Raw genomic sequence first — 115,343 nt, 5'->3', positions numbered from 1 at the left:
CTACCACCATCTCCGGGCTAGAGGTGAGAAAACGATTATTCATTACCAACGCCAGATCTACTAAACCATCCCGCAAGACTTTTAAAGCGCGATCGCTGCCTAGGGCTGTAACTCTTAACTGAACTTCTGGGTATTCAGCACAAAATTTCGGCAAAATCGGCGGTAAATAGTGGGCGCACACGGAATGAATCGCCGCCACGCACAATTCTGGCTGTTTTCCTGCCTGTAGGTCAGTGATTTCCCTGTGAATATTCATCCATTCTTGACAAATTCGTTTCGCCCGGGGCAGTAATTTTTCCCCGGCAATGGTTAATTTTGCTTGGGCGGTACGATGAAAAAGAGGTAAGCCCAAATCGGTTTCTAGGGATTGAATCTGCCGGCTAATAGTCGATTGGGTGACTCCACACTGGCGGGCAGCTTGACCGAAATTGCCCGTATCGGCTACGGCTAAAAAGGCTTGCAATTGCTCGATCCGCATTCTTTCTGGTTTTAATTACATTCCGTCATGACCTTATGACAATAACGAATTTTATTCTGACTTTTGGTAGAAATTGCTACCGTTTTCTCAGTTATCAGTTATCAGTTATCAGTTATCAGATGTGAGTTTTCAGTTCACTGATCACTGTTGACTGTGGCTCTTCGTTACTTGGTATGGTTCGATAGGGGGGGCATAAATCGAGTAAATCCTTATCTGGCAAGAGACTTAATGGATTAGTTCGCTCTAGATCAAAAACAATTGACAAAAATCGCTAAATGCCTTTCTATATAAGGGTTACATCCCTTATAACCCCCGTCCATTGCATAACACAAACCGAAGAGCCTTGACTGATCACTGTTGACTGTTCAGTGATCACTGATCACTGATCACTGAAAAAAACTACCCCTGCACCACCTGTTTAAGGGTGGTAAAGGTTTCTAGGTTGATTAACCCCCGGCGCTGGCCTTTTTGGTTGGAAATGCCCAAAAATACCGATTCTCCCTGTTTGGGATTGCGATCGAATCGGGGGGAAGAATTGATATAAACTAAAGCACTATCGGACTCCATGGCAAATTGACGACTTTCTCGATAGGATTCGGTGACAATACAATCCGCATGACCGCTACTATACTTATTAATCCAAGCGATCGCATCAGTGAGGGTATCCACTAACCTAAAGGCCAGGGTTTTTTCTAAATAGGGTCTTTGCCAATCATTATCGGTAGCAATGGTTAAATGTTCTGGAAAATCCGCCGCTAATCGGGTATCTCCCCGCAATTTAAAGCCTTTTTCCTGCAAACTTTTAAACAAACGACTTAAAGTCGAAGAATTTTGATGGGGACTAATTAAAACTTTTTCGATCGCATTGACCGGATCGGGTATACTGCCATGACTATCGATAATTACCTGACGAGCTAACTCCAAATCGCCACTAGGAGACCAATACAAATAACAGTTTCCCATGGCCGCACGCAAAACGGGAACCGTGGCCAATTGACTCACCCGACCGATTAAACTAGGGCGACCGTAGGGAATAATCAAATTAACATAATTTTCCTGGGTCAGCAACTCCTCTAGGGAGGGACTAGAATCACAGGGTAAACCACTGACACAATCCACGGGTAAACCCACATCTTCCAATGCTTCTTGGATAATTTCCGTAATCACCCCATCGGAATGACTAGAGGCATTGGAACCCCGAATAATCAAACTATTGCCACTTTTTAGGGAAAATCCCGCCGCTACCATCGCTAATTCCGGAAAACCTTCATAGACGAAGGCAATCACTCCTAAAGGCATCCTTTGGCAATAGGTTTGGGAAGGATTCAGTTGATAGGCCGCGTTAATTACCTGTTGCAGCGGATCCGATGCTTCCGCTAGTTGTTGCAATACCTCCACCGTCGTCTCTAAACGTTCGGGAGTTAACCGTAACCAGCGAATCATTTGTTCCGAGACGGCCATCTCTCGACTGACTTCTAAATCGAGGGTATTGGCTTCTAAAATGCGATCAAAGCCAGTTTTAATGCCCTTAGCGATCGCGATTACCCCGCGATTTCTTTCATTGCCATTAAATTGACCTAGAGCCAGAAAAGCATTATATGCTTGCTTAAAGATCGTCAGGGGGGGGGTGGAGGAACTTTCGATCATAGATTCTTGTCTAGCGTCGATAGGCTAACCAAAAGATGAATGCGGGCAAAATAACTAATAGCATAACTAGAATTGCCCCAAAAATCACGCTTACCCCAGGCGGTGATTTTAAAATTAAGGGTAGCCAAACGATCGATAATAACAGAGTTATCCCCATTATCAGGGGTAATACCTCTTGCCCAAGGCGCTGATTCGTACTCACCCAACGAAATCCCGTCCAGCGCCAAGTGCGTTTATAGGGATAGTGGGGGGCTAATTGTTCGATAATTTGGCCGTTTTCCTGTAGCACAAATATCTGTTGACAGCGATCGCAGCCAAAGGCATCGGTCAATAAAATCGGGCATAATGTCCCTTTCCGACGACAGGGACAAGGATAGTCTTGGTGTTGGTCGATTTTGGTATATTTATGCGGTCGCACAAGCTAAATTTTTGTTTATAAACGGTTGTTTTTAGTCGCCCGCGGTCAATAGCTAAGGGATTCAACGGTTGCCCAAAATCCTCAACCCTGTTGCTCACGGGTAATTCCCATCTTAAGGGATATCCCTAAATTATTCATCCTGACCTTAAGGTATATTCCAAGATTTTTTCAAGCGGGCAACGCGATTCGAACGCGCGACATTCACCTTGGCAAGGTGACGCTCTACCACTGAGCTATGCCCGCAAGCCGTTTTTTTCACACTTCCCCAAGTATGCCAAATCTCAGAGCATTTGTCAAGTAGTTGGGAGCATTTTTTTACAATAATTCATGTTCTGGCAAGTCCCCCAAACCGGTAATAGCTTCGAGAACTACTTCTATCTTAGCCTGTAGTCGGTTGAACTGATGTTCCAAGCGATCAAAACGCTTGTCAATGGCGGCGAATTTTTCATCTATATGCCGTTCCATAGCCTCAAAAGCTGCCGTAATCCGCCCCTCTGGTTCTAAATCTAATTCCAGAGTCTTGATTCTCTCCACAGCGTTGACTAATTGCCGTCTGAGTTGGTTAATATATTTGTTCTGTTGGGCTGCGCTCATCAGTGGAACTCCGGGAGTGGGGACAGCTAAAATCCTAAATGCTGGGGGAATTTTCTTAGCCTTCTATCAGTGCCTGTGGGGGATTATTTTGCAATAATCCTAGGGGTTTATCTTCATCCCGGGGGCGCAATTGACGCATGAGACTAGCCATTTCTAGGGCAGATAGGCCATAATTCCAGCCCAAATTACTTTTAATACCGGCCCGTTCGAGAGCCTGTTGTAGAGTATCAGTGGTGAGAATACCGAAGACAACGGGAACACCTGTCTGAAAAGCGGCCGCAGCGATACCTTTAGCGGCCTCGGCGGCAACGTAGTCAAAATGGGGCGTTTGGCCGCGAATAATTGCCCCTAGACAAATAACGGCATCGTAACGGTGGGAAAGGGCGACTTGACGGGCTACCATTGGCACTTCAAAGCTACCCGGTACCCAGATATAATCCACTTGAGTGCCATCGGGATTAACATCAACCCCGTGACGCTTGAGACAGTCTTGACAGCCTGATAACAGTTTATCAGTGACGAGATCATTAAAACGACCAATCACGACCGCAAAGCGCAAAGAGGATATATCCTCGGTAAAATTTCCCTCAAAAACAGTCATAGGCAAAAGGGGTTAGGAGTGGGAATTATGAATTATGAATTATGAATTATGAATTGGGAGGTGGGGAGATGGGGTAGTGGGGAGGTGGGGAAACTGTCTCATCACCCTATCACCCTATCTCCTCCCGTCTCCTGATCAAGGCTAAATCACTAAAAAGTTTAAAATAGCGACGGCAACCACTAAAATTGCCCAAATTGCCGAACCCAGATAGAGAAGGGGTTTCGATTGGTCCCAGTTTTGGGGGGAAGCATAGGCAACGGGGACACCAATTACCATCAGCAAGGAAAATAAAACTAGGGCAATGAGAAAAAATTGAAAAACAATAGACATGATTGGGTTCTCCTAAAGCAGTTGATCTTTATTTAGATAATTCTCCCAGATTTGATACTTGTATGGAAGAGCCTCGCTTCCACTCAACTTTAACTGGACGACCCTTCCTCTAACTCCTGCCTGAATCAGGGGTTAAAGGATATATCCCCGTCAGACCGAATCCACGAGCATATTAATTTTACTGCCAGTGACTACCTAGCCGCAGCGGGGCTGAAAACTTTTTTCCATTGTCTATCCTTGCCAAAAGCAGCAGGGCAAGGGTTAGGTGGGGAAAGTGACTCTTTGTGATACCCTGCTCAGACTACAGTATTTTTGCGTTTTCGCCAAACCTAGCCTAGAAAGGTCTCCAGACTGCTGAACTGCTAAAAGCTAATGGTTGAGGCCCCCCAAACGGATGCCAGCACCAAAAATGACGAATAATACTGCTAGAGTGGTGACGGCGACTATGTGCAGGGCGAGGAAATTTAAGTTTTCCTCGCTCAGTTTAGGGATGAGAAAAAAGCGGGAATGAAGGGCTAAGATGAGAGTTAAGAGCAGTAAAGCTAACTTAATTGCTATATAAACCGATAAAAAACTATCAAATGACCAAAAATCACGAAAATCGGGCAAATAAATCCAAGTCAGTCCTAGGCCTGTTATTACCTGTAACAATAGCGCAGATAACCCAAAACCTTCAAAATATTGCTCAAATTGACGAATTCGGTCTGGTTCTCGGTTTTTGAGGGACTGGGGTAGAACGGTGACTGCCAACAATAAATGACCACCGGCCCAGACGGTCGCCCCTAGGGTATGGAGAATTACTAAAATTTTGAATAACATGGGTTTCTCTCAGTCATGATTTGCTAACTTATAGTTCTTGCTGCGGTTATTTCCGAGTATTCGGTAACAATAGATACAGAAAAAATCCCGATAACTTCTCCTTGCTAAAAAATATGGATTTAATTTTATGTCATCAAACGGCGGATTTTGACGCTTTGGGGGCAGCGGTGGGTTTATCGTTGCTGAAAGCGGGTAGTCGCATTGTGTTAACGGGGGGAGCGCACCCAACAGTAAGGGAATTTTTGGCCCTGCATCGGGATGAATTCGCTTTAATTGAACTGCGTAGTGTCAATCCGGCCCGTATTCGCTCTTTAATTATCGTTGATAATCAGTGGCGAGAGCGTCTGGGAAAAGCCTCCCAGTGGCTCGATTTAGGGCATTTACAGGCGATCGAATTGTATGATCATCATTTAGATAGTGAAAGCGATATTCATGCCTCTAGCGTCCATTTAGAAGCGGTGGGAGCCACCACGACTTTAATTGTCGAAGCTTTACAAAAAGCCCACATTAAACCAAACTCGATGGCAGCGACGGTAATGGCACTCGGTATTCACGTTGACACGGGTTCCCTGACTTTTGCCGGTAGTACCCCCAGGGATGCCTATGCTTTGGCTTGGTTAATGACCTGTGCTGCTAACATTAAAACGATCGCCCAATACTGTCAACCGAGTTTTTCCCCGCGCTTACAGGAGTTATTTAGCCTTGCTTGGGAAAATCTAGAGATTAAAACGATCCATGACCGTAAAATCGCCCACGTTCTTCTCCATACTGCCGATTTTATCCCTGGTTTGTCTAGTGTGGCCGAGCGCCTACTGGAATTATCCGATAGTGATGCGCTACTTTTTGGCCATAGTTATAGTAAAGACGAGGAAGATAAGTCCCGACAGCGTTTAACTGTGATTGGTCGCTCTAGAATCGATGGAGTGAATCTATATCAGCTTTTTTCCCCCTATAACGGCGGTGGTCATGCTCAGGCCGCTTCGGTGAGTTTTCGCGATGTTCAGCCAGTTCAACAGTTAAACCAACTGCTGGGGGACTTAATTGCCCAAATTCCCCCTTCTCCCACCGCTAGGGATTTAATGTCTTCCCCAGTGCGAACAATTCGTCCCGATACTTCCATATCTCAAGCCGAGCGCATCCTTTTCCGTTACGGCCATTCGGGTTTATCGGTGGTAGATGAGCAGGATCGCTTAGTTGGGGTGATTTCTCGTCGTGACCTCGATTTAGCTCTCCATCACGGCTTTTCTCGCTCTCCTGTGAAGGGATACATGACTTGTAATCCGAAAACTATTACCCCCGACACTTCCCTTCAGGAAATCGAGTCACTGATGGTAACGTACGATTTGGGGCGTTTACCTGTACTAGAAAACGGGCAGTTAGTCGGTATCGTCACTCGTACAGATGTATTAAGACAGATTCATCAAAATGAGCGGGTGCGTTTTGAAGGGGTTGCTTTGGTTTCCTGTCTTTTACCAGCGATTAAAGAGCGTTTAGAGTCGATTTTATGGTCATTCCTGCAAGCTGCCGCCGCTGCCGCTCAAAAACGCGGTTGGCATCTCTATCTGGTTGGGGGTGCGGTGCGCGATTTACTTTTAGCCACAGAAAGGGATACTTTATTGTTACAGGATATCGATTTAGTGGTGGATGGCTGCCATCGCGCCGCCGGTGTGGGTGCGGGGGTAGAGTTGGCTAATTGTTTACAGGAAATTTATCCGGGGGCCCGGTTATCGATTCACGGGGAATTTCAGACGGCGGCTTTGTTATGGCACAAAGATGAGCGTTTTGGCTCGTTATGGGTGGATATCGCCACGGCACGCACGGAATTCTATCCCTATCCTGCCAGTAATCCCCAAGTGGAGGCTAGTTCGATTCGACAGGATTTGTATAGAAGGGATTTTACAATTAATGCTCTGGCAATTCGCCTAACTTCGCCGAAAGAGGGGGAATTACTCGACTTTTTTGGCGGTACGTTGGATTTACGCGCCCAACAAATCCGGGTTCTCCACGCTAATAGTTTTATCGAGGATCCGACGCGTATCTATCGAGCGGTGCGTTTTGCCACTCGGTTAGGATTTGTTATTGAACCCTTGACAGAAAGCTATATTAGGTATGCGATCGAAAGTGGGGTTTATGATCGCTCACGGCAACAAAATCAGAATGCACCCGCTTTACAGTCCCGTTTAAAAGCGGAGTTGAATTATATTTTAGAGGCGGATTACTGGGAAAGTGCCTTAGAAAAGTTGGCCGATTTGGGGGCTTTGCACTGTTTACACGGAGATTTAAGTTTAAATCGGGCTTTATGGCGACAATTGCGCTGTCTCAGTCGTTGGTTAGATTGTTTAAGTCTGGAATTGCCGGTGAATGCTTGGTTAATGCGGTTGGAATTATTAATCGCTTCTCTGGCTGTGGGGGAAAGAATAGCGATCGCTAATAATTTACAATTGCCCAAAGATAGTGTGGCGCGTTTACAAAAACTAGAAGTTATGGAAAGGGAGATTAGCAATAATTTTGCTTATGATCAGCCCGTTAGTCAAATCGTCAGCTTTTTCAATGGTTATCAGGTTCCTAGTTTGTTACTGGTGGCGATGAGGAGTCAGACTAGGATTCGGGGTTTAATCTGGCAATATTTAACTAAATGGTCGCAGATTGAGGCTCCTATCGACGGCAATGACCTAAAAGCTTTGGGTTATCAACCCGGTCCCCAGTTTAAATCGTTACTTGCGGCGGTGTTGGGGGCGACTTTAGATGGAATAGTCAGCAATAAAAGCGAGGCTAGGGCTTTTATTGCTAGTTTAACTAAGTCAGCAGATTAGGTATCGGCTGCCCCTTCATTTTCCGAAGATTGTCTTTGATCGCTGGAATAACCGCCTCTACCTCCTCTGGTGGTGGTACGATTAGAGGCAGCCCGGAATTGACGAGCGTAGGCGCGGTTGCGTTCCGCTTTTTCTTTTTTCAAATTACGACGTTTAGCCACAAGAATCTCCTTGGGATATTAGATAGACAAGCGGGGAAACTAGCGATCGCTTCCCCTGTTGACAATGAAAACAAGTTAGGTAATCATAGCCTAGAATGGTTGGGATTGGGGATTAGTAGCGACGCTCCCGATTGCGATCGCCACCAGCGAAGGAAGATCTGGGTTCTTTTTCACGAGCTTGATTGACTTTTAATTCTCGTCCCATCCATTGAGCGCCGTCAAGAGCGGCAATAGCGGCCGCTTCTTGCTCTGGGGTTTCCATTTCCACGAAAGCGAACCCGCGTTTTCTTCCCGTTTCCCGCTCCATGGGGAGGTGAACGCGCTTAATTGTACCGTATTCCTTAAAAACCTCAACTACGTCTTCTTGGTCAACCTCGAAGGGGAGATTACCAACATAAATTGACATAAAACCTATCCTTGCACAGATAAAAACAACAGATTTGTAGAGAACCAAGATTTCGGGAACTAGCTGAACCAATACTAAACAGAAACGCTTTGACCATTAATACTGACAACGAGCCGCAGTGCCGACTTTTATTCTCAACCTCCATCCTAGCACATAGCTATTAGCTTTGATCGATGCTGCCGCTCCCGCCACCGGAGCAGATAAACTAGACTAGAATGCTGCCCTAGAAAATGCCCTAATTATGAGTTTATCCCCCCATCCGATCGAAACTGCCCTAAAAACCTTAGTAGGGAAAGCGGAAAATTCCATCGAAGAAACAACAACCCTAGAAGACTTAGAACAGCTAAGGGTGAATTATCTCGGTAAGAAAGGAGAATTATCGCAGATTTTACGCGAAATGGGCAAATTAAGCCCCGAAGAGAGACCGCGTCTCGGTGCGATCGCTAATGAGGTCAAAGAATTAGTACAATCGCTGCTGGAATCCCAGCGAGAAAGTCTCCAGAATGCCCAAATTAAGGCGAAATTAGCGGCGGAAACCCTCGATGTCACCCTACCTGCTCTGAGCCGTCCTTTAGGGCGAATTCACCCCTTAAATAGCACAGTTGATCGCATGATCGATATTTTCGTCGGTCTGGGTTACAGCATCGCCACCGGGCCGCAGGTAGAAAGCGATTATTATAATTTTGAGGCTTTAAATATCCCTGCTGACCATCCGGCCCGGGATATGCAGGATACTTTTTTCTTGAGGGATGGTCGTTTATTGCGGACCCATACCTCCCCAGTGCAGATTCGCTACATGGAAAGTCACGAACCCCCGATTCGGATTGTGGCCCCGGGCCGCGTTTATCGTCGCGATACCGTGGATGCAACCCATTCGGCGGTTTTCCATCAAGTGGAATTATTAGCGGTGGACCGGGGATTAACCTTTACGGATTTGAAAGGAACAATTAAAGAATTTCTTAAGCAAATGTTTGGGGCCGATTTACCAGTTAAATTCCGCGCTTCCTACTTCCCTTTTACCGAACCCTCGGCCGAGGTAGATGTGCAGTGGAAAGGCAAATGGTTGGAGGTGATGGGCTGTGGTATGGTGGATCCCAATGTCTTAAAAGCAGTCGGTTATGACCCCCAAATCTATACGGGTTTTGCTGCTGGTTTTGGCGTGGAAAGATTTGCTATGGTATTACATGAGATAGACGATATTCGCCGTTGTTATAATAGTGATATCCGCTTTCTCCGCCAATTTTAGGGGGATAAACCCGATGGTCAAGAGTGAAGATTTAACCAAAAAAAGACTCCTATCCGTGGCTTGTCATGCTTCGATCTTTTTGAGTGCTACGCTGGTATCGGTGGGGATTCCCTTAGCTATTTATTTCATTTCCGATGATGAAACGGTGAAGGAAAACGCCAAAGAAGCTTTAAACTTTCACCTGAATATGTGGTTATACTACCTAATTGCCGGGATTCTAATTTGGGTTTTAATCGGTTATTTGCTCTTACCGATTCTTGCTGTGGTGAATATTGTTCTCCCCATTCTTGCTATCCTGCAAGTCTGGAAAGATGCCTATAAGGTTTTCCGTTATCCTTTCATTTTCCGGGTTCTGTAATTAATTATCGGGGTTGCAACCTGTTCAACCCTTTTTTAGTCCTATTCCCACTAGAAAAATAGCCTCTGGAGTTTATGACTAAAATTGTCATCATCGGTGCGGGGATAGTGGGGGCCACCATTGCCTACGAATTAAGCGCCATCGAAGGATTAGAAATTACCCTCATCGATGAAAAAAAACCAGGACAAGGAGCAACTGGGGCAGCCCTAGGGATTTTAATGGGGATTATCAGCCATAAAACTAAAGGTAGAGCCTGGAAACTGCGGCAAGAAAGTTTAAAACGCTACGAAACCCTCCTTCCTGAGCTAGAATCCCTCACCGGACTGACTATTCCCTGTAACCGTGATGGTATTGTCCTACTGCGAACGAGTGCCGAAGACGAAGAAAATTGGCGCAAGTTAGCCCAAATCCGCCAAGAACAGGGATATTGTCTAGAAATCTGGGATAAAGAGACTTTAAAGCAAAAATGTCCCCAGGTGGCCGGGGAGCATCTCCAGGGTGCTATCTATTCTCCCAGTGATCGTCAAATTAACCCAGTCCTGCTCACGGAGGCTCTCGTCACTGCTGCGGCAAGAAGGGGGGTTAAATGTCAATTTGGGGTAAAAGTTGAAAATTTTGGCAAGACAGAGCTTCAAGGCTCTAATTTGAGGCAATGCACCCAGGTTTATAGTTCCAATGGTATAGAGGAAACCGACTCTTTGATTCTTTGTGCGGGAATTGGTTCTACTGCTTTAACCGAAACTCTTACCCATCCAGTGGAGATTCGACCGGTTTTAGGGCAAGCTTTACAGATAAAATTGACGCAACCCTTAGAAATTTCCGATTTTAAGCCGATTTTAACGGGAAATGACCTGCATATTCTGCCTTTGGCCCGAGCAGAATACTGGATTGGGGCAACGGTGGAATTTATGGACGAAAAGGGCGAAATTATCCCCGATACTGCCCTATTAGAGCAAGTGTATCAAAAGGCGATCACTTTTTGTCCCTCTTTGGCTGCGGGTGCGATCGTGCGTACTTGGTCCGGTAAGCGACCGCGACCGGAGAAAAAATCCGCTCCCATCATCGAATATTTGCCCGGATACGATAACGTTATTCTGGCCACGGGACACTACCGCAACGGGGTTTTATTAGCCCCCGCTACCGCTAAAATCGTCAGGGAAATGTTAAGTGGTAAGTTAGGGTTTGCTGAAAAAGTTTGTTGATGGGGTTAGGGGTCAGTATTCTCCGAGTCAGGAGATTATTTTTATTTATTCTCCCCTCTCCCCTCTCTACAATAATTACTCGCAGCCAGAAATACTTTGGCGTATATCATACTTTGTGCTTTTTGTCAAAAAAACTTTTTTTTTGCAATAAAACTACATAAAAAAAAGATCATCGTTGTGGGTGAAATTGACTGATTTACCCGTCTTAATTAGAATCACCTTCTAGGTGTGGCAAGGGTTTCAACCACTGCTGCCCAAAAAAGCACAGAATACCCCATTATGAAATTCTATCAAATCGCTGTAACCTTGATAACATCGTTGTTAAATAAAAATCTTTCTCAATTAATTCTTAAGAATTTATAAATATTGCGGAATGTTAATTTAAATATTCTCAAGTTTTTGCAGTCAATAAATAATTTTTGCTTATCTTTGTCGGAAAATAGAACTCCCGCAACAATCCAACATCTACCATTGGGTTAGGAGTCAGTTATCAGTTATCAGTTATCAGTTAACTGAGAAAACTCCCTACACCCTACACCCTACACCCCACACCCCACACCCCACACCCCACTTCCCCAATTCCTGCTATCGGCAGCCGATGACCCTATCTGACCAAGAAAGACAACAACTCTGTGACACTGCTCGGGAAGTGGCGAAACTTTCCTATTCTCCCTATTCCCGTTTTCGGGTGGGGGCGGCGGTCTTGACAGATAAAAAGATTTATGCTGGTACTAATGTAGAGAACGCTAGTTATGGCTTGAGTTTGTGCGCGGAAAGGGCAACTTTAGCGCAAATAGTCGCAGCGGGCGATCGAGAAGTACGGGCGATCGCTATAGCCTGTATCGATGGGGTGAACAAGGATGATATTAGTCAGTTAACTCCCTGCGGAGCCTGTCGTCAATGGATAGCCGAATTAGCGCCGCAAGCGGAGATTATTATCTGTGGAACTCAGCAAAATTATCGTTTTAATCTCTCGGATTTACTGCCTTTTTCCTTTCGTTTTTAACTGTGGGTAAAGTATAGGGTTTAAGGTACTACAACAACGGCTAAGATAACTGGTATAAGAGCCATGATCTGACAAAACATTAGTATCTAGTAAATACTTGAGAGTCATAAATGAACATCTCTCCCCGTTGAGTTGTCGCGTCAATTATCAAAAGTATCATCATCAAGACTTGTCAAATCTACCCTTTGCCTAAAATCTTGCAAGGCTGACCAAAAATCATTAACCTCTCTAATTTCTACTAATACCTCTTCATTATCGGGAAAATCAACTTCCTCTAATAACTCAATAATTTTGCCTTTTTTAATTCCTTTAACTAACATAATATCAACTCGTTCTAAATGATCTCGATTGTAGAATTCAACATAGAGAGAATCATCAAAAATAGTTTTTGCCTCCTCAAATGAGACTTTGTATTTTGATAGATTGCATTCTGCCTTATTTTTATCCCAGTCAAACTGCATAAAGCCATTATACTGCTACTCACTGAAACTGATGGCACATTTTTTATATGTTTTGTCTATTACTTGAACGGGATAAATTCAACTGTATTGAACCATCGATCTGGTTCAGAAACCCAAGTAAATTTCCAGTGGGGCTAAAGCTGACGAATATTACTAAAATCTCGCTAAATTGAAGATATGCTACTTGTCTTAGGCTGCTTCATCTCCAACACTTAAGAGGCTAATAACTACATTTTATCTTCCCCTGTAGCGACATTTTTAAATCTTTCTTGGGCAGCAGAAAAAGCCTCTTTCATCACCCTTTGAATCCTTTTAGGATCGGGTTTTTTACCCCCCATTAAATCGCCAAAATAGACACAAGCGCCCTCTCCTAGGGCCCAGGTATAGGCAGCGGACCAAGAAGCGGCGATGACACTGCCAAAACCGGGGATAAATTTCACCAATTCCCGACCGATGGCCTGGGCCAAAAAGCCGCCAGCGATCGCACTTACGACTCCGCCGGCTTGGGATGGGGTTAAGACTTGACCGTATAATTTGCCTAAAACCCCCACCATTGACACTTGTAGGGCGGTTAACACGGGCATAGTCGCTAAGGGTAAGGGAATCGCCGCCAAGGTTGCCGCTATCACGGAAAAGGCTAACATATAGCGTCGGGCCACGTCCCGATAGAGATTGCCTAATTTATTGCTGGTTTCCCGATCTAAAAGTTGGTGGATGGTGTTAGCCTCGGCTTTTGGCAATAAATCGGCTAAATTGTCTCTAAATGCCTCTAAACCGTAAAAAACGGGGTTATAACCGTCTTCTTCTAGGGTAAAATCTATTAGCACAGAATTGTCATATAAATCCTTAAAAGTTTCTTTAATTTCTTGATAGGCGCGATTGATATCCTCGCAATCGGGAGGATAAGGGGGATGATCAACGGTATTAGGAGGATAAAGCTGATGAAGACAGGTTACAGCCAGTAAACAGGGTATTTTAGGGTATTTTTGCCGCAGTTGTTTGGTAATTTCTAGGAGGCTATCGGTGGCAAAATCATTAATTTTTACCGTCACGATAAAAACTTGGGCGCGTCCCGTGTTTTCGCTTAAATCTGCTAATAATTCCGCGATTACCGTGTCTGTGTGTTGATAGGCATCCCCTAACCCCACCGTATCGGTAAAAATCAACAGGGGTAAGTCTTCTGCGGGGTAGGTGTAGCGCTGGGTGTTTTGGGTGTGGGGACGGAAACCTTGCCCGACGATTTCCGCCGAAACTCCCGTTATTCCCCGAATAATCGAACTTTTTCCCGTTTGCGGTTTGCCGATTAACAGCGCCTCGGTGGTGGGTAATTCTTGACGGACTTTTTCTAAAATTTTCGCCACTTGAGTGTCACTAACACTAAACCACTGGAGGACAGTATTAGTCAACTGGTCGATGGGGAGTCTTTTCATCACTTCCCCCGTGAGACTATTCCAAGTATTGACCAAAGAATCAATGGGCAGTTTATCAGTCATGGGGATTAGAAGGGTTTATGATAACTAAAATAGAGATTTTCAGCGATAGAATCAGACGATGACAAAAGCCGCAATTAGTCCGCAAGATTTATCATGGCCTTTTTGGCCAATTGTACCACTTTATCCCTATGGTCAAAGACGGACAATTCGCCAAGAAGTGGTGAAAGATACGCTCTGGACATTTGAGCAATTGCAGGGTATTTTTTATGTGGTTGTGCCGATTCGCATGACGGTAATTAGGTTAGCATCTGGGGGTTTATTTGTTTATGCACCAGTGGCCCCGACTCCGGAATGTATTCGCTTGATGCGTGAGTTGGAAAGTGAACACGGGGAAGTTAAATATATTATTTTGCCGACGATTTCTGGGATTGAACATAAGGTTTTTGTCGGTCCTTTTGCCCGTTATTTTCCTAAGGCTATAGTTTATGTTGCTCCTAATCAATGGAGTTTTCCTCTTAATTTACCTTTGAGTTGGTTGGGTTTACCGGCAAAACGAACGGAAATTTTACCTGCTGACTCGGCAACCACTCCTTTTGGAAAAGATTTTAGTTATGAAATTTTACCCGCAATTGATCTGAATGTGGGATACTTCTCGGAAGTGGCTTTTTTTCATCACTACTCTCAAACTCTGCTGCTGACTGATGGCATTATTTCTATCCCAGAAAATCCTCCCGCTATTTTAGAATTAGACCCCTATCCGCTGCTGTTTCACGCTAAAAATAGTGCTAAGGATCTGGTAGAGGATACCCCAGAAAATCGCCGTCGGGGTTGGCAAAGAATTTGTCTTTTTGCTCTTTATTTTCAACCTCCTGTTTTAGCTGTTCCCAATTGGATTAAGGTGTTTAGAGATGCTTTTAATGCTAAGGAAAGGAGTAAAAAAGCCTATTTTGGTTTATTCCCTTTTCAATGGGGTGATGATTGGCAAAGGACTTTTTTAAATTTGCGTCGCGAGGGGAGGTTAATAGTCGCGCCAATTTTGCAAACTTTGATTCTTAATCGCACTACTGACGAGGTTAGTCAATGGGTTGATAAAATTTGCCAATGGCCGATTAAACAGGTTATTCCTTGTCATTTTGCTAGTCCAATTCAAGCTGATAGTCAAGAGTTTCAGCAGGCTTTTTCTTTCTTGTCAAAAGATTCTTATTTACCTAAAGATGACTTGGAATGTTTAGAAAGTATTGATAGTTTTTTAGTGCGCTGGCGATTGACTCCTCCTCCTGATAAAAAATTGTAATTTATGGCTAAGAACTGCTATAATATAGGCGGTTGTTAGTTGATTGCTAATCAAGGTCATGCAAATTCCCGAAAATCCCAGTAATGATGACATCAGAGCAGCGTTGATTCAATTGCGAGAAGAACTTGGTCAAAAAGTTGACCGCTTAGATTATAAATTTGATGCCTATCAAAAAGGTACAGATGGTATGGTGAGAATGGCTACTACTATCATCATTGCCACCGCTTCTGTGGTGGTTTTATCTAGTCTTAGTCCTGCGGTGACAGCAATTATCACCGCTTTATATTCTGCTAATGCTCCTTAATTAATTTATCGCTCAATTCTGGTGCGATTCGGTGCGTTAGGCGCTTGCTAATACACCCTATCTTTCCTGAATTTTTACCCGTTGGTTTAATTGATTCATAGCCAGAGAAATCACCAGATTAAAGAATAAATAGGTGGCCATAACTACTATTAACATCTCTACAGCTTTTCCTGTCTGATTAGCGATGGTACTAGAGATAGCATAAATATCATTATAACCAATAGCGATCGCTAAACTAGAGTTTTTAACCAGGTTTAAACATTCATTAGTTAAAGGAGGAATAATCACTGGCAAAGCTTGGGGAAAAATTACTAATCTCATCACTAATAAAGGTTTTAATCCCAAGGCTTTAGCTGCTTCCCATTGTCCCCGATTAACCGATTGAATCCCTCCCCGTACCGTTTCTGCGATAAAGGCAGCTGTATAAACAGTTAAACCGATTAAGAGGGTGGCAAACTCGGAAGAAAGATGTAAACCAAAGTCAATATTTTGATTAAGAGGATTAACTTGGGGACTTTGCCATTGTAAACCCCAGATTAGAGGAATTATAATTAGGAGTATTAGGCTAGTTAGACATAAACTAAGTTTATTTTTTAGGTATAAAGATATTGAGATAATTATTCCTAAAGCAATGATAAATAAGGCTAACCATGTCCTAAAACTATTAGAGGGGAAAGGTAAATAGACTCCTGAGTTATTTAAAAATACACTACTAAAAAACTCTAAAGATTCCTCAATTTTGGGCAGTTTCAAAAAGACAGCAAAATACCAGAAAAATAATTGTAATAATAGGGGAGTATTGCGAATAGTTTCCACATAAATTGTTGCCAACTGACGAATTAACCAATTATCCGACAAGCGACCTAACCCGATGACTATTCCCAGACTAATCGCCAAAAATATGCCAGTAATCATAATGCGGAGGGAATTAACTAATCCCACCAAAAGAGCGCGAAAATAGGTATCGGTGGGACTGTAGGCAATAGGAGAGTCACCAATAGCAAAAGAGGCTGGTCGGTCAGTATCAAAGAGAAAGCCAAAGCCAAAACTTAAGCGTAAGCGTTGGAAATTAATCACTAAATTGCGACCAAAAAACCAGAAAATTAGGCAGACAATTAGCAGGATAATTACCTGTAAAAAAATCTTCTGAAATCGCTCATCGTACCAAAAAGAGTTTTTTTGAGGTAAGGTCATATTTATTATATAGTCCAGAATTTTTCACAAAAGAAATCGGTGACTTTTGGCCACCGATTGAGAAAATCAAAACAGATTTAGATAACTCCCAGACGGGAGAGACCGAGGATGACACCGGCGCCGAGGACATGACCAAAACTGGTAGTACCCAGTAAAGCGCCTAATCCCATACCACCGAATAAAGCGGGGGAAGGTAAAGCAGGACCGACATTTTGTTGTTTAATAGTCGCTTTACCGAAGGCAATAGCGAGAATATTGCAGATAATCATGACAATCGCCACTTTGGGACTCCATTCGCTGGAACCTTGCACGACGGTGGCGGCCATTAATAGGGTTGAATACATTGAAATTCTCCTGAACAGGTCGTTTTAAGTTTTTAATCTTAAAGGTAGTTTTCACCCCACATCACGCCCTGTTGCAATACTTAATAATCAAAAGCAGAGGAGTCAACGATACGGCCGATTCGTCTCCACTTCTGAACTACTCGCTTAGTACAAATTCAAGTTTAAGCCTACTTCTCTAGCGAAGACGGCTAATCCTTTCTTTTCAATGGTTTTGATAGCTTTGGTGGAGATGCGTAGTTTTACCCAACGGTTGCCTTCCGACCACCAGACTCTTTTCCATTGTAGGTTAGCTTCTTGTAATTTTTTGGTGCGACGGTGGGAGTGGGACACCGCATAGGCGTTATTGGCCTTTTTCCCCGTCATAGTACAGACTCTAGACATAATTTACTCCTGTGCGATCGATGTTTGTCAATAGTCAACCTTTCTAGTTTAACTCAAATCTCGCCAGAAGTCCCCCCTTCCCCTGGGTGAAGTGAACGGAAATCAATTTAACAGCAAGTGGGGATATTGGGGCTAAATGAGGTTATATTTTATCTATAGAAGAACGTTTGTATGTCGCAACGATAATGAGTAACTCATTGCCAAAATATCTAGAGGAAATCACAGGCATTTATCAACAGGGTAACGCCACAGAACACAGTTATCGTCCTGCTTTAAAAAAATTAATTGAATCCCTAAATAATAACCTACAAGCTCTCAATGAACCCAAAAGGATTGCTTGTGGCGCTCCGGATTTTGTGATTAATCAGGGTATAGTAGAAATTGGCCATCTGGAAGCAAAAGATATCGGAACTTCTCTCAAAAAGGTTGAAAATACTCCCCAAATAAAACGTTATTTACAGGCTTTGGGTAATTTAATTATCACTGATCATTTAGAATTTCGTTGGTATGTATCGGGAGAATTGCGTCTATCAGCTGCCGTGGCAAGTCTTAATCAAAAAAAGCAAATTAAACCTGATTCCCAGGGTATTTTACAAGTAGAACAATTATTCTGTCAATTTTTCCTCTCAAAAGTTATTCAGATCACAACACCGCGAGAATTGGCGAAAAAAATGGCCGCTTTAGCGCAGTTAATTCGAGATGCAATCGGCCAAGCTTTAAAAGATCAAGATTGCGGGGGAATGTTGCGGCAACAATTGCAATCTTTTCAACGAGTTTTAATTAGTGATCTCAATGAAGCGCAGTTCGCGGATATGTATGCACAAACAATCTGTTATGGTTTATTCGCAGCACGCTGTAATACGGATCAAATAAGTTCTTTTTCCAGGGAAACGGCGGGATTTCGACTACCGAAAACTAACCCTTTTTTGCGGGGAATTTTTCATCAAATTGCTGGTACAGAATTAGATGAGCGAATTACTTGGGCCGTGGATACTCTAGCGACTATTTTACAACAAACGGACATGGATGGTATTCTTAGCAGCTTTGGAAAACGCACGCGCAAGCAGGATCCTGTGGTTCACTTTTATGAGACTTTTTTAGCCGAATACGATAGTAAAATGCGTGAGTCTAGGGGGGTTTATTATACCCCTGAACCCGTGGTTTCTTACATGGTTCGCAGTGTGGACTATATTCTAAAAAATAAGTTTCAGATTCCTAAAGGTTTGGCCGATGCTAAAAAAATTACGATTAAGCATCCTAATAATAGCCAAGAAACTCAGGAAGTTCACCAAGTTTTAATCCTCGATCCTGCTGTGGGAACTGGCACTTTTTTACACTCTGTTATCGACCATATCTATGATAGTTTTCGTCAACAGAAAGGGATGTGGTCTAGTTATGTCAGTAAACATTTATTACCCCGTCTCTTTGGGTTTGAATTACTGATGGCTCCCTACACCGTAGCACACATGAAATTAGGTTTACAACTTCAGGAATTAGGCTATGATTTTAGTGCCGATGAACGCTTGGGAATCTATCTCACCAACACCCTACAGGAAGCTTTTCAAATTCCCCCTGCTGATGGTTTTTTAAATCGCATTCGCGATGAAGCAGCCGCGGCAAAAGATGTTAAGCAAGAAATGCCAGTTATGGTTATTTTAGGCAATCCTCCCTATTCCTATCAGTCGATGAATACTGACCCTTGGATTGTGAATTTGGTTAAGGATTATTATCAATTAGATGGAAAACCATTGGGAGAGAGAAACCCTAAAGGTTTATTAGATGATTATGTGAAGTTTATTCGCTTTGCTCAGTATCGGGTAGCGGAAACTGGTTATGGAGTTGTGGCTTTAATTACAAATCATGGTTATTTGGATAATCCAACTTTTCGGGGAATGCGTCAAAATTTGATGCAGACTTTTGATGAGATTTATGTTTTAGATTTGCATGGGAATAGTAAGAAAAAAGAAGTTTGTCCCGACGGTTCAACCGATCAAAATGTGTTTGATATTCAGCAAGGTGTAGCGATTGCGTTTTTTATTAAGTATCAAGATAGTCAGCAAGATTTAGCCAAGGTTTATCATGCTGATTTGTGGGGGGTTAGAGAGGTGAAAGAGCATAAGGAGTTAGTTGGGGGTAAGTATTATTGGTTAGATGAAAATGATATTAGTTCAACTGAATGGGAAATTATTAAACCTGAAGCAAGTTTTTATCTCTTAAAAAATCAAAATACAGCTTTATTCCCAGAGTACGAGAAAGGCTGGAAAATAGTTGATATTATGTGTGTTAATTCAACAGGTGTAAAAAATCACAGAGATCATTTTGTTTTTGATTTTGATTTTGAATCTCTTTATAAGAGAATAGAAGATTTTAGAAATATTCAAATCGCCGACAAAGAAATTGGAGAAAAATATAATATAAAAGATACAAGAGATTGGAATATTTTTGAACAAAGAAGAGCTTTGTTTAACAATAGTCAGTGGTTAAGTTATTTTACTAAATGTTTATATCGCCCTTTTGATTTAAGAGAATATTATCACCATCAAAATGTAGTTGAACTTCCAAGACAAGAAGTTATGCACCATTTTGTAAACTTTGACAATTTGGGTTTAATTACTTCTCGACAACAATCACAAAGTGGGATTTGGTCTTTAAGTTTTGTGACACAAAATATCATCGAATGTTGCTCTATTTCTAATAAAACAAAAGAAACAAATTACATTTTCCCCCTTTATCTTTACCCAACTAATAACCCAACCTTATTTGACACAGAACCAACCAACTCGCCAAATGGTCGCCGTCCCAATCTAGCGCCAGAATTTATTAAGGAACTTTCGGCAAAACTTGACTTAGAATTTATCAGTGATGGCAAAGGAGACAAAAAGAAAACCTTTGGACCGGAAGACATTTTTAACTATATCTATGCTGTCTTTCACTCTCCCCAATATCGCCAACGTTACGCCGAATTTTTAAAGATAGACTTTCCTCGTGTTCCTCTCACCAGTAATAAAGAATTATTCTGGGAATTAGTCAAAAAAGGTGACAGATTAGTGCAGTTACACCTAATGAAAGCAACGGGAAAAGAAATTAGTAGCTATCCCGTGGCGGGTTCTAATCTAGTCGAGCAGGTGAAATATGACGAAAATAAACAACAAATTTCGATTAATTCTGACCAGTATTTTGCGGGGATTCCGCCCCAAATTTGGAACTTTTATATCGGCGGTTATCAAGTGTGTCAGAAGTGGCTAAAAGACCGCAAAGGTCGCCACCTTAGCTACGATGACCTAGAACATTATCAACAAATTATCTCCATTTTAGGCGAATCGATCGCAATTATGGAAACTATAGATATAATTATCAATAAATATGGTGGTTTCCCCTTTAGTTAAGCCACTGGTGAGAGAAGATTAACTTAATTTTTGCCCACTGGCAAGAGTCCCTTTTCAGCGATAAATGATTCTCCACTCCCAACGAGAGTGATACAATTGTTAACACCACAGACCAAGAGCCAATCGAAGCGAGAGAATAAAAACTGCTATGTTAAAAGCCCTACTCGGAGACCCTAACGCCCGCAAAATTAAAAAATTTCAGCCCCTCGTCACCGAAATCAACCTGCTGGAAGAAGACATTAAAAACCTGTCCGATGAGGAATTAAGGGGCAAAACTGGCGAATTTAAGGAAAGATTAGACAAAGCGAGAAATTATGAGCAAAGAGAGGAGATTCTCGAGGAAATCCTCCCCGAAGCTTTCGCCATTGTCCGGGAAGCGGGAATCCGAGTCTTAGGGATGCGTCACTTTGACGTGCAGTTATTGGGGGGAATGGTACTCCACAAAGGACAAATCGCCGAGATGAAAACCGGGGAAGGAAAAACCCTAGTTGCCACTCTCCCCGCTTATTTGAATGGATTGACCGGAAAAGGGGTTCACGTCGTCACCGTTAACGATTATCTCGCCCGTCGTGACGCGGAATGGATGGGGCAGGTACACCGCTTTTTAGGGTTAAGTGTGGGACTAATTCAAGCCGGCATGAGTCCGGAAGAAAGAAAGAAAAATTATGCCTGTGACATCACCTACACCACTAACAGCGAACTCGGCTTTGATTATCTGCGCGATAACATGGCTACAGTGATGGGGGAAGTTGTCCAAAGACCCTTTAACTACTGCGTTATCGACGAAGTGGACTCAATTCTTATTGATGAGGCCAGAACTCCATTAATTATATCAGGACCGATCGATCGGCCCACAGAAAAATATATTCTCGCCGCCGAAATCGCCAAGCAATTAGTGCGCCAAAAAGTAGAAGACGGACCGGGAGACTACGAAGTTAACGAAAAAGACCGTAACGTTTTAATGACCGATGAAGGCTTTAAAAGAGCGGAAGAACTATTAGGAGTTACCGATTTATACGACCAAGAAAATCCCTGGGCGCACTATATTTCTAACGCTATTCGTGCCAAAGAACTCCAGAAAAAAGACGTTAACTATATCGTCCGCAGTGGTGAAATTGTTATTGTTGATGAGTTCACGGGACGGGTATTACCGGGGCGACGTTGGGGCGATGGTTTACATCAGGCAGTGGAGGCTAAGGAAGGGGTGGAAATTCAACAGGAAACCCAAACCTTAGCCACGATTACCTATCAAAACTTTTTCCTACTCTATCCGAAATTATCTGGCATGACCGGGACGGCTAAAACCGAAGAAACCGAACTAGAAAAAGTCTATAACCTGCAAGTAACAATTATTCCCACTAACCGCGTTTCTCGTCGGCAAGATTTAGCCGATGTGGTCTATAAAAATGAACAGGCAAAATGGAACGCCGTCGCCGAAGAATGTCAACAAATGCACGAACAGGGTCGCCCGGTTTTAGTCGGTACCACCAGTGTGGAAAAATCGGAAGTGCTTTCGCTATTATTACAGGAAAGAAAGATTCCCCATAACTTGCTTAATGCCCGTCCGGAAAACGTGGAAAGGGAATCGGAAATCGTCGCCCAAGCAGGCCGGGCCGGAGCCGTAACTATTGCCACAAACATGGCAGGACGGGGAACCGATATCATCCTCGGTGGTAACTCCGACTATATGGCCCGATTGAAAATTCGCGAGTATTTAATGCCCAAATTAGTTATGCCCGAAGATGACAATTTGGCCTTTAGTTTACCCAGTTTAGGAGAACGCAATCGCCCGCAAGGATTCGCCCCGGGTAAGAAGAAAAAAAACTGGCGCGCCTCGGCGGAAATTTTTCCCACCGAGTTACCGAAAGAGGTAGAAAATGCCCTGAAAGAAGCGGTTAAATTTGCCGTTGATACCCACGGAACTCAAAGTTTACCGGAATTAGAAGTAGAAGAAAAAATCGCCATCGCGGCCGAAAAAGCCCCCACGGATGACCAAGTTATTCAAAAGTTACGCGAAGTCTATAAATTAATTCGCAAAAGTTATGAAGATTACACAGGCAAAGAACACGATGAAGTAGTAGAAAGAGGCGGACTGCACGTTATCGGGACGGAACGCCACGAATCCCGCCGTATTGACAACCAATTGCGAGGCCGGGCGGGCAGACAGGGCGACCCCGGTTCTACACGCTTCTTTTTAAGTCTAGAAGATAATTTATTGCGGATTTTTGGGGGCGACCGCGTGGCGGGTTTAATGGATGCCTTCCGGGTGGAAGAAGATATGCCCATTGAGTCGGGAATGTTAACTCGTTCCCTGGAAGGAGCGCAAAGAAAAGTGGAAACCTTCTATTATGATGCCCGGAAACAGGTGTTTGAATACGACGAGGTGATGAATAATCAACGGCGCGCTATTTATGCCGAACGTCGTCGGGTTTTGGAGGGGATGGACCTAAAAGAACAGGTGCTGCAATACGCCGAAAAAACCATGGATGAAATCGTCATGGCTTATGTTAATCCCGAACTGCCGGCGGAAGAATGGGATTTAGAAAAACTGATTAGTAAATCTCAGGAATTCGTCTATCTCTTGGCAGATATTACCGCTAAAGATGTCGAGGATATGAGTGTCAATGATATCAAGATGTTCCTACACGAAGAAGTTCGCAAAGCCTACGAAATTAAAGAACGTCAAGTGGATAATATTCGCGCCGGTTTAATGCGCGATGCCGAACGTTATTTTATCCTGCAACAAATCGATATGTTATGGCGCGAACACCTGCAAGCTATGGAAGCTTTACGCGAGTCGATTGGTTTACGCGGTTACGGTCAAAAAGACCCCCTAATTGAGTATAAACAGGAAGGCTACGAGATGTTTTTAGAAATGATGATTGATATCCGTCGCAATGTGGTTTATTCCATGTTCCAATTCCAACCGCAAGGACAACCCCAAGCAGTGGCTAGTGAACAGTAAAAATTAAAAGTTGGCTTAAATTGGGGAGAATTGGCTAAGGCTGATTCTCTCATTTTTTTCTACCGAGAAATCAGTCACCCACAATCCAGACTAGGACAAAAATTATCAGTCCGATTACTCCATAGGACAACAACGACCCCAAAAAATTGATGATTTGTATGGGAAAATGAATCAAAACTTGGTAAGTAAAATCCGTAACTGCCAGCAAGGCAGTGAAAAACATAGTCACAAGTGTTATCATAAGTAAGTAGGATAAAATTAACTTTTTGGTTAGGATAGGCAAAAGGCAAGAGGCAAAAGGCAAGAGGTGGTTAGATATGTGTAATTAATTGTGTTTAGTTAGTTCTTACCTAATATCTTCTCAATCTGATAGAATAAATGGCTATCCTTTGCGGTAATCGGCAGTGGATAGTCAGAAGTTAGGAGATTATCCCCAAGAAAATTCTACCGCAATTTGGGTGCATCTCACATTTGCAGAAACACCGACAATGAGGACTGCTCTATGAATATTCGTATTGGTAACGGCTACGATATCCACCGATTGGTAACAGGAAGACCTTTAATTTTAGGAGGAGTAGAAATTGCCCATACTGTCGGTTTATTGGGTCACAGTGATGCCGATGTCTTAACCCACGCTATTATGGATGCCATGCTGGGAGCGCTTAGTTTAGGCGATATCGGTCATTATTTTCCCCCCACAGACCCACAATGGCAAGGGGCGAATAGTTTAAAATTATTAGAACAAGTTAATCAATTAATTATCGATAAAGGTTGGCAGATTAATAATATTGATTCGGTAATTGTTGCCGAAAAACCGAAAATGAAACCCCACCTTAATGCGATGCGAGCCAAGTTAGCAGCAACTCTCAACATTAATCCGGAACAGGTGGGAATTAAAGCCACTACTAACGAACAATTAGGACCGGTAGGACGAGAAGAAGGTATCGCAGTTTATGCCGTGGTTTTATTGGTTAAGGAATAAGTAATTAGTAAAAATTTGCTGAGATTAAGTATCCAGAACTTATGAATATAGACACAAAAATCTTAGAAACTGTCGAAACAATGCCAGAGTTCTTAAAAATAGAGCTGCTTCACTATGCTGAATATTTGATGGCCAATTATCAATCAGATGCTATTATAGAGAAACCTTCTCTTAGAAAACGTCGTTCAGGAATTTTACAAGGTACATTTACCTTACCTTTGTCTGATGATTTTGATGAGTCTTTGGAAGATTTTCAGGAATATATGTGATGACATCTTTTCTTCTGGACACTCACACTTTCATCTGGTTAACTGAAAACGATCCTAACTTACCTAATAATCTTCGGGAGGAAATTGATTTTGCTCCCGAAGTTTATGTCAGTATTGTTAGTCTCTGGGAAATCGCGATTAAGTTAAATTTAGGTAAGTTAGCCCTACAAAAAAGTTATGAAACCATTGAAACTAAACTAGAAGCATCAGATATAACCTTACTGTCTATATCATTTTCTGATACTCTAAAAATTTGTACTTTACCCTTGCATCACCGTGATCCATTTGATAGAATGCTAATTGCTCAGTCTCTAAACAGATCACTAATTCTAATTAGTAAAGATAGTAAATTTGATGCTTATAATGTACCAAGAAAATGGACATAATACCCCGTCCGGCTCAATTCTATTCAAGATGAGAGCAAGATAAATTTTCTAATTACCCATAGATTTCTAACATTCATTGCTAAATTCTCTCTATGACTGCCATTATCCAACAAATAAAAGAACGTTTTTCCCAATCCCTAGTTAAATCCTTTGGGGAAAACTTCGCCGCTACCGATCCCCTAATTGTGGCCGCTAGTAACCCCCGTTTTGGCGATTATCAATGTAATATTTCCCTCTCTTTAGCCAAAGAATTAAAACAAAAACCCCGGGAAGTGGCGGCGACTTTACTAAAAAATCTAGAGATAGATGATCTCTGTCAAACCCCCGAAATTGCCGGACCCGGTTTTATCAATCTTACCCTGAAACCAGGTTATCTAGAAACCCAATTAAAAGACCTAATTACTGACAACCGTTTAGGAGTTGCCGCTGCTAACCCCAGTCAAAAAATTATTGTCGATTTTTCCAGTCCCAATATTGCCAAAGAAATGCACGTTGGCCACTTGCGATCGACTATAATTGGTGATTGTATTGCTCGGATTTTGGAATTTCGTCATCATCAAGTAATTCGTCTTAATCACGTCGGGGATTGGGGGACTCAATTCGGGATGTTAATCACCTATCTACAAGAAGCTTATCCTAGTGCTTTAACCCAAGCAGATGCTCTGGATTTAGGGGATTTAGTTAGCTTTTATAAAAAGGCCAAAATTCGTTTTGATGAAGACGAAAACTTTAAAGAAACTGCCCGTCAAGCCGTAGTAAAATTACAGTCAGGTGATCCTCAAAGTCGTCAAGCATGGCAGTTACTTTGTCAACAATCACGACGGGAATTTCAGAAAATCTATGATATTCTCGATATAAAACTAACCGAAAGGGGGGAATCTTTTTATAATCCCTACCTTGAGACAGTAATCAGAGAATTAGATCAACAGGGATTGCTAACAGAAGACAACGGCGCTTTATGCGTCTTTCTCGATGGTTTTACCAACAAAGAGGGGGATCCTTTGCCCCTAATTGTCAAGAAATCCGACGGCGGTTATAATTACGCTACCACCGATTTAGCGGCAATTTGTTATCGAGTGCGTCAAGATAAAGCCGAAAGAATAATTTATGTTACCGATGCTGGACAAGCTAACCATTTTGCCCAAGTATTTCAGGTGGCTAAAAAAGCGGGATTTTTACCCGATAATGTGGCAGTGGTTCACGTCGCTTTTGGATTAGTTTTAGGGGAAGATGGTAAAAAATTAAAAACTCGTTCCGGGGAGACGGTAAAATTACAAGAATTACTCGATCAAGCGATCGCCTTTTCCCTAGCTGACTTAGAAAAAAGACTGGCAAGCGAGGAAAGAGAAGAAACTGGCGATTTTATCGCTAATACTGCTGAAACTGTCGGATTAAGTGCCGTTAAATACGCCGATCTCAGCCAAAATCGCAATAGTAACTATGTTTTCAGTTACGACAAAATGCTCAATCTGCAAGGCAACACCGCCCCCTATATGCTGTACGCTTACGCTAGGGTTCAGAGTATCAGTCGCGAAGGTGGTATTAATTTTCAGGATTTAAGTGCCAATTCACCGCTAATTCTCAAGGATGAAAGCGAATTAATTCTGGCTAAACAATTACTGCAACTGCCGGAAGTAATTAGTGCAGTGGAAGAGGATTTATTACCCAATCGTCTATGTGATTATCTTTACGAACTCAGTAAAAAGTATAATCGTTTCTACGAGAATTGTCCCGTTCTGAAAGCAGCAGAACCAATTAAAACCTCTCGTTTAGTCTTGTGTGATTTAACGGCAAGAACCCTAAAATTAGGCTTATCTCTCTTGGGAATTCCCATTTTGGAAAGAATGTAAATCAGTAATCAGTTATCAGTTATCAGTTATCAGTTGACAGCAAAAAACTACCCAATTCAGGTTCTTCCGAACTTACACTGTAGAAAATTCCTCAAGCTCCCGCTCTGCCCAGCAATGCTCTAAAGTTGATAAATATCAATCTGACAAAAACTCAAAGCTTTATTATACAAGCTTTACAAGCATGAGTTGTTGATAGTTTTACATGACAGGTTCGGTAGAGCCCCAATTCATAATTCATAATTCATAATTGATAATTCATAATTGATAATTCCCACACCCCACCCCTTAGATTGCGTATCTTTGACAAAACTGGGTGCTATTTTATACCCAGAAAAACTGTACTATGCTGACGTGAAAAAACCTGACTTTTTGCTAACCTAGAAATAGCTCTAATCAGAGCCAATATCTTTGGGGGAAGCTTAGAGATTAATCTAGTTAAACTGACTCATGACGTTATCTTATTGTCGTCTGTTGCCTATTAGCTTTCAGGTGATAACTCGGAGACAGGGAATTAGTACAAAAGTTCAAATTTCCTCTCCGCAGCCCCAGCGTTCCTGTGTAGTCTTAACGAGTAATTTTATCCCAGAGATGTTATCGTTAAAGCGGTCAAATGTCCGAACGTCCTAGAGGATTTTCGGGAAAGAGCATTTGCCCTCCCGTAATCTCAGATAGAACCTTATGAGTCAATCAATTGAAGATAAAGCTATGGCCGATGCTGATGTATCAGATTATACCACAAATAAAATAATTTTGTCTAATTGGATCGCCCCTTGGTCGAAAGGCAATCGGAAAAACCTGTCACCGCAACCAAAATGGGATTTATGGCAACCCCTGCGGCAACGAATTGACCGACTAGAGATTAATACACCTGAACTAGCTCATCGGATTTGTCGTCTAATTCCGGCTCAATGTCCCTTTGCGCGGAAAATTACCCTATTTAGCTGGACAATTCTAGAGATTCCGCCCCTTTGCAAGCTAAATCCCCTCTACGAAAACCTGATGATGTTAAGATTTCGCGCTCTTTCTTACCTTGCCGATGAATGTGGAGAGGATATCGGTGCTTACTGCTAAAATGAGTGAGTGTCTTTAATCGCCACACCTATGGCCATCATCGCTCTGAAAGCTTGGTATCTGGACAAATACGAACCTATCCGCGAGGTTGTCAAACGTCCCCACGACTTGCGCTTAAGTCGCAATAGTCTTTTAAAATCGGGTTTAAGAGCCGATTTTCTCGATGATAGTCTGACAATACAGGGTTCTGTCTGGTTCCAACGCTATCTAGAAGGGGAAAGGGTGGAATTTTACCTCGAAGGTAGTGGCGGTTACGTCATCTCGAATATTGACCTGATTTCCCAAGAAATTTACTTTACTAAACAGGACCTCAGCACTTGGCTGGATCCCGTCATTTATTTTAGCTCCCAAAGCCAATTTAAGGACTCTAGCACCGCTTTAAAAACAGTTTTGACCGAAACCGTCGAAAATCTCAATAAACGCTCCCGTTTGCCCTTAACCGTGGAAGAAACGCCCCGAACTGAGGGCAATGTCACCCGGTTGAGTGATAGTCAATTACGCAAAATTCGCAAAAGTTTATTATTTATTGCCGATGCTACGGCGATTAGCCAAAAGGAAACGGAATTACTGCCTAGTCCCCTAGTGGGTGTAGAATTAGGTTATGCGATCGCTTGTAAACAGGGCGGACAAATTCTGCTAACCTATCAAAATCGGGCGGAATTAAAGGGTAAACTAGCTTTTGACCTGCCAAGCTACCAAAAATTAATTTTCTCGGATCTTAGCGAATTGCGTCTGACTTTCCCGCCTTTAATGGCAACTTTATTACAAAAATTCCATCTGATTAGTTAAAAAAATGAGTAGAAAGGCTGACGAATACGCAGTACATTTGTTCTTAAGCAGTGGACATCGCGAGGAAGTCCGTTTTTTGACTATCCAAGAATTTCAAAAGTGGTATAGTAACGAATTAGTTCCGAAAGCCGATTCCAGGGATTTTATCAATGTTCCGATCAGAAATATCCAAGGGGAATATATGGTTTTGCGTCCAGCTAGTATCGTTGCTATTCGCGTGGAACCCGTCTTTTTTGGTAGTGTGGAAAGAGTCTAATTTGTCGTCATCCTTAAAAAAGATAGTTAGATAGGGAGAATTTTAGAGATTATTGATGATTTTCTCAATATCAGCTTGGATTTGATTGCTGACTTTGCCTTGCCAGCGTTCTTTTAATTCCCTTAATCCCACTTCTGCGTATTGACATATCTTATCTAAAACTTCTTTGCCATCGCTGGGTTGAGGATAGGAATTCTTTTTACAGATAATATAAATTCCGGCAGTTAAAGCTAAAATAACTTCCGGATCGATTTGGCTAATAGCAATTAAATCCTGTCGATTGCTCAGATTGATTCCGTAGATACTGAAGTCTTGTTTAATGGCAAAAGCAGCGGCGAATAAATAGGCATCTACCATGCGCTCAAAGGTTTTATTATCTTTTAGTACCTGTAGATAATTTCTGGAAGTTTCCGAGGCATAAATCTTCAAACTGGAATCGATTCTCTGCATTAGTAACTCTCCATCACTTCAATCACGGAAGCATCTTCATCGGCAGCCAAACGGTGTATTTTAAAAATATCAGTAGTGTGGGGAAGCAAGAGATTTAAAAGTGGATCGGGAAGATCGCGATCCGTGGCTAAAATAATCACTTGGGAGTTTAAATTAGGGAGAGAGTTAATAATATTTTTTTGATGTTCTTTGTCTAAATGGCCAAAAGGTGTATCCATAATTAGGGGAACACAAGTATCGGTTATTTGATTTAAACCAGTGATAAAAGCAAAAGCTAAAGCTTCCTTTTCTCCCGCACTTAAGACATCGGGATTTAATAATTTTCCCGTGAGGGTACGGATTCCTAAAGTGTATTCGGGAGTAATTTCTACTCCTCTATATTCCTCTGGTTTGTTGGTTACTTGTAAATAGCGATCGCTGGTTACTTGATTAATCATTTTTTGGGAATTATCGATATTCCATTCGATTAATTCGTTAGTGGCATTTTTTAAACCTCTGGCCATTTTAACCTGATTAGATAACATCAGTGTGGTTTGATTTTCACTAGCTAAAATTTCCACTTCTTTGCGTAAATGTTCTAATTGCTTTTCTTTGATTTCAATGTCCTTTTGCAAGCGTTCGATCCTTTCTTCAATCTCCTTAACTTTTCGTTCCGATTCGTCAACTTTTCGCCAAATATCCCTTACCGAGTCTTGATTTATTCCCGTGGTTTCCTGTTTTAGCTGTTTAATATGTTGATTAATTTCTTCGATTTCTTCTTCTAAAATATCTCTCTGTAAAAGCAATTGACTATAATTGCTAAATTTGGCATTATCTCGGATAATTCCCTGTAAATCAATTCTAAGTTGGTCTTTTTCTATTCTGGTGGCGTTGTCCACTTCTAAGGACTCTAGTTCGGCAATTTGTTGCAGGATAAAGTCACGAGAATTTTGATCTAAACAACGACCACATAGACAGCTTTCGTCGTCAAGTATTGCTTTTAAAACTGCTGTAGAATTAGTTTTATAGGTGCTTTTTAAGCTAGTAACTTGCAAATCGTCAGCCATTTCCTGTACAAAGTTAATCAGCAAAGGTATCGAAGCTTTTTTTAACCAAGAATCGATAGACTTTTGCAGGTTATCTAACTGAGTTTGTAAACCGATACGCTTTTTCTCTAATTCATGAATTTCTTCTATTTTTTCTCGTAAACTTTCAATCTGAGCGGCCTTTTCTTGAGCATCATGATGAATAATTATAGCATTTTTTTCCTCATCTTTGGCATTTTTAAGCTGACCTTGTTGAAAAGCAATTTCTTTTTCTAATTCTCGCAATTCTTGCAGCTTATCTTTAAAAATTTGACTGGTTCCCTCTGCTTTATTTAAACGTTTTTCTAATTCTTGTAAGGCTTTTTCTGTATCATCGCGCAGATTTCTTAATTCCGGGATACCCAAAACTTTTTCAATCGCTTCTTTTGCTTCTTTAGTTTGAGTTATCTGGGTATATTGTTCAATTTTTAAGCCATCAAAACAGAAAAAATCTCGAATAGATTTAGGAAGCAATGCTTCGATATATTCCCTAGAGTTACTTCTCATGGTTCCATCTTCATAAAATAAGGCTTCCTCTACGCTGGGATAAGAAGTGCTACCATTAACGTTTAATTTCGCTGTGCGACTGATAAAGTAATTTTTCTCGTTTCTAGTAAAATTTAATTCCACCCGCATTTCTATTACTGGTGAAGAATCATCCTTACCTCGATAAAAATAGGTTTTCAGAGTCTCTTTAGATACAATATCTACCCCATAGAGACACCATAAAATCCCTGTCATCAGAGAAGTTTTACCGTGGCCATTATTACCGAAGATAATCTGAATTTTTCTGTCGGGATGCAGGTTAAAAGTAATATTTTGACTAGGGTAACATTTCCAATTAGTTAAGCGAATTTGTTTCAGTCTCAAAGTCATAATAACTCTTGTAAAAATCAAAAATTTTGTGGTTGTTTAGGAGTCAGTAGCCAGTAGTCAGTAATCAGAAGAATTAAGAATGAATAATAATCAATTAAATGGTTTATTTAGAGATTTTATGCAACTTAATATTTAATTGTGTCGTTTTTAAACTACCAAAAATAAATTAGGCAAGATAACTATAGAATTTATGATTGTGGGGAGTCGGTATATTTTTCGATAAGTTTGACAATTTTAGCTGATAGCTGCCGATTTTTTAGAGTAATTTTTTCTACTTCTAAAGCCATGGCTTCCTTGAGCAGTTGGGGAGGTATCTCATATTTTTGGGCCAGTTCTTCAATTTTAGCAGTTATATCCATGGATTTTCTGGGGGTTAGGGAGTGGAGATTGTCAAGTCTTAATGCTTATTTGCCAAGAGATACCTTGATGAGGATAAATTTTATAACAGGTCTGAGTAGGTGAGGCCATAGTAACTTAATTCTTGGACGAATCTCTTAATAACTGTAGCTTGAATGCTGCCTGCCCGGGCAAAATCAATAACTCGTCTGATATCCGATACAATTAATTGTACATCACCATCCCCTCAAGGAGGAAAGACATCGATTAAAGTCCCTTTTTTTGCCGCTGCTGCCGGGAGAATTCTGCCGCGACGTTGAATAAATTGACGAGGAGAAGCATCAGCAGCGAGGATAATTCCCTGACTGACTTGTGGGATATCAACTCCCTCATCGAGACATTTTACTGCCACTAATGCGTCAAGATTTCCCGAAGATAACTGTGATAATAACATAACTCGATCGCTGTCTAAGGAACTATAGCGATCAACTCTTTTTCCCTGACGTGCCAATCGGGTACTAATCTAAACAAGGTAGATAAAAATCGGCAATGAGATTATGGCGATCACTACGGTATTCTTCTAATAGGTCTAATTGTTGTAGTGGCAATTTAAATTCCTCCTCGATCTCGTTTTAGATCATAAATAACTTTTTCATAACACCAGCTTTTACTGCGTTGGGGATTTCTCAATCTAATACTTAAAAGCAATCGACTCGCTAAAGCTTTATCTCCATTCACGAGGGTTAAAAGTTCTCTTTCTAAGTAGAAAAGTTGCTGCTGACTGATTGGCAAATTTTGACGATTATTTTTAGAAGTAGCTCTTTTCGGTTTAGTGGGGGATAAAGATACGGTATCGACTAACCACCAGATAGCTACAGCTAACCCCAACAACAGCACTCCCATAAAAGAGTATAAAACGATGCCTAGTAAATTCATTAATCAATTCCCGTATTTCTTAATGATCAAGGTTTTAGGCTAATCTACCCTATACAAAAACACCATAAAAGCTACAATAGATAGCTGACAGTGATTCTGAACACAATAGTAATATAGACTAAACCGCCTTGTATTATCGTCTTCTTCTTGATTTTAATACCCTAGAAAACGGATTAATTGCCCTGACACCCGAACAAAGTCATTATCTTAAAAAAGTTGTTCGTTTAAAATCCCATGACCGTTTTATTGCCCTAAATGGACAAGGACAAGCGTGGTTAGCAGAAATAATTGATAATTCGGCCCATCTTTTAGAAGCGATAAACGAAACTAGCGAACTACCAGTACAAGTGAATTTAATGGTAGCAATTCCCAAAAATGGCTTTGATGATATCGTTCGCGCTGCCACCGAATTAGGAGTTTATCGGATTATCCCGCTGCTGACAGAACGCGGTTTAGTTAATCCTAGTCCTCAAAAAATTGACCGTTGGCGAAAAATTGCCCGGGAAGCTGTAGAACAATCAGAAAGACAGATTATTCCCATTATCGAAGAACCACAGCCATTTTTAGCCATCCTTAAGCGGGGAGCTAACCCACAGACAACTTGTTATATTGGTGTTACCCGTAGAACAGTGGCCCCGCTACTTTCTCAATTGCAAACATCAACCGAGATAACCATGGCCATTGGACCGGAAGGGGGATGGACGGAGGCAGAAATAGAACAAGCGATCGCCGCTAATTTTCTACCTGTATCACTGGGAAAACGGATTTTGAGAACAATTACCGCTCCCTTAGTGGCTCTTGCTATCATTAACGCCTATTTAGACAGCTAATTGACTATAGTTTTTATGACCAAGACCAGCAATCGAGATAACTGGAATCATTTCGCTTCTTACCTAAAGCAAAAACTAGCAGCAGTTCCCCAGTGGTCAGATTTTCCCCTTTTTGTCGAATAGCACCCTCATCTTCCCCGAAAAAACTCCCCCTAGCGCAACTTTATGACCCCTAGTAGCCCTTCTAACCCCTCTTTTGACTGGTTTAACCCCTCGCCCCAGCAAGACAGCGATTTACTGGCACAAATCGGCTTTATCCCCGGTTTCAAAGAATTTCTCACCCTGCGACAGGTTCACGCCTTGGAACACGCCACCGTCTGGGTATTAAGTGAAATGGCTGCCCGTCGTCAATCGTCTTTTGACCATTCCCCCGCGGATAACGAGGCCCTGGGGGGACTGTCCACCGATAGGGGTTTTTATCTCTACGGACAGGTTAATACAAATGAGCTACAAATTGCAGCCAGACAGGCACTCCATCGTCTCAAAAATGGCGAGGGGCAATTGGCATTACATCCGCGTTGTGGCACCAATTTATCGGTAACTTTAGCCTTAACCGCAGGCTTCGTCTTAGGAACTCATCTTCTCTTACCCAGAGGTCTGATTTCTCAGTTATTAGGCCTAGGTTTAGCCACCGCCACCGCTTTTCAAATCGGGCCGGATGTGGGAATGTCGGCCCAAAAATACCTGACTACGGCCATTCCCTTTAACTTAACAATCGTTAACATTGCACCAAAGGCAGACCTATGGGGACGTTCGGGGCATTTCGTCCAAACAGAGTGGCAAGATTTGCAATAAAACTTAAAGTAAAAACCCTTTCGGCAAACTCGCTCTGATTGTACCCTGTTAACTAAACCCTAAAAAAAAACAACACCTATGCCTGGAATCGAACGCGGAGCCAAAGTTAGAATCAAACGTAAAGAGTCTTACTGGTACAACGATGTAGGAACCGTAGCCAGTGTTGATAAAAGTGGTATTCTCTATCCCGTTATCGTCCGTTTTGATACTGTTAACTACAACGGTTTTAGTGGTAGCGCCGGTGGACTGAATACCAATAACTTCGCTGAAAGTGAATTGGAACTCGTTAAGGCTGCCCCCGCTAAGAAATAAAGCTGACTAAAATTCAGCCTATCATCACCGACTGACTGACAGGAATTCTCTCTTGTTGGTCGGTTTTTTTATAGTTGTCAGTTATCAGTTATCAGTTATCAGTTATCAGTTATCAGTTATCAGTTATCAGTAATCAGTTTACTGATATTACATTTTGGGCGCACGCGATGCGCCCCAACCATATAAAAACTGACTAATAAATTATCTCAAAGTCGCTTGAACCTTTAGCCAACAAGAGTTAATTAGTTTAATTATCCTAGATAAGTTCTTAAATACTTGACAAAATATATCAAATAATTTATAGTATTAGATAACCCAAAATCATGATAATGTGCTATCAACATAATCGGGTTTGAGGGGTTTAAAAATTAGTTTTTCAGTCATCAAATCTGGAATTTATGAGCATTTTAGAACTGATAGAAAAAAGACTAGAAGAAAACTTTGCCCTCCACGAACAATACCTAAACCCCCAGATGGTTAGGGTACTAAAAACGATCGGCTACGATCGCCACTACGTTAAAGCTGAAGGTCCGTACCTATTCGACAATCACGGGGAAAAGTATCTGGACTTACTGAGTGGTTTTGGTGTTTTCGCTCTCGGACGCAATCACCCCAAGATTGTCCAAGCGTTACAAGAGGTATTGACGGCAGCATTGCCCAATTTAGTCCAATTGGATGCTTCCATCCTAGCGGGATTGCTGGCGGAACGGTTAGCAGCGATCGCCCCTCCCGGATTAGAACGAGTTTTCTTTGCTAATTCCGGCACAGAAACCGTCGAGGCCGCCATTAAATTCAGCCGCTACGCCACCGGACGCAGCCAAATTGTTTACTGTCAGGGAGGCTACCACGGGTTAACCATGGGTTCCCTTTCCGCCACCGGCGATCCCCATTATCGTGAGGGATTTGGGCCTTTTGTCGCCGATTTTAAGGAAATTCCCTTCGGCGATCTAGCTGCGCTCGAAAAAGCTCTAATTAACCAAGACGTAGCGGCTTTTATTACCGAACCGATCCAAGGTCACGGGGTGAGAATTCCCGAACCGAACTATCTCCCGGCGGCGGCGGCCCTCTGTCGTCGTTACGGCACTCTTTTTGTGGCCGATGAAGTGCAGACCGGTTTGGGCCGGACTGGCAAAATTTGGGCAGTGGAACATTGGGGGGTAGAACCGGACATTTTATGTGTTGCCAAGGCTCTTTCGGGCGGTTTTGTGCCAGTGGGAGCGGTTCTCTGTCGTCGCTGGATCTTCGATCGAGTATTCGATCGCATGGATCGTTCTGTGGTTCACGGTAGCACTTTTGGTAAAAATAATCTGGCCATGGCCGCCGGTATTGCCACTTTACAGGTGATTGAGGAGGAAAAATTAGTCGAGCGATCGGCTGCAATCGGTCAACAAATTATCGCAGAACTACAGCCCCTCGTAGATCAGTACGAATGTTTGCAGGAAGTGCGGGGATTGGGTATGATGATCGCCTTGGAATTTGCCGAGCCGAGCAGTTGGTCACTAAAAGCCGCCTGGAAAATGCTAGAAACCGCCAATAAAGGGCTATTTTCCCAGTTAATCGTCGTTCCCCTCTTTACCCGCCATCAAATCCTCTCCCAGGTTTCCGGCCACGGCATGAATATCATCAAGTTTATCCCTCCCCTCACCCTCTCCGATGAGGATTGCCGTTGGCTTGTCACCGCCGTTAAAGATGTGGTCGCTGATGCACACCGCTTCCCTGGGGCCGCTTGGGAATTCGGTAAAACCTTGGCCAGCCAAGCTATTCGCCAAAAAACCGCCAAAAAATAGTTAATATGTCCAGTTTGTTTCATCCCCTCTGCGGTAGTAACCTTAGTACCCTATTACGTTTATTTTTGACCAATGGCGGCATTGATCGCCCCAATTTGGCCCCGGCAACCCTGGCGCTGGCAGTTACCCTGGCGCGACTGCCTTTTTCTACCCTAGAACGAATTTTGATGACAGGGTTTTATGAGCGCCGCGTGCAGGTAAAAGCACCCATTTTTATTGTCGGCTACTGGCGCAGCGGCACGACCCATCTGCACAATTTACTCGGTCAATCGGAGCATTTTGGCTATATTTCGCCCCTAGCGGTGGGATTACCCTGGGATATCCTCGGTATCGTCCGCTTATTTCAACCGCTGCTAGAATTGGCCCTACCTAGCGATCGCCATGTGGATAACGTTGCTGTTACTCCCAATTCACCCCAAGAAGACTCGATCGCCCTAGCCAGCATGATCCCCCTTTCCTACTACCATGGTTTATACTTCCCCCAACGTTTTCAGTATCATTTTGATCGAGGGGTTTTTTTTCAAGGCTGCAGCGAGAAAGAAATCGCCACATGGCAACGTTGGCATACTCATCTATTAAAAAAAGTTTCCATCCATCAAAAAGGCAAACAATTACTAATCAAAAACCCCGTTTATACGGCACACATCGCCAGATTGCGAGCTATCTGGCCCGATGCTAAATTTATTCATATCTACCGCAATCCCTATCTAGTTTTTCCCTCAACCCGCCACTTTTTTACCCGCATCCTACCGGAACTAGCACTACAATCCTACGATAATTTATCTATTGATATCATCGAGCAAGCGATTCTGAAAAGTTATCCCTTAATGCTCAATTCTCTCCTGGGAGATAGTGCCGATTTACCCGCCGATAGTTTTGTAGAAATTCGTTTTGAAGATTTAGAAAAAGAACCCCTAGCACAAATCGAAAAAATCTACGATCAACTGCAACTTCCCGACTTAAAAATATCTATGCCTCGCTTTGAGAAATATATCAGCAGTCTGCAAGGATATAAAAAAAATAATTATCCCCCAGAACCAAAAGCGATCGAGTTAGTCGAATCTCATTGGCTGCCATTTATTCAACGTTGGAATTATTTTTAGTTATCAGTTAAGTAGGTGGGTGGAATTAAATATAAAATGAACGTAGGTTGGGTTGAAGCATGAAACCCAACGCCCCCATGGGTTACGCTACCGCTAATCCATCCTACAAATAATTGTGCCTACCTACTTATCAGTTATCAGTCACAATTCATAATTCATAATTCATAATTCACAATTCATAATTTAATATGAAATATCTTAAATTTATCTTTCTGGGTTTAGGTTTTGTTTTACTAGGGGTAATTTTACGCCAAACAAATCTACAAGAAGTTTGGCAACAAATCACCCTAGTCGGTTGGTGGGGAATGACAGTAGTAATTATTTTTTATTTCCTAGAATTCCTCACCGATGTTTTTACTTGGCAACTAACTTTTAAAAGTATTCCTATCCAACCTAGATGGACAATTCGCCTATTATTAATTTACATGGTAGGGGCAGCCTTTAATCGCGTGACTCCCTTCGCTTCTTTGGGAGGAGAAGGTTTTAAAGCAGTGATGTTAAAAACTCACTATCAGATTAGCTATAAAGAAACCAGTGCCTCGATTATTTTGACCAAGACGTTAAATACTGCTTCCCTTGTCTTCTTTGCAATTATCGGTTTTTTTCTGCTCCTAGCTTCCCCAAAATTCTCCAATTCTTTTAAAACTTTTACCGGATTAAGTCTCGCTATATTCTCCAGTTGTATCCTGATATTTTTCTTGATTCAGCGATTCCGTTTATCCTCCCGAATAGTTAATCGATTAGGTCATTCTTTTTTAGGCGATCGCGTATCTAAACCTTTAGAAAATCTTCGTACTGTCGATGATCGTTTAGGAGAATTTTACCAGAATCTGCCCCTATTTAGAAATGGCTTGATCGTCGGTTTTCTCAATTGGCCCCTCGGAGTTTTAGAAATCTATGTTTTAATGCAGTTTCTCCAACATCCGATCAGTTTTGCTGATGCTTGGTTATTTGATTCTGTTGCCCAATTGGTACGCGCTGGAACCTTTTTTATTCCCGCTAATATCGGTACTTTAGAAGGTTCTTTAGTGCTGCTGGGTGCTTCCTTAACTGGTAGTCTAGAATTAGGTTTAGCGATTTCTCTAATTCGCCGGGTTAAAGATATTCTCTGGATTATATTAGGTTTATTGATCTGGTGGTTATTTTCCTTAAGACCGACTTTACCCGATCGCTCTCCAAAATAATCTCAATCAGTCAACTCCCGATTATTCATCCTGTAATTTTTCGCGTACATTGCGAACAATCCGCGATAATTCAGTCTTTTCATCGACGCTAATTTTAGTCGGAGAACCACTAATAATCCGCTCGTAATTGCGGAAAGAATCCTTGATATCCGCCCCATCCTGACTGATAGTATATTCACGAATCCCTTTATCGTGCCAAGAACCGCGCATCTTAAAGACGTTAATCGCTCGCGACATTTCGCCGCGAATTTCCACATACTGCAACATTAAAATCGTGTCGGTAATCGTAGAAATATGGGATTCAGTGATCGAGTGCGCTCCCATAAATTGGTCGGTGGTATTGGTGAAAAATCCCGTAATTTCCTCCTGTTTGGCGTATCCTGTCACCCCGATCACAAATTGCCGAAAAGCATTATTTGTCACCCCCCGCGCGAGCGCCGATAGAGAATCAATAGCAATACGAGAGGGTTTAAATTCCGAGATTTCCGACTTAATCATCTGTAAATGGTCTTCCAGTCCCGCCGATTCGGGGTAAGAACACAACAATTTTAATAATCCCTTGCGTTCCATCTCCTCAAAATCGATCCCCCAAGAAGAAGCATTTCGGGACAATTGAGCGCGAGATTCTTCATAAGCGAACAAAATCGCCCGCTCACCGCGCCTACAGCCTTCTTCCAGAAATTTACTGACTAAGAGAGTTTTACCCGTACCTGTTGCTCCTGTAGCCAAAATAATCGAATCCTTGAAAAAACCGCCCCCACACATATCATCGAGGGTTTTTACCCCCGAAGAAATGCGGACATTAGAGGAGCGCTGAGTTAAACGCATCGCACCGAGGGGGAAGATATTAATGCCATCATTGGTGATAGTAAAGGGATATTCCCCCTTCATGTGGGTTGTTCCCCGTAATTTGAGGATTTCTGCGGTTCTGCGTCGCCTTTCTCCCTCTAGCACGTTCCGCATAATTACGACATTATCAGAGACAAATTCCTCTACACCAAAACGGGCCACCGCTCCGTATTCTTCGATACGTTCCGTGGTCATAATTGAAGTCACTTCTAATAATTTTAACCGGGCCACGAGCCGAAAAATTTCTCGCCGCACCACTGACGCCGCTTCGTACTGCTGAAAAACGGCAGTTACAGAGTCAATTGATACCAGTTTGGCTTTATATTTGGTAATTGCGTATTGAATGCGCTCGATCAGGGCAGAAAGATCAAAACTCCCCACCACCTCTTGACCTTCCGGATCCGGAGAAGCATCGAGAATAAATAACTTACCCTGGTCAATTAATTCTTCTAAATCCCAACCAAAACTATAGGCATTTTGAATGATATCGGTGGGAGATTCTTCAAAAGTAACAAACAGGCCCGGATAGTCAAAATACTTGATCCCATGGTAGAGAAATTGCACAGCAAGCAGGGTTTTTCCCGTGCCAGAAGTGCCACTAACTAAGGTAGTTCTCCCCAGGGGTAAACCACCGTGAGTGATCTCATCAAAACCTTCAATTAGGGTTCTAATTTTGCGAACACCTTTGGGTTTAATCGGTGGATTCAATTGGTTATTAGAGTTAGATTGAGTCATTATTTATCCAGCGAATATTTAAAGAGTAGGATTTTTATCTAATTTTTCCACAGAAACATATCAGGCCTGACTAGACACTTTACACCATCTTGATGTCCATTGACTCTTGACTTTCCCATAGACGTACTAGATTACGCCCCGATCATTTCTCCTTCAATAAATATAACCCGTCTAATCACCTATTGCCGAAGGCCTAGCTATCATTTTCTCGTTCACGAATTTCCTCGTACAGTAAGTCTAAACCGATCAGAACCTTCTCTCGATCGGACAAATCACCGATAATTTTCCGCACTGGGGGAGGGAGGACTTTCGCGAGGGTAGGAGTGGCGAGAATCTTGTCTTCCTCCGCTAGTTGCGGGTTTTTCAGTACGTCAATCACCTTGAGTGCGTACACTCCCTGAAATTCCTCTTCTAGGATATTTTTCAGGGTTTTTAAGGCACGCACAGAGTTGGGGGTATTGCCGGCGACGTACAGTTTTAAAACATAGGTTTTTTTAAAGACGCTCATAGGTTAGAATCAAAAGGGCTGGGGATACGAGTTCATCGCTATTTATGGGGGGAGATTTTAATCTATTCCCAATAATAAATCATAAGGGATATCCTCGCGAGGTATGGAACGACGATACATTTCCCCCAAGTGAGCAAGGATATCAATAAGGGCGAGACGATAATCTAGGAGAATTTCCTCACTTCTGCCTTCTAATTTTAACTGTTGGGAAAATTCGTCCATTAACTCCATGTGAATTTCCAGAATTTGCGACACCGAGAGATCGGTAAAAAAGACATTATTAACCAACTCGTCGATCGCTTGATTAATCGGATAATCCTGTTGGAAGTAATTTAAAATAATCTCCCGATAATCTGCTCTTACTTCCCGCAGTAATTCTTTTTTTTCCTCTGGGGCAAGATTGCGATAGAATAGCTGCGGGTTGCGTTTGTAGTAAACACCTAAATAGCCGAGTCTTTCTTTTAATTTTTCTGCTAAACGGCGCTGTTGTAGGAGGAGAAAACTGTGATTATTGGCCACGGGATTCGGTTGGTTAACAATCGTAGTCCGCTCGAAAAAAGAGCAGTTAGGAGCTAAATGGAGAAATCTAGCGATCGCTTGGTCGATGACGGCGGTGATGCTGTCTAATTCCTTAACGGTGATTTGTAATTCGGCACTATGATAGAGACAGGTGGGAGAGTCATTCGTTCCGGCAGTGATGTTGTTGTCAGCGACAATGATCACTACTGGCAGTAAAATCCCCGCTTCGTAGAGTTGATTAAAAGTCGGCTGTAGGGAAGGATGAAAGACCACCAGCAAACAATCGATTTTTTCCTTCTGTGCCTCGATATTAGCCAGTAATTCGCTAGAAGAGGACTCCAGGGTTAGATTATACCGTTCATTAGCCAATAAAGCCGTCAAAGAATTAACCAGCCCCAGAGGTGAACTCGCCCCCGTTAAGGGTGAGTCCGTTGGGACAAAAGCATAAATAGTCAGTCTCGGAGGCAACGTTTTCTCACCCGCAAGGTAGATAGAAATTGACAAACAATAGGTTAGACTTTCTCTGTTGAGAAGACAACCCCCCCCGCCATCAGCTAAAGGAAGTTAAAGTTAACTTTGCTTTTTGGCAGTAGGTATCGTAGTTAATTGTAATCAATGGAGCGGTCGTCTAGATGAGCGAGCGTCATAATCAAGGTAAATTCAAGTTCTGGGACTACCAATAGTTTTGCCATCAGTTTGTTAATTATGCCCTAAAGTTACCGCCACCGCCCCCCCAATTATCCCCATGCCTAGCGTTACCCTCAGTCTCCATCACTTTAATCAATCCGTCACTACCTGTGAATTAATTATTGACAGGGCAAGTCTTTGCGATTTAATTAATACGGGCAATCCAGACGCGATCGTGGTGGTGGATGAGCGGTATTGTCCCCTAGGACTGATTGAGAGTCAAGCCCTGATCGCTTACCTCCTCTATCAACAACAGCACCCCGAAACCAGAAACCTCTCCTCCAATTGTCTGGATCTTAGCGGTTGGCTGCGCCCGATTATTCCTCTTAACTCGCGCATGGCCGTGAGTGAGTTTCTGGCTACCCTGACGGGGGAAGCGCTCGCCTTAGCCCCCATTTTAGTGGATGCTCAGGGCAAACTGTTAGGACGCTTAGACACGGGCAAACTTCTGCAATTTTGTCTCGGGCGCTCGATTCTCGATGATCCCCCTCCCCAGCCCCGCATCAGCGATCGCAATTTCCCCCCCCGCAGCGATCATCCTCTGGAATTTCTGGAACAATTACCGCTGCCGCTGCTGCTCTACAGTCCTGAAGCAGGGATTTTATACCAAAATCAGGCTTGGTGTCAACAAATAGGGGCGGCTTTCCCCGCTAATATCGATAACTCTTCCTTTGCTTTAGTTAATGACCCCTTAACCCTCCCATCCCCCACTCCCCCCCTGTTTCCCCAGTGTCTAGAAACGGTGACATCGGGTTTAACCAAGACTTGGCGACTGTTGTCCGTGCCGTTAAATTTAACGGATAATTATCCTTTGATCGAGAAAGCTTCAGAACTGTGGTTACTGTTAGCCACCGATATCACCGAACAACAGCAATATTGTCGGGAATTAGCGGTTAAAAATGCCGATTTAGTCCATTTAAATCGTCTTAAGGATGAATTTCTCGCCTGTGTCAGCCATGAGTTTAAATCGCCCCTCACCGCTGTTATCGGTCTCTCCAGTCTGCTGCGGGAACAAAAAATCGGTGAACTTAACCCCCGACAGTCCAAATATGCCGATTTAATCTATCGCAGCGGTCGCCAGTTGATGGCTTTAGTCAATGATCTCCTCGATTTAACCCGCCTAGAGACAGGACAACTACAATTAACTTTAACTAGAGTCAAAATCGATCGCCTCTGTCAACGGGTCTACGATATCATCGTCGATAAGTATCCCCAACGTCTCGATCTCCCCGGCAGCTATCGTCTTGATATCGAATCGGGATTAGATTACGCCCTGGCCGATGAAGCCCGTTTACAACAGATGTTAGTGCATTTGTTAGATAATGCGGTGAAATTTACCATTGATGGCGGTAATTTGGGCATTAAAGTTAATCGTTGGGAAAATTGGCTGGCTTTTACCGTCTGGGATACGGGAATCGGTATTCCGGAAGAATCCCAGCATCTCATTTTTCAGAAATTCCAACAGCTAGAAAGTCCTTTCACCCGTCACTTTGACGGTGCGGGTTTAGGTTTAGTCCTCAGCCAAAAATTAGCACGCTGTCACGGCGGTGATCTATCCTTTGTCTCCAAGGACCAGAAAGGTAGTCAATTTACTTTACTACTGCCGGTTCATCCCCAAGCAACAGAAGGGGAACAATCGACCCCCCAGCGTCTGGTGTTGGTGGTGGAAGCTAATCCCCAAGTGATCGAACAGTTTGTTGATCGCTTGAGTGAATTGGGATTAAAAGCCATTATCGCTCGTAGCGGCACTGAGGCGATCGAAAAAGCCCGTCAGTTAAAACCCCGTTGTGTTTTTCTCAATCCTAATCTACCCCTCTTGTCCGGTTGGGATGTGTTAACGCTGCTGAAATCCCATCCCCAAACCAAAGATATAAAAGTTATTGTCACCGCCGCCGATTCCGATCGCAACCGCAGTCAACAGCAAGGGGCCGATAGTTTTCTGGTTCCTCCGATCACCTCGGCAGCTCTGCAAGCTTGCCTGAATCTGACCGTTTCCCCCGTTCCTAGCCGAAAACGGCCCACTGCTCCGACTCTGCTGCGGTTACACGGTCATTATGCCCCCAATTTCTCCGATTTATCTTCCTTTAGCTGGATTTGGAATAATCAATTAGTTCGGGAAAATTATCGTTTTATCGAGGCCGATAGTTGCGAACAGGCGGAACTTTTAGCTACTGTCTGGGAGGTGGACGCTATCTTAATTGATAGTTCGATCGCAGAAGATTTATACTCTTATCTGCAAACCTTGAGCGAGTCGCAAACCCTAGCTAATTTACCCCTAGTCACCCTTGATGTGGCTGTCACCGAGGTGGCCAATCAAATCCCCGGTTTAGCCGTTTTTCCCTGTTTGGCCCCCCCAACGGAAAACCGCATCGAACAGCTATTAAAGGTGATCGAGACTGCTGATCTGGCTTTTTCTCGCCACAAAGAACAGTAAGGGCAAGTCAGGCAAGTCTTGGGAATAGAAGCAATGTCGATGCTCTAGCCCGATTTTCCCCAGAAGTTGTCGCTAAAGCGTAACTACAAACCTTAACTCAACCTAGAGATTATTAACTCAATTTTCTCAAAAAAATCGACCAGCCGTTAGGTGAGAAAAAGAGAATAACCGAGAACATTAACGCACCCTACAAATTAAGATGGTGCGTCACGGCGCGATCATAGTTTAATTATTAACAAATCTCCTTTAAATACGCGCAAACACGCACCCTACAAGCTACTAACAAGGATCATTTTGACTCGTTGATTAAGGGCAGTGGCAATTTTTTGTAGCATTATTAGGGGATTGTCTTGATAGTCAGCGTCTTCTAGATCTTCAATAACGGACTGCTCAACATGGATTAGGTCGGCTAGTTGTTGTTGAGTTAATCCAGCATTCATACGAGCGTCATAAATCAATTGTGCGATTTCTGAGTTGAGGGATTCTAGGGCAATTTGTTCTTTGATTGTGGGATCGTCTGCAATCATTTGGTGAATGATTTTTACGGCATCTGTGGTTTTAGGCATTGTTTATTTCTCCTTGATAAGTATGAAGTTCTGGATTTTGTTTAAATTGTGCTTTTCTTTGGATAATTCTCTCGATGTCTTGTGAGGGAACGGCGGAAGTTTTTTTGATAAGAGCATGACCAATAATTGCTATATTTTGACCATGATAAAAATAGAGGATTCGATATTGTATGGTTCCCTGTTTGGCTCTAAGCTCCCAGATATCATTTCTGAGATAATCGGCAGCAGGGCGGCGCAGTTCATGACCTTGTGCGGCAAGTTGTTCGATTTTGGTTATACATTTGGCAAATCCTTTTTTATCAGTTTTGAGTAATTTCTGAAGCCACTCAACAACGGGTGAGATGCCTTCTGCTTCTTGATAAAAGATGATTTTTGTCTTTGGCACGTTTCTTTTGAAATAGTATGCGATGAAAAATCAATAAATGCAATCAGGTGATGGTTATGGGTATCGAATTGCTGGATAGCTCATAACCTCGTTGAAAAGAATTATGCGATCGCCCCTTGTTTATCCCCTAAATTAAACTTAGAAATTCCGCGATAATAGACATCAACATCGTTAAGTATCGAGTTCCCCAAAAGCTGATGTTTCCGTGAGCAAAATCCCTAAAATTAGACTTGACAAAAGACCTGAGATCGTTATATCCTACAGGTTACAAGCTTTTGCATGAGAGAAGGATAAACACACCCCCATCAACCCTAACGATCCTAACAGCAAAGCCAAAAGGCAGGTACCCTTTGGGGGCTTCAGCACTATAGGTTACGTCAGATAGATACAACCAACTCCCTCCTTTTCTCCAGCCGACGCGATCGCCGAACTTGTTCCACACTTCCCCATTATACTCGCTCGTGCCACCGAGACTCTCATAGATTTCTTTCTGAACGCTGAAGCCGAATTTACCTTTACTAGCTGACACCCAAAGCTGGTCAATCATGCGTAAATCTTCACAGGAAAAGTTGTTAATATCTACATCTGTGAACCACCCTTCCTTTTCCCTCTTAGCAGCTTGAAGCATCGCCCTAGTTGTTTCCACATCTGCTTCTTTCCATTTCCCTGCTGCTAGTAGGTCTCGCAGGTTGGTATAATTCACTCCTGTTGACCTCGATATAAGAGTAGTTCCTGGCTTGCTGAGGACAGGTGAAGGGGTCGGTTTTGGCGTTGGTACAGCAGCAATAGATGGGCTAGGGTTAGGAACAGGTGGGCTAGTCACAATAGGAGAGGTTGTTTCAGTTTTTTGATTAAAAGCAAATTCTCCTATTAAAGAAGATGAAGTCCAAGGAACTTGATAATTATTAGTATTTTGGACAACATCAGAGCGTACTTTTCGCAGCATTGAATCCACTTCCATATTGGGAGTTTTAATATATTTCAATAAGTAGGAAGTAAATAATCCATTCCGTCCAGTACCATCACTAGCGACTTTTCCCGGTGCAGTGGCAAAAGCAATTAAAGTTCCTGATACTGCTTGTAATGGTGCTGTTAATCCCCTGCTAGATGAACGCCAAAATTTACGAAAAGGATTATCCCGACAAGCATCTAAAATCACAATATTAATTCGATTACCCGCATCTTCCATTCTGCCGAGTATTTTCCCCAAAGGCATTGACTCATACTCAACATCTTTTTTATATTTAATCTGAGCATTAACAGGAATAAGATAATTTTCTCCTTCTACCTCCATTCCATGACCTGCATAATAAAATAAACCGACATAACCTTGATTAATTCGAGTGGTAAACTGATCGAGAGCATCATCCATTTGTCGTTTAGAAGAATCCTTGAGCAAAATTACCTCAAAACCTAATTCCTTCAAAGCATTAGCCATATCTGTGGCATCATTAAGCGGCGTATCAAGCTTACCAACTTGGTAATTTGCATTACCAATTACTAGGGCGATCCGCCTCTGCTGTTGCTGCTGTTGTGTGTTTGGAAGATTTTGGGTAACAGCTTGATTGATGCCCTTAAATGGCAAAAATTTGCCTCGCTCAGGAGACATCCACATCGCAACACTTAGGATAGTTGTTGTGATGATTAAATAACCCAGAAGTTTAAGACGAGAGATAGACATAATTTATTTTTTGGGCATAGTAAAGGCTTCTAATGTCATTTTTTGAGGCGAGTTAAAACTAATTTTATATAGTACATGAACCTTGTCCTTGATATTAAGTAGCTTCCGCAATTCTTCAGGTGTTAATACCCTATTTAAGTTGACTTTAGCCGACTGGGGAGGATTTTGTAACCTTAAAGCCGTGACAGGAACTCCAGGCCAAGTTTTAACATAACCTCGGATACGAGAAGGAAGAGGTTCACCCTCAATCCAGACATCTCCTTGAAATTCTATCGATTTAACTTGATTCAGAGGAACTGTTTCTGAATCACCCCCCGCCGACAGTCTCAAACTTGCCTGATTAAAAGCTGTTAACCGTCCCGTCAGAGGATTTCCCCGCTTGAGTACCACCGTCGCCTTATCTGGTACAGCCACCTCTAACGCCGTTTCCTGACTGCGGACAGAACCCTGAAGCCATTCTAACCGCCGATCGCTTGCTACTCCCAGCAACAGCAAAGAGAAAATACTCCCCCGCAAAATAGCTTTCATCATCCGATTAACCCCTCAATATCGAAATAAATAAGAGATGATAGAATTTTAACATCTCCTTTTTCACTCGAATCATCCTAAACAGTTTGTCATGACTGATACCGACAATTCCTCAGAATTTAATCCTCTCGGTAAACTAATTAGTGTATTGGTTTTATTAGCCGCTGCTCTTTACTTTACCGGCTGGATTTATCGCTGGGCATACTTTAGCTTTTTTCATCTCGAAGTTACGACTCTGAGTCTTCCTAACGAATCCTTTTATTTTGCCGCTTTTCAAACATTTTTTGGAGACCTTTGGGCAATTCCTAGAAAAATCCTATTTTTATTGGTGATTATAGGTGCTACTGTCATCACCTTTGCTGGGCAAAGATGGCTAATAAAATATCTGAAAAGATTACCGATTGCTTTGAGTAAATCTCAAGCTAAGATCGTTAATTTTTTATCATCCCTATTGAATGAATTTATTATCGTTATTTTTGTACTGATGGCTCTTTTTTGGCTGGCAACCTGGCAAGCAAAAGATGATGCTTGGAAAGATGCTGTTAATGAAACTTCTTCTTTACCGATTGTCACGATTGTTATGCCTCAAGATGCCAGTTTAGGACGAAAATTTAATAATCCCTTAGAAAGTCGTTCCACAAAAACTAACTTACCTAATTTTAGAATTATCGGCGATCTTCAATCCTACAAACGTTTATTAGATAACGAACTTAACGATATTAGTAACCCTGATAAACCGAGAATTTGGCGACTGTTGTTCAAAGGCAATGGTTATTCCTATATTTTCCCAGCGTTACCAAAAAAAGAAGCTAAATTAACCTTTCCCGTCGTGATAGTTTATGAAAGAGATAACGGTGTTCAATTGACAATTCTTAATTCTTCCATCTCCCAACCCTAGCATCTAAAACATAGAATGTAGGCTATGTTAGTCGAGTGCGTAACGCATCATAAACTAGATGGCATAGCGACTTTTTTCGGAAGTATTACAGTGAGCAAGCGTAATTTTTTTTGCGAGGATAATAAAGTGTAGGGTGCGTGTTTGCGGTTACAAATCCGGTCAAAAAACTAAAATTAACAATCCACGCACCGATTATATCATTTTTGGTTTGCGGTGGACGTTGTAGAATAGAGAAAACCTACTACGCTGATAGATACCATGCCCTCTCCTGCTATTACCACGATCATCAAGATGGTTGAGTCTCTGCCTGATGAGCTTCAAGAGCAGTTAGTAGAGTATGTTCGAGCTTATATTGCAGAAATTGAAGAAGAAAAACGATGGGATCAGTCGTTTAAACAGACGAAGAATAATCTAGTCGCAGCAGCACGGAAAGCCAAAGAAGATATTGCGGCAGGATTGTCCGCACCGATGGATTATGAGCAGCTATGAATTCCGCAACATTGCCTTCATTTTGGCAGAAGTATCGCGACTTGAAGCCAGCAGTCAAAGCCGGAGCCAGAAAAGCATATCGGTTATGGGTGGAGAATCCGTTTCATCCATCGTTACATTTTAAGTGTATTGACAGCGACGAAGATATTTGGTCAGTGCGTGTAACGAAGAGTCATCGAGCTTTGGGAGTGCTGTCAGGGGATACAGTGACCTGGTTTTGGATTGGCAATCATGATGAGTACGAAAAGTTTTATTCGTAAAACACAGGAACTACAAGCCTATCCCACCATAATGACATTGTTGATTTTCGTTGAGGATGTTGATGGTGATAACTTTAACAATCGTAGGCTGTGTTAGTCGAGCGCCTAACGGACGATAAACTAGATGGCATAGCGACTTTTTTCGGAAGTATCAAAGTGAGCAAGCGTAATTTTTTTGGCGAAGATAGAAGTTTTTCGAGGCAAAAAAACAGAACGTTGCCGGAAATATTCGCTAAAATATTGACGGTAGAGAGGACAACTGACTCGGCAAAACTTACCTTGTCGGTGAATTAGTCCGAGACTTTCTAGGTGAAAAGCGGCAATTAAATCAATTTCTATGTCTTTTTCTGCCATCACCACCTTAGCAAAGATAGCCGCTAAATTGCCCTTTAAGTATTGCAGATGCCAAAGTAAACGTTTAAGATGATCTGCAAAAATATTATTTTCCTCGTCGATAGAAGTAGCGAGAATGGTTTCTAGGGTACAATCACCCCGAGCAATATGATAACAAGCAAGACGAATTAAATAGGGATTACCCCCTAGAAATATCCGTAATTTTTCGGAGTTAAAATTCTGATCTAATCCCTGTCTTTGACTTAATTCTCGTACTTGTGCGCTGGTAAAATTAGGCAATTCGATCGGTAAACCAAGACTGAAAGGAGATTGATAGGTATCTGAGGTTTTATCAAGCTCCTGTGCAGGGGAATAGGCGACAATTAAACGTAATTTTTGCCAGAGAGGTTTGTTTTTGCCTTCCTCGTGCCAGAGGTGCAGAATACTAAAAAATTCTTCCCCTAGCTGTGGATAGGGTAAAAGATATTCAAGATCATCAAAGGCAAGCACTAAAGGGCGATCAAGATGGGAGAGAATATGCTTTTCTAGATAGATTTTACAGTTAATTTTACCCCCCAAGAAGTCATCCCAATCCTGTGGGAGATGATTGTCTAAATCTAACTGGTGACTAATACTAACACAAAGCCAAAGCAGCCAGTGATTTAAATCTTGAAAAATTGAGCTTTCTGCTAACCGAAAACTGAAATAAAGTGTATGGTATTGCTGTTGTTGTGCATAATTAATAATTCTGGCCATCAGGGAGGTTTTTCCCATTTTTCTGGGCGCATTAATCCGGATAAGACTCCCCCCGCGCAATATCTCTTGATAACAAGTCTGTTCTAGATTATTTCTGTTGATATAAAAGGGGGAATCGAGGGGGACTTGTCCCTCTGGTAACTCAGGCAATAGTTGAGGATTAATAGTGTTAGTTTCTGGTAAGTTAGGACGATAATAATCGCTATTTTCTAAAGTTAAATTAAAAGCTTGAAAACAATGTTTCAGGGTTTGTTTATCCACTCCCGATTCACAAGCAAATACCTTCATCAGAGTATCTACCCCTAAAAGAGTTTTCTCGCTGAGGACTTCTAGGGTGAAGCGATGACCGCAATTATCCCGATATTCCGCTTCTTGTTTAGCAGTAAGTAATTTTTCTAGTCCCGTGGTGGTAAGGATAACCCCGCGTCTGCGGCGCTGTTTTTCTGGTTTTTCCATGATAGTTTTTCCCTGTCCTGAACTCAAACTCTGCACCTCTACTAGAGGTTTTGAGTTTCCTATAGACTTCTCCTCAACAGGGAAACAATCAATTCCGTAATTTTACTGGTTTAGCCCTCGAGAAGGTAGGAAAAATAACCAGACCACTTATTTTCTTCCCCGTCCGAGTTATTTCTGGGATAGGGGTAAATCTTAGCCTACTTGCTGACGATAGTTATTCATTTCTAGGCTATCTTCCCCATAAAGATCCTCAATGTGTTCATGACAACAATCGATCGCAAATTGCTCAAATTCTCCCGGTTCAATTTGATACATTTTGGCAAAAATATCGGGTTGAACACGACAAAATTCTGGTCTCTGGTCATAAATGGTACAGAGACGGGTTTGGCGATCAAAGTTTATACACCAACCCTCTTCCCCCACCATGCTGAGGTATTGACTTAATTGTGCGGGAGTCAGATATTCTTCTAAGTCAGGACGCTCGTCGGGATTTAGTTGACAACAAGCTCCACAATTTTTAATACATTGCCAATTGGCCATATAACCGGTGTGCCGCGATGAATTAATCCTAGTACCTACTAACTAGCTTACTACCAAATAGTCCCAATTTTGCCTGCCAGCAGCAATTCCCCTCAATAGTTTTAATCTCAACCGGCGATCGAGAGTGAAAGCTTGACGAGGCAAGAATCTAATAAAATGGGCGTTGTAAGGGTCGAACTTACGGCATCCTGCTTGTAAGGCAGGCGCTCTACCACTGAGCTAAACGCCCGAATCAATTTCGCACTTTCTCAGCATAACACATATTTTCAAAAAAGTATATTATTTTTTTGAGCGAGTTAATTTTTTTCCGATGCCCTCTGGTCGAACTCACGATCGCATTACCCTAATTCTGTTGCTACCGATTGCGGGGGCGAGTTTTTTGGTCAGTGGCAGTGGTAACTTAACCTTGTTACTGTTGGCCAGTTATTTGTTTAGCGGATTTCTGTTTGGACCGGATCTTGACATCCACTCGGTACAGTACAAACGTTGGGGTTATCTGCGCTGGTTGTGGCTACCCTATCGTTCCATGATCCGTCATCGCGGTTGGTTATCCCACGGTTTATTGATCGGCACAATTTTTCGGTTATTTTATCTGGGTAGTTTTCTTTTACTAGCGGCGATCATCATCATTCCCCTCCTGCAAAGTTTCTGGGGTATAGACTGGGATTGGCGACTGTGGCCGCAGCAAGCGATCGCATTATGGCAACAGTATCCCCGGGTAGCGATCGCTATTTTCCTGGGTTTAGAATTAGGAGCGATGAGTCATAGTTGTAGTGATTGGATCGGATCTGCCTACAAACGTTCTCGAAAAGTGGCTCAAAAACCGGTAAAAAAGAAAAAACGTTAATAATCCCAGTCCACAATTTCTAATTAGCCTTACTTTGATATTCTTGCCAAGTTTTTGGACTGATAAAGAGAGTTCCTTTTTCTTGCTGGTCGGGGAACTGGATATAGTTTTTCTCTAGATAATCCTTGAGTTTTGGTGATTGCAGAAATTCCTTTTCAAATCGATAGAGGAAAACCAAATCTGGCTGTCTTTTTTCAATAACTTCTAGGATAAAATCTCCATCGAGATTCTGATTGAGAAATCTCTTTCTGGTGATGACAGCCGTTTCTGGGGGTGTTTTCAAGAAATATTTATAGCGTTTCCTAAGCTAGTGAGGTACACATATTTTTCTTCCCTTTTGACTTTTGCCTCTTGCCTTTTGCCTAAAACCCATAACTTTTGTACCTCAGCAGACTGAAAAACGCTATATATATGTAGTGATGATTATCGGTTAACAGAAGTTAATCGGAGTTTTTAAATTTTTCAAACACAGCTTCTGCTAAAAGAGGTTTATACTTTTTATTATATTGAACGTAGGCATTAATTCCAGGATCACGATTGGTGATCATTTTCAAGGTATTAAAGATAAACTCACCAGACAGGGACAGAAAAATCAGCATTTTGAGAACTAATTTCTGGGTTATTTTTCGATTTTGCCTAAATTCTCCGAGGCTATCAGTAATTTTTAACTGTTCGACAAACAAGGCAATTATCCAAACGGCGGGAATAATTAAGTGGATATAATAATGAGGCCAAATTGGGGCGACTGTAGCAAATCTGAACAGATTAGAATCTAACCAGACCAAGGGCGGTAAAAGTGGTATTATGTTGCGAGTAAAAACCATCGCTATAATAGCTATCGCTGTGACGATTATATAAATTGGTTCCTGCTGTAGGGCGCTTTGCAAGAGAGTCCATAAGGTGAGATTTTCTTCAACGAAACTAGCGGCAACACTGACATGAGATTTAATAATATTTTCGTAGGAAAAAGGAAAAATAGTCAGGGAACCCAAGACAAAGACTAAAACGACAGCGACTGACCAAATAACAATATCAATGATTCTTTTAATGAAACTATTCTGTTGATTGAGAAAAATAATTAAAGCTACAGTTGGGATAATAGTAATGCCCGAAAGTTTAATTTGCAGGGAAAAAACAAGGTTCTTCCGAACTTACACTGTAGAAAAGTCCCCAAGCTCCCTCTCTGTCCAGCAATGTTCTAAAGTTGATAAATATCAATCTAACAAAAACTCAAAGCCTTATTGTACAAGCTTTACAAGCATAAGTTGTTGATAGTTTTGCATGACAGGTTCGGTAGAGCCAAAAAGATAATAAAGATTACTTGTCGGAACTACGCCCTAAATCTTTAGATCTATGATAGGCCGCCACTACTGCCTCGATAATAGTCGATCGAAAAGAGCCTTTTTCCAATTGTCTCACCCCGGCAATCGTGGTTCCTCCGGGGCTAGTGACGCGATCCTTTAATTCTCCCGGATGTATGGCCGATTCTTTTAATAGGGTTGCCGTCCCCAAAACTGTTTCTAGGGCCAATTGAGACGCAATCGCTCGCGGTAATCCCGCCGCCACACCACCATCGCTTAAAGCTTCCACCATTAGGGCCACAAATGCCGGACCCGATCCCGATAATCCCGTTACTGCGTCCATCAAAGCTTCGGGAACTTCCACCACCGAACCGACCGCGGCAAAAATATCTCTGGCTACGGCCAGATGTTCCGGTTCCGCATGACGACCGGCTGCGATTGCCGTAACCCCTTGTCCCACCGTGGCCGGGGTATTGGGCATCGTCCGGATGACGGGGCGATCGGGAAAGCCCATTTCTAAGCGATTGAGGGTAACTCCCGCTAAAATCGAGATAATTAGGGGTTTTTCGGGTATTCCTAGCAAACTATTCACTACTTGCTCTAAAATTTGCGGTTTTACCGCTAAAATTAACACCTCGGTTGCTCTGGCGGCTTCCCGGTTATCCTCACTGACTTGTACTCCGTAGGTATTCACCCAAAAGTGGCGCCGTTGGGGTTGGGGTTCACTGACTAACACCGTTTCGGGACTATAAATATTTTTTTTTAATAAACGGCTGAGAATGGCCTCGGCCATCACTCCACCGCCAATAATTCCTAAACGAATAGACACAGTATTTTTTAAAGTAAAAAGTAAAAAGGGAGATTGAGAGGTCTTACCCAGAAAAAACGCATCCTCTCGATCAATCGATTTCTAGCTTCGACAAACCTGACGAGAGGACTATGGAAAGATTCATTGAGCTAATCGACTGCTTTCGGCTCCCCAAACAGCTGCGGGGGAAACGGTACGAGGCATTTTCGGGGTATCAGCGATATCGTGAATAGTTCCAGAAAGGGTGCTAACTTTAACGCAGCTGGGGGTAAACAGGAAAATACTCTCACCGATGCGTTCTTGATGACCATCAATTGCGTAAGTGCCACCAGCGACAAAATCCACGGCTCTTTGTGCTTCTTCGGGATCCATGACGTTGAGGTTTAAAACCACCGATTTGCGTTCTCTCAGGGTTTGGATAACTTGGGGCATTTCCTCGAAGGAATGAGGCTCGATCACGACCACTTCTGCATTATTGTTGTTAATACCTGGCATACCGATCACGTTGCTTCTGTTGAGTCCCATAGATGTGGCTGTATTGAGATTTAAAGGTTCGCGTTGACGACGATTGAGGGGGTCTTCTTCTTCGTTTTGATCCCTATCTTGCGGGGAGGGCTTTTCCCAGTTCATTTCTTCGTAGTCGGTTTCGTCTTCGTCTTCCGGTTGTTCGGAGATACCGACAAAATCTTTGAGTTTGGTAAAAATGTTGTTCACAGTCTAATGTCCTTCAAAAGATTTTTTTAGGTGGTCTTGGCTAGAGTCGGAGTGAGCAGGGGATTTTAACAATTTTCGCTCTAAATTGGTACAGGTGAACTATTTTGTTAAGGGTTCGTCATTTTAGTCGTCTGGAGGCAGCGGTTAGTTCCCTTTTTTCAGTTATCAGGGGATAGTTTTCAGGGGTTGGTAAGAAGTCAATTCCCCATTTTTAACCACCAGTTTCTAGACTAGACGCTGTAATTCTAAGATATATTGTCACCAATTATTAATTTTTCTAGAGGTTTTTTCTGTGAATTTACGGCGATGGTTCAGTAAACGCGATCGCCAAAGAGGCCAGTTCCCACCCGGATTAAAGTGGCTCCAGCCTTGACGGCCAGAGGATAATCGTTAGACATCCCCATGGATAGATGAGGCAGGCATAAACTAGAGCTATTCTCGATGATTTGGGCTAAATTGCTGGTTTTTTCAAAGGCGGCTAACTTTTCCCCGGCGGATAATCCCTGGGGCAGAATTGTCATCAAACCTTGAATTTTTAGCTGTTGACAGTTGACTAAAGCGGGAATATCTGCTAGTAATTCGTCTGTGTCCCAACCGAACTTATCGGGATCGGGGACAACTTTCACCTGTAGCAAAACTTGGGGATTAATCTCTAATTCCGCCGCTAGGCGATCGAGTCTTTGGGCTAATTTTAAACTATCGAGGGAATGGATTAAATCAAAAGATTCTAGGACTTTGCGGGCTTTATTTGCCTGTAGATGTCCAATAAAGTGCCAAGAAATATCTGGGAGGTCTTTTAATTCTTGCTGCTTCGAGATTGCTTCCTGTAGCTTACTTTCAGCAAAATCTCTCACTCCTGCTCGGTAAGCTTGACGGATATAATCGCTCGATACCTGTTTACTGACGGCAATCAGACGCGTGCGGGGGGGTAGGGTAAGACGGATTGACTCGATACGACTAGCGATCGTCATGAACTAGACTGAAAAGGTTTGTTGATAAGTTTGGTTGAGACTGTTAAATTCTTGCACATTACTGCCCCGTCGCAAATTCCGCAGCCGGTTTTCCACCAAAAGACGAGCATCGGAACGACTGATCGGAGCGAACGAGAGTTTTTTGGGACCCACCGTCACCAGAAAAAAAAGACGTTGGGCATAAAGAGTGGTAAATAATTCCTGATGTTCTTCTAATAGACACACTCTGTATAATAGACCGAAAGTAGGATGATTGAGATAGGTTTCGTTACTCATTCAAGCGATCGCTAAAGGAAAAGGATGGAGCGAACTAGAAAGTTTTTCAACAACAAAATCAAGCGGATGGCTCGAAAACAAGTGATTTTCTTGGTGTTTCCCCTAGCCTGATTTTACCAGAATCCTTCAATGACAACTAACGATGCCAGTCTATGTCATGATTTCCTGAGTTTTCACTTTTTCCCTGTTAACTTGGATACATCTCGGGGACAACTTGTCACCATCAGAAATTAGCTCTGCTGCAAAAATCAAAGATTTTCCCTTTGCAGAGGAGAATACGAGACAGGAAGATAAAAAAGACAAGAGACAACTATAATAACGGTAAAACCTAAGATTATCTCAAATTTATCTGGTTTTTTAGAAACTTTAACCCGATAGCGGCGATCGGTGAACTGAAAACTCACACCTGATCACCGATCACCGATAACTGATCACTGAATCGCTGATCAAATGCCCTAAGCTTGTATTAAGCCTTTTTTAACTTCAAATCTCTTTAACCTCAATCAATATGGATTTTTCTAGTCTTGTTGCCAGTCAGCTAAACGCCGGCGTTATCTGGCCCGAAGGAATCCTGATTATCACTCTGATGGTGATTTTAATCGGCGATTTAATCGTGGGACGGAGTGCCAGAAGTTGGCTGCCCTACCTTGCGATCGCTGGTCTGCTCGCTGCTGTGGTTGCTCTCTATTTTGCTTGGGACAATCCGAAACCATTGGCCTTTTTAGGGGCTTTTGAGGGGGATAATCTCAGTATCGTCTTTAGGGCGATTATTGCTCTTTCTACCGCCTCCACAGTGCTGATGTCTATCCGTTATGTGGAACAAGCGGGAACCTCCCTGGCGGAATTTTTAGCCATTATGCTCACCGCGACTATCGGGGGAATGTTCCTATCCGGTGCTAGTGAATTGGTGATGATCTTCATCTCCCTAGAAATGCTCAGTATTTCCTCCTATCTAATGACCGGTTACATGAAGCGGGATCCTCGATCGAACGAGGCCGCTTTAAAATACCTGTTAATTGGAGCTTCTAGCTCGGCGATTTTCCTCTATGGTGTTTCCCTTCTCTATGGTTTATCCGGAGGTGAAACCAGTTTAAGTGCCATTGCCCAAAAATTAACCGCTGTTAACGGTGGTCAGTCCCTGGCCTTAGCGATCGCATTAGTGTTTGTGATTGCCGGTATCGCCTTCAAAATTTCGGCGGTTCCCTTTCACCAGTGGACTCCTGATGTGTACGAAGGTTCACCCACTCCCGTGGTGGCTTTCCTCTCGGTGGGTTCCAAAGCGGCTGGTTTTGCCCTAGCAATTCGCCTATTAGTGACGGTTTTCGGTCTAGTAAGCGAACAATGGCGGTTTATCTTTATCGCCCTAGCAATTTTGAGCATGATCCTCGGCAACGTGGTCGCCTTGGCCCAAACTAGCATGAAACGGATGTTAGCCTATTCCTCGATCGGTCAGGCGGGTTTTGTCATGATTGGTTTAACCGCCGGTACTGACGCGGGTTACTCTAGCATGATTTTCTATCTGTTAATTTACCTGTTCATGAACCTAGGGGCTTTTGCCTGTGTGATTCTCTTTGCTCTCAGAACTGGAACCGATCAGATCGCTGAGTATTCGGGACTCTACCAGAAAGATCCGCTCCTAACCCTCTGTTTAAGCATCTGTCTGCTCTCTTTGGGGGGAATTCCGCCTCTAGCGGGCTTCTTTGGTAAGATTTATCTATTCTGGGCCGGTTGGCAAGCGGGACTTTATGCCCTCGTCCTCGTTGGTTTAGTCACCAGTGTGGCCTCGATTTACTACTATATCCGCGTGGTCAAAATGATGGTGGTCAAGGAACCCCAAGAGATGTCCGATGCGGTGAAAAATTACCCCGTTATCAATTGGACTCTTACTGGGATGCGTCCCCTACAGGTGGGCATTATCCTCTCCCTAGTGGCGACTTCCCTGGCCGGTATCCTCTCCAATCCTCTCTTTACCCTAGCGACGGATTCCGTCACCACTACCCCCATCCTACAATCGGCGGCCCTGGCGACGCACATTTCCCAGGCAAATTGAGAATCCCTGTTGATTTATCCCAAGTATCCTAGTCCTGTCTTAAGGTTGGGATAAATCAACCACCTTATACCAAATCCGTTTTTAATAGTGTGATTAACTCTCAAGTTATGAATTGTTTCTCCCCACACCCCACTTCCCTATAAACCCCATCAGCTGACGGAATAAGTCTCCAAAAATTCTAATACAGTGATGATTTTAATGTTTCTAAATGGGTTCAAGACTAACAAATCTTCATCCCCTGTAATAAGAGATTCCGCATGACCACTAATTGCTAACTCTAGATATTTATTATCTTTGGCATCTCGACAATCATTGACAGATTCTGACGGTTTCACTAATAAAGATGCTGCCACTAATGTTTCTAGTAGCTCTTGGCGAATTAACCTAGCCAAATAGCGGTCAAATTTAGGACGAGATAAAACGTTGCCAAGTTCATCAATAACCGTCTCAGATAAGATAATTATGCCCTGATTCTTGGCAGTTTCTAAAGCCAAACGAGGTGAACTGGTTTTAAATAAAAAAGCACTAACAATCACATTAGCATCAAAAACAAATCGTGGTTTATTCATCTTGTTCTAAAATAGAGGCTAAAATATCTGGAGTTAATCCGTTAGCTTCTGCTTCATCACTAGCTTGATCCATAATTGTTGATAATCTTGCCGCTGCTTTTTGACGATATTTTTCTAATTCTAATTGAATAGTTTCAGTTAATTTGTTTTCTATGTTCGCTCGGTCATTGGGTTTAATTTTAGCGTAATATCTAGCAATTTCTAAAGGAACTTGAATAGTGATTTCTGTCTTGCTATTCATGGTAATTGATGGTTTTTTTACTTTTAACAGACCTCTATTGTAGCACAAAATCACCATACTCATTGAATTTGACCCTATTGATTTAAAAGTTGGCATTCGATCAAAAAAATCAATAAATAGAAACATGGACTAAAAATAAACCCACCTCAACTGGCTAATTGAAGGGGCATTTATTGTATTTTTAGAAGCAATTTAGCCAACTTTTGTGGTTTCTTTTTCGGCTGATTTGGATGGCTTTAGTTTGCTTTTGAGGGTTGAACCTACTCCCAGAGTACCGAGAACTCCAAGACCAAAGAGGGAGGCGGGTTCAGGTACTTGTTGTGCTGTTTGTGCTGTCCCAAAAGTTACGGGTAAAGATACTGAAGCTACAACCCTGGTGAAACCAGGTGAAGCGATTGAACCTTCAAGATTCGCAAGCTGAAAAGTCGAGGAATCAAGGAAAGTACCGATTTCATACTGCCTGTTGCCGAACGGATTTCCTGAGTTCAGAAACCTTACTGTGGCCGCGCTAAAACCAGAAGCGTTTGTATTAAAAGTTAACGTTGAAGATGTGGCATTAACCAAAAATTGCCCTGTTCCGGAAATATTAGAAGTGTCCGCAGCATCTAAAGTAAAAGGAGTACCATTAACTATCAAGGTAAGGTTAACGTTGGTAAAGGGATTGGGAGTACCAGTTGAATCGATAGTATAGCTACCTATTGGCACATCTACGGTTCCCACCAAAGAAGCGTTATTACCTGATTGACTCCAACTGCGGTTAACGGTATAGGTAATAGCCTTTGCTGCCACAGGAGTGAGCATAGCAGCGAGAGAAGTTGCGCCAGCTAAAGCTAGGGTGGGAATTAATCGGTTTTTAATCATCTTGATTGAGCAAACGGGTGAATAGAGGCAACTATCGTCTTGCTCGCAGCTTGGTCAAGCAACAGCCTAACCCAAGACCACAGGCAGACGGAAGAAATAATACACATTTACCCCCCCACAAATGTAGCAAAAGCTACAATTTAATAATTCTTTATATTCTTCTCCCCGACTAGCGACTGATACTAAATCCGTTGAGTATAGGCTACATATCAGGACAGGCAAAAGGGGGAATAGATAATCAGTTTTTAATAACCGGATTTAGTATTAAGACTTTTTCTAAGCTTAACCTGCTTTTTGCCTTACTCAAATTGGCCAAGTAAAAGACTCATTTCCTTAACCACATTCTCACTTGCTTTTAACGCTTCTTTTCTAATTGCTTGAATTTCGGTCATACTTTTTGCTATTCTCTGCTGTTCAGATTGGGGTGGAATAGGCACTAAAACTTTAGACAAATCATCTACTAAAATAGTAGGAATGGCATGACCTGTCATGTACCTTTTAATCTGACGCAAAAAAAAGTCTGTTCGCATATATACTAATAAAAACAAAGGCTCGACTCCCTGAATATTTCTTAATACTGAAAATCCATTTGAGCAAATTGCTCCGTCTTCATCTTCCGTGATTAGGGCTGTTGCTTGGCGTGGTGTTCCCGTGCTTGCTCCTGAAATTGCTGTAATAATATCGCCTTTGTACAATCTATAAGTTGCGCGAGATGGGGCCTCGTGTGCCTTAATTATTTGTTGAGAAACAACTTGCATTGTACGATAATCAACATCGGAAATAGCTATATATCTAATTTCACTATCCCTAGCTAAACGAAAATCAGCCGCCTCTCTCAAAATATCGGCAATTTCACCTAAAGGTTTCGCTCCAATAGATTTTAGATGTTCTAATAATTTTTGGTCATTGGGTAAATAATGTTCGGCATCCAGTCTCGAATTGAGCAGGGTATTCTTAACTGTATAAATACAATCGCTGTTTTGTGCAAATTCGCCATTGATAAATGACCTAAAAGAGTGAGAAATATCATCTATATCATCGTCAACTATTGGCAAACCTGATTTTTTTCGGGCTATAACTCCCGACTCGTTGCGCTTATATATTGTTTGTCCTTTAACGTCATAGCCTATTTTTTTGATTTGTGCCATAAAACAAGAATCATTGTCTGCTGGTAATTTTTGAACTACTAAAAGTGATGTCTTGATTCCTGTGCCGTAGGGTACAAAGGCTTCCGGCGGTATGGAAACAACACCTAATATTTTTGTTTGGGAGCGCAACCAATACCGAATCGGTCCATTAGAGATATTTTGTAATAAACCATCGGGCAGAATAATCGCCATGCGTCCACCTGCCCGCAATAATTTTATAGATTTCTCAATAAATAAAATATCGGGCGACTGACCCGCTAAAACGGTTGGGGAAACTTCCCAACCATTGGACGCTGATTTATGCCATTTCCGGGCAAGAATATATGATTGAAGAATTTTCTGGTCTTCTACTTTGCCTTTATTTCCGAAAGGAGGATTTGTCAAGATAACATCAAAAGAATTATTTAATTTTTCATCTTCGATAAGCGCATTAGTGCAGATAATTTCTGAACCTGTGCCACCTTCAAAAACTAAACGAATCATTCCCGAAAGGGCGACATCAGGATTAAATTCAATTCCTGTAATACTTTCTTGCACAAAACTTGCTATATTAAACTCTGGATTATTTTGTCGAACATGGTTGATTGCTTGAATTAAAAAACCACCACTTCCGCAAGCAGGATCTATAATTTTTTCGTTTGGTTTGGGGTCTATCATTTCAACCGCAAGGCGGACAATTGGGTGAGGGGTAAAAAATTCTCCCCTATCTCCACGCTGGTGTCTATTTACAAAAGTCTGAAAGGCTTCCCCTTTTATATCGCCAGATGTTTTAGTTAAATTAATGTACTGTAACCTGCCTACAATATAAGCAAGAGTCAAAGGTTTTAACTTGAATGTGTCATCGGTGAAAAATCCCCGATAATGATTCTTGATTGAGGTAAATAATTGACTGAGACGCGACATAAATTCATCGGACTTATTTGCTACGATGGCTTTATATTCACTTGCTGTAACGCCAAAATTTACAGATTGCTTGGCAGATTTTTCGTCATGAAGTTTGATGATGATTAGTTTAACCATCTCGTGAAAAATCTTGTCTTTGAGCATTCCTTCGTTGGCGTAAATATAATTATGGCACTCTTCAAAAACTGCGGAAAGATTGTTAGAAGGTCTTAATTCCTGAATTTGGGGGAGTTTTTCAGGTAACAGGCTGTCTTGGGAAAATAACAATCCTTGCTCTTTCATTTACTGCGCTTGATTTGACCGTTTTCCGTTGCGGGTTGTTGAATAGATAGAATATTTTTAGCCTTGACTCCTGGCAAACCAGTCTTTTAGTGGACAGAGATAATCGCTATCTTGATTAAACAAGAACTTGCCACTATACCTGATTATAGAATATAAATTAGAGGATGTCAAGAGATAAAAAATTCAGTTTAATGTTAACCAAAGTGAGTAAAAAAAGCTGAGAGATTGTTTAGGGCAGAAATCTTGAGGGATTATATCAAAACATTGAGGAAGACTGAATAAATTCAGTCATGCTCTCCTGTTATTTTGGTAAAATTGTTTAGCCTTTTGATCAGGTGGAAGCGCTCACCTGATTTATTTTTAGCTAAACATTAAAACGGAATAGTAAAACATCACCCTCTTGAACAATGTATTCCTTGCCTTCACTTCTGACTAAACCTTTTTCTTTGGCTGCGCTCATCGTGCCACTATTAACTAAATCCTGATAAGACACGGTTTCTGCACGAATAAAACCCCGTTCAAAATCCGAGTGAATAACTCCGGCTGCTTGGGGTGCTTTCATCCCAGAAATAATCGTCCATGCGCGGGTTTCTTGGGGACCGGTGGTGAGATAGGTACGCAGTCCTAATAACTCGTAGGTAGCTTTAATTAAAGATTTTAATCCCCCTTCTTCTACTCCTAAAGAACCGAGAAAATCTTTTCTTTCTTCCTCCGACAATTCCACTAATTCCGATTCTACTTGAGCAGAAACGATCACAACTTTGGCCTGTTCCTGTTGGGCAATTTGACGGACACTTTCTACCCAATCATTACCCGTGGCCAGATCATCTTCGCTCACATTAGCGGCATAAATAATCGGTTTACGACTCAATAAACCAAGATTTTTAATTAATTCTTCTTCCTCTTTGCTTAAATCCACTTTTCGCGCCGAAATACCGTCATTAAGACAAATTAGGATTTTTTCAAGGATAGCCAATTCTTCGGCGGCTTCCTTGCTGTTTTTCGCCTGTTTGCGTAAACGTTCCACCCGCTTCTCCACCTGTCCCAAATCCGCTAGAGCTAACTCTAGATTAATCACCTCGATATCCCGGGCCGGATCCACGGAACCGGAAACATGAATAATATCATCATTATCAAAACAGCGCACCACATGAACGATCGCGTCCACTTCCCGGATATTAGCCAAAAATTGATTACCCAATCCTTCCCCGCGACTCGCACCCTTAACTAATCCGGCAATATCGACAAATTCAATCCGCGTCGGCACGATTTTCTCAGAATTAGAGATTTTAGCCAAAACCTCCAGACGTTCATCGGGGACGGATACCACACCCACATTCGGTTCAATGGTACAAAAGGGGAAATTAGCGGCCTCCGCCTTAGCATTAGCCACCAGAGCGTTAAATAGGGTGGATTTTCCCACATTTGGCAGTCCCACGATTCCAGCTTTCAACATAAAAATTGCTTGATAAACATCATCCCGACCTCTCACTATATCAGGCTGCATCTCGTTTTTGTAAATCCAGTTGATGAGAAAGACTCTCGATAGTCAACAGCTTAGTTAACATTTATTCAAGTTCCTTAACTAAAAGTAGGCGAGATTTTACAAGAGATTGCGAGAATGGGATGTAATGCTTGAGACTGAGTTAGGGTGAAGAGTAGGAAAGAATACACCTGTAGCACTGGGCAAAATTATGGCAAGACAGGCCTTTCGCTTCTAACTACGTCCTGAGAGTAATTTTCAGTGCTATGACAGTATATTTCCCAAGGGCGATCGAGTGTAAATATCGTCCAATCGCCGCAACTAATCACTAAATCATTGTTGGGGGTATCTGTATGAATCAAAGTATCGGAGCAAACACCCGTAATGTGGCCCTTGTCGGCCCCTACTCCAGTGGAAAAACCTCCTTACTGGAAAGTTTACTTTTCGTCACAGGAGCGATCACCAGAAAAGGCAAAATCAGCGATCGCAATACCGTTGGTGATAGTTCCACGCAAGCGCGGGATCGACAGATGAGTGTAGAAGTTTCCGTTGCCCACAGTCAATACCAAGACCTAAATTTTACCTTTCTCGATTGCCCCGGTTCGATCGAATTTGCCAGTGAAACCTATAATGCCCTCGTCGGGGCCGGTGCTGCTATTATCGTTTGTGAACCGGTGGTCGATCGAGTTCTCACCCTGGCTCCCTTGCTAAAATTCCTCGATGATTGGGAAATTCCGCATCTAATCTTCATCAACAAGATGGATCGCTGTAATAGTCACTTTAACGAAGTCCTACAAGCTCTCAAATCCGTTTCTAGTCGTCCCCTCGTTCCCCAGCAATATCCCATCCGTCAGAACAACGAAATTATCGGATTCATCGATTTAATCAACGAACAGGCTTATCATTACCATGCTAACAGTCCCGCCGATCCTGTACCTTTACCCGATCACCTCAAGGAAGAAGAACAGATCGCTCGACAAGAAATGCTGGAAACGATCGCCGAATTTGATGATCATCTTTTAGAAGAACTCCTCGAAGATATTAACCCCTCCCGGGAAGAAATTCTCCAAGACTTAAAACAAGAACTGGGAGCCGATCAGATAGTACCTGTGTTCTTCGGTATGGCGGAACGGGACTATGGTGTGCGTCATCTCCTCACCGCTTTAGTGGAAGAAGCACCGGCCCCGACAATTACCGCCAACCGTCGCGGTCTCGATCCCAGTGCCGATGGAGATGCAGTGGTACAAATCCTCAAAACCTATTTTACTCCCCAGGGCGGTCGCCTCTCCCTAGGGCGAATCTGGCAGGGAACCCTTAACGATGGCATGGCCTTGAACGGTGTGCGGATTGGTGGTATCTATCGTCTCATGGGACAACAACAACAACCCCTACAGCAGGCCCAAGCGGGGGAAATTATCGCTCTCGGTCGTTTGGAGGGAATCGCCACCGGAGACGTGGTTAGCAGCGGCAGTCAAAAACCCGACCTTCCCAAAGGATTACAGCTTAAACCCGTCTTTGCTCTCGCTATTGCCGCCGTAAATCGCAAGGATGAAGTTAAATTAAGTTCAGCTTTGACGAAACTGATCGAAGAAGATCCTTCCCTCTACTGGGAACAACACGGTGATACTAAAGAAGTGATTCTCTGGGGACAGGGAGAAATTCATCTACAAGTGGCCCTCGATCGCCTAGCGCGCAAGTATAATCTACCGATGACCACCCATTTACCCCAAGTTCCCTACAAGGAAACGATCAAGGCCAGCACCAAATCCCACGGACGTTATAAACACCAAACCGGCGGCCACGGTGCTTTTGGTGATGTGTACCTCGATATTAAACCCCTGGCCCGGGGGGAAGGTTTCCAATTCCATGAAACCATCGTCGGTGGTGTTGTCCCCAAACAGTATATCCCCGGGGTGGAAACGGGAGTGCGGGAATATCTCGGTCATGGTCCGTTGGGTTTCCCCGTGGTGGATATTGATGTTACTCTCACCGATGGTTCCTATCATAGTGTCGATAGTTCCGAACAAGCTTTTAAACAAGCGGCCCGTCTAGCGATGACGGAGGGATTGCCTAAATGTCATCCGGTCTTATTAGAACCCATTCTATCGGTGACGGTTCTCGCTCCCTCAGAATACACTGCCAAGGTTTTACAGTTAATCAGTGGTAAACGCGGTCAAATTCAGGGTTTTGAAGCTTCTGAGGAGTGGAAAGGTTGGGATCAGATAACAACCTATCTCCCCCAAGCGGAAATGCACGATTTTATCGTTGAATTGCGTTCTTTGACTATGGGGGTCGGTTTCTTCCGGTGGGATGAGGATCACCTGCAAGAAGTGCCGGATAAACTGCGCGATGCGGTTTTAGCCATGCAGGGTAATGGTAACAAGTAAAGTCTTCTTGGCTGTCACTAAAGTATAGGGATAAATTACCAAGAGATGGGCTTTTATTGGCTCATCTCTCCCTTTTCTGGCAAAAAATGACAGAAGGGTTCCATAAGATTAGCCTAGTGCTATACTGCCCCAAATTAGTCTCGGAATTCTCAAACTAGGGGGATTAGAATCTTCCGGGGAAGGGATGAATCAATGGACGATAATCCAGGGGGTGGAAATGGGCAGACCCAGCAGTTTACAATTAAAGTTTCAGAAAAACAACCGGGCAATTACGGAAGTTTCTGTGGGTGGTGCATCAGTTCTAGTCTGCCAAGGCAAGATGATAATTCCCGATGGGGAAACAAAAAGCGATATAAAAAGGTCATTGTGAGAGTGGTGGCCGAAGTTGGTAAAAAGGAGATGAACAATGTTAGAACATTAAGACCTGCAAGGATCAATCTCGGTTTTGTGGGATGGATGACAATAAATTTGACAGGGTATATCGAAAAATATAAAATTTCTAGAGGGATAACCAAGGAAAAATACGGCAGTTATCTTAATGGCGAGGCAGTAAGCAAAACGAGGTTATGCTTGGTTTTTCTGAGAAAATCTGTCAGCAGCCATGGAATATCTATAGTTAGAGCCTATTAAAATTAATCATTATGTTCACCTCTTATCAGGAACTACAAAAAGAACTTAGTTTGTCCTTACAAGACTTAAATAGTTTTGCCGACAAATTCCAAGAAAGTTATGATATCATCGTCTCACCCAACGAGGTTAACGAGCGGCACGGGGTGGGCGTTCTTTTAAAGAGAAATTTTCCCGATACTAGCCGGATAGTTTCCCTACGAACCACTAATCTCTACGAAGGAGATCAAGATTTTGGTGTTCAGAATTTTTGCCTAGATGTGCGCGGGTGTTCCTATGGGGAAATTTTAGTAAAAATTCAAAGTTTATTGGTTTATTTAAAACCGAAAAGAGTTTTAGTAATCCCATATTTTACCGAAGATTTTTATGTAGGGGCGGCAATTAAATCTCTCTTTCAGGTCCCCGTTTGTACCTACCTGATGGATGATCAGAACGTCTATGTTAATGCCGTCGAAGATGAAGCAGTTCAGAAATTACTCGATAGCAGCGATCTAATTTTAGGCATTTCTCTGCCCTTGTGCCAAGTCTATGAAAAAAAATACAGGCAGAAAATCTGGTTTATCCCTCCCGTGGTCGAAAGCTATCTGTTTCCCCCTGAAATTGTCATGCCTGATCTGATGGGGCGAGGCATTTTAATTGGTAATATTTGGTCTCAGAATTGGTTAGAAAAACTACGTCAGTTATGTCGGGAATCCCAAATAAAAATTGATTGGTATGGTAATCCCAATCGTCAATGGCTGCAATTCCAAGAGGAAGAATTGGCGCAGGATGGAATTTTCTTTCAAGGCTACTGTCCCCAGGCTGACCTAATTAACCGCCTACGTCAAGCTCCTTTCGCCCTTGTTCCCACTGGCAGTTCCGCAGAAGAACAGGATCGGCCGGAAATAGCCTATTTGAGCTTACCTTCCCGCATCCCTTTTATGGTCGCTGCTGCTAACACCCCCATTCTGGTGGTCGGACAGAAAGATAGTGCCGCCGCTAAATTTGTGCAAGATTTTGACCTCGGTTCTGTCTGTGATTACGCATCCGCAAGTTTTTTAACAGAAATTGCCAAACTCCGTACCCATAGCTATCAGCTAAAACTTCGTCAGGCTAGTCGTCAATTAGCCACCAGTTTAAAAGCTGACCATTTTGACGATTGGCTCTGGCGATCACTAGAACAGGGACAACCCATCGATAATCGCTTTGCCACCTTCCAGAACCACTGCGTCTGTGGCAGTGTTGTCATTACTGCCTGTGAAGTCAATCAGCAGCACGGCACTGGGCCATTAGTAAAAAGAATCTTTCCTGATAATCGTCAAGTTATTTCCATACGCTCCGCTAATCACTACGGTGGGGAACAGAATTTTGGGGCGTTCAGTCTGGTGCTTGATCACCGGGAACTATCGCGACCGGAAATCTTTCAATCTGTACTCAAAACTCTCGCACACAACCAGATTGAGAGCGTTTTTTGTGTCCCTTACTACGCCAGCAACTTGCTAACAGCGATCGCTATTAAGGAATTATTTAACGTTCCCCTTGCCACCTACATCATGGACGATCAGAATATCTGCGTTCAGGAGATTCCCGATGCTTTGATGAAAGAGTTTTTAAGCAAATGTTCCGTTCGTTTTGCCACCCATCCCGAACTCCGCGACGCTTACGAGAATAAGTACGGCTACAAATTTTGGCTCCTACCGGCGATCGTTCCCCACCGTCTAATTAGTAGTGAAGTTGCCGAAGTTTCTCCCCAACGCTGTCAAGAAAAATGGGGAGCTTTATTAGGGAGCATTTGGAGTCCCCAATGGTTCCAATCTCTTTTAGAGAGTATTCAAGGGGCAGGAATTAAACTAGATTGGTATGGCAATTCTAACTATTATTGGCTCAAAGAATCTGCCGCAGAATTAGAAAAATGGGGACTTTATAGCCAAGGACTTTATCCCGAAGAACAACTAGGACAACAACTACAAGCATATCCCTTTGTTATTGTTCCCACGGGGACCATGGACGAAAGAGATGATCGGACACAATTGTCTCGCCTTAGTTTACCCGGCCGGATTATTTTTAACCTCGCCACCGCTAACACCCCAATAATTCTTTTAGGCAGTAATAAAACCTCAGCCGCTAACTTTATTAATCGCTTTCAAATCGGTGTGGTTTGTGATTATACATCTGAAAGTTTGGCGGCAGCCGTGGACTACGTTCTTGACCCAGAAAATCAGCAGAGAATGCGAGAAAATGCCGTTAAGGTAGCGGCAAAATTCTCGGATCAAGGGATCAATCAATGGGTGCGGCAATCGATCGAACAAGAACAAGCGGCCGATGACAGATTTGAAGCGATTTTACCTCGATCGCCGATCGATTTAGTTCACTTTATTGAACCCCCCGTTCCCGCAATTATTTATAAAGATTATGCTCAAGTCTATCAAGTGATGCGACGTTTACGAGGGCAAAAATATCAGCCAGATTTTGTGGTTGATGTGGGAGCTTCCCACGGTATTTGGTCTCATACCGCTAGTCAATTATTCCCAGAAGCTCGCTTTATACTCATCGATCCGCTAATCTCAAAATACGAGCAATCGGCCAGAAATTACTATATCTGTAATATTCCTCAAGCGGAATTACTAGAAATTGCCATCTCTAATCAAGCTGGTCAGTTAAGTTTTCAGGTTTCCCCCGATTTATACGGAAGTTCCTTGCTCACTCCCGCCGATTTTAGAAACTATGAAACGATTACAGTGGAAGTAAAAACCCTCGATCAGGTGGCGACAGATGAGCAAATTTCTGGCAGAGGAATATTAAAATTAGACGTGCAATGTGCCGAGCATATCGTCTTAGAAGGAGCCAAAGAATTTATCGCTCAGGTGGATTTAGTCGTTGCTGAACTCTCCTTTATTCGCTATGATCAGAACGCTCTCGTCTTCAATGAAATGCTTAATCTTTTGGATCAGCTTGGTTTCCGTTATTATGACGAAACCGGCGAATGGAGATCTCCCATTGATGGCACACTCCTCCAAAAGGAAGTGGTTTTTATTCGTCAGGATTTGTTAGTTCCCGAAACTAGCCGCAAAATTGAAAATTCTCCCAGTCAAGCTTAAGACAATTTACCTAATCACTAGCCAAAATGATCAAGAAATTATTAGCCAAAAATAAAATAGTTCAGCGAGTTAAAGCGGTCAAAGATTTATTTCTAGAAAAACTTGATTCACTCAGTCATGTCCAACTGGAACAAATCCAAAAACTGGAAAAACTGGAGAAACTTAATCAGCTTGATCCCTTAGATTTTAAGGTTGAGCAACTTAATAACTCCACGGAGCAAATCCGACAAGAAAATGCAGAAACCAAGCGAAAGGCTGATTTATCACTGGAAAATCAAGCTTTTTTGCTGAAGTTTTCCGTAGATATAATTAAAAATATGCAAGTATTGACGGAAAAACTCCAGACAAATCACAGCGAATCTCAAAAACAGCACCAATTAACTCTCGATACTTTCCAAAAAATAGCCAGCGATGTGCGATTAGACTCCCAAAAACATAGTGATACAATTATCGATTCTTTCCAGAGAATTTATGAAGCTTACCAACAGCAAAGCGATGCTGTTTTTGGAACCATACAAAAAATACAAGAAAATCTCCATCAAATCAGCGAAGATAACCGCCAAATCTTTGAAGATATTCACTCTCAAAAATACAAAGTCATTATCGATCAAAAATATTTTCAAGATTTAGACATCGAATTAATGACTTATTTATATTCCTATCTTCCCCATCGTCTTGCAGTAGATATTGGTGCTAATCGTGGCGATGTTTCTAGTCGTCTCCTACAAGTTGGTTATCAAGTTTATGCCTTTGAACCTTTTCCTGCTGTAATCGATAAGCTGAAAAATCGCCTCGGTAATCATCCTAACTTTCGGCTTTTTCCCTTTGCTCTCGGTTCCGAAAATCAAACCCAAGAACTGCATATAGCCACCGATGAAACCGCCGACAACACCTATCGAGATGCCAGCTTTTATAGCAGTCTAACCAAGCATTCTCTTTCGGAAGGTTTAGTATTTACCGATACTATTCCCGTTACTGTTAAAACCCTAGCCAGCCTCCACGATGGCGAGGAATTACCTAAAGATATTGGTTTGGTTAAAATTGACACAGAAGGCTTTGATTTAGAAGTAATCAAAGGTATGGGCAACTATCGTTATCCCGTGGTAGTTGCAGAATTTTGGGATAAAAATTTCCCCTTTGGTCGTTCGGGAGCGATGAATCAATTACCGGATTTAGTCAAGGCCATGAAAGAAAGAGATTATCATTGGCATCTAGTCATCTATCGTATTTGGGGCAGTTCCGACGTTAGTTATTACTGTAATTCTGCCTATTCCCTCGACAATTCTTGGGGCAATGTTTTCTTTTTCCAAGATTATCAGGTCTTCCATCAAGCCTTACTTTGGTCTGCTTCCGTTATGCCAGCTACTTATTTTTCAGCCTAGAAACTTAGGTGTCAATCATTTTTTTTCACAAACTAACTAACTAGGTGAGTAATGATTATGAAAAAAAATATTTCCTTAACCAGTGAAATTTTGATTCTCATCGGTTTGGGAATTGCTTTTTTGCTAGTAGGCATATTCTTTGGACCTAGATTACAACCCGTGTGGATAGATGAAGTAGTATTGGCAGAACCAGCAGCTAATCTAGCTTTATACGACAGTTTTACCTCGGCTGCTTGGTATCATCAAAATGCTCAGGAATTCCATGTTAGCACTTCTTTTCTTTATACGGTTTTGCTGGCTTTATGGATAAAAGTTTTGGGATTTAGTATTGAAAAAGTTAGGCTTTTTAATTATGTGTTAATGCTTCTTAGCATCACTGTAATCTGGTTATTCATCAAGAACTTGCCTTTAATTAAGTTTTCTTGGCTAAGAATTATCCTAGTGGTTAGTTGTCTTTTGCCAACAGGAATTACCTTTATTTATATATCGGGAAGGTACGACACTTCCTGCATTTTCTTATCAGCACTGGTTTTGGGGGCTTTTTTAATAAAAGATGCTAAAATCCGATGGCTTACTATGACAATTATTGGATTTTTCTTCCCCCTTTCTGGATTGTCAGCAGTGGTCTTTGCCATAATTTTTGGCGTTATCCTACTCCTTTTCAACTTTCAGCGATTTTTTCGGGAATTTGTCGCTCTAATTGGGGGATTTATTTTAGGAATGTTATTTCTTTATGCACTTTACTCAACCAATGGTGTTTGGGATGATTTTGTTGGTATGACTTTGGGTCATAGTGTTGCCAATGCCAACCTTAACAGAAGTGTCATTGATATAATATTTTCCAGAGTGAGCAAACTTTTTGACCAGAAAGATTATCTGTGTCGTGGCTGCTCGGGAGATATGTCTTTTCCCCCACTGTCAGTACTGCTGATGATCTTGATATTTTATGAACTATTGACCAAATCTTTCCAGTGGCGTTCTCCTTCCTTTTTTGCTTTGATCAGCGTTATTACCATACCAACTACTATGTGTTTTCTGGGGAAATATCCACTTTATTATAGTTGGATGTCCATGTTTCCCTTGATAATTTGTATTTGCTGGAGTTTTAATAATATTTTAGAAAAAAATACTGGCAAAATTCAGACGACAATTATTACTACAGCTTTTTTGGTTTTATTATTGTATGCCAACTTACTAGGACTACCTTCCCTAGCGCAAATTACCTTACAACAATGGGAAAATAATGACTATGCTAAAGTACAAAACTTTCTTGACAACAAAATCAATCAGGAGGATAACATTTATGCTGATTTTCAAGCATTCTACGCCCTCAAGTCTCGGGCTAAACGAGTTTATTTCCCCCCTTATAATGCTCAGATGACACCAGAGGATAGGGATAATCTTTCATTAATTGTCATTGATCCTAGGGCCAGTGCTAGAGCGCCCTGGAATCCCGGATTAGCAGAAATTGTTGGCGACTCACTCCCCCAGTGGTACGATACAGGAGAACAGTTAGATACAGGCACTTATGGGATGAAATTGTACCGAAAAAGATAAACCCGAAGTAATTCAAAGGATATGAACTCTGAAAAACTGCAATTAAGGTCTGATTATCAAAAAATGCTTGATGACTTAGATCCTCAAGTCCTCCAGTTGGATAGACAGGTATTTAAACGACTACAAAACCTAGGTTACACCCCAAGGGTGATCTTTGATGTGGGTGCTTCTAATAGTGGCTGGTCCTACTATATCAAACAGGTGCTGCAGGAAGCTGAATTTTATCTCTTTGAACCTCTCATCGACTACAGCAGCGACTATCGGGAATTAATCTCAGAAATCCTGCGAGTCTATCCTTCCTTTCATCTGTATAAATACGCCCTAGGTGAAACCTGCGGCGAGGTGACGATGAATGTTTCCACGGACGTGGTGAGCAGTAGCCTCTTGCAAACCGGTGATGAGAGTCAGCCCACCACCCCCATCTCGGTGCAAATGTTAACAATTGATGACGCAATTGCCCGACTTGGTTTACCCCATCCCCAAGTGATCAAAATTGATACCCAAGGCTCGGAGTTGTCTATACTTAAAGGAGCCGTCAAAACCCTCCCTAAAGTCGATGTTCTCTTTCTCGAATGCTGGCTCTATCGGGGCTATGGCCAAAAAACTCCCCTCTTAACCGAAATCGCCGATTGGTTATTATCCTTTAATTTTCGGCTTTGGGATGTGGCCGATGCCTATCGCGATCAAGGGGGAGTGCTAACCACATTAGATTGTATTTTTGTAAATACTCAAGCCGGTATTGCCCCGATTTGGTACTATGAGAACTAGAGTGGCTTGACTTTCCTAACCCGTCTAGTCCTTGCCGTGCGAGGGAAAAGAATAACAGTCTATTTTCTTCCCAGATATCCGATAGACCAAGTACCAAGTGGGAGAGCAAGGGACAGGATTAAACAGTCCTTAGATCACTATTTCGGGAAGGGGAAACTGAGCCATACTTAAGAGGGCTTTTCCTACCCCCAGTTTTTCCTGCGGGAAAAACTTAGGGTCAAGCCACCATTCAGACTGTCCAAGGAATAACTTTTTTATGTCCACCGGATTTCTACTTGCCCAAACCAGAAAAATTTGTTATACTTTTATCCGAGTAGCCGTTAGGGTCCCCCGACCTCTGGACGGACTCAAATTATCATAACCGTGAGGAGTTGAGATTAAAAACATGGCAATCAGTACAGAAGTATACGCTTCGCTAAATATTCTTTATGCTTCCCAAGCTCCGTCAGCCTCTGACATTAGCTTGTGGCAGACTAACCCTAGCTTGACATCCCTGACTTGGGAAGAAACGGTTCTTGTCTTCGCCAATTCGGATGCGGCCAAAGAAACCTATCCCCTCCTAGCTGCCCCTGGAGCCGCCACCGATGCTACCAGAAAGCAGTACGTTCTAGAGGTCTTTAACAATGCCTACGGCCTACAAGAAGCCGATTTAGACCCCGACGAGATTGACTACTGGGTTGAATGGCTCAGTCTCACCAATCCCGATGGTACGCCCGCCGACAGCGATGGCAACGGCATTCCTAATATTTTAGATTTCCCCATCGTCCTTAACCAGTACCAGCCCCCCGAAATCCAACAGGCCCTGGTCAACCGGGCAGAAGTAGCTCTTGATTTCGCTGCCCAGTTCCAGCTGCAAGGTATTTCTAACTTTACTGAGGAAGACTACAACACCTCTTGGAGCATCCTCGAAACCGTCACAGCAGAAGATGCTAGTGTTACCGCGGCCAAAGACCTTAATATTTTGGCGGCCCAGGCGGCGGCTGGTGTGGGCAACAGTGCCATCCTCACCGCAGGTGTGGACATACTCACCGCCAATAGCTTCCTCGCTCCGACGGTCAATAATTTCGGTCAGTTTAACTCCACCTTCAACAGTGGTGACAATCTCACCGGTTCTGGCACCAACCCCACCTTGACAGTTCTCAACACCGGTGGAGAAACCCTCAGTACCGGTCCAGTGCTACCGACGATGAAGGGCATCGAGACCCTCAACGTGGTTAATACGGGTGACGCAAAATTAGAGGTGTTCGGTGCTAATGTTGTTGGGGTTAAAAATGTTGACCTATCAGATAGCACAAAAGGACTTGATCTCAGCAACTTCCAGACGGCGGTAGAAAAAGTCTCGGTCAATCGTACTGGCCTCACTGTTGACGTACCACTCACTATCACTATTGCGGGTGCCGCTCTAGCGGGTGACGAAGATACAGTGGCTGTCACCCTCAATCAGGTGGGTAGCTTCAGCCCCGTCACCGGTGCTGCTGCCACTTTCTTAACCTTAGGACTTAATCCGGTATCGGGTAACAATGGTTACGAAAAGATTTCCATCGAAAGCAAGGGTCTAGCCAACGCTGTGGCGGCACTAACCGCCACAGGCTCGCAGGAAATCACCATCACTGGAGATCAGGATCTCCTCATCGCTGCTGCTCTCCCCAACACCGCCACCAAGCTGGACGCTTCTGCCCTTGAAGGTAATCTCGACGTTACTGCGGGCAACGGTACAGTGGATTTCCTTGGTGGCAAAGGTGATGACACTTTCCGTTTCAAGGCAGGTGAGTTCACTGCCACCGATAAAGTGGACGGTGGCGACGGTGCCAACACTTTAGCAGTAGCGGCGGCAGATGCAGAAACCATTACCGCAGCCGATACCAACATCAAAAATACCCAAAGCCTGACCTTATCTACTGGTGGCACGGCTACCAAGACTCTCCGGGCTGACCTAATCGGTGATAAGATCACCACGGTGAACCTGGCCGCAGTAACTGCCGGTGACTACACGGTACGCTTTGCCGCAGGTGCCAACTCGGTTAACGTCTTAAAGAATACATCTGTTGGTGCTACTCTGAACGTACAAGCCAATGGTGGTGGTAACAAGGATTCTTTGACCTTCACCATCGACGGCGATGATCCTACTACCCCTTTACAAACAGAAAAGGCTAACATTACTGTCGGCAAACTTAACCTGAATAACACCAGCACGCCTAACCTCTCGATCGAACAGCTTAATCTTGTCGTCAATAACTCTGGCGCTGGTAATCATAAAATTGGCGCAATAACCCTTCCTCCGGCCGCTGGTGTGGTGGAAACCATCACCATCACTGGTAACTCCAGCCTGACAATCAGTGGTGCAGTGACAGCCGAGAAATTGGATGCTTCTGGTCTGACGGAGGCAACCGCTGGAACCACTGGTTTGACCATGACGACAACATCGGTATCTACTGTGGGAATTAACCTCACCGGCTCTACTTTCGATGATGCTCTGTTTGGTAGTACCAAAAATGACTTCATCAGTGGTGGTGCTGGGAAAGACACCATCACTGGTTCTGGTGGTTCTGACCAAATCACACTAGGGGATGGGTTCGATACGGTTATCTTCAACACCAAGGCTGTGGCTGGAAATCAAGCGTTAAATGAGCAAGATAAATATAGCACCGTCACCGATTTCCTCACTGGTGGAACCGCTACTACCACCGACCTCATTACGATTTCAACCGCTGGTGTTAGTGATCCTAATGCCCCCTTAGAGACCCTTAAGAATACTGCTGTGGCTGCTGGTGATGCGGTGGCGACTACCTCGGTGGCCCAGGGTGCTACGGTTGACCTATCAACCTCTACGGCCAATTTCCTCAGAATCACGGGGACAGGCAATATCGAGGAGGCTAACACCGCACAGCAAGGCTTTAAGGCCGCGATCGCTGGTGGAGAGATCACTGTTGGTGCGGCTGGTATTGATATTCTCACCTCCTACTACGATTCGGCTAATAAACAGATGGTATTGGGTGTAGTCAATAGTGGTGGCGATGCGAAGATTCAAGCGACAGATGTTTTCACCGTCATTTCCCGCGTGGAGATGACTGCTGGAGATTACGCTAACTTCGGCAACGCTCAGTTTACCACTTTCATTGCTTAATCCTCTGCCCCTCGGCTAGAAAAAACCTCCCCTTCCCTTATCGGGGGGGGTTTTTGGTTTTTTCTAGTTCTAGGGTTCTACCTTTGCCTCCTGTGAGTAACGCACAGAAAACGGGTTTCTCCGAGAAACCCGTTTTCTACCTTTGCCCCTACTTTTTCAGCTTTTCTGGGGGAAGTAGTAGGGTTAATTCATGAATTAACTCTCATAGTAGGGTTAATTCATGAATTAACCCTACCCTTGATCCCCCCTTAATCCCCCCTTGATAAGGGGGGTGTCGATCCCCCCTTCCCTCCTTGATAAGGGGGGTGATAGCTTCAATTTCCTCGCGACTTTTCTGGGGGAAATCGCTTTAAGAGTTCCTGCTTAGAACAATGGAGAAGTAAAGGAGTAAATTCTTCTGGGGACAGTTGTAAAATCTGGCTGATAATAGCTTGAATTTCTGGGTCTAACTCACCAAAACGGACTCGGAGCAGGTTTTCCACCACCCGACGTTCCCCCTCTTGCAGACCCCGTTCTAGACCCCGTTCTAGACCCCGTTCTAGACCCCGTTCTAGACCCCGTTCTTCTCCTTCGGCCAGTGCCTCTTGATAGACTCTCGTTTGTTTTAAATCACTTAGTCCAAACATAGCTTCAATTTCCTTGCGACTTTTCTGGGGGAATTTGTAAATAATGATACTTTCGATTAGATTAATTAACTGCCGTTGACTCGACTGGTCGGTGATTTCTTCTCTGGTGCGCTCGATTAGGGTTTGAGCAGTCCTCACCGCTGCCGTTTCCGACTCTACTACTAATTTAATCACAGCGATTCCTAAGGAGGGATTGTCCCTTGGGGGCAATTCATCGAGATAAATGCGTCTAACACTCGATAAATTGAGGATTTCGCCAAAATGCAGGGATTGTTCCCGTTCCACCCCACGATGGGGATAAATGACGACGATTTGCCAGGGGTGGGGTGGTTGATATTGTTTTAAAAATAGGAACAATTCCGCAAAAAGTCGATAGTAGAGGGTGTCGTCTGGTTGGAACTGCACTTCCACTAGGTAGAGGGGTTGCTGAATATCTTCTCTGAGTGGCATAAATAAGCCATCGAGACGGAAAGAGAGTTGTTTCACCTCTTGGGAGGTGAATTGATAGTTTGCTGCTCCCGGTTGCGGTTGTCCGATTAGGTCAAAGAAACTGTCCGGAAAACGCAGGAAGATTTGGTAAAAGAGACTGTCAGTTTTCACGAGAAATCCCGCTTCTAGGGTTTATTGGCAGTTGCCGAATTGTTTGGCTAAAAGGTTAATACTCTAGTATTAATAGACATTGTATAATTTTTTCTCCTTGCTGTCACCCAAAAAAATCTAGGGGACATGGCTCTTTTCCTGTATAATCAAGTCTTAATTTTATGACTTGTCATTATATTTGAGGAAAATCTATGAATTGGACAGAAGGATATGTATCGGAAGTTAACTACACTAGCGGCTTTTACGGCGAGTTAAGTCCCCTAAAATTAGGTTTAGCGACTCTGGTTAAATCGATTCAACCCCCCGATTCTAGCCAAGAATTTACCTATTGTGAATTGGCCTGTGGTCAGGGTTTTACCACGAATATTTTAGCGGCTACCTATCCCCACGCCCAATTTTATGCCAATGATTTCAACCCTAGTCACATCGCCACGGCTAGAGATTTAGCGGCCAAGGCGGGGATGAAGAATATTCTTTTCTTTGATGATAGTTTTGAGGAATTTTTAGAGCGAGATTTACCTCAATTTGATTTCATCAGTCTGCACGGAATTTATAGCTGGATTACTGCCAGAAATCGCCAAGCAATAGTTGATTTTATTCGCCGCAATCTCAAGGTGGGGGGATTAGTTTATATCTCCTATAATGCCCTTCCGGGGTGGTCGGCGGCGATGCCGATGCAAGCTTTAATGTTACGTCATGGTCAACACAGTTCCGAGTCAATTTTAACCCGCATTGAACAGGCTCTTAATTTTACGGGAGAATTATTAGAAGCTAATGCTAGTTATTTTGTCCAAAATCCAATTTTAAAAAGTCGTTACGAGCGCCTGAAAGACCAAAATCGTTATTATTTAGCTCACGAGTATTTCAATCAGGAATGGAATTCTTTTTACTTCGATGAAGTGGCGAAAGAATTAGAGGATGCTAAACTTAAATATGTGGGTTCCGCTCATATTAATGACCATATTGACGCGGTCAATTTCTCCCCAGTTGCCCAAGAGAAATTAGCCAAAATCAGCGACCCAATCTATCGGGAAGTGGTGCGAGATTTCTTTGTTAATACCCAATTCCGTCGTGATATTTTTATTCGAGGCTCTTTAGGTTTAACCACCCAAGAACAGGTTAAAAAACTACAAGAAACCCGGTTTGCTCTGCTTGTTAATCCCGCAAATATCAAGTTCGAGCAGCAGTTCCCCGTGGGAGAAGTTAAGTTACAGGAGGCAATTTATCAGCCAATTTGTGAAGTTTTGGCAGAATCTCCCCAAACTTTACAGCAACTGCAAAATCATCCCAAAACCTCAAATATTAACTTAAATGGTCTTTACCAAGCTCTGATGATTTTAACTGGTATTGGCTATATTCATCCTGCTGTGGATGAGCAAACTTGCCAACAACGGAAACCATCTACTGATGCTCTTAATAATGCAGTGAAAGCGAAAGCAGTCTATAGTGAGGAATTAAGCTTTTTAGCTTCTCCTTTGATTGGGACTGGAGTAGTGGTCAATCGTTTAGAACAATTATTCCTCTTGGCTAAATCCTCTAACCAAGATGCCGTACAATTTGTTTGGCAAATTTTGGCAAGTCAAGGCAAAAAAGTGGTTAAAGACGGGAAAACTTTGGAAACAGAGGAGGAGAATATTACTCATCTGAAAACAGTGTACGAGCAGTTTAGTAAAGAACGTTTACTAACATTGCAAAAACTGGGCATTTAGTAAATAAACTAAGATGTAAGTAGCTGGTTATAATTAAATTAAAAATGGATTTTAGGTTCGATCCCCCCTTAATCCCCCCTTGATAAGGGGGCGCTGATCCCCCCTTAATCCCCCCTTGATAAGGGGGGTATCTGACAATTTTTAACGCCTACCTACTTATTTAGGGCTTGCTGAATAATGGTAAAACCCTTTTAAAATAAGGCTTTTGACCTGTTAAAATCCGATGTTAGTGCAAGAATATAGGATTAGGACTCTCAAAAACCTTGCATTATCCTTTTTTTAGTACATAAACTGGTACAGAAAAAGAGGGCAACAAAGCCTGAAACGACCGGCTCCTGACTCATTAAACAAAATAAGCATCTTGTCAAGGGGTCTGCAAAAATTATTGACCAACCAGCGGAAGAAGGGCCGGGCGGTGCTAAAGCGATGATTGCGGCGGTAGTCCTGCAAAATCGGGATATGGAGTCAACTATTAGCTATTTTGCCCCCTATTCATCGATAATAGCAAGTCTGACAATTTATCTGACCGCTCAACTAAACTTACTCAAACTTACTTAAAAGCCTGAAAGCTTAGTCATTCGTAGTTCGACAGGCTCACTAACAAGTGGGTCAAGCACTACAGGATTAAACGGCAAACCCTTTATTCCCTGGTCAATGACATCAGGAATTACTTTTCTGATGATGTTAAATGATCCATTGACATCGGCATTTAACAACTGATTTGTTCCCATTTTATAAAGTCCCCTAGCTAACCTTTTTCCCTTAAATAATGGTTTTTCTTCACCATATTTAGGTAACTCATCCCTATCTAAAGCACTGGATTGTGAGGTATAGGATTCTTCAGTTATTATGACTTTTATTCCTTTTAATTGAGCTTTATAGGTTAACATTTCTATTAATCTATAATGGGGAATATTGACAAATTGTTGATTATTCCTTTTTCCTAGATTAAGAGATTGTTTCATCCGCTCATTATGCCCAATTATTAACGTCCCTATTTGATGAATAGTACACCAATCTATTACTCTTTTACTGGCTGTGTGTAGATAATTTTCTACTCGACAGTTTCGTTTATGGGTTAGGAGTATCAATCTCTTAGATGAGTGTTGATTATTTTGGGTTTTCAGTTGAGATTGTAAGTGGGAACGTTGTTTGTTGTAGAAGGTGTTAATTGCTTTTAATGGTCTGCCATTTACCAAAAGAGGTGCTACACCTGTTTGATTTGTAGTTACAGCCATTAAGTTATTAACTCCTAAATCTACCCCGGCTATCTCTTGTTCATCTGTGGTTTCCGACCGTCTTTCATAGACTATTTCAATGACATAACAGCTACTTTTGGGGACAATTCTCACCTCAATTATTTCTCTTCGGGAAGTGGTAATTTTTAAGTCGCTCATAGACAAGTGACAAATTCCTTCTTTTAGAGGTTTTTTATAAATTGATTCCTGAGAATATATCAGCAGGTTTCTTCCTTTGATTTTCTCCTTATACTTAATAATTTTGGGTTTTCCTAAAAATTTTTCAGGGTGTTTTTTCCAAGCTCTAAAAGCGGCAAAGTAACTAATCCAAGCCTGATCTAATCTTCTGATTATCTGCTTGCTGACTTTCGTGGGTAAAGCTAAATAATCTGAGGTTTTAGATACCAGATGATAGAGTTGATTAAAACTCAGTTTTTGGGAGTTTTCAAAGAAATATTGGCGATAATGGTAGTTAGCTAGATTGAACAAATTTTTTGACAAAAAGGCATAATGGTCGATTTCTGACCAGAAGGGATGGTTTTGACTGATAATATGACGTTCAACTAGCTTCATATCTTGATTATACCTGATAACGTTCTTAAAATCTATCTGTGGCCAAAGTTCAGCAATTCTCATTTTAAGGTTTCATGACATTAAAACCCTTGCACCTAGAGGGGTTAATAATTCTTAACGAATCTCTAGATCGCTGAAACAACGCAAAATCGTTTCAAAATGAGAATTGCTGGCCAAAGTTACTTATTTTAGTTATCTAGCTACAGAAATGAGTAACTTTAAAAAGCTTTAGGTAGGTTTTTGGTTTCTGTGGTTAACCCTCACCCGGCCACGCCTGAACCCTCGTAGAAGTTGGACAAGGGGCAAAGTTTAATAGGGAATCACTGAATAGGCCGCCAGCTTGTTAGAGTATTGGGAGTAATTTTGAGCGAGCGATGATACTACAGCCTTTCCTTTCTTCCGCTTGGAGTCCTAATCTTCCCCTGTTAGCCTCGGCAGCTACAGCCGAAACTGCTGATAGTGCCTTAGTTTTAGCCTGCGTGCTGCTGAGTTTGACCGTTATTTATTTCGCCTGTAAACTGGGGGGGAAATATGCGTCCGATTCAACTTGCCCCCCGTGTTAGGAGAATTAGTCGGTGGCGTGATTATCGGTGTTTCTGCCCTAAAATTACTGGTTTTTCTGGAAGGAGGAGCGGGATTCGAGGATTCTCTCCTCATTCATTTCCTAGAATCCACTTCACCCCTCACCCCGGAGCAATCTCCCGCCGTTTTTAGTGCTGCCAGTGGGGTGATTTCCGTCCTCTCGGAATTGGGGATAATTATCCTGCTCTTCGAGATTGGTTTAGAGTCAGACTTACAGGAATTAATTCGCGTCGGTCCACAGGCAGCGGCTGTGGCAGTGGTAGGGGTTGCGGTTCCCTTTTTGGTGGGTACTTTGGGTTTAATAGACCTCTTGCAAAAATCAAAAATCTGACCTTAGGTGAGGAGTCTCCGAGCCAGTATTCAGGAGTCAGGAGAATTAAGAATGAGCATTAATCAATTAAATGCTCTATTTAGGGCTTTTATGCAATTTTATGTCTATTTTTCTCATTTTTGCCCTCTCAAAAATTAATTATGCAAGAACTCTAATCTATATTTTCCATCTGGCCACCATTCCCGCTATTTTTGCTGGGGCAGCTCTAACCGCTACCAGTATCGGCATTACCGGCAAGGTTTTAGCAGAAATAGGGAAGTTATCGGCGAAAGAAGGTCAAATTATTATCGGGGCTGCGGTTCTCGATGATATTCTCGGTATTATCGTCCTCGCTGTCGTTGCTTCTTTGGTGAAAACCGGAGAAGTGCAAATTAGCAAAGTAATTTATCTAGTTATTAGTTCTAGCGCTTTTGTGGTCGGGGCGATCCTGATCGGTCGTTTTTTAAGCCCCTTTTACGTTCAATTAGTTAATAGCATGAAAACTAGGGGACAATTGCTCTTAGTTTCCCTGATTTTCGCCTTTATTCTTGCCTATATTGCCCAAGTTATCCAATTAGAAGCGATTCTCGGTTCCTTTGCTGCCGGCCTAGTCCTAGCAGAAACGGAAAAGCGATCGGAATTGGCAGAACAAGTGTTCCCGATCGCCGATTTATTCGTACCGATATTTTTCGTCTGTGTGGGGGCAAAAACCGATTTAAGTGTGCTTAATCCCGCTATTCCCAGCAATCGAGAAGGATTAGTCTTAGCGGCTTTCTTAATTGTCGTCGCTATTTTGGGTAAAGTGGTGACGGGGTTAGCCGTTTTCAGCAAGGAAAAACTCAATCGCTTGGCGATCGGAGTTGGCATGATTCCCCGGGGTGAAGTGGGTTTAGTCTTTGCCGGAGTCGGGGCTGCTAGTGGCGCTTTATCCCCCGCTACCGACGCGGCGATTATTATGATGGTGATCTCGACTACCTTTATCGCTCCGCCCCTGTTAAGGTTAGTATTTAAAGAACCTACCGGCAGCCCTCAATCAGTGAGCAGTGAGCAGTGAGTTAGGAGCCGGTCGTCGGTTGTCAGTAGTTAGGAGTCAGCTTTTATTTATTCTCCCAAATCTGGCACTCTCTTCTCCCCATCCCCCCACTTCCCAATTCATAATTTATAATTCATAATTTATAATTCCCGCTCCCCAAAACCCCAACACCCAATCCCCGATCACTGATCAGAAACATAGCAGACCATCTCAACGTCCCATAAACTTGTTTTTATTGATAGTCATTCTCAGAGCATTAACGGAGCTATGGATGGCCAAAAATCGACAAAATCGTCCATTTTTACCGACAAAAGGTAATTGATAACCGAGCAACGGGAGCATCGATCGTGAGATTTCATTGGTTATTCCTAAGCGCATTAACTTGGTTGCTGGTGGCGGCCCCTGCTTGGGCGGGCAAGCTCGTCTTTTGGCGATTCGACACCAATGAGAATCGTCTGGTGTTCACCACTGACAATCGAGTGCAACCGCGAGCGCAAATGATCACTAACCCCACCAGGATCGTGATCGATCTGCCCGGGATCAAGTTAGGGCAACCCAATATTAACCGGCCCATTGGCAATATCGTCAGAAGTGTCCGTATTGGTCAATTTGATGCGGAAACTACCCGTTTAGTGATTGAATTAGCCCCAGGCTACACCTTTGATCCTCAACAGGTAAGAATTCGCGGAATTTCGCCCACCCAATGGACAGTGGAATTGCCAGAACCCCAACCGATTAGGGAGGAAACGCAACCACCCGTCACCCCTGACCCCACACCTACCCCCGATCGCGGTTCCACCCGTCCCACTCCCCCACCTCCAGTTAGCCAGACGGACAACAACGATGATTTTCAAGTCACTCGCAATGGTCTTTTTGTCCGTTTAGAGCAAAATGGTGATGAGCGATCGATCCGCAGTCAACGCAGCCGCGACGGCAAAAAAATCGAATTTGAATTACCCGGGGCCACTTTACCCGGTAGTCTCACCGGTCAAACTATCCCTGTCAATCGCTATGGGGTCGGTGATATTCAATTCAGTCAGACTGCCAATCAACGGGCTAAGATTTCCCTAAGCGTTAATAAAGATAGCCCCGATTGGCAAGCTCTCTATAGTCGTTTTGGTGGCTTGGTTTTACTGCCTAGGGGCGGTCTGAGTTCCGTGGATAATATCTCCTCACCTCCCCCGACTCAGGCCACTAATCCCACTCCCCGTCCCAATAATCCCCCCGCGAAAACTGCCAATAATCCCCCTTCTAGCAGTCGTTTGGCCACGATCTCCTCGATCGATCTGGCAGGTAATAATGATCGCCTCTTAATTCGCGCGGATTTACCCCTAAAAGCTAACGGCATTGTTAACCGGGATGGTGTCTATGAACTACGCATCGAAAATGCTAAGTTAGCCGAGTCTTTTCGCGGTCCGCGCTTTGGTCGCAATAGTCCCATCTATCAATTGCGGGTACGTCAGGAAAGTGTCAATAAGGTGCTGATTTTGGTACAGACGGCCGCGGGTTTTCAACTGGGACAATTAACTCAAACGGGCAATCAAACCCTAGCCCTAGAATTGCTGTCCTCCCGCAATTCTAGCCCCGTTTCTCAGGTTCCTGACTCCACCACTATACCTGTCCCTTTACCCCCAGATACGGGGCAATTTAACCCACCTCCGCGCCCCTCTGACCCCACTCCTAATCCCCCCCGACAACGCAATAGCCGCTTTCTGGTGGTGATCGATCCGGGCCACGGTGGTAAGGATCCGGGGGCGATCGGAATTGGTGGCCTTCAGGAAAAAAACGTAATTCTGCCCATTTCCCTAGAAGTTACCCGCATCCTGCAACAACAGGGCATCGATGTGCGTCTCACTAGAGATAGCGATTTTTTTGTCACCCTGCAAGGGCGCACGGATCTGGCTAACCGGATCGATGCCGATCTATTTGTCAGTATCCACGCTAACTCTATGGGGAAAGCACGACCGGATGTCAATGGCATAGAGGTGTATTACTTCGGCGATCGCCGTTTATCGGACACCATCCATCGCAATATTGTCCGCAGTGTCGATATGCGCGATCGGGGGGTGCGTCGGGCCCGTTTCTATGTGCTGAGAACCTCCAGAATGCCCTCTACCCTCGTGGAAGTGGGTTTCGTTACTGGCGCTGAGGATGCTGCTAAATTAGCCAATGCCAACTTTCAACGACAAATGGCGGCGGCGATCGCTGGGGGGATTATTGAATATATTCAACGAAATCTCCGTTAATGATTAAATGATTGGAGCATTAGTTTACCAATCAAAAAATCCGTGTTTTAATATCATCAAATAAAGCTACTTTAGATCAGCGTTTTCCTCGATATCTATGAGAGAATCACAACTTAGTCCGATTGGTGTGTTTGATAGTGGTGTGGGTGGACTGACCGTTTTAAGGGAGTTGTATCGACAACTGCCCCAAGAATCGATTCTCTATTTCGCTGATACCGCTAGACTTCCTTACGGAACCCGTTCTAAAGGGGAAATTATCGAATTTGTCCAGGAAATTCTCACTTGGATGGGCGAGCGCCGGGTGAAAATGGTGATTATGGCCTGTAATACCAGTTCCGCCTTGGCTTTAGAAGAAGTACGGGCCGAATTTAAAGATTTACCGATTTTGGGGGTAATTTTACCCGGGGCAAAAACTGCTGTTGAAAAAGGAAAGCGTATTGGTGTGATTTCTACCCCGGCTACGGCTAAAAGTAATGCCTATAAACAAGCGATTCAAGAAATCGATCCTACTGCCCAAGTTTGGCAAATTCCCTGTCCTGAATTTGTACCTTTGATCGAAGCTAACCGCATTTTTGACCCCTACACCACGCAAGTGGCAAGGGAATATCTTCAGCCTTTACTAGCAGAAAATATTGATACTCTGGTCTATGGTTGTACCCATTATCGCCATCTTTCCCCGGTTTTACGTCGTCTTTTACCTAGTTCCGTGCGCTTGGTAGATCCCGCCGCTTCCGTTGTGCGAGCGGCGGAAAAAGAGCTAGAATTATTAGGTATAAAAAATCCCGAAACACCCCTACCTACTAACTTCGCAGTTAGCGGTGATCCTGATACTTTTGCCCGTTTATCTCGTCAATGGCTAGGTTTTTCTCCTACGGTAGAAAAGGTTTATTTACCCGTCCCTGTTTTATAACCGTTAGCCTTTTTCAGTGAGCAGTAATCAGTTAGAAAAGGTAGAAGGCAAAAGGCAAAAGGAAACCAGATCCTTGCCCCCATCTCCTGACGACCGACTCCTATCTCCCCACTGATAACTGATCACTGATCACTGATTAGGAGTTGATTTTAGCTTTTTTGCGATCGCTAGTAAGAGGTAGATCACCAGTAGATACACCATTGGTAACACTAAGGTCATGGTAGGCATTGTTTGATTAGGGAGGAGAGAAGATAGTTAAAATTAGGTAGGCTTAATCTTGCCCCATTGATCATTGAATGACTAGCGACGAGAAAACCAGCCAAATCTGCAAACAGATCGAGCTTATCCGTCAGTCACTCTGCCAAGGGACTAGGATCGAGTTGGACAGGTAATCGTCTTCAACTCCATTCTTCGCACCAGAAACCGACGAGAAAAAATTCCTCATCTTAACAATTTCTAGGTGAGAACTGGGGGTTAATTTCTTGCAACTGCCACTATTAACTTAACATAAGTTGTCAAGGACTGGGAAAAAAATTTTTTAATATCATTTTTCAAAAGTAATGGCAGAGATGGTTAATTTCCCTCACCCCCAACCCTTTTCCCCTTCTGGGAGAGGGGAGTAAAATACCTGCCAGGAATCAAGAAAAATGATATAAGAAACCCCACAAAAAGTAATGAGAGGAGGGGAATAGCGAGTGCCGATTCAGACGGATTTAGGTGTTGGGTGTTGGGTTTCCCTTTCCCTGAGAATTGAGAGGTTTTCTTGAACATATTTATTCGCTCAACTCAACCCACGAAACTGATTCTAGATGTCTTAAAATCTGTTCTCTTAAATCATCCAAATAATTCTCTACCGCCTACCTACTTATTAAGGTCAATTCCCCCTAAATAATCATGTACTAAAATATTCCTAAAACCAGAAATATTACGCCAGTCAACATCAGGAATATTTGCCTTTAATTCCTCCGAAAGCCGTTGAGTTGATTCTGCCAAAGTTTGTAAGCGTCTAATGATAGCATCGCTGATCATTGAATTAGCCAAAAACTCCTGTTTTTATACTTGGGAATAGTCCTTAATTTTATCAATACAGTCTAAAATATATTCAAGATAAACTTGATCTTCATTCATAACTTAATTGCCTCCTTTAAGATTCGCTGTTTAATTAGATGATGAAGGCTTTTTTCAGTTACTACATCCACTTTACACCCTAAGAGAGCCTCTAAATCAACTAATAATCCACCTGGAAACCAAGGGGATGTTTTAGCTAAATCATAATCAATTAAAAAATCAATATCACTATTTTCGGTTTCCTCACCTCTAGCAACGGAACCAAATACACGCACATTAAAAGCACCATGTTTGGTGGCAATTTTTAGGATATCCTCTCGTTTGTCTTGTATGAGTTGTTTTAAGGTCATAAAATAACATCCCTCCCGAAGGTTTTTTAATGAACAATTAACAGACTAGACTAGAAAACACTAAATACTGATAATTCACACCCCCACTTATCCCCCTAATTCGCGTAAAAGTTGCATCACCTCTTCATAAGTTGCCATATTATTCTGTTGGCGGAATATTACTGATCATTGATCACTGATAACTGAAATGTTGGGTTTCCCTTTCCCTGATAATTGAGAGGTTTTCTTTAACATATTTATTCGCTCAAACCAACCTAGAAAACTACTACAGTTGCGAGAACAGTTTTCGAGCATCGGCGATGATTTGATCACCCCAGAGATTTTTTTGCAGGGTTTCAACCTGAGCAAATTCAGGGTCGATTTTAAGCGCACTTTTAGCAAGTTTGATCGCTTTCTCCGTATTGCCTTGACGTTAGATAGTAACAGCGAGAGCCAGTTGATTTTCGGCAGATTGGGGGTTAATTTCCAGACTTTTTTGAAATTGGCTACTAGCCAAATTTAGATCGCCTTGTTCGTAATAAATTAAGCCAATATTGGTAATCGCAATCAGATCTTTTTCGTCCAGTTCGAGAACTTTTTGATAGTCTTGGAGAGCTTCGGGATAGCGTTTTTGTCTTTTGTAAATTTCTCCCCGTAAATTATAAGAGTCCTTGAGCTTGCGATCAATAGCGATCGCCTGATTAAAATCCGCTAGAGCTAAATCCCATTTTTGAGTTTGATAGTAAAGGATTCCTCGCGTAAAGTAAAACGAAGCATCGTCTGGCTTAAGCTCGATCGCCCGATTAAAATCCGCTAGAGCTAAATCCCATTTTTGCCATTCTAGGTACTTGAGGCCGCGTGCGACGTAGGCATTGGGAAATTGCTTGATCTCGATAACTTTCGTGATATCTGCAATCGCTAAATCCCATTTCTTTTGTTGATCATAAATAAGATAACGTTGTAAATAAGCCGACCAGTATTTCGGATCGAGTTCGATCGCCCGACTGTAATCAGCTAAGGCGATATCCGATTTTTGCTGTTGTCGGTAAATTTCCCCACGGTTGTAATACAGTTCTGCATCGTTACTATTAAGCTTGATCGCCTTGTTATAATCGGCGAGGGCGAGATCGAATTGATTTTGATCGCGATAAATATCTCCCCGATAGCGATAGGCTAACTCGAAATAAGGATTAATTCGGATCGCTTGGCTTAAATCGGTGAGGGCCAGATCCCATTCTTTTCGATCCCAGTATAGAATTGCTCTAGCTCCGTAAGCGAATTCGGGGTATGGCGAGAGTTCGATCGCCTTGTTAAAATCAGCGAGGGCGAGCTCCCACTTTTGTTGTTGAAAATAAACATTTCCTCGATTGACATAACTACTAAAATAACCGAGTTCGATCGCCTTGTTAAAATCGGCGAGAGCGAGATCCCACTTTTTCTGGTTAATGTAAAGATTTCCCCGCAACTGGTAACCGTTGCCGGAATTCGGATCGAGTTCGAGCGCTTTATTAAAATCCGCTAGGGCTAGGTCCCATTCTTGCCGCTCCGTATAGAATCGCCCGCGAGTCTCGTAACCCAGGCCGGACTTCGGATCGAGTTCGATTCCTTTCCGATAATCCGCTAGGGCTAAATCCCATTTTTGCCATTTTTCGTAAGCGAAACCGCGCATTGAATAGGCGACAACGGAATAAGGATTAATTTCGATCTCTTTTGTGAGATCGGCGATCGCTAACTCCTCTTCACTTTGAAAAATATAAAAAATACCTCTCATTCCATAAGAGCTAGGATCATTAGGATCGATGGTAATTGCTTTGTTAAAATCCGCTAGGGCTAAATCCCATTGTTTTCGCTCCGTGTAAAAACTTCCCCGGGACGGGTAGGCTGCCGCGAAATTAGCATCGATCTCGATGGCTCGGTTATAATCGGCTAGGGCTAAATCCCATTCTTTCCGATCTTCGTACACATCGGCGCGAGCCATATACGCCCTAGGGTTATTCGGATTCAACGTCAGAGCTTGATTATAATCGGCTAAAGCGAGATCCGATTTTTTTAGGTCCTTGTATATATTCCCGCGATTGCTATACCAACTGGAGCGAGGAGCGATTTCTATAGCGCGGTTAATCGCTGTTAAGGCTCGATCGTAACGTTTTACGTTTTGTAGTGCCGACGATAGACTATTGTAATAGTTGGGATTCTGGGGAGAGATTTTGATCGCTTGTTCAAAACTATCGATCGCTTTTTCGGATTGATTCACCTGCTTATAAAATACACCCTGATAATTTAAAATTTCCGCGTGAAATTCCGAACCTTTCTCGCGAGCGGGTAGGGTGGCGAGGGCTTGATCGAGGGCTTTGATCGCTTCCCGAGCTTTGTATTTGCGCCCGTAAACTCTTGCCTTACCGTACCAAGCTAAATAGGTGTATTCGGGATTGTTTAATTGTATCGCCCGATCGAAGGCTTGCAGGGCCCGCTCGTCTTTTTTCAAGCGCCAGAGTTGATTTCCCCGCTCGATCCAGATGTCTGCGGAGGCGTTGGTTTCCGGTATCTCTACACTGACAAGAGTGCGATCGATCTGCTGCTGTTGTTGTGCTGTTAACTGGGGTTGAGCGGTAACGAAAGAAGATAATTTAACTCGAAATTTTTGGCTCTTCCGAACTTGTCATGTAAAATCAAAGAAAAAACAGACAATTATTGCTGACCAATAAAACAATAATTTATCTTTAAAAACTGACTATGCTTGCAATACAGCAATTTATTGTTTAAAATATAGACAGCCAAGACCAGCAATTTTAGACACAAGCTATACTTATGCCATCAAATCCACAATTAAAGTTAATGACCGAGCTACTTCACCTAGAAGGAGTTGTCGTTACCAATTATCAAATTATTACCGATATAGGAATTGTTTTACATTTAGAAAATATGTCAAGAGAAAGCCAGTGCATTCATTGTGGAAGTAAAACGGAAAAAGTTCATCAAAACAATGAATTAACAATCCGAGATTTACCCTTTGGAGAACAGGCATTATATCTGAGAATCAATCGTCGTCAGATGAGATGCGAGAAATGTGGGAAAAAATTCACAGAAGAACTAAATTATTTGCCGAAGAAAAGAACCTACACAGACAGATTTAGAAAAAAAATAGTGGCCGAAGTCCTGAATAGTGATCTCAAAAATACGGCAGAAAGAAATGGAGTAAGCGAACAAGAAATAGAGACGATGCTCAAAGACTTAGGAGAAGAGTTAATAACCGCAAAACCTCAAGGGCTAAAAAAACTAGGAATAGATGAAATAGCCATGATAAAGGGAAAAGGAAATTACTATGCTGTGTTAGTAAATATAGACACAGGAAAAATTATAGGCTTAGTGGAAAAAAGAACAGAAGAAGCATTAACAGAATATCTGAAACACTGGGGAGAAGAGGTTTTGAGCCAAATAGAGGAAGTAAGTATAGACCTGTGGATAGGGTATAAAAATGTGGCAGAAAAACTAATGCCTCAAGCTCAAATAGTAGGGGATAGATTCCATGTAATGAAACAAGTAAATAACGAGCTAGATGAAGCAAGAAAGGAGGTAAAAAGAGAGGCAGCTAAGATAAAAAATAAGAAAAATAAAGAAAATATCTTAGCAGGAATAGCCAAGAGCAAATATGCCTTATTAAAGAATGAAGGAGACTTAGTAGAGAAAGAAAGGAAAAAATGGGAAGAAGTATATAAAGTGTCTCCAAAACTTGGGGAAATGCACAAATTAAAAGAGGAATTTAGAGAAGTATTTGAGAAAAATACGGAGGGGAATGAGGGATTATTTGCCTTGAGTGATTGGCTCAAAAAGGCGATGGTCTACTTTCCTAAAAGCTGCCAGACAATTCGGCGGTAGATTGACGAAATAACTGCCTATTTTTATAACCGAACAACCCAGGGAACAGTTGAAGGAATTAATAATAAACTGAAGGTGATTAAAAGGAGAGGCTATGGATTTAGAAACTTTAAAAACTTTAGTCTTAGATGTTTATTAAATTGGCATTTTGCTAGTTGATTTTACATGGTAAGTTCGGAAGAACCAAATTTTTCCTGTAAACCGATAAAACTATTAATCGGAATCCCTAAGCTAAAACCTAGCTGAATTTTACCCTTAACCCCCTCGGAGCGTCCGTGAATACCGATCACCTGTCCTGCAGCGTTTAAGACTGGACCGCCGCTCATACCGCCGAAGGTAATACTGGTATAGACCATATCGTAACCGCCGCTCAGGGAACTAACTCTGATCGATGCCCCACTTTGGGTAATCGTAAAATCACTCTGTCGCGTGGCGAGAAGTCCTTCCTCCTGACTTTTCACCGCACCGCCGCTAAAGAGCCATCCCGCTCGTTTATCGCCGATTTTGGGAAATCCCGCCACAAAAATGGGACTCTCTCGATTGGGGCTATAGTTGGCGATTTCTGCGACCGGATAATTCTCGTTACTCTCGAAGGTAAAAATGGCCAGATCGACCCCTTCCTGTCGAATAATGGTTTTTCGGTCGAGGGGAAGGGTTTTGCCGTCGCTGGTGGTGAGGGTATAGGTGTAATCGGCACAGGTTTTCTCCTCGGCGATTTTCTCACAGAGGACATGATCGGCGGTTAATACGGTGTAGGTTTTTCCCTGCTGGGCGATAATGACACCGCTACCGTTGGCCTGACTGCTACTATCAATCCGCACGGTGAAACCCTTCGCTTTTGTTTCTAATTCGGCGATATAGCCAGTATAGGTGGGGTTTTCGATGCCCGGTGAGCTTTTCGGTAAGGGTAATTGGTACGCGGTCAGGATTTCGGGCCGGATGTAGGTTAATAGGGTATTGATGGAAATGCCCCAGTTAACCGCTCTCATCTGTTGGATTTCTGCGTCTGTGGGTTTTGTGCCGTCCTCGTAGGTGTAGTTAGAGAGAATCGGATGGGACGATCGCCCGTTAATGCCGATTAACTCCCCCTCGACAAAAATGCCGCCGCCACTCATTCCCTGCACGATATCGCCACTATAACCGACGCTGTAGCCTTCCAGGAGGGGTCGATCGCTCACCTGTTCGATCTTTCCCTTCGTCGTCCGATACTGTCCCGTTTCGGCAACATATCCCGCGGCCACCACTTCTAAACCGATCTCGTCTTGATTGGGGGTAAACTGCGCGATGGTGGCGATCGCATAATTCCTGGTATCGCTAAACTCTAGCAGGGCGAGATCTTGATTCTCCGATAGGGAATTGGGGACAATGCGGGCCGCACGGCTGTGGCCGTCGTAAGTTTGTACCTGTAGGGTTTTCGTGTTGCGGGTAACGTGGGCGTTAGTTAGGATAAGGTAATTATCGCCTTTTTTAGCGATAATCGTCCCTGATCCCCGATTTGTCTCGCTAGTAATCTTAACGGTGACTCGTTGTAGGAATTGCTCCTCGGTAAGCTCCCGATCGCCCTGTGCCGTCAGAATGGGATGATTAGAAATATTTCTGGCAGCCGGGGTGATAAGGGTTAACCCGGGTTGAGGCAGTAGGGAGAAAAGAAGGATGAGGGCGATCGAAGGTTTGATCATGGCTGTTACCTAGGGTTTGCTGAATAAATGTGAAATGTAGGCAAGGTAAGAGTTTTGTCGTTTTTCTCGTGAAACAGGTGCAAGATTTTGAGAGAATCGTGCTTCAAAACCTTGCGTCTTCATCGGCCCGGGTCCTGTAGGGGCGAAGCATTCGGGCAATAACCTATCGGTGAAACCGGAGATTTTCTATCCGAATGCTTCGCCCGTACTTTTTCAGCAAGCCTTACCTAGCTATTTTAAATAGTAAGAACGAAGAAAAAAGAAGATACCGGAGGTGGTGAGAAGTGCGATCGCTGGGGGGATAATCGGAACCCAGAGACCGAAATAACTAAAGAGAAGCCAACCGATACCAGTAAGGGAAATCACAGCGATCGCCACTGTCAAAAGTACCGTTTTTACCCGAAGAAAACGCCACGTTAATAATCCCCCCACCAGGGACCAACCTAGCACCCAGAAAGCCTCCTGTAGGGGATTCCAGAAAGCGATCGAGGTACGTTTTCCTTCCATTGTATCGAGAATTTGACTGACTGCGTGCGCGTGCAAATAAACCCCCGGAATTGCTTCCGATGGGTTGCGACTAAAGGGGGTTAAAAAATCATCGATCCCGGGTTCTGTTACTCCAATCAGGACAATTTTTTCCCGGACTGATTCGGAATTAAAACCCGGATCTAAAACCTGTCGGAGAGATTTTTTCGGGGCAATTTTGATGATTGCATCGATGCCATTATCGGCGATTCGACGGTAAGCGAGCATAACTTGACGGCCGGATCGGGTATCGGATTGACTGGTTCTGTAGGGGCCGCGGTTGGATTGTAGCCAGTCACCGAGATGAGTATCCCCGATATTAATTTCTAGAATTCCCCGCTCCAGTTTATTGCAGTCAAAATCTTGATTCTGGGATTCTAGATATCGTTTGGCAATTAGGAGGGAGACTAAAACTAGGAGCATAATCTTTAAAATTACAGGACATTGAGTCAACTTTGGCCAAAGAATCCGGGGGAAGACAGGGAGAGGTGCGATCGAGTTTTGCCTGATATAAAAAACGACGAATTCGGGGAACTCCGGCAATGGTTTCGTCTGGGACTATGTTACTAAAACCACTCTGATTTTTTGGCAGTTCCGGGGGTGGGGGAAATCCGTCCGGTTGCGGGTAATTATTGAACTTACAAATCGAGATAAAATTAGGAGTATTTTGTAATTGTTTGGCTAGGGGTGGATAATCTTGACTGGCAGCGATGGGACGGAGGATATCTAAGGCGATAATTTGCGGTTCGTAGGGCAGTAATTTATTTAAAAGCTGCGATAATGCTTCTCCTGCGAGGGAACGTTTTCGATCGCTTCCTGGTATTGTTGGTCTTTTCATACCCATGCGATCTTGATATTCCCAATCTTGGCGATCAATGGTAATAATTAATAATCTGTCATCGGGTTTATCTTTGGGTTTTAGTTGCATCAGGCGATCATAAATATTTAATTCTAAGGGTTCTAAAATTCCTGTTTCTCTTATTGCCAAGACTGTCATCGTTACGGCTAAACCTAAACCGAAAGTTAGAGCAAATCGTCGCCAATTTTGTTGTTTTTGAGGGGAGTTACTGAAACTATGCCAAGTGGGGGGTTCTTCGGTGGGATTGGGGCAAACTACGGGCAGCCAACTGGCACAGGGATAGTCTTTTTCCCAGTCATCGTGGAGATTTTTTTGGGCTTCATGTACGGCACTATAGAGAGATTTATTATTGGTAAAAGCGGTTAAAAAGTATTGCAGAAATTTGGGAGAAACGGGATCGGCTAATTTCTCGCGCATAAAGATTAGATGGGGTAATGCCATCCCTTTTTCCCGTGATAGTTGTTGTGCCAAACCGATACCATCACAGGAGTTAAATATCGCTAACTTTAACCCGTTTTTAGTAGCTTCTCCCAGGGAAAAGCTAAAATCAGCTATCTTTAATTTATGAGTTTCTGTTAGTTGAATTTCGCAATCTTGGCCATCCTCTGTACTGGCACTATGACCGCTAAAAAAGAGGATATTCCAAGTTTCTTGACGCAATAACTGATTTAATTTTTGCGGGTGAGGGGCTTTTTCCCAGATAATTTCGGCTCCTGCTTTTCCCGCAATATCGTCTAAAGTTTTGCGATCTTCTTCGAGAAATCTTAAGTCGGTGGCATAGCCTAAAATGGCTAAAATCCGAATTTTTTCATGATTTTGTAATTGTCTGGCTAAGGTATCGTATTCTGAGACAATAATGGCTATATCTGCGCCAGTATTTTGGAGGATTTCCCATTTTTCCCAGGGGAATCTTTGCAGCCAAATATTATCGGTTTGTAACCAGATACGAAAGTTATTGCCAGAGCGCAGAATTGCGGTTTTTATCGGTTTAAATTCTGGGCTATTATTCAACCATTTGTTTAAGTTATCCTCAAATAATTTGGCTTTTTTTTGGAAGTTTTTAAAAACTAAACTCTGCTGATAACTATTGGTAATTTGTTGGGGATTGCTATCTTTTAAGACTTTAAAAAATCCCTCTAATTCACTATAGTGACGTTGCCATTGACGGTAAAGAGTTAATAACTCTAAATTAGCTGGTAGCCTTGCTTTGATCACAGTTTGGGGACGAGAATTAAGATCGGGACGAATTTCTAATTTTACTTTAAATCCCCGATCGAATGTGCCATCTAGTTCGAGAGTTAAGAGTTTAATCATTAAGTTTTTCCTCGCTTATACTTGTAAATATTCGGTGACTCTTGCCGATTCTAAGGCCACTTCAATGAAGAATTTATCCCCCAATTCAGCATCAAATCGATAACGAATAAATTCATCGTTATCTGTGGCAATTACTTCTCGAAAAACCTGACCAGTTTCGGTGAGAATACTTAATTTTAAATGGGTGGGTAAAGTGCTTGTTTCTCCCGTGGGGTAAACAGTCGCTTGCAGGCTAAATACTTCTTCAATTTTAGCGATAGTAATCATCAAAGCGAGGGAATTTCCCAGTAATTCTACTCCTAAATCTTTGATGCGTTTAATTTCTGTATTTTTGAAAGCTGGAACCAGTGACAGTGAGCTAAAATCGAGGATACTTTGCCAATCAATGGGGAAATTATCAGTAAACCAATTGGTTAACTTGACGGGGGATTTTTGCCGACGGGTAATTAAAATTTTTCTCCAGTTACTATTGACGATAACTGCTGCCCATTCCTGAAAAGTAACGGCTTTTCTGGGAAAGATTAACTGAGGATTAGCTAAGATGTCTAGTAAGGTTGTCAATCTATCTAAAGATAGTTTTTCTTCCATCTTTTCCGGTTCAATCTTAACTGCTTGTAATTGACACTCTCCCCATAAATCCAAAGAATCTGATCCTGATTGCAGTTGATTTCTCGGTAGAGAGTAGTTAAGATTACGCTTAATATATTGTCCTTTTTCCTTAATATCTTTATGGGTAGTATAACCCCAAATTCTCAGATGACTTTCGGCAGTATTTACCTGTACCGCTAGATAATAATCACCAATTAATTGAGGAATATCTACCCATTCTTGAGGAATTTCGATCGCTTCTATATCCAGAGTTTCGCTGGCAATAAATATTACTGACTTTTCGCCTAATTTAACGGTAAAACCATTAACTCCTAGTTGCCAGAAATCCTCTTGATTTTTTACTAAGCTAACCCCAGGCATCCCTGACTGTAGATAGTTAAAAATAACTTGTTGACAGAGATAATTAATATAAAATCTCTGACGAATACTGGCATCAGTAAAACTGGCACTCTTTGCCCAACTTATCTCTTGAATATCTGCGGGTATTTCTAGCCAAATACTATCAGGAGTTAGTTCTAACCAATCATTAACCATAATTAATCCTCCTGAGTTGTTGCGCTGGTTTGATAGTAGTATTTTAGCCATGGTTCTATTGCTTTACTAATAACTTCTCTATCGTGAGACTGGGAAGGAATATGCAGGTTTTCGCTGGCCCAGGGTAAAAACTTTTTAGCGAGGTGACGATAAACTTTATCCAGTTCCCTAGAAACCTGATATTGTTTGATAACCACCGTGGTAATTTCTGTAATCTTAGCGGCAATTGCCACTTGTCCCAACCCCAACCCATAAGTCATCTCTAGAATTAACTGAATTTGCGGATGCAGTTTTACCTGTTGCGGCTGCTGACAAATCTGTGAAATTTCTGCGCGTAATCAAGCTAGAATTTTTTGGTGATTTTGTTGCGACTCGCGAAAATTTTCCGCCGCTTCCAATTGCTGCCAAGGGGTATCATGGAGAGTATCTTCGATCATTTCTTCCCTCGTGCTACTTTCCCCATCCCCGAAAGGTTGCTGTAGAGAAATTGTTTTTCCTTGGGGAAATAAATAATCAAAAATAGCTTGTCCCGCATCCTTTAACCATCGGGTAATTGTCGCAGAATTGATTTTGATGGTAGAGTGGCTATCCGAGTTATAAGCAGCGGCGATTTTTTGCCAGATTTCTGGACTAGGTTCCTGAATTTTACCATCGGTTTTTATTTTTGCCTGGGCATAAATTTCTTTATAGTAATCCCAAGCTAAAAGGTAATTTTCGAGAGTTTCTCCCACTAATCCCCTCGCCAGGAGAGCTTGGCTGAGACGCGCTCCGGTAGAATTAAGTAGTAGGCTCCAAGTATTATGGCCGAATGCTTGACTAATCTGACGGATGCGATCGATTAAGCGATATTTAATCCTCTGAGTGGCAAAATTATCGAAGCGAGTGGAGAATAAAGGCTTAAAGTCAGCTAAGATAGCCTCAAAACCAAGAATTCCTTCGTTAAAGTAGTCTTCGATCTGATAATCCAGTTTAGCTTGATATTTTTGATAGATTTCGGCAGCAGCCCAGTAGCAAGGTTCCTGCAAATAAGCGTATAAATGCCCACGAAAAAGATGATTTTGGGAACCGTGATTCTGATACTGTTGGTGAAAGAATAGGGACCAATAATCCTCGGACTCGACATTAGGATCGATTGGGCCATAGCTTTCTATGTTACGACGCAAACGCCGATCGCAATTCCATTGTGTCCTATTTTGCTGCAAAACTAAAAAGCAACAAAACTTCTCCAGCAAAGTCTCTCGTTTTTTCATCTAGCTACTCCCCGTGGAGGTCAACTAAACTCTCTATCGTTCCACTTGCAGCTTTTATGCAGTATTATAGCAGTTATATTAATGGTGAGGTACAAAGTTTTCGTTTTAGAGAGTCGGTTGTCGGTCGTCAAAAGCAAATTAGATTATACTTGATCTTGATGAGAAAGACTGTAATATTTATCTATTAATTGCCCTTCCACAGCCAATTGAGTCAAGTAGAAAAAGAGAAATGGAAAAAGGCTAGCCATGGAAATGCCAATTTAGTGGGGGAAATTTGGCACGATTTTATGAACCATACCAATTAAGGAAGAACCCTATCCCCACTCTCAAAATTATCCTTTGATGGAATATCCAGAGGAGTTTTTATTTTTAGAAAAGAAGTAATCTGATTTAATCAATTATCTATTAGCGTTAATTCTGCTGTATTTAACAGAATTATTTATGATAATTTTTCCTTAATTACTCAATTAGGAAACTGGATATAGCAGCATCTATTAACTGCATTTGGTCGGCACTTTTGAGAAAAAAAAGCCTAAAAACCTTGTTGGATAAGGTTTTTAGATTTTATTCAGCAAACCCTAGTTAGGGCTTGCTGAATAATGGTAAAACCCTTTTAAAATAAGGCTTTTGACCTGTTAAAGTCCGATGTTCATGCTGCGAAAATCGGATTGGGACCCCCAAAAACCTTGCATTATTCTTTTTTATAGTACAAGTTTGGTACAACAAGAGAGGGCAACAAAGCCTGAAACTCCCGACTCCTGACTCCTGACTCCTGACTCCTAACCCCACCAACAAACTTTTTCAGCAAACCCTAGTTATTAATCGAATTAAGCTGTTTTTGCAGTGCCACAATGCGATCGCTTGTAGCTGGATGGGTGCTGAGAATTGTCGGGGTAGAACCCCCCTGTTGTGCTAATTTTCGCATAAAGGAGATCATCGCCGTGGGTTCATAACCAGCCCTGGCCAAATTTTTTAACCCCAGTCGGTCTGCTTCTAATTCATCCTTGCGACTGTTTGGCAAACTGTAGGCGAGATTAACCCCCAATTGTACCCAAGTTTTCGTCTCTAATCCCGCCGCACTGAGAAGTCCTTGGGCGAGGGCAGTATTGCGTAATTGGGTGATAGAATGACGACCGACGATATGGCCGATTTCATGGGCAATAACACTCGCTAATTCTGCCTCATTATCAGTAGTTTTAATCAATCCCGTGTGTAAATAGACAAATCCACCCATAGTTGCGAAGGCGTTAATGCTATTGTCGCGCACCACTTGAAAAGTGTAGGGAATGTCAGGGCGATCGCTAGTTGCCGCTAATCGCTGCCCGATTTCCTGGACATATTGGTTAATTCTGGCATCTTTGGACAGTTTCACCTTACCTGATTCTAATAAACCTTGATTAATCTGCCTACCGATGGCGACTTCCTGCTGAGGAGAAATAGTGGAGAGTTGAATAACTTGCACACCCCGAAAAAGCAAATCCATCCACGAGAGGGCGAAACTGGTTTGGGGACTGATAATCCCGATACTCAGGCTCAGCAGCAGAGAAATTATTGTTAATAGCCAAAAACGGTAGAAAATAGGGCGCATAGACGATTCGATCCCATAAAAACCTCATTCCCATTCTAGACAGTGCCTATCACCCTTTGTCTGTTACTGTCCCCGATTGGTTTGATAGACGTAAAAGTTAAATAAATCGAATAAACTGCCAACAAAAGCAAAAGTAACAGCGATGGTTAACATTCCTTGTAGGGGATAACCGTCACCGAAAATGGTTAAAAATTGCAGGATTTGGCTAAAACCCGCCTGAGAAACCCAAGTAAAGCCGGGGACGTGACTGGTGGCGAATAAAGCAGTTAAAATCGAACCCACCAAGAGGACGGGAGCAACAAAACTTAATAGGGTGGAAAATAGCAGAGAACGGAGCAAAGTAAGCATGGGTGCTGATCTCCAAAGAATTGGGGCGCGATCGAACGGGAATAAGAATTTATACTCGCTCCCCTCTAGGATATACGTTCATCTCAGCTAGGGGCGGTTTTTTAAAAAATCTTAAAATATCATTAAGATTCTTGGTTAAGAAAAATATAGCAGAGGAATTCCCCACAGGAGCGTACACCGGTGGGGATGCAGCGACTGCCTCCTTTCCGCTTGCTCAAATCCTCTGCTAAGTAGGTAGGCGTTAAAAGTTGTCAGACACCCCCCTTATCAAGGGGGGACTAAGGGGGAATCGGCACCCCCCTTATCAAGGGGGGCAGGGGGGATCGAACCTAAAATCCATTTTTAATTTAATTATAACCAGCTACTTATAACGTTGGTCATTAACTGCCCGAAGCGGATAAAACCAGAGGATGATAGAAAAGTTAGAATTACCCTTGCAACTATGACCCTAGATATTATCCCCGAAGGGGAAGAACGCAAAGTAGAAGCTGTCAGTAGTGCCGCTATTGATGGTGCGCCGATCGCCTATATTGTCGTCTTAGCGGCCATTGTCACTACCCTTTCTTTTATTCCCTTCTCGATTGTCCTCGCTTCCGGCGGTAGTATGCCCCTCAGTCAAGCGGTTTTTCCCTTTTTGGGTTGGTTACTCGGCCCGATCGCTGGTGCGATCGCTAGTGGCATTGGGTCCTTAATTGGGGCTTTCCTTGCCCCCTACACGGCAGGAATTCCCGCTATTTCGGTCTTTGGGGCAATTATAGCCAGTTTTGTGGCGGGAACGATGGTTTTAGGCAAAAAACGCCGTTATTGGTGGTTAGGATTAACGTTAATTTTTCTGATTCCCCTGTTTATCTACGCTAACCGGGCGATCGGACTGAACGGCATTTCGCCACGAATCTTTATCGCTGGGGCTTTCGTCGATTGGTCGGCGTTGGTATTATTTATCCTACCAACCCGGACTCTGTTTACCCATTGGATCAAAGGTAGTAACTTTGTCCTAGTAGCGGCAGGAATTTTTGGCGGGACTTGGACCGCCAGCGGACTCTCCCATTTAGGGGTCGCCGCCATTACCTACTCGATTTTTAACTGGCCCGAAGAAGTCTGGATCGCTTTAATTCCGATCGTTCCCATAGAAAATCTGATTCGTTCCCTCGTCGGTATGGTGATCGGTTGTGGTGTCATTGCCGGTTTACGGGCGATCGGTCTGGTCAAATCACGGGAGGCGATCTACTAGACCTCTTGTAAAAATCAAAAATTGTTGTTAGGGTTAGGAGTCAGTAGTCAGGAGTCGGGAGTCAGGAGAAGAAAAAAGACAAGAGACGACTAGACTAGCCATAAAACCTAATATTATGCCGAATTTATCCGAGCTTTTAGATATTGTGACCCAATAGCGGCCCGATAACTTACTTTTGCAGGAGGTCTACTGAAATGGGAATACAGCAGTTATCTTCAATGGTGACATAGGAAGTTTTACTTTTGGGGAGTGGGGAGTGGGGTGTCGGGGCGGACTCAACAGCAAGAATTGCCAGGTTGCGTCCAACCCTCCAGCGAAAAAAAAGAGAACTAGCGTTTTAGCCAACTCATCATCGCCCGCAGATCTTGACCGACTTCTTCGATCGAATGTTCTGCTTCTTGACGACGCATAGCGGTGAACCCCGGTTTACCGGCTTGGTTTTCGAGGACAAACTCTCGGGCGAATTGTCCCGATTGAATTTCCCGGAGGATTTTCCGCATTTCGGCCTTAGTCGCTTCCGTCACCACCCGCGGACCGCGAGTGTAGTCACCGTACTCGGCTGTATTGGAAATACTATCGCGCATTTTGGCTAAACCGCCCTCGACGATCAGATCGACGATCAGTTTTACCTCGTGTAAACACTCAAAATAGGCTAATTCGGGTTGATAACCAGCTTCCACGAGGGTTTCAAAGCCAGCTTTAATTAAAGCACTTAAACCGCCGCATAATACTGCCTGTTCTCCAAAAAGGTCGGTTTCTGTTTCCTCGCGGAAAGTGGTTTCCAAAACCCCGGCCCGAGTGCCACCGATACCTTTAGCGTAGGCCATCGCCCGATCGCGTGCTTGGCCGGTAGCATCTTGATAGACAGCGAATAAACAGGGGACTCCTTGACCTTGTTCGTAGGTGCGACGGACGAGATGGCCCGGTCCTTTGGGGGCGACCATGACCACATCGACATTAGCTGGGGGGACTACTTGACCAAAATGAATATTAAAGCCGTGGGCAAAAGATAACACCTTGCCTTCGCTTAAATTGGGAGCAATTTCGTTGATATAAATCGTTTTCTGCACTTCATCCGGTAAGAGGATCATGATCCAGTCGGCAATTTTAGCGGCTTCGGCCACATCATAAACGGGAATACCGGCTTCTTTGGCTTTGATTGCCGATTTACTGCCGGGATATAGACCAACAATCACATTAACGCCACTATCCTTGAGATTTAATGCGTGGGCATGACCCTGGGAACCATAACCAATAATAGCGATCGTTTTTCCCGCTAATAAATCTAAATTGGCATCTTCATCATAGTACATTCGTGCCATCGAACTCGCTCCTTAACTTCTTTTGTCACTGTGCAAACTCCTAATTATACGCGAAAATCACGCCTGTCAGAAGCATTCGATCGCCAGTTTCCTGAAGTCAAGAAAAAATAGTCCCTAGAAAAATTCAAATTTTCTCGAGATATTTGGGTACTCTAACTAGGGTTGGCTGACTTGATCGAGTGGAGCAGAAAAAGGGAGGATAATGACCAATTGTTAGGTTGGCCTTGGTTCCTTCACCAAAATTGATTACAATATCAATATCATTAAGCACTTCCTCTCCTCCTATCCAGTTAAGATTAACCTCGGTCTGAACACAGATAATCAGGTTAATATTAGTGCAGAAATAGCTTCTCTCCCCCTCGATTTTCACCTTTTCTGGCTGATTTACCCAGTTAGGATCGTTTGTAGGCTGATTTACTGCCTTGATCGATCCTAGATAAAATCAGGTCAAAAAATTATCGAAAAAATCGGGTCTAAAAACTCGCCTTAAAGCGAAAAGTTTTTGTAACGGGGATTTATGCTCCGTTACAAAAACGGCCTCGGAGCCTCCGTTAATGGCTTTGTTGATCACCAATTCCCTTAGAGCTGCCCCAGAAAATCTATGGTAAGTTTTTTTAAGAAGCTATTGACAAAAAAAACTCAAGGTGTTGGGTTAGAGATTACCCCAGAGCGCCTTAACGTGGCTCAGATCGTCAAACAGAAACAAAATTATAAATTAGTTAAATATTGTTCGTCGGATATCCCAGAAGGCATATTTGAGGAGGGAAAAATCGTCGATTCCGCCGCTTTAGCGGAATTAATCCAAGAAGTCTTCAAGGAAAATAAAATTACTAGCAAACGAGTCGCTACTGCTGTCCCCATGCGCGAGTCAATTATCCGGATTATCGCCATTCCCTCGGAATTGGACGAGGAGGAATTGCGCGATCTGGTCTTAAATCATGAAGCTAATTTATACCTTCCCTATCCGCGCGAGGAAGTGGATATCGACTACCAAAAACTGGGCTACTTTCAGGATGAAGACGGGATCGAAAAGGTGCAGGTTTTGCTGGTAGCTACTCGTCGGGAGATCACCGATGCCTATCTGGAAACCCTGCAACGGGCAGGATTACAGGTAGATGTGCTAGAAATTAATAGTTTTGCCCTAATTCGGACGATTCGCGATCAGTTGCGACAGTTTAGTTCCAATGAAGCCACTGTTATTGTCGATATAGAATTTGATAACACGGAAATCGCCATCGTGGTGGACGGCGTTCCCCAATTTTCCCGCACTGTCCCCATCGGCACTTTCCAGCTACAAAATGCCCTTTCCAGGGCGATGAATTTGCCCACCTCCCGCAGTCCTGAGATTCTTTTGGGGATGACAATCCCGACCACTGCCTTTGATAGTCTTGCCACCAATACCGCTCTTTCCAGAACCTTTACTACCGCCGGGATGGCGGCACTGATGCGGGTTTTAGGGGAATTAACCGATGAATTGCGGCGATCGATTAATTTCTATCTTAACCAAAGTGATGAACAGGAAATTGTCCAGTTACTTTTAGCCGGTCCCGGGGGCGGTTTAGCACAACTAGATGAATATTTTACTCAACGTCTTAGCATCACTACTATGCCAATCGATCCGATCGCATCACTGAACCTAGATATCGATCAAGAGATTCCTAATACCCAAAGACCTGGTTTAGGAACAGTTCTCGGTTTAGGATTGCGGGAGGTATAGACAAAAATTATGTATAGTCTTGACGTTAATTTTCTCAAAGATCGCCATCCTAACCGAACAGTCCAAACAACCTCTAACTTCGAGATTTCCACCTTTATTAACCTGAGCAAACAAATGCCCCTGTTCATCGGTGTGGGAGTGGGGGCCGGATTATTGGCACTGACGGGATCACTCGGTTTAACCGTCGGTTGGAAAACCAGCGAAACTCAGGCCAAAATTCAGCAACTGGACGGGGAATTAGGTCAAGTACAAGTCCAAAGTAAAAAACTAGAAGACATCAGAGGGGAACTAAAGGCGGTAGAAGCAGAAAATAAAGCTCTGGTGGGTGTATTTAATCAGATTAGGCCTTGGTCAGCCATTCTCCAAGAAATTCGCCAACAAACTCCTTCTACTGTGCAGTTAAATAGTGTGCAACAGGTGGAGGTTCCCGCGAATCCCAATCAAGGGCAAGCCAATCCGGCTACTCGCTTAAAAATCAGTGGTTTTGCCAGTAATTACGAAGCAGTCAATGATTATCTTTTAACCCTACAAGCTTCCCCTTTTTTACAGGGTAAGCAAACGGCGATCGAAAGTGCTGCCCTGGCCGATTTACCCGTAGAGGTGGATAATCAGTACACAGATATTAATATTACCTTCCCCCAAGTGGTTCAATTTGTGATCACCACCCAATTAAGTGATACTCCCACCACCCAACAACTGCCCAATCTCGCCAGGAATGGAGCGATCGGAGTTATCACTAGGATTAATACTCTCAAACGCCAAGGAGCCATTCAACCATGACCTTTACTGAAGAATTTGAGAAGCTGAAATTAGAGGAATTTGAGGAGTATCCTATCGCTTTCGGGATAACTTTTACTCCCCGCAATAGTGGCATCGCTGCCGCTATGCTAGGTTTACTTGGCTCCCTCTATCTGCTTTTTAACTGGGTGATGCCCGCTTATAATACCTTGCAGCAACTGCAAACCGATGCAGCCAACAAACAACAACTGGTAGATCAACAAAAAAGCCGTCTCGAATTTTCAGAATTCCAAAAAATCGAGGGTCAGTTACAACAAAAAAAAGCTATTAAACAGAAAATTCTCTCGCTTTTTGCTAAAGAAAAGGACTTAAACACAATTCTCTTAGATGTTAGTAATATCTTTAAGTCTCGCGATGTTAAGCTGGTTAGTTTTCAACCCCAAGGACTAGAACCGGTGGTGATATCCGATGGTTCCCTCGGTAGTGAGGTTAATAATAAGCTCAAACGTCAAACTTTTAACGTCAAGATGGAGGGGAACTATGCTAAAACTCAAGAGGTTATTCGGGATTTAGAAAGATTACAGCCCCTCATTTTGCTGAACAGTCTCAATACCCAAGTGGACAAGGAAGGATCGACGGTTAAAGTGGTTAGTACCAGCAAAAATAAAGCCACTATCGTTCCCCAAGGCGATAAACCCGTGACTACCACCTTTCTCCTCGATGTGATTATTCCTCTCAGTGCCGAAGAATTAGCGAAATTAGCACCACCCCCACCTGCTGAAGGTCAACCCGCCGCCGAAGGTCAACCCCCCGCCAGTCCGCCCCAATAATAGTCTTCCATCCGGTGTGATACTAAATCCGTTGAGTATAGGCTAGTTATGAGGAGAGGCACTCATGCAAGAGGCAAGAGGCAAAAGGGGGAATAAATAATCAGTTTTTAATAACCAGATTTAGTATGAGTATTGTGTTTTTTTGTCCGTTGAATCGCTTAATCGTTGAGGAGTGAAGTTAAAAGTGAATCCGTCCCGCTATGCCCTGTTTATCCCCCCAATTGCCTCGTTTTTATTGATGGCTCCCCTGAGCGTCTTGGCCGAAACCCCCATTTCCTTCCATGATGCAGAGTTAAAATCCCTTACATCAAAAATTGAATTTTCGCAAGGGCTTAGTAAAGAAACTTTACAAAAATCGCTAAATCAGCTTGTCCCTTCCAGCGCGGCCGTAGAAAAGGAAATCAGCATTTTAGGCAGTGAAAAACTACTTGCCCAAAGTGCGCCCCTTGTCCCCAATCCGGAAATTATCATTCAAGGCGCACCCCAAGCCCCCGGCGTTCCCACCCTACCCCGGGCCGTCGCCCCACCGGTGGGAGATATTGCCATCTCTAACATCGATGCTAGTGCCGAAAAGGTCAAATTCGAGCGTAATATCACCGTACCTCGTGTTTTACTCCGGGAAGCTTCCGCTAGAGAAGTGTTAATGACCCTTGCTAACATTGCCGGTTATAACGTCGTTTTCACCAGCGCCCAGGGGGAAACTAACGCCACTTCTCAGACAGTTTCCTTGGAATTTACTGACGAATCGGTGGAAAACATTTTTAACGCCGTGTTGTTAATTTCCGGACTCCAGGCCAACCGTCAGGGTAAAACCATCTTTGTCGGGGCGCAATTACCCCAAGGCGCTCGTAATCTGATTAGCCGCACCCTGCGTCTCAACCAAGTTAAGGCCGTTAATGCCGCCACTTTCCTCGCCACCCAAGGGGCAGAATACCAGCGTTTAGTCTCGAAAACCGAGGATATCGTCGATCCCCTCACCGGACGAGTCATCGGTCGCCGGGATGTTCCCGCCACCCTAGAGGCACTGGAACCCCAAAAAACAGAAGGCTCAAAAGCTGCCCTACTTTTAACTGGTTTAAGAATTGCCGCCGATGATCGCCTTAATTCTATCAATTTAATCGGCGAAGCGCGGCAAGTCCAGATCGCCACATCCTTATTAACCCAACTGGATGCCCGTCGCCGTCAGGTGGTGGTTAACGTCAAAGTTATCGATGTCAACCTGCTCAATACAGACCGTTTTAACAGTAGTTTTTCCTTCGGTTTTAACGATGGTTTCTTCGTTCAAGATAACGGGGCGGCAGTGGTGAACTTTGGGAATATGAACCCACCTAGTAGCTCAACTGCATCCAAACCGGGGGCTTTTGCACAGCCGATAGTTCCTTTAAATAATGTTTTCTCTGGGGAGGAAACACCCGCCCTAGAACCTTTTTTTGATGTTCAGGATGCTCCTTTTAGTAATATAACTCAGGGAAGAGTCACAGATCGAAATACTGGGCTGGTTGTTCCCTATGCCCGTCCTAATTTTGGAACATTTAATAACCCCTTTCAACCCGGTGCAACAGACGCGGATGGAGGGGATTTTACGCTACCCGGCCTCTTCCAATATCCCCAAAGATTCCTGATGACTCTGCAAGCGTCAATTCAGACAGGAAATGCCAAGATTCTCACCGATCCCTCCCTGGTGGTGCAGGAAGGTCAACAGGCTACCGTTAAGCTCACCGAGAAAGTGCTAGAAAGTGTTAACACACAGGTGGATCCTCTCAGTGGTGTACGCACCACTACCCCTGTATTGGCCGAGGCTGGATTAACTTTAGCGGTAAACGTCGATCAGGTGGATGATAACGGTTTTATTTCCCTGTCTGTTAGTCCCACTGTTGCCTCTCCGGGGTCTCCGATTCGATTTGATAGCGGTGGTCTCACGGTCAACACCCTTACCCCTCTGATTCGTCGGGAATTAACTTCTGGTTTAATTCGTCTCCGGGATGGACAGAGTTTAATTCTTTCTGGGATTATCCAAGAGCGCCAACAGAGTTCTGAGACAAAAGTGCCGATTTTAGGCGATATTCCCATTTTAGGGGCTTTATTCCGCAGTCGGACTAATCAGAATAGTCGCAGTGAGGTGATTATTCTCCTCACTCCTAAAATCATGGAAGATACGGCCACCTCTACCCTCGGTATCAACTATCAACCGGGCCAAGATGCGGCGGAAATGCTTCAGCGTCAAGGGTTCCCCGTACAACCGCGACAGTAATCAGCTTTTTCAGTTATCAGTTATCAGTAATCAGTAATCAGTAATCAGTTTCTGAAGCTTTTGCCTCTTGCATGAGTGCCTCTCCTCATAACTAGCCTATACTCAACGGATTTAGTGTAACTTCGCCAGCCTAAATATTCCGTTATCAGTTAAAAAAGGGAATAGCAACAGTCAGCTATTTTACGCTTTACTAACCGCCGATTCTAACATAGTAATCGTTCCCCGATTAGCATCAAATTCTACTCCAATACCGATGGGAATAGTTTCAATAATTTCTAAATGTCCGATCATTAAACCTAAACAAGCGGGAATTTTTAAGGGTTGAATATATTCTCGGATCACTTCTTCTAACGTCAGAGAACCATAGTCACTATTGGCGCTACAATTGCTACATTGACCGAAGATAAATCCAGCTAAATTATCGAAAATTCCCGCTAATTTTAATTGATTTAACAGGCGATCAATTTCATAAACATCTTCACCAATATCTTCTAAAAATAGGATGGCTCCGTTAAAATCCGGTAGATAGGGAGAACCAGCGATCGAGGCTAAAGTGGTCAAATTACCACCGATTAATTTACCTTTTGCTTGACCTTTAGTAATAGTTTGAATCCGATTTTTTACCTGCATTAAACGATTAGCATCATCGGGATCGGGAAGATTTCTAAAAGTCAACTTTTCCCCAGAAAATAAAACTTGTCGAAAGCTTTCAGTTTGAGCAGTGCGCCAACTAGAAAAGCCATTGGGAGCATGGAAAGTAACTAAACCAGTTTTGGCATAAATAGCCAATAATAAGGAAGTTATATCACTAAAACCACAGATGATTTTAGGATGACGACGAATTAAATCGTAGTCGAGATAAGGTAATAAACGAGCACTTCCCCAACCGCCGCGAATTGGTAAAACTAAGGCAATATTATCATCAGCAAAAAATTGATTTATATCCGAGGCTCGATCGCTATCTTTACCGGCTAAATAACCATAACGATTTAAAGCGTATTCACCAACTTTTGGGACTAATTTTAAAGCTCTAACTGCTTCAATAACTATATTCAAATCATCTTCTTTAAAAGTTGCCCCCGCCGGACTAATAATACCCACTCCGTCCCCCGGTTGTAGATGTGGCGGTTTAATTAGAGGAAAATTACTGCTAACAACTTTTCTGGGAATTAGGGAAAAACTAACAGCAGTTAGGGCAGTAGTAGTGAGAAATTGACGGCGCTTCATCCTGATAGTTTTTAGAGAAATTGCCAGGGAAATAAGAATTTAAGTAGGTAGGCGTTAAAAATTATCAGATGCCCCCCTTATTAAGGGGGGATTAAGGGGGGATCGAGGGAAAAAAAAGTTTTCACAATTGCCCCAGCTAAGAGGACAATTAATGCCCAAACCTGATATTTTTGGTTTCCTTCTAATGAGTTTAGTCGATTTTCTATTCCCTCAACTTTTCCCGTTAACACCGCTTGTCCTACCTTTAAATCCGTCACATCTTTTTGTAAAGAATCGATTTTTCCCTCCATCCGCGTCAAGATAGTTTCTAGGGAATAAGTAACCGTTTCCTGAGATTGATTCATTTGTTCAAGATCTTTTAGTTAATTGTTGCCCTAGAAAAGCCATTATGCTTCCGATTTTGCCATATCGCGAATGATATCGCCGCGAGTGATAATACCGATTACTTTGTGGGTTTCTTCCTCAATCACCGGTAAACGACGCACATGACGATCATACATTAACGAGGCCGCTTCTTTCAAAGGGCGATCAGCTGTGATACTAATCGGTTTATCGGTCATTACTTCCCCCACGGTTTGACCGAGAGCTTTATGGAGTAATTTCTCGTGACGGCTAGGATTTTGTAGATAGATGACGCTATCGAGGAGCATAATGTAAGGAGGAGCTTCTACTCCCGTTTCCTGCCACATAAGGTCAGTTTCGGAGATAACCCCAATCAGTCGCATATTGTCATCCACCACGGGTAAACCACTAAACCGCTTTTCGGCCAAAATCTTCACTGCTTCGGACAGAGAAGTGTTAGCGGTGACGGTGATGGGATTAGGAGTCATGATATCGGCAACTGTTTTCGTCATCTTAGCGACCTGCGACAATAATGCTTTCTCTCTCCATCTTATCATTAGGGTAATCAGTCGCCGCTTAATTATGACTATTCTTCAATCTTCGGTTGAGAAAATGGTATAAGATAAAAAGGAAATGGGATATTAATTTAGTTAGTTGACAAGGAAAAATAAAAATGATCGCTCAACCTCAATACCCAGAAAGAATGACCCCGGAAGAGTATCTAGAATGGGAAGCTACCCAGGAATTGCGCCATGAATACATTGATGGGGAAATTATCGCCATGACTGGGGGTAGTCTGCCTCATAATGATATTACCCTAAATTTTTACAGAACTTTATATTCTCATCTCCGTCCGCGAGGCTGTCGAGTCAATGTATCTGATGCCAAGGTACAAGCTAATAATAGTCGTTATTTTTATCCCGATTTGGTGATTAGTTGCGATTTTAGGGATAGAGAATCTCGTAATTTTATTCAACATCCACAAGTGATTATTGAAGTGCTTTCCCCTAGCACAGGAAACTATGATCGCACTAAAAAGTTACAATATTATCGTCAGATTCCTAGTTTACAAGAATACGTTTTAGTCGATCCTGAATCGATCAGTGTTGAGGTTTATCGTCGCGGTGAAGATAAAATTTGGTTTTACTGCGCTTATAGTCAAGGGGAAGAAATTATTCTATCTAGTCTCGATTTTCACTGTGCGATCGAGTTAATCTATGAAGGGATAAGTTTCGATTAAAGAAAGTTTACAAAAAGGTCAAATATTCCTAAACTTAAAATAAATACGTCCCGATTGTTTCGATAAATTCTATGTTACCGCCCCTATTAGTTCTTGATCCCTTGTTAGAAAACTGGTTACGAGAAGATCTCGGTAGAGGCGATCGCACCACCCAAGCAATTTTCTTCGGTCATGCTAAAATCGGTCAAGCCACTTGGATTGCCAAGGAAGCGGGAGTTATTGCCGGTTTACCCGTAGCTGAACGAGTTTTTCAACTGCTTAACCCCACTATTCACTTTACCCCCACCGTTGCCGAAGGGGAATTCTGCCCCAAGTCTAAAGTTATTGCCGAGATAGAAGGTTCCTTCGATGCGCTGTTAATCGGGGAAAGAGTCGCTTTAAATCTTGCCATGCGCTTGAGTGGGATTGCTAGTGAAACTCGCAAATATGTGGATAAAATTGCCGATTTATCGACAAGATTGGTGGATACTCGCAAAACTACCCCCGGATTGCGAATTTTAGAAAAATATGCCTCCGGTATCGGTGGCGCTATTAACCATCGTTTGGGGTTAGATGATGCAATTATGATTAAAGATAATCATATTCAAGCAGCCGGCAGCATCGAGGAAGCAGTGCGTCGTGTACGGCAAAATATGCCCTATCCTCTCACAATTGAAGTAGAAACTAGCCAATTAGAAGAAGTGAATCAGGCCCTAGAGCAGCAGGTAGAGATCATTATGTTAGATAATATGGATTTAGAGATGATGCAAACTGCTGTGGAGATGATCCGCAATTTTAATAGTAAAACCAAAATAGAAGCATCGGGAAATATTACCCTCGATCGCATTCGCAACGTTGCCGAAACAGGAGTAGATTATATTTCTACTAGCGCCCCGATTACCCGTTCTACTTGGTTAGATATTAGTATGAAAATTGATTAAAAGGCTATATCAGTTATCAGTGGGAATTATGAATTATGAATTATGAATTATGAATTGGGGAGAATAAATAGACCTCGACCTAATATTATCTCAAGACTAAAAGTCTTTCTAGTCAAGGAATATACCCGAATAAAAATTATTTTAATTGCCTCATATTTTTTCAGTAAAATTGAATTAGCAACGACAGATATACATTTCAGTCATCGAACTACTTAATTAGTACATGAGCTAAAAGCAAGCTGTGACTGGGTTATAATTTTTGGAGATGTCTAATAAAAATAATCTCCCGTCTCCCGTCTCCTAACTCCTGACTCCTGACTCCTGACTCTTATCTCCTGACTCCTGACTCCTATCTATTCTAACCTCGATCGCATCGCCAATATTTAGGTCTAATTGCCTTTGGGCGCTACCACTATTGACGGCAACTTCTAACCCCCCGTGACTACCGATAAAAGCGACTATTTCCCCCGAAGGAACATCACTGTAGGTGTTTTTTGCGGGGATAATTTTTGGACCCAACTGCACTGACCAATTCTTTCCTTCTAGGAGATAATCGGGAATATTGCTGATTAAATTGCCGAAAATGTCAATATATTGAATTTGACCCCTAATTTTATCTTCCTCGATTTGCGGAACAGCGATCGCTAATTGTTGCAAGCTATCGGGATCAATAATCTCACCTAACATTTCTAGGGGTACTCCCTGGGCCAAATAAGCGGCCACAGGAGCAAAAATATCACGACCGTGAAAAGTAGCGCTAGGGTTAGGGGTGCGCCAATAGGAAGAATTATTGAGATTAACGGCAGATATAGCCGGAGATTGACTTAAAATGCCACTAAATAAACCATTATCTGGCCCGACTAAATAACCACCGGCAAAACGAATCCCTACCCCGCGTCTTTTGCTTCCCACCCCCGGATCTATAACTGCTAGATGAATAGTGGCTTGGGGAAAATATTGATAGGCATTTAGGAGAATAAAACGACCAGCGTAGAGGTCTTGGGGCGAAATTTGATGATTCAGATCGATCGTGCGAGCATAGGGGGCAATTCCCGCGATTACTCCCTTGATAATGCCCACATAACCGTCCTGTAGTCCAAAATCGCTAGTAAGGGTTATTAGTGCCTGTTCCGTCATCGACTTGTCCCTAGGGTTGCCAACACCGTTAATAAATCTTAACGCCAAATTCAGTAGCTAAAGATACAGTTTACCAAGGAGAATGTTATGATTCAGATATAAGGTAAGTTAAGTCGCTCAAAAGTCTGTCCATCATGAACAAAAATCGTCAGCAAGTCCTAACACAAGCCGCCGTCGCTCATAGAGAAACACTCCGCAGAAATTTACAACACCGACTGGAAGTAGCTAGAGCGCAGGGAAATGAAGCTTTAGTGCGTCAATTGGAAGCAGAGGCGGCCTATTTGCACCTTCGTTAGATTTAATCGGTGTTTAGTCATAGTCTAGTTGTCGGTTTCTAGTGATCGGTATGCCGATCACTTTTTTTTTGGGCGAATTTTTTTTTAATTGCTGATATCTTAACTGGCAATCCCTAAAATAGAAGGAACAGCAGTTTAGAGATCAAATAATTATGGCTTTTTTCCGGCAATATATCGCCCCACTCCTGACTATCTTCGTGTTTTTAGTTGCTCTGGTTGCCACCAGCATCCGGATTTTTTTACCGGCAGATTTAGCTGCACCCGCTCCGATCGAGCCATCCCTGGGCATAATTTTGTCTTATCCTTGGCATGGCTAACCTTCCCGAAAATTATCGGCTGCGACTGGGAAAAATGGGCGATCGCTATCTACTAATTAATTTTCTCACCCGCAGCTATGAAGAATTTTTTCCCGAACAAAAAAACCTCTCCCATCTAGCTGATACAGTCAGACAGTTTTTTTGCGTCGATACTCCCTTGTGGATCGTCGAAGGACAACAAACAGCGATCGCTTGTCTCTGGATGGGGAGTGCCGTCGATCAGGTGACAGGCGATCGCTATGGTCATATTTTCCTAATTTACGTTGATCCCCAGCATCGTCGCCAAGGTATCGCCACCGCACTAATCGATCGAGCTAAGGATTGGGCAAAAAGTCGCGGACAAACCCGCATCGGTTTACAAGTCTTCATCAATAACGACAATGCTCTCACTCTCTACCAAAATCTCGGCTTTCAAACTCGCTCTTTGCTGATGTGGAAAAATATTTAGAAACTTTTAGGAGTTAGGAGACAGGAGATAGGAGTTAGGAGATAGGAGTTAGGAGTCAGGAGATAGGAGATAGGAGATAGGAGATAGGAGTCAGGAGTCAGGAGATTATTTTTATTAGAGTTCTTGCATAATTAATTTTTGAGAGTGCAAAAATGAGAAAAATAGACATAAAATTGCATAAAAGCCCTAAATAGAGCATTTAATTGATTAATGCTCATTCTTAATTCTCCTGACTCCTGAATACTGGCTCGGAGACTCCTCACCTAAGGTCAGATTTTTGATTTTTGCAAGAGGTCTATTTATTATCCCCACACCCCACACCCCACACCCTACACCCCACACCCCACACCCTACACCCCACACCCCACACCCTACACCCCACACCCCACACCCAGGAAAAACTT

The 115,343-nt window shown here is 42.8% G+C and carries 98 protein-coding genes, 2 tRNA genes and 9 pseudogenes (1 of these 109 running past the window's edge); 50 read left to right on the top strand and 59 right to left on the bottom strand.

Annotation, left to right across the window (positions count from 1 at the left end):
• The 8 genes from N0824_RS04395 to N0824_RS04360 all read right to left on the bottom strand — a co-directional run.
• A protein-coding gene (locus tag N0824_RS04395; RefSeq protein WP_108935858.1) for a LysR family transcriptional regulator crosses the window boundary here: on the bottom strand, positions 1 to 478 show its 5' end (the start). Its footprint begins 494 nt before the window's first position; 478 of the gene's 972 nt are visible here — the first part of the coding sequence; the start codon lies at positions 476 to 478; its stop codon lies beyond the left edge, outside the window.
• 399 nt (positions 479 to 877) lie between these two features.
• Positions 878 to 2,125: a glutamate-5-semialdehyde dehydrogenase gene (locus tag N0824_RS04390; RefSeq protein WP_045361148.1), complete on the bottom strand. Its 1,248-nt coding sequence runs from the start codon at positions 2,123 to 2,125 to the stop codon at positions 878 to 880.
• Positions 2,126 to 2,135: 10 nt separating this feature from the next.
• On the bottom strand, positions 2,136 to 2,543 hold the full coding sequence (locus tag N0824_RS04385) for a hypothetical protein (protein WP_108935857.1): 408 nt from the start codon (positions 2,541 to 2,543) through the stop codon (positions 2,136 to 2,138).
• Positions 2,544 to 2,714: 171 nt separating this feature from the next.
• Positions 2,715 to 2,786 (bottom strand) — tRNA-Gly (locus N0824_RS04380).
• 72 nt (positions 2,787 to 2,858) lie between these two features.
• Positions 2,859 to 3,137, bottom strand: a complete 279-nt coding sequence (locus N0824_RS04375; RefSeq protein ID WP_108935856.1) for a hypothetical protein — start codon at positions 3,135 to 3,137, stop codon at positions 2,859 to 2,861.
• 55 nt (positions 3,138 to 3,192) lie between these two features.
• Entirely contained in the window at positions 3,193 to 3,738 is a 546-nt protein-coding gene (gene ribH, locus N0824_RS04370) for a 6,7-dimethyl-8-ribityllumazine synthase (RefSeq protein WP_108935855.1), read from the bottom strand.
• Positions 3,739 to 3,879: 141 nt separating this feature from the next.
• Positions 3,880 to 4,068, bottom strand: a complete 189-nt coding sequence (psbZ, locus tag N0824_RS04365; RefSeq protein ID WP_004160875.1) for a photosystem II reaction center protein PsbZ — start codon at positions 4,066 to 4,068, stop codon at positions 3,880 to 3,882.
• A gap of 369 nt (positions 4,069 to 4,437) precedes the next feature.
• A complete protein-coding gene (locus N0824_RS04360) occupies positions 4,438 to 4,887 on the bottom strand; it encodes a CopD family protein (protein ID WP_108935854.1) in 450 nt (149 codons plus the stop codon).
• 113 nt (positions 4,888 to 5,000) lie between these two features.
• Between N0824_RS04360 and N0824_RS04355 the strand changes: the two genes are divergently transcribed.
• Positions 5,001 to 7,700: a CBS domain-containing protein gene (locus N0824_RS04355; RefSeq protein ID WP_108935853.1), complete on the top strand. Its 2,700-nt coding sequence runs from the start codon at positions 5,001 to 5,003 to the stop codon at positions 7,698 to 7,700.
• Here N0824_RS04355 and N0824_RS20880 read toward each other — a convergent pair.
• Together N0824_RS20880 and N0824_RS04350 are read right to left on the bottom strand one after the other, a co-directional pair.
• Entirely contained in the window at positions 7,697 to 7,861 is a 165-nt protein-coding gene (locus N0824_RS20880; protein WP_002733784.1) for a hypothetical protein, read from the bottom strand. The genes N0824_RS04355 and N0824_RS20880 overlap by 4 nt on opposite strands.
• Before the next feature lie 112 nt (positions 7,862 to 7,973).
• Positions 7,974 to 8,267 (bottom strand): RNA-binding protein, encoded by a 294-nt coding sequence (locus N0824_RS04350; protein WP_108935852.1) that lies wholly within the window; start codon positions 8,265 to 8,267, stop codon positions 7,974 to 7,976.
• Positions 8,268 to 8,508: 241 nt separating this feature from the next.
• Here N0824_RS04350 and pheS point away from each other — a divergent pair, with 241 nt between their 5' ends.
• The 4 genes from pheS to cdd all read left to right on the top strand — a co-directional run bounded on the left by pheS (position 8,509) and on the right by cdd (position 12,079).
• A complete protein-coding gene (gene pheS / locus N0824_RS04345) occupies positions 8,509 to 9,513 on the top strand; it encodes a phenylalanine--tRNA ligase subunit alpha (protein ID WP_108935851.1) in 1,005 nt (334 codons plus the stop codon).
• Positions 9,514 to 9,526: 13 nt separating this feature from the next.
• Positions 9,527 to 9,871, top strand: coding sequence for a DUF4870 domain-containing protein (locus N0824_RS04340; protein ID WP_108935850.1), 345 nt, complete (start codon positions 9,527 to 9,529; stop codon positions 9,869 to 9,871).
• Positions 9,872 to 9,945: 74 nt separating this feature from the next.
• Positions 9,946 to 11,073, top strand: coding sequence for an FAD-binding oxidoreductase (locus N0824_RS04335; RefSeq protein WP_108935849.1), 1,128 nt, complete (start codon positions 9,946 to 9,948; stop codon positions 11,071 to 11,073).
• Between the two features lie 598 nt (positions 11,074 to 11,671).
• Positions 11,672 to 12,079, top strand: coding sequence for a cytidine deaminase (gene cdd / locus N0824_RS04330; protein WP_108935848.1), 408 nt, complete (start codon positions 11,672 to 11,674; stop codon positions 12,077 to 12,079).
• Between the two features lie 140 nt (positions 12,080 to 12,219).
• On the opposite strand, the gene N0824_RS21700 is transcribed toward cdd, so the two are convergent.
• The 3 genes and pseudogenes from N0824_RS21700 to N0824_RS04320 all read right to left on the bottom strand — a co-directional run bounded on the left by N0824_RS21700 (position 12,220) and on the right by N0824_RS04320 (position 14,033).
• Positions 12,220 to 12,399 carry a hypothetical protein gene (locus tag N0824_RS21700; protein ID WP_046662363.1) on the bottom strand — a complete coding sequence of 60 codons (180 nt, stop codon included), beginning with the start codon at positions 12,397 to 12,399 and terminating at the stop codon, positions 12,220 to 12,222.
• Positions 12,400 to 12,405: 6 nt separating this feature from the next.
• Positions 12,406 to 12,540, bottom strand: a pseudogene (locus tag N0824_RS21695) (BrnT family toxin); the annotation flags it as partial.
• A gap of 227 nt (positions 12,541 to 12,767) precedes the next feature.
• Positions 12,768 to 14,033, bottom strand: a complete 1,266-nt coding sequence (locus N0824_RS04320; protein ID WP_108935846.1) for a YcjF family protein — start codon at positions 14,031 to 14,033, stop codon at positions 12,768 to 12,770.
• A 58-nt stretch (positions 14,034 to 14,091) separates the two neighbouring features.
• Here N0824_RS04320 and N0824_RS04315 point away from each other — a divergent pair, with 58 nt between their 5' ends.
• Positions 14,092 to 15,267: a DUF4336 domain-containing protein gene (locus N0824_RS04315; RefSeq protein ID WP_108935845.1), complete on the top strand. Its 1,176-nt coding sequence runs from the start codon at positions 14,092 to 14,094 to the stop codon at positions 15,265 to 15,267.
• 58 nt (positions 15,268 to 15,325) lie between these two features.
• On the top strand, positions 15,326 to 15,571 hold the full coding sequence (locus tag N0824_RS04310) for a hypothetical protein (RefSeq protein ID WP_108935844.1): 246 nt from the start codon (positions 15,326 to 15,328) through the stop codon (positions 15,569 to 15,571).
• Positions 15,572 to 15,628: 57 nt separating this feature from the next.
• Here the strand turns inward: N0824_RS04310 and N0824_RS04305 are convergent, their stop codons facing one another.
• From N0824_RS04305 to rpmB, 3 genes are all read right to left on the bottom strand, one after another.
• On the bottom strand, positions 15,629 to 16,765 hold the full coding sequence (locus N0824_RS04305; protein ID WP_108935843.1) for an amino acid ABC transporter permease: 1,137 nt from the start codon (positions 16,763 to 16,765) through the stop codon (positions 15,629 to 15,631).
• A gap of 77 nt (positions 16,766 to 16,842) precedes the next feature.
• Entirely contained in the window at positions 16,843 to 17,109 is a 267-nt protein-coding gene (gene psaK / locus N0824_RS04300; protein WP_108935842.1) for a photosystem I reaction center subunit PsaK, read from the bottom strand.
• A 144-nt stretch (positions 17,110 to 17,253) separates the two neighbouring features.
• Complete coding sequence (gene rpmB, locus N0824_RS04295; RefSeq protein WP_002732080.1) at positions 17,254 to 17,490, bottom strand: 50S ribosomal protein L28; 237 nt, start codon at positions 17,488 to 17,490, stop codon at positions 17,254 to 17,256.
• 185 nt (positions 17,491 to 17,675) lie between these two features.
• On the opposite strand from rpmB, the gene N0824_RS04290 reads away from it, so the two are divergent.
• The 9 genes from N0824_RS04290 (at position 17,676) to N0824_RS04250 (ending at position 29,444) form a co-directional block, all read left to right on the top strand.
• The gene (locus N0824_RS04290) at positions 17,676 to 20,876 is read left to right on the top strand and encodes a type ISP restriction/modification enzyme (RefSeq protein ID WP_108935841.1); all 3,201 of its coding nucleotides are present in this window, start codon (positions 17,676 to 17,678) and stop codon (positions 20,874 to 20,876) included.
• Positions 20,877 to 21,024: 148 nt separating this feature from the next.
• Positions 21,025 to 23,841, top strand: a complete 2,817-nt coding sequence (gene secA, locus N0824_RS04285; RefSeq protein WP_108935840.1) for a preprotein translocase subunit SecA — start codon at positions 21,025 to 21,027, stop codon at positions 23,839 to 23,841.
• A 502-nt stretch (positions 23,842 to 24,343) separates the two neighbouring features.
• A complete protein-coding gene (ispF, locus tag N0824_RS04280; RefSeq protein ID WP_108935839.1) occupies positions 24,344 to 24,823 on the top strand; it encodes a 2-C-methyl-D-erythritol 2,4-cyclodiphosphate synthase in 480 nt (159 codons plus the stop codon).
• Between the two features lie 41 nt (positions 24,824 to 24,864).
• Positions 24,865 to 25,092, top strand: coding sequence for a DUF2281 domain-containing protein (locus N0824_RS04275; RefSeq protein WP_002800430.1), 228 nt, complete (start codon positions 24,865 to 24,867; stop codon positions 25,090 to 25,092).
• Positions 25,092 to 25,478 (top strand): type II toxin-antitoxin system VapC family toxin, encoded by a 387-nt coding sequence (locus tag N0824_RS04270; RefSeq protein ID WP_108935838.1) that lies wholly within the window; start codon positions 25,092 to 25,094, stop codon positions 25,476 to 25,478. The genes N0824_RS04275 and N0824_RS04270 overlap by 1 nt, the downstream gene beginning before the upstream one ends.
• 92 nt (positions 25,479 to 25,570) lie before the next feature.
• Positions 25,571 to 27,328: an arginine--tRNA ligase gene (gene argS / locus N0824_RS04265; protein ID WP_108935837.1), complete on the top strand. Its 1,758-nt coding sequence runs from the start codon at positions 25,571 to 25,573 to the stop codon at positions 27,326 to 27,328.
• A 678-nt stretch (positions 27,329 to 28,006) separates the two neighbouring features.
• Complete coding sequence (locus N0824_RS04260) at positions 28,007 to 28,399, top strand: Mo-dependent nitrogenase C-terminal domain-containing protein (RefSeq protein ID WP_046662375.1); 393 nt, start codon at positions 28,007 to 28,009, stop codon at positions 28,397 to 28,399.
• A 30-nt stretch (positions 28,400 to 28,429) separates the two neighbouring features.
• Entirely contained in the window at positions 28,430 to 29,188 is a 759-nt protein-coding gene (locus tag N0824_RS04255) for a hypothetical protein (protein ID WP_108935836.1), read from the top strand.
• A gap of 4 nt (positions 29,189 to 29,192) precedes the next feature.
• Positions 29,193 to 29,444 (top strand): hypothetical protein, encoded by a 252-nt coding sequence (locus tag N0824_RS04250; protein ID WP_108935835.1) that lies wholly within the window; start codon positions 29,193 to 29,195, stop codon positions 29,442 to 29,444.
• 42 nt (positions 29,445 to 29,486) lie between these two features.
• Here N0824_RS04250 and N0824_RS04245 read toward each other — a convergent pair whose 3' ends face one another.
• The 5 genes from N0824_RS04245 to N0824_RS04230 all read right to left on the bottom strand — a co-directional run bounded on the left by N0824_RS04245 (position 29,487) and on the right by N0824_RS04230 (position 33,106).
• Positions 29,487 to 29,894, bottom strand: coding sequence for a hypothetical protein (locus tag N0824_RS04245; protein WP_108935834.1), 408 nt, complete (start codon positions 29,892 to 29,894; stop codon positions 29,487 to 29,489).
• Complete coding sequence (locus N0824_RS04240) at positions 29,894 to 31,834, bottom strand: AAA family ATPase (RefSeq protein WP_108935833.1); 1,941 nt, start codon at positions 31,832 to 31,834, stop codon at positions 29,894 to 29,896. The genes N0824_RS04245 and N0824_RS04240 overlap by 1 nt, the downstream gene beginning before the upstream one ends.
• Before the next feature lie 188 nt (positions 31,835 to 32,022).
• Positions 32,023 to 32,193: a hypothetical protein gene (locus N0824_RS20875; protein WP_199224876.1), complete on the bottom strand. Its 171-nt coding sequence runs from the start codon at positions 32,191 to 32,193 to the stop codon at positions 32,023 to 32,025.
• A gap of 224 nt (positions 32,194 to 32,417) precedes the next feature.
• Positions 32,418 to 32,681, bottom strand: a complete 264-nt coding sequence (locus N0824_RS20870; protein WP_233256352.1) for a helicase-related protein — start codon at positions 32,679 to 32,681, stop codon at positions 32,418 to 32,420.
• Between the two features lie 98 nt (positions 32,682 to 32,779).
• Positions 32,780 to 33,106, bottom strand: coding sequence for a hypothetical protein (locus N0824_RS04230; RefSeq protein WP_108935832.1), 327 nt, complete (start codon positions 33,104 to 33,106; stop codon positions 32,780 to 32,782).
• 128 nt (positions 33,107 to 33,234) lie between these two features.
• Here N0824_RS04230 and N0824_RS04225 point away from each other — a divergent pair, with 128 nt between their 5' ends.
• The 6 genes from N0824_RS04225 (at position 33,235) to N0824_RS04200 (ending at position 39,117) form a co-directional block, all read left to right on the top strand.
• A complete protein-coding gene (locus N0824_RS04225) occupies positions 33,235 to 33,936 on the top strand; it encodes a 16S rRNA (uracil(1498)-N(3))-methyltransferase (RefSeq protein WP_002775274.1) in 702 nt (233 codons plus the stop codon).
• A 165-nt stretch (positions 33,937 to 34,101) separates the two neighbouring features.
• On the top strand, positions 34,102 to 34,731 hold the full coding sequence (locus N0824_RS04220) for a DUF6391 domain-containing protein (protein ID WP_108935831.1): 630 nt from the start codon (positions 34,102 to 34,104) through the stop codon (positions 34,729 to 34,731).
• 78 nt (positions 34,732 to 34,809) lie between these two features.
• The gene (locus N0824_RS04215; protein WP_108935830.1) at positions 34,810 to 35,043 is read left to right on the top strand and encodes a photosystem I reaction center subunit IV; all 234 of its coding nucleotides are present in this window, start codon (positions 34,810 to 34,812) and stop codon (positions 35,041 to 35,043) included.
• 398 nt (positions 35,044 to 35,441) lie between these two features.
• On the top strand, positions 35,442 to 36,830 hold the full coding sequence (locus tag N0824_RS04210; RefSeq protein WP_108935829.1) for an aspartate aminotransferase family protein: 1,389 nt from the start codon (positions 35,442 to 35,444) through the stop codon (positions 36,828 to 36,830).
• A gap of 5 nt (positions 36,831 to 36,835) precedes the next feature.
• On the top strand, positions 36,836 to 37,933 hold the full coding sequence (locus N0824_RS04205; protein ID WP_108935828.1) for a sulfotransferase: 1,098 nt from the start codon (positions 36,836 to 36,838) through the stop codon (positions 37,931 to 37,933).
• Positions 37,934 to 38,121: 188 nt separating this feature from the next.
• Positions 38,122 to 39,117: a lysylphosphatidylglycerol synthase transmembrane domain-containing protein gene (locus N0824_RS04200; protein WP_108935827.1), complete on the top strand. Its 996-nt coding sequence runs from the start codon at positions 38,122 to 38,124 to the stop codon at positions 39,115 to 39,117.
• 21 nt (positions 39,118 to 39,138) lie between these two features.
• Here N0824_RS04200 and kaiC read toward each other — a convergent pair whose 3' ends face one another.
• The 3 genes from kaiC to N0824_RS04185 all read right to left on the bottom strand — a co-directional run bounded on the left by kaiC (position 39,139) and on the right by N0824_RS04185 (position 42,196).
• A complete protein-coding gene (kaiC, locus tag N0824_RS04195; protein WP_108935826.1) occupies positions 39,139 to 40,701 on the bottom strand; it encodes a circadian clock protein KaiC in 1,563 nt (520 codons plus the stop codon).
• Positions 40,702 to 40,894: 193 nt separating this feature from the next.
• A complete protein-coding gene (kaiB, locus tag N0824_RS04190) occupies positions 40,895 to 41,209 on the bottom strand; it encodes a circadian clock protein KaiB (protein ID WP_002733742.1) in 315 nt (104 codons plus the stop codon).
• A 57-nt stretch (positions 41,210 to 41,266) separates the two neighbouring features.
• Positions 41,267 to 42,196, bottom strand: a complete 930-nt coding sequence (locus N0824_RS04185; RefSeq protein WP_108935825.1) for a circadian clock protein KaiA — start codon at positions 42,194 to 42,196, stop codon at positions 41,267 to 41,269.
• A 277-nt stretch (positions 42,197 to 42,473) separates the two neighbouring features.
• Between N0824_RS04185 and N0824_RS04180 the strand changes: the two genes are divergently transcribed.
• A complete protein-coding gene (locus N0824_RS04180) occupies positions 42,474 to 44,849 on the top strand; it encodes a hybrid sensor histidine kinase/response regulator (protein WP_108935824.1) in 2,376 nt (791 codons plus the stop codon).
• A 269-nt stretch (positions 44,850 to 45,118) separates the two neighbouring features.
• On the opposite strand, the gene N0824_RS04175 is transcribed toward N0824_RS04180, so the two are convergent.
• The 4 genes from N0824_RS04175 to N0824_RS04160 all read right to left on the bottom strand — a co-directional run bounded on the left by N0824_RS04175 (position 45,119) and on the right by N0824_RS04160 (position 48,012).
• The gene (locus N0824_RS04175; protein WP_108935823.1) at positions 45,119 to 45,415 is read right to left on the bottom strand and encodes a helix-turn-helix domain-containing protein; all 297 of its coding nucleotides are present in this window, start codon (positions 45,413 to 45,415) and stop codon (positions 45,119 to 45,121) included.
• On the bottom strand, positions 45,408 to 45,800 hold the full coding sequence (locus N0824_RS04170) for a type II toxin-antitoxin system RelE/ParE family toxin (RefSeq protein ID WP_002775262.1): 393 nt from the start codon (positions 45,798 to 45,800) through the stop codon (positions 45,408 to 45,410). The genes N0824_RS04175 and N0824_RS04170 overlap by 8 nt, the downstream gene beginning before the upstream one ends.
• 265 nt (positions 45,801 to 46,065) lie before the next feature.
• Positions 46,066 to 47,481 carry a caspase family protein gene (locus N0824_RS04165; RefSeq protein ID WP_233256351.1) on the bottom strand — a complete coding sequence of 472 codons (1,416 nt, stop codon included), beginning with the start codon at positions 47,479 to 47,481 and terminating at the stop codon, positions 46,066 to 46,068.
• A 3-nt stretch (positions 47,482 to 47,484) separates the two neighbouring features.
• Positions 47,485 to 48,012, bottom strand: coding sequence for a hypothetical protein (locus N0824_RS04160; protein WP_108935822.1), 528 nt, complete (start codon positions 48,010 to 48,012; stop codon positions 47,485 to 47,487).
• 88 nt (positions 48,013 to 48,100) lie between these two features.
• On the opposite strand from N0824_RS04160, the gene N0824_RS04155 reads away from it, so the two are divergent.
• From N0824_RS04155 to N0824_RS04145, 3 genes are all read left to right on the top strand, one after another.
• Positions 48,101 to 48,907, top strand: coding sequence for a hypothetical protein (locus N0824_RS04155; RefSeq protein ID WP_108935821.1), 807 nt, complete (start codon positions 48,101 to 48,103; stop codon positions 48,905 to 48,907).
• A 258-nt stretch (positions 48,908 to 49,165) separates the two neighbouring features.
• Complete coding sequence (locus N0824_RS04150) at positions 49,166 to 49,396, top strand: hypothetical protein (protein WP_002733860.1); 231 nt, start codon at positions 49,166 to 49,168, stop codon at positions 49,394 to 49,396.
• Positions 49,393 to 49,656: a hypothetical protein gene (locus tag N0824_RS04145; protein ID WP_044034239.1), complete on the top strand. Its 264-nt coding sequence runs from the start codon at positions 49,393 to 49,395 to the stop codon at positions 49,654 to 49,656. The genes N0824_RS04150 and N0824_RS04145 overlap by 4 nt, the downstream gene beginning before the upstream one ends.
• A 120-nt stretch (positions 49,657 to 49,776) precedes the next feature.
• On the opposite strand, the gene N0824_RS04140 is transcribed toward N0824_RS04145, so the two are convergent.
• The 3 genes from N0824_RS04140 to N0824_RS04130 all read right to left on the bottom strand — a co-directional run bounded on the left by N0824_RS04140 (position 49,777) and on the right by N0824_RS04130 (position 51,970).
• Positions 49,777 to 51,201 (bottom strand): AAA-like domain-containing protein, encoded by a 1,425-nt coding sequence (locus N0824_RS04140; protein ID WP_108935820.1) that lies wholly within the window; start codon positions 51,199 to 51,201, stop codon positions 49,777 to 49,779.
• Between the two features lie 192 nt (positions 51,202 to 51,393).
• A complete protein-coding gene (locus N0824_RS04135; RefSeq protein WP_108935819.1) occupies positions 51,394 to 51,741 on the bottom strand; it encodes a YkgJ family cysteine cluster protein in 348 nt (115 codons plus the stop codon).
• A gap of 157 nt (positions 51,742 to 51,898) precedes the next feature.
• Positions 51,899 to 51,970: transfer RNA gene (locus N0824_RS04130), tRNA-Val, on the bottom strand.
• An 81-nt stretch (positions 51,971 to 52,051) separates the two neighbouring features.
• Here N0824_RS04130 and N0824_RS04125 point away from each other — a divergent pair.
• On the top strand, positions 52,052 to 52,588 hold the full coding sequence (locus tag N0824_RS04125; protein WP_108935818.1) for a metal-binding protein: 537 nt from the start codon (positions 52,052 to 52,054) through the stop codon (positions 52,586 to 52,588).
• Positions 52,589 to 52,607: 19 nt separating this feature from the next.
• Here N0824_RS04125 and N0824_RS04120 read toward each other — a convergent pair.
• The 6 genes and pseudogenes from N0824_RS04120 to pipX form a co-directional block, all read right to left on the bottom strand.
• A pseudogene (locus tag N0824_RS04120) lies at positions 52,608 to 52,883 on the bottom strand (glucose-6-phosphate dehydrogenase); the annotation flags it as partial.
• Positions 52,884 to 53,031: 148 nt separating this feature from the next.
• Positions 53,032 to 53,724 (bottom strand): annotated as a pseudogene (locus N0824_RS04115) (glucose-6-phosphate dehydrogenase); the annotation flags it as partial.
• Between the two features lie 181 nt (positions 53,725 to 53,905).
• The gene (gene proC / locus N0824_RS04105) at positions 53,906 to 54,718 is read right to left on the bottom strand and encodes a pyrroline-5-carboxylate reductase (protein WP_108935817.1); all 813 of its coding nucleotides are present in this window, start codon (positions 54,716 to 54,718) and stop codon (positions 53,906 to 53,908) included.
• A gap of 120 nt (positions 54,719 to 54,838) precedes the next feature.
• Entirely contained in the window at positions 54,839 to 55,411 is a 573-nt protein-coding gene (locus N0824_RS04100; protein WP_108935816.1) for a cell division protein SepF, read from the bottom strand.
• Positions 55,412 to 55,722: 311 nt separating this feature from the next.
• A complete protein-coding gene (locus tag N0824_RS04095; protein WP_108935815.1) occupies positions 55,723 to 56,382 on the bottom strand; it encodes a YggS family pyridoxal phosphate-dependent enzyme in 660 nt (219 codons plus the stop codon).
• 3 nt (positions 56,383 to 56,385) lie between these two features.
• Complete coding sequence (pipX, locus tag N0824_RS04090; RefSeq protein WP_108935814.1) at positions 56,386 to 56,658, bottom strand: transcriptional coactivator PipX; 273 nt, start codon at positions 56,656 to 56,658, stop codon at positions 56,386 to 56,388.
• Between the two features lie 508 nt (positions 56,659 to 57,166).
• On the opposite strand from pipX, the gene N0824_RS04085 reads away from it, so the two are divergent.
• The gene (locus N0824_RS04085) at positions 57,167 to 58,708 is read left to right on the top strand and encodes an NAD(P)H-quinone oxidoreductase subunit N (RefSeq protein ID WP_108935813.1); all 1,542 of its coding nucleotides are present in this window, start codon (positions 57,167 to 57,169) and stop codon (positions 58,706 to 58,708) included.
• 149 nt (positions 58,709 to 58,857) lie between these two features.
• On the opposite strand, the gene N0824_RS04080 is transcribed toward N0824_RS04085, so the two are convergent.
• The 5 genes from N0824_RS04080 to ychF form a co-directional block, all read right to left on the bottom strand.
• A complete protein-coding gene (locus N0824_RS04080; RefSeq protein ID WP_108935812.1) occupies positions 58,858 to 59,277 on the bottom strand; it encodes a putative toxin-antitoxin system toxin component, PIN family in 420 nt (139 codons plus the stop codon).
• The gene (locus N0824_RS04075; RefSeq protein WP_004157468.1) at positions 59,270 to 59,518 is read right to left on the bottom strand and encodes a hypothetical protein; all 249 of its coding nucleotides are present in this window, start codon (positions 59,516 to 59,518) and stop codon (positions 59,270 to 59,272) included. Before N0824_RS04075 ends, N0824_RS04080 begins: the two co-directional genes overlap by 8 nt.
• Before the next feature lie 192 nt (positions 59,519 to 59,710).
• Positions 59,711 to 60,379 carry a PEP-CTERM sorting domain-containing protein gene (locus N0824_RS04070; RefSeq protein ID WP_108935811.1) on the bottom strand — a complete coding sequence of 223 codons (669 nt, stop codon included), beginning with the start codon at positions 60,377 to 60,379 and terminating at the stop codon, positions 59,711 to 59,713.
• A 299-nt stretch (positions 60,380 to 60,678) separates the two neighbouring features.
• On the bottom strand, positions 60,679 to 62,712 hold the full coding sequence (locus tag N0824_RS04065) for an N-6 DNA methylase (RefSeq protein ID WP_108935810.1): 2,034 nt from the start codon (positions 62,710 to 62,712) through the stop codon (positions 60,679 to 60,681).
• Between the two features lie 364 nt (positions 62,713 to 63,076).
• On the bottom strand, positions 63,077 to 64,168 hold the full coding sequence (ychF, locus tag N0824_RS04060) for a redox-regulated ATPase YchF (RefSeq protein WP_002788451.1): 1,092 nt from the start codon (positions 64,166 to 64,168) through the stop codon (positions 63,077 to 63,079).
• 380 nt (positions 64,169 to 64,548) lie between these two features.
• Between ychF and N0824_RS04055 the strand changes: the two genes are divergently transcribed.
• The 7 genes and pseudogenes from N0824_RS04055 (at position 64,549) to N0824_RS04020 (ending at position 77,117) form a co-directional block, all read left to right on the top strand.
• Entirely contained in the window at positions 64,549 to 66,582 is a 2,034-nt protein-coding gene (locus N0824_RS04055; protein ID WP_108935809.1) for an elongation factor G, read from the top strand.
• 154 nt (positions 66,583 to 66,736) lie between these two features.
• A pseudogene (locus tag N0824_RS21200) lies at positions 66,737 to 66,952 on the top strand (hypothetical protein); the annotation flags it as partial.
• A 271-nt stretch (positions 66,953 to 67,223) separates the two neighbouring features.
• Positions 67,224 to 70,286 (top strand): FkbM family methyltransferase, encoded by a 3,063-nt coding sequence (locus N0824_RS04040; RefSeq protein ID WP_108935806.1) that lies wholly within the window; start codon positions 67,224 to 67,226, stop codon positions 70,284 to 70,286.
• A gap of 26 nt (positions 70,287 to 70,312) precedes the next feature.
• Positions 70,313 to 71,668, top strand: coding sequence for an FkbM family methyltransferase (locus tag N0824_RS04035; protein WP_108935805.1), 1,356 nt, complete (start codon positions 70,313 to 70,315; stop codon positions 71,666 to 71,668).
• 57 nt (positions 71,669 to 71,725) lie between these two features.
• Complete coding sequence (locus N0824_RS04030) at positions 71,726 to 73,225, top strand: glycosyltransferase family 39 protein (protein WP_233256350.1); 1,500 nt, start codon at positions 71,726 to 71,728, stop codon at positions 73,223 to 73,225.
• A 21-nt stretch (positions 73,226 to 73,246) separates the two neighbouring features.
• Positions 73,247 to 73,993 carry an FkbM family methyltransferase gene (locus N0824_RS04025; protein WP_108935803.1) on the top strand — a complete coding sequence of 249 codons (747 nt, stop codon included), beginning with the start codon at positions 73,247 to 73,249 and terminating at the stop codon, positions 73,991 to 73,993.
• A 385-nt stretch (positions 73,994 to 74,378) separates the two neighbouring features.
• Entirely contained in the window at positions 74,379 to 77,117 is a 2,739-nt protein-coding gene (locus tag N0824_RS04020) for an S-layer family protein (RefSeq protein WP_108935802.1), read from the top strand.
• A 314-nt stretch (positions 77,118 to 77,431) separates the two neighbouring features.
• On the opposite strand, the gene N0824_RS04015 is transcribed toward N0824_RS04020, so the two are convergent.
• Positions 77,432 to 78,343: an Rpn family recombination-promoting nuclease/putative transposase gene (locus N0824_RS04015; RefSeq protein WP_108935801.1), complete on the bottom strand. Its 912-nt coding sequence runs from the start codon at positions 78,341 to 78,343 to the stop codon at positions 77,432 to 77,434.
• A gap of 191 nt (positions 78,344 to 78,534) precedes the next feature.
• On the opposite strand from N0824_RS04015, the gene N0824_RS04010 reads away from it, so the two are divergent.
• On the top strand, positions 78,535 to 80,052 hold the full coding sequence (locus N0824_RS04010) for a class I SAM-dependent methyltransferase (RefSeq protein ID WP_108935800.1): 1,518 nt from the start codon (positions 78,535 to 78,537) through the stop codon (positions 80,050 to 80,052).
• 554 nt (positions 80,053 to 80,606) lie between these two features.
• On the opposite strand, the gene N0824_RS04005 is transcribed toward N0824_RS04010, so the two are convergent.
• Positions 80,607 to 81,863: an RNA-guided endonuclease TnpB family protein gene (locus N0824_RS04005; RefSeq protein ID WP_108935863.1), complete on the bottom strand. Its 1,257-nt coding sequence runs from the start codon at positions 81,861 to 81,863 to the stop codon at positions 80,607 to 80,609.
• 374 nt (positions 81,864 to 82,237) lie between these two features.
• Here N0824_RS04005 and N0824_RS21835 point away from each other — a divergent pair.
• Positions 82,238 to 83,770, top strand: a pseudogene (locus N0824_RS21835) (cation:proton antiporter); the annotation flags it as partial.
• Positions 83,771 to 83,998: 228 nt separating this feature from the next.
• Here N0824_RS21835 and N0824_RS21535 read toward each other — a convergent pair.
• Positions 83,999 to 84,130 carry a hypothetical protein gene (locus N0824_RS21535; protein WP_255420504.1) on the bottom strand — a complete coding sequence of 44 codons (132 nt, stop codon included), beginning with the start codon at positions 84,128 to 84,130 and terminating at the stop codon, positions 83,999 to 84,001.
• A 5-nt stretch (positions 84,131 to 84,135) separates the two neighbouring features.
• Here N0824_RS21535 and N0824_RS03990 point away from each other — a divergent pair, with 5 nt between their 5' ends.
• Entirely contained in the window at positions 84,136 to 86,034 is a 1,899-nt protein-coding gene (locus tag N0824_RS03990) for an N-acetylmuramoyl-L-alanine amidase (RefSeq protein WP_108935799.1), read from the top strand.
• A gap of 97 nt (positions 86,035 to 86,131) precedes the next feature.
• A complete protein-coding gene (murI, locus tag N0824_RS03985; protein ID WP_108935798.1) occupies positions 86,132 to 86,944 on the top strand; it encodes a glutamate racemase in 813 nt (270 codons plus the stop codon).
• Positions 86,945 to 87,717: 773 nt separating this feature from the next.
• On the opposite strand, the pseudogene N0824_RS21690 reads toward murI, so the two are convergent.
• The 3 genes and pseudogenes from N0824_RS21690 to N0824_RS03965 all read right to left on the bottom strand — a co-directional run bounded on the left by N0824_RS21690 (position 87,718) and on the right by N0824_RS03965 (position 90,826).
• Positions 87,718 to 88,072, bottom strand: a pseudogene (locus N0824_RS21690) (DUF86 domain-containing protein).
• Positions 88,069 to 88,362 carry a nucleotidyltransferase family protein gene (locus tag N0824_RS03970; RefSeq protein ID WP_002763046.1) on the bottom strand — a complete coding sequence of 98 codons (294 nt, stop codon included), beginning with the start codon at positions 88,360 to 88,362 and terminating at the stop codon, positions 88,069 to 88,071. The pseudogene N0824_RS21690 and the gene N0824_RS03970 overlap by 4 nt, the downstream one beginning before the upstream one ends.
• Before the next feature lie 412 nt (positions 88,363 to 88,774).
• Positions 88,775 to 90,826, bottom strand: a complete 2,052-nt coding sequence (locus tag N0824_RS03965) for a tetratricopeptide repeat protein (RefSeq protein ID WP_233256348.1) — start codon at positions 90,824 to 90,826, stop codon at positions 88,775 to 88,777.
• Between the two features lie 323 nt (positions 90,827 to 91,149).
• Here N0824_RS03965 and N0824_RS03960 point away from each other — a divergent pair.
• Positions 91,150 to 92,376 (top strand): annotated as a pseudogene (locus N0824_RS03960) (ISL3 family transposase).
• 2 nt (positions 92,377 to 92,378) lie between these two features.
• Here N0824_RS03960 and N0824_RS03955 read toward each other — a convergent pair.
• The 6 genes and pseudogenes from N0824_RS03955 to N0824_RS03930 all read right to left on the bottom strand — a co-directional run bounded on the left by N0824_RS03955 (position 92,379) and on the right by N0824_RS03930 (position 100,923).
• A complete protein-coding gene (locus N0824_RS03955) occupies positions 92,379 to 93,896 on the bottom strand; it encodes a serine protease (protein ID WP_233256347.1) in 1,518 nt (505 codons plus the stop codon).
• 231 nt (positions 93,897 to 94,127) lie between these two features.
• Positions 94,128 to 96,594, bottom strand: a pseudogene (locus N0824_RS03950) (CHASE2 domain-containing protein).
• Between the two features lie 15 nt (positions 96,595 to 96,609).
• Positions 96,610 to 97,737, bottom strand: a complete 1,128-nt coding sequence (locus N0824_RS03945) for a DUF1822 family protein (protein ID WP_108935796.1) — start codon at positions 97,735 to 97,737, stop codon at positions 96,610 to 96,612.
• A 2-nt stretch (positions 97,738 to 97,739) separates the two neighbouring features.
• Positions 97,740 to 98,987: pseudogene (locus N0824_RS03940) on the bottom strand (RNA polymerase subunit sigma-70).
• Between the two features lie 811 nt (positions 98,988 to 99,798).
• The gene (locus tag N0824_RS03935; protein ID WP_108935795.1) at positions 99,799 to 100,575 is read right to left on the bottom strand and encodes a M48 family metallopeptidase; all 777 of its coding nucleotides are present in this window, start codon (positions 100,573 to 100,575) and stop codon (positions 99,799 to 99,801) included.
• A 63-nt stretch (positions 100,576 to 100,638) separates the two neighbouring features.
• Positions 100,639 to 100,923, bottom strand: coding sequence for a hypothetical protein (locus N0824_RS03930; RefSeq protein ID WP_108935794.1), 285 nt, complete (start codon positions 100,921 to 100,923; stop codon positions 100,639 to 100,641).
• A gap of 442 nt (positions 100,924 to 101,365) precedes the next feature.
• On the opposite strand from N0824_RS03930, the gene N0824_RS03920 reads away from it, so the two are divergent.
• Positions 101,366 to 102,154, top strand: coding sequence for an ECF transporter S component (locus N0824_RS03920; protein ID WP_108935792.1), 789 nt, complete (start codon positions 101,366 to 101,368; stop codon positions 102,152 to 102,154).
• Positions 102,155 to 102,483: 329 nt separating this feature from the next.
• Here N0824_RS03920 and ilvC read toward each other — a convergent pair whose 3' ends face one another.
• Positions 102,484 to 103,476 carry a ketol-acid reductoisomerase gene (gene ilvC / locus N0824_RS03915; RefSeq protein WP_002792184.1) on the bottom strand — a complete coding sequence of 331 codons (993 nt, stop codon included), beginning with the start codon at positions 103,474 to 103,476 and terminating at the stop codon, positions 102,484 to 102,486.
• A gap of 601 nt (positions 103,477 to 104,077) precedes the next feature.
• On the opposite strand from ilvC, the gene pilM reads away from it, so the two are divergent.
• The 4 genes from pilM to N0824_RS03890 all read left to right on the top strand — a co-directional run bounded on the left by pilM (position 104,078) and on the right by N0824_RS03890 (position 109,012).
• A complete protein-coding gene (pilM, locus tag N0824_RS03905) occupies positions 104,078 to 105,193 on the top strand; it encodes a type IV pilus assembly protein PilM (RefSeq protein ID WP_108935790.1) in 1,116 nt (371 codons plus the stop codon).
• A 9-nt stretch (positions 105,194 to 105,202) separates the two neighbouring features.
• Complete coding sequence (locus tag N0824_RS03900; protein ID WP_108935789.1) at positions 105,203 to 105,973, top strand: PilN domain-containing protein; 771 nt, start codon at positions 105,203 to 105,205, stop codon at positions 105,971 to 105,973.
• Positions 105,970 to 106,761 carry a pilus assembly protein gene (locus tag N0824_RS03895; protein ID WP_108935788.1) on the top strand — a complete coding sequence of 264 codons (792 nt, stop codon included), beginning with the start codon at positions 105,970 to 105,972 and terminating at the stop codon, positions 106,759 to 106,761. Before N0824_RS03900 ends, N0824_RS03895 begins: the two co-directional genes overlap by 4 nt.
• 184 nt (positions 106,762 to 106,945) lie before the next feature.
• The gene (locus tag N0824_RS03890) at positions 106,946 to 109,012 is read left to right on the top strand and encodes a secretin N-terminal domain-containing protein (protein ID WP_108935862.1); all 2,067 of its coding nucleotides are present in this window, start codon (positions 106,946 to 106,948) and stop codon (positions 109,010 to 109,012) included.
• Between the two features lie 180 nt (positions 109,013 to 109,192).
• On the opposite strand, the gene N0824_RS03885 is transcribed toward N0824_RS03890, so the two are convergent.
• The 3 genes from N0824_RS03885 to N0824_RS03875 all read right to left on the bottom strand — a co-directional run bounded on the left by N0824_RS03885 (position 109,193) and on the right by N0824_RS03875 (position 111,093).
• On the bottom strand, positions 109,193 to 110,239 hold the full coding sequence (locus N0824_RS03885; RefSeq protein WP_108935787.1) for an LD-carboxypeptidase: 1,047 nt from the start codon (positions 110,237 to 110,239) through the stop codon (positions 109,193 to 109,195).
• Between the two features lie 80 nt (positions 110,240 to 110,319).
• Positions 110,320 to 110,583: a hemolysin XhlA family protein gene (locus tag N0824_RS03880; RefSeq protein WP_108935786.1), complete on the bottom strand. Its 264-nt coding sequence runs from the start codon at positions 110,581 to 110,583 to the stop codon at positions 110,320 to 110,322.
• Between the two features lie 42 nt (positions 110,584 to 110,625).
• Positions 110,626 to 111,093 carry a CBS domain-containing protein gene (locus N0824_RS03875; protein WP_012265148.1) on the bottom strand — a complete coding sequence of 156 codons (468 nt, stop codon included), beginning with the start codon at positions 111,091 to 111,093 and terminating at the stop codon, positions 110,626 to 110,628.
• Between the two features lie 161 nt (positions 111,094 to 111,254).
• Between N0824_RS03875 and N0824_RS03870 the strand changes: the two genes are divergently transcribed.
• Both N0824_RS03870 and nadC read left to right on the top strand, forming a co-directional pair.
• The gene (locus N0824_RS03870) at positions 111,255 to 111,821 is read left to right on the top strand and encodes a Uma2 family endonuclease (RefSeq protein ID WP_108935785.1); all 567 of its coding nucleotides are present in this window, start codon (positions 111,255 to 111,257) and stop codon (positions 111,819 to 111,821) included.
• 71 nt (positions 111,822 to 111,892) lie between these two features.
• Positions 111,893 to 112,741 carry a carboxylating nicotinate-nucleotide diphosphorylase gene (nadC, locus tag N0824_RS03865; RefSeq protein ID WP_108935784.1) on the top strand — a complete coding sequence of 283 codons (849 nt, stop codon included), beginning with the start codon at positions 111,893 to 111,895 and terminating at the stop codon, positions 112,739 to 112,741.
• A gap of 300 nt (positions 112,742 to 113,041) precedes the next feature.
• Here the strand turns inward: nadC and N0824_RS03860 are convergent, their stop codons facing one another.
• The gene (locus N0824_RS03860) at positions 113,042 to 113,878 is read right to left on the bottom strand and encodes an S-adenosyl-l-methionine hydroxide adenosyltransferase family protein (RefSeq protein WP_108935783.1); all 837 of its coding nucleotides are present in this window, start codon (positions 113,876 to 113,878) and stop codon (positions 113,042 to 113,044) included.
• Between the two features lie 134 nt (positions 113,879 to 114,012).
• Between N0824_RS03860 and N0824_RS20860 the strand changes: the two genes are divergently transcribed.
• The 3 genes from N0824_RS20860 to N0824_RS03855 all read left to right on the top strand — a co-directional run bounded on the left by N0824_RS20860 (position 114,013) and on the right by N0824_RS03855 (position 114,939).
• Positions 114,013 to 114,174, top strand: a complete 162-nt coding sequence (locus N0824_RS20860; protein WP_002765458.1) for a hypothetical protein — start codon at positions 114,013 to 114,015, stop codon at positions 114,172 to 114,174.
• Positions 114,175 to 114,326: 152 nt separating this feature from the next.
• Complete coding sequence (locus N0824_RS20855) at positions 114,327 to 114,491, top strand: hypothetical protein (RefSeq protein ID WP_199224874.1); 165 nt, start codon at positions 114,327 to 114,329, stop codon at positions 114,489 to 114,491.
• Positions 114,484 to 114,939, top strand: a complete 456-nt coding sequence (locus N0824_RS03855) for an N-acetyltransferase (RefSeq protein ID WP_108935782.1) — start codon at positions 114,484 to 114,486, stop codon at positions 114,937 to 114,939. Before N0824_RS20855 ends, N0824_RS03855 begins: the two co-directional genes overlap by 8 nt.
• Positions 114,940 to 115,343 lie beyond the last annotated feature (404 nt).

Source organism: Microcystis sp. 0824 (assembly GCF_003112475.1).
In the GTDB taxonomy this organism is placed as follows: domain Bacteria; phylum Cyanobacteriota; class Cyanobacteriia; order Cyanobacteriales; family Microcystaceae; genus Microcystis; species Microcystis aeruginosa_C.
The sequence above is the reverse complement of the archived record's forward strand: the minus strand, read 5'-3'. Positions and strand labels throughout refer to the sequence as shown.

Coding starts and splice junctions, on each gene's coding strand:
- N0824_RS04035 (WP_108935805.1), top strand. CDS start 70,313: ATGATCAAGAAATTATTAGCCAAAAATAAAATAGTTCAGCGAGTTAAA.
- N0824_RS04070 (WP_108935811.1), bottom strand. CDS start 60,379: ATGATTAAAAACCGATTAATTCCCACCCTAGCTTTAGCTGGCGCAACT.
- N0824_RS04040 (WP_108935806.1), top strand. CDS start 67,224: ATGTTCACCTCTTATCAGGAACTACAAAAAGAACTTAGTTTGTCCTTA.
- ribH (WP_108935855.1), bottom strand. CDS start 3,738: ATGACTGTTTTTGAGGGAAATTTTACCGAGGATATATCCTCTTTGCGC.
- N0824_RS04160 (WP_108935822.1), bottom strand. CDS start 48,012: ATGATGAAAGCTATTTTGCGGGGGAGTATTTTCTCTTTGCTGTTGCTG.
- N0824_RS04220 (WP_108935831.1), top strand. CDS start 34,102: ATGACCCCTAGTAGCCCTTCTAACCCCTCTTTTGACTGGTTTAACCCC.
- N0824_RS04245 (WP_108935834.1), bottom strand. CDS start 29,894: ATGCAGAGAATCGATTCCAGTTTGAAGATTTATGCCTCGGAAACTTCC.
- ilvC (WP_002792184.1), bottom strand. CDS start 103,476: ATGGCACGAATGTACTATGATGAAGATGCCAATTTAGATTTATTAGCG.
- N0824_RS04305 (WP_108935843.1), bottom strand. CDS start 16,765: ATGACCTTACCTCAAAAAAACTCTTTTTGGTACGATGAGCGATTTCAG.
- pilM (WP_108935790.1), top strand. CDS start 104,078: ATGGTAAGTTTTTTTAAGAAGCTATTGACAAAAAAAACTCAAGGTGTT.
- N0824_RS04310 (WP_108935844.1), top strand. CDS start 15,326: ATGCAAATTCCCGAAAATCCCAGTAATGATGACATCAGAGCAGCGTTG.
- N0824_RS04080 (WP_108935812.1), bottom strand. CDS start 59,277: ATGAATAAACCACGATTTGTTTTTGATGCTAATGTGATTGTTAGTGCT.
- secA (WP_108935840.1), top strand. CDS start 21,025: ATGTTAAAAGCCCTACTCGGAGACCCTAACGCCCGCAAAATTAAAAAA.
- N0824_RS03900 (WP_108935789.1), top strand. CDS start 105,203: ATGTATAGTCTTGACGTTAATTTTCTCAAAGATCGCCATCCTAACCGA.
- N0824_RS03970 (WP_002763046.1), bottom strand. CDS start 88,362: ATGACCTTAAAACAACTCATACAAGACAAACGAGAGGATATCCTAAAA.
- N0824_RS04270 (WP_108935838.1), top strand. CDS start 25,092: ATGACATCTTTTCTTCTGGACACTCACACTTTCATCTGGTTAACTGAA.
- N0824_RS04025 (WP_108935803.1), top strand. CDS start 73,247: ATGAACTCTGAAAAACTGCAATTAAGGTCTGATTATCAAAAAATGCTT.
- N0824_RS04065 (WP_108935810.1), bottom strand. CDS start 62,712: ATGAAAGAGCAAGGATTGTTATTTTCCCAAGACAGCCTGTTACCTGAA.
- N0824_RS03875 (WP_012265148.1), bottom strand. CDS start 111,093: ATGACGAAAACAGTTGCCGATATCATGACTCCTAATCCCATCACCGTC.
- N0824_RS04055 (WP_108935809.1), top strand. CDS start 64,549: ATGAATCAAAGTATCGGAGCAAACACCCGTAATGTGGCCCTTGTCGGC.
- N0824_RS04200 (WP_108935827.1), top strand. CDS start 38,122: ATGAAATATCTTAAATTTATCTTTCTGGGTTTAGGTTTTGTTTTACTA.
- N0824_RS03930 (WP_108935794.1), bottom strand. CDS start 100,923: ATGCTTACTTTGCTCCGTTCTCTGCTATTTTCCACCCTATTAAGTTTT.
- cdd (WP_108935848.1), top strand. CDS start 11,672: ATGACCCTATCTGACCAAGAAAGACAACAACTCTGTGACACTGCTCGG.
- psaK (WP_108935842.1), bottom strand. CDS start 17,109: ATGTATTCAACCCTATTAATGGCCGCCACCGTCGTGCAAGGTTCCAGC.
- N0824_RS04250 (WP_108935835.1), top strand. CDS start 29,193: ATGAGTAGAAAGGCTGACGAATACGCAGTACATTTGTTCTTAAGCAGT.
- psbZ (WP_004160875.1), bottom strand. CDS start 4,068: ATGTCTATTGTTTTTCAATTTTTTCTCATTGCCCTAGTTTTATTTTCC.
- N0824_RS04180 (WP_108935824.1), top strand. CDS start 42,474: ATGCCTAGCGTTACCCTCAGTCTCCATCACTTTAATCAATCCGTCACT.
- N0824_RS04355 (WP_108935853.1), top strand. CDS start 5,001: ATGGATTTAATTTTATGTCATCAAACGGCGGATTTTGACGCTTTGGGG.
- N0824_RS04020 (WP_108935802.1), top strand. CDS start 74,379: ATGGCAATCAGTACAGAAGTATACGCTTCGCTAAATATTCTTTATGCT.
- N0824_RS04360 (WP_108935854.1), bottom strand. CDS start 4,887: ATGTTATTCAAAATTTTAGTAATTCTCCATACCCTAGGGGCGACCGTC.
- N0824_RS04210 (WP_108935829.1), top strand. CDS start 35,442: ATGAGCATTTTAGAACTGATAGAAAAAAGACTAGAAGAAAACTTTGCC.
- N0824_RS03860 (WP_108935783.1), bottom strand. CDS start 113,878: ATGACGGAACAGGCACTAATAACCCTTACTAGCGATTTTGGACTACAG.
- N0824_RS04030 (WP_233256350.1), top strand. CDS start 71,726: ATGAAAAAAAATATTTCCTTAACCAGTGAAATTTTGATTCTCATCGGT.
- N0824_RS03870 (WP_108935785.1), top strand. CDS start 111,255: ATGATCGCTCAACCTCAATACCCAGAAAGAATGACCCCGGAAGAGTAT.
- nadC (WP_108935784.1), top strand. CDS start 111,893: ATGTTACCGCCCCTATTAGTTCTTGATCCCTTGTTAGAAAACTGGTTA.
- N0824_RS04005 (WP_108935863.1), bottom strand. CDS start 81,863: ATGAAGCTAGTTGAACGTCATATTATCAGTCAAAACCATCCCTTCTGG.
- N0824_RS04390 (WP_045361148.1), bottom strand. CDS start 2,125: ATGATCGAAAGTTCCTCCACCCCCCCCCTGACGATCTTTAAGCAAGCA.
- N0824_RS03885 (WP_108935787.1), bottom strand. CDS start 110,239: ATGAAGCGCCGTCAATTTCTCACTACTACTGCCCTAACTGCTGTTAGT.
- N0824_RS04275 (WP_002800430.1), top strand. CDS start 24,865: ATGAATATAGACACAAAAATCTTAGAAACTGTCGAAACAATGCCAGAG.
- N0824_RS04290 (WP_108935841.1), top strand. CDS start 17,676: ATGAGTAACTCATTGCCAAAATATCTAGAGGAAATCACAGGCATTTAT.
- murI (WP_108935798.1), top strand. CDS start 86,132: ATGAGAGAATCACAACTTAGTCCGATTGGTGTGTTTGATAGTGGTGTG.
- N0824_RS04155 (WP_108935821.1), top strand. CDS start 48,101: ATGACTGATACCGACAATTCCTCAGAATTTAATCCTCTCGGTAAACTA.
- N0824_RS04350 (WP_108935852.1), bottom strand. CDS start 8,267: ATGTCAATTTATGTTGGTAATCTCCCCTTCGAGGTTGACCAAGAAGAC.
- N0824_RS20860 (WP_002765458.1), top strand. CDS start 114,013: ATGAACAAAAATCGTCAGCAAGTCCTAACACAAGCCGCCGTCGCTCAT.
- N0824_RS03955 (WP_233256347.1), bottom strand. CDS start 93,896: ATGATCAAACCTTCGATCGCCCTCATCCTTCTTTTCTCCCTACTGCCT.
- N0824_RS03855 (WP_108935782.1), top strand. CDS start 114,484: ATGGCTAACCTTCCCGAAAATTATCGGCTGCGACTGGGAAAAATGGGC.
- N0824_RS21535 (WP_255420504.1), bottom strand. CDS start 84,130: ATGCTCCCGTTGCTCGGTTATCAATTACCTTTTGTCGGTAAAAATGGA.
- pipX (WP_108935814.1), bottom strand. CDS start 56,658: ATGAGTAACGAAACCTATCTCAATCATCCTACTTTCGGTCTATTATAC.
- N0824_RS04240 (WP_108935833.1), bottom strand. CDS start 31,834: ATGACTTTGAGACTGAAACAAATTCGCTTAACTAATTGGAAATGTTAC.
- N0824_RS04340 (WP_108935850.1), top strand. CDS start 9,527: ATGGTCAAGAGTGAAGATTTAACCAAAAAAAGACTCCTATCCGTGGCT.
- N0824_RS21700 (WP_046662363.1), bottom strand. CDS start 12,399: ATGTTAGTTAAAGGAATTAAAAAAGGCAAAATTATTGAGTTATTAGAG.
- N0824_RS04145 (WP_044034239.1), top strand. CDS start 49,393: ATGAATTCCGCAACATTGCCTTCATTTTGGCAGAAGTATCGCGACTTG.
- N0824_RS20875 (WP_199224876.1), bottom strand. CDS start 32,193: ATGGATATAACTGCTAAAATTGAAGAACTGGCCCAAAAATATGAGATA.
- N0824_RS04165 (WP_233256351.1), bottom strand. CDS start 47,481: ATGTCTATCTCTCGTCTTAAACTTCTGGGTTATTTAATCATCACAACA.
- N0824_RS20855 (WP_199224874.1), top strand. CDS start 114,327: ATGGCTTTTTTCCGGCAATATATCGCCCCACTCCTGACTATCTTCGTG.
- N0824_RS04255 (WP_108935836.1), top strand. CDS start 28,430: ATGGCCATCATCGCTCTGAAAGCTTGGTATCTGGACAAATACGAACCT.
- N0824_RS04205 (WP_108935828.1), top strand. CDS start 36,836: ATGTCCAGTTTGTTTCATCCCCTCTGCGGTAGTAACCTTAGTACCCTA.
- N0824_RS04135 (WP_108935819.1), bottom strand. CDS start 51,741: ATGGCCAATTGGCAATGTATTAAAAATTGTGGAGCTTGTTGTCAACTA.
- N0824_RS04315 (WP_108935845.1), top strand. CDS start 14,092: ATGACAAAAGCCGCAATTAGTCCGCAAGATTTATCATGGCCTTTTTGG.
- N0824_RS04335 (WP_108935849.1), top strand. CDS start 9,946: ATGACTAAAATTGTCATCATCGGTGCGGGGATAGTGGGGGCCACCATT.
- N0824_RS04075 (WP_004157468.1), bottom strand. CDS start 59,518: ATGAATAGCAAGACAGAAATCACTATTCAAGTTCCTTTAGAAATTGCT.
- N0824_RS03935 (WP_108935795.1), bottom strand. CDS start 100,575: ATGCGCCCTATTTTCTACCGTTTTTGGCTATTAACAATAATTTCTCTG.
- N0824_RS03880 (WP_108935786.1), bottom strand. CDS start 110,583: ATGAATCAATCTCAGGAAACGGTTACTTATTCCCTAGAAACTATCTTG.
- N0824_RS04085 (WP_108935813.1), top strand. CDS start 57,167: ATGGATTTTTCTAGTCTTGTTGCCAGTCAGCTAAACGCCGGCGTTATC.
- N0824_RS03920 (WP_108935792.1), top strand. CDS start 101,366: ATGACCCTAGATATTATCCCCGAAGGGGAAGAACGCAAAGTAGAAGCT.
- N0824_RS03895 (WP_108935788.1), top strand. CDS start 105,970: ATGACCTTTACTGAAGAATTTGAGAAGCTGAAATTAGAGGAATTTGAG.
- kaiC (WP_108935826.1), bottom strand. CDS start 40,701: ATGACTCAATCTAACTCTAATAACCAATTGAATCCACCGATTAAACCC.
- N0824_RS04260 (WP_046662375.1), top strand. CDS start 28,007: ATGAGTCAATCAATTGAAGATAAAGCTATGGCCGATGCTGATGTATCA.
- N0824_RS04010 (WP_108935800.1), top strand. CDS start 78,535: ATGAATTGGACAGAAGGATATGTATCGGAAGTTAACTACACTAGCGGC.
- N0824_RS04175 (WP_108935823.1), bottom strand. CDS start 45,415: ATGCCTAAAACCACAGATGCCGTAAAAATCATTCACCAAATGATTGCA.
- pheS (WP_108935851.1), top strand. CDS start 8,509: ATGAGTTTATCCCCCCATCCGATCGAAACTGCCCTAAAAACCTTAGTA.
- argS (WP_108935837.1), top strand. CDS start 25,571: ATGACTGCCATTATCCAACAAATAAAAGAACGTTTTTCCCAATCCCTA.
- N0824_RS03945 (WP_108935796.1), bottom strand. CDS start 97,737: ATGGTTAATGATTGGTTAGAACTAACTCCTGATAGTATTTGGCTAGAA.
- ispF (WP_108935839.1), top strand. CDS start 24,344: ATGAATATTCGTATTGGTAACGGCTACGATATCCACCGATTGGTAACA.
- N0824_RS04140 (WP_108935820.1), bottom strand. CDS start 51,201: ATGGAAAAACCAGAAAAACAGCGCCGCAGACGCGGGGTTATCCTTACC.
- N0824_RS04095 (WP_108935815.1), bottom strand. CDS start 56,382: ATGACGATCGCTAGTCGTATCGAGTCAATCCGTCTTACCCTACCCCCC.
- N0824_RS04150 (WP_002733860.1), top strand. CDS start 49,166: ATGCCCTCTCCTGCTATTACCACGATCATCAAGATGGTTGAGTCTCTG.
- N0824_RS04125 (WP_108935818.1), top strand. CDS start 52,052: ATGCCCTCTGGTCGAACTCACGATCGCATTACCCTAATTCTGTTGCTA.
- ychF (WP_002788451.1), bottom strand. CDS start 64,168: ATGTTGAAAGCTGGAATCGTGGGACTGCCAAATGTGGGAAAATCCACC.
- kaiB (WP_002733742.1), bottom strand. CDS start 41,209: ATGAGCGTCTTTAAAAAAACCTATGTTTTAAAACTGTACGTCGCCGGC.
- N0824_RS04230 (WP_108935832.1), bottom strand. CDS start 33,106: ATGAATTTACTAGGCATCGTTTTATACTCTTTTATGGGAGTGCTGTTG.
- N0824_RS04215 (WP_108935830.1), top strand. CDS start 34,810: ATGCCTGGAATCGAACGCGGAGCCAAAGTTAGAATCAAACGTAAAGAG.
- N0824_RS04320 (WP_108935846.1), bottom strand. CDS start 14,033: ATGACTGATAAACTGCCCATTGATTCTTTGGTCAATACTTGGAATAGT.
- N0824_RS04375 (WP_108935856.1), bottom strand. CDS start 3,137: ATGAGCGCAGCCCAACAGAACAAATATATTAACCAACTCAGACGGCAA.
- rpmB (WP_002732080.1), bottom strand. CDS start 17,490: ATGTCTAGAGTCTGTACTATGACGGGGAAAAAGGCCAATAACGCCTAT.